Annotated in this window: 105 protein-coding genes and 2 pseudogenes (2 of these 107 only partly in view); 53 read left to right on the forward strand and 54 right to left on the reverse strand. The window is 64.8% G+C overall.

Translation table 11 applies throughout. The features are described 5' to 3' along the window. The 9 genes from DPM33_RS10705 to DPM33_RS10745 form a co-directional block, all read right to left on the reverse strand. Window positions 1-570, reverse strand: partial view of a fatty acid desaturase family protein gene (locus DPM33_RS10705; RefSeq protein WP_112097402.1) — the 5' portion only. It extends 516 nt beyond the left edge of the window; only the first 570 of its 1086 coding nucleotides appear in the window; the start codon lies at window positions 568-570; its stop codon lies off the left edge, out of view. 79 nt (window positions 571-649) lie between these two features. Then, window positions 650-1831, reverse strand: a complete 1182-nt coding sequence (locus DPM33_RS10710; protein WP_112097403.1) for an aldose 1-epimerase family protein — start codon at window positions 1829-1831, stop codon at window positions 650-652. A 47-nt stretch (window positions 1832-1878) separates the two neighbouring features. Continuing rightward, entirely contained in the window at window positions 1879-2793 is a 915-nt protein-coding gene (locus DPM33_RS10715; RefSeq protein WP_112097404.1) for a sugar phosphate isomerase/epimerase family protein, read from the reverse strand. A gap of 61 nt (window positions 2794-2854) precedes the next feature. Beyond that, window positions 2855-3943: a Gfo/Idh/MocA family protein gene (locus DPM33_RS10720; protein ID WP_112097405.1), complete on the reverse strand. Its 1089-nt coding sequence runs from the start codon at window positions 3941-3943 to the stop codon at window positions 2855-2857. 35 nt (window positions 3944-3978) lie between these two features. Next, window positions 3979-5049: an ABC transporter ATP-binding protein gene (locus tag DPM33_RS10725; RefSeq protein ID WP_112097406.1), complete on the reverse strand. Its 1071-nt coding sequence runs from the start codon at window positions 5047-5049 to the stop codon at window positions 3979-3981. A 3-nt stretch (window positions 5050-5052) separates the two neighbouring features. Continuing rightward, window positions 5053-6138, reverse strand: a complete 1086-nt coding sequence (locus DPM33_RS10730) for an ABC transporter ATP-binding protein (protein ID WP_112097407.1) — start codon at window positions 6136-6138, stop codon at window positions 5053-5055. Beyond that, window positions 6135-7094 (reverse strand): carbohydrate ABC transporter permease, encoded by a 960-nt coding sequence (locus tag DPM33_RS10735; RefSeq protein ID WP_112097408.1) that lies wholly within the window; start codon window positions 7092-7094, stop codon window positions 6135-6137. The genes DPM33_RS10730 and DPM33_RS10735 overlap by 4 nt, the downstream gene beginning before the upstream one ends. Further along, window positions 7091-7951, reverse strand: coding sequence for a carbohydrate ABC transporter permease (locus tag DPM33_RS10740; RefSeq protein ID WP_112097409.1), 861 nt, complete (start codon window positions 7949-7951; stop codon window positions 7091-7093). Before DPM33_RS10740 ends, DPM33_RS10735 begins: the two co-directional genes overlap by 4 nt. 80 nt (window positions 7952-8031) lie before the next feature. Beyond that, a complete protein-coding gene (locus tag DPM33_RS10745) occupies window positions 8032-9645 on the reverse strand; it encodes an extracellular solute-binding protein (RefSeq protein ID WP_112097410.1) in 1614 nt (537 codons plus the stop codon). A 352-nt stretch (window positions 9646-9997) separates the two neighbouring features. Between DPM33_RS10745 and DPM33_RS10750 the strand changes: the two genes are divergently transcribed. After that, complete coding sequence (locus DPM33_RS10750; protein ID WP_112097700.1) at window positions 9998-11026, forward strand: LacI family DNA-binding transcriptional regulator; 1029 nt, start codon at window positions 9998-10000, stop codon at window positions 11024-11026. Window positions 11027-11048: 22 nt separating this feature from the next. Here the strand turns inward: DPM33_RS10750 and DPM33_RS10755 are convergent, their stop codons facing one another. The 8 genes from DPM33_RS10755 to DPM33_RS10795 form a co-directional block, all read right to left on the reverse strand. Then, window positions 11049-12113, reverse strand: coding sequence for an ABC transporter ATP-binding protein (locus tag DPM33_RS10755; RefSeq protein ID WP_112097411.1), 1065 nt, complete (start codon window positions 12111-12113; stop codon window positions 11049-11051). After that, window positions 12113-12901: an ABC transporter permease gene (locus tag DPM33_RS10760; RefSeq protein ID WP_112097412.1), complete on the reverse strand. Its 789-nt coding sequence runs from the start codon at window positions 12899-12901 to the stop codon at window positions 12113-12115. Before DPM33_RS10760 ends, DPM33_RS10755 begins: the two co-directional genes overlap by 1 nt. Beyond that, complete coding sequence (locus tag DPM33_RS10765) at window positions 12901-13770, reverse strand: ABC transporter permease (RefSeq protein WP_112097413.1); 870 nt, start codon at window positions 13768-13770, stop codon at window positions 12901-12903. Before DPM33_RS10765 ends, DPM33_RS10760 begins: the two co-directional genes overlap by 1 nt. Before the next feature lie 28 nt (window positions 13771-13798). Continuing rightward, a complete protein-coding gene (locus DPM33_RS10770; RefSeq protein WP_112097414.1) occupies window positions 13799-14863 on the reverse strand; it encodes an ABC transporter substrate-binding protein in 1065 nt (354 codons plus the stop codon). 39 nt (window positions 14864-14902) lie between these two features. Continuing rightward, the gene (locus DPM33_RS10775; protein ID WP_112097415.1) at window positions 14903-15877 is read right to left on the reverse strand and encodes a PfkB family carbohydrate kinase; all 975 of its coding nucleotides are present in this window, start codon (window positions 15875-15877) and stop codon (window positions 14903-14905) included. Beyond that, the gene (locus tag DPM33_RS10780; protein WP_112097416.1) at window positions 15874-16908 is read right to left on the reverse strand and encodes an ADP-ribosylglycohydrolase family protein; all 1035 of its coding nucleotides are present in this window, start codon (window positions 16906-16908) and stop codon (window positions 15874-15876) included. The genes DPM33_RS10775 and DPM33_RS10780 overlap by 4 nt, the downstream gene beginning before the upstream one ends. Before the next feature lie 2 nt (window positions 16909-16910). Next, a complete protein-coding gene (locus DPM33_RS10785; protein WP_112097417.1) occupies window positions 16911-17636 on the reverse strand; it encodes a GntR family transcriptional regulator in 726 nt (241 codons plus the stop codon). A 376-nt stretch (window positions 17637-18012) separates the two neighbouring features. After that, window positions 18013-18783: an IclR family transcriptional regulator domain-containing protein gene (locus DPM33_RS10795; protein ID WP_112097418.1), complete on the reverse strand. Its 771-nt coding sequence runs from the start codon at window positions 18781-18783 to the stop codon at window positions 18013-18015. Window positions 18784-18891: 108 nt separating this feature from the next. On the opposite strand from DPM33_RS10795, the gene DPM33_RS10800 reads away from it, so the two are divergent. The 3 genes from DPM33_RS10800 to pcaF are packed head-to-tail and all read left to right on the forward strand — an operon-like array spanning window position 18892 to window position 21755. Further along, on the forward strand, window positions 18892-19749 hold the full coding sequence (locus DPM33_RS10800; protein WP_112097419.1) for a CoA transferase subunit A: 858 nt from the start codon (window positions 18892-18894) through the stop codon (window positions 19747-19749). After that, window positions 19746-20549 carry a CoA-transferase subunit beta gene (locus DPM33_RS10805; RefSeq protein ID WP_112097420.1) on the forward strand — a complete coding sequence of 268 codons (804 nt, stop codon included), beginning with the start codon at window positions 19746-19748 and terminating at the stop codon, window positions 20547-20549. Before DPM33_RS10800 ends, DPM33_RS10805 begins: the two co-directional genes overlap by 4 nt. After that, a complete protein-coding gene (pcaF, locus tag DPM33_RS10810; protein ID WP_112097421.1) occupies window positions 20550-21755 on the forward strand; it encodes a 3-oxoadipyl-CoA thiolase in 1206 nt (401 codons plus the stop codon). Between the two features lie 10 nt (window positions 21756-21765). Here the strand turns inward: pcaF and pobA are convergent, their stop codons facing one another. Genes pobA through pcaD form a run of 6 tightly spaced genes read right to left on the reverse strand, consistent with a single transcriptional unit; the run spans window position 21766 to window position 26570 of the window. Next, a complete protein-coding gene (gene pobA, locus DPM33_RS10815; protein WP_112097422.1) occupies window positions 21766-22938 on the reverse strand; it encodes a 4-hydroxybenzoate 3-monooxygenase in 1173 nt (390 codons plus the stop codon). After that, complete coding sequence (locus DPM33_RS10820) at window positions 22938-23990, reverse strand: 3-carboxy-cis,cis-muconate cycloisomerase (RefSeq protein WP_112097423.1); 1053 nt, start codon at window positions 23988-23990, stop codon at window positions 22938-22940. Before DPM33_RS10820 ends, pobA begins: the two co-directional genes overlap by 1 nt. A gap of 11 nt (window positions 23991-24001) precedes the next feature. Further along, on the reverse strand, window positions 24002-24616 hold the full coding sequence (gene pcaG, locus DPM33_RS10825; protein WP_112097424.1) for a protocatechuate 3,4-dioxygenase subunit alpha: 615 nt from the start codon (window positions 24614-24616) through the stop codon (window positions 24002-24004). Then, complete coding sequence (gene pcaH / locus DPM33_RS10830; protein WP_112097425.1) at window positions 24616-25368, reverse strand: protocatechuate 3,4-dioxygenase subunit beta; 753 nt, start codon at window positions 25366-25368, stop codon at window positions 24616-24618. The genes pcaG and pcaH overlap by 1 nt, the downstream gene beginning before the upstream one ends. Then, complete coding sequence (gene pcaC, locus DPM33_RS10835; RefSeq protein WP_112097426.1) at window positions 25361-25765, reverse strand: 4-carboxymuconolactone decarboxylase; 405 nt, start codon at window positions 25763-25765, stop codon at window positions 25361-25363. The genes pcaH and pcaC overlap by 8 nt, the downstream gene beginning before the upstream one ends. Next, window positions 25758-26570, reverse strand: coding sequence for a 3-oxoadipate enol-lactonase (pcaD, locus tag DPM33_RS10840; protein ID WP_112097701.1), 813 nt, complete (start codon window positions 26568-26570; stop codon window positions 25758-25760). Before pcaD ends, pcaC begins: the two co-directional genes overlap by 8 nt. A gap of 92 nt (window positions 26571-26662) precedes the next feature. Between pcaD and pcaQ the strand changes: the two genes are divergently transcribed. From pcaQ to DPM33_RS10880, 8 genes are all read left to right on the forward strand, one after another. Beyond that, window positions 26663-27580: a pca operon transcription factor PcaQ gene (pcaQ, locus tag DPM33_RS10845; protein WP_112097427.1), complete on the forward strand. Its 918-nt coding sequence runs from the start codon at window positions 26663-26665 to the stop codon at window positions 27578-27580. Window positions 27581-27761: 181 nt separating this feature from the next. After that, complete coding sequence (locus DPM33_RS10850; RefSeq protein ID WP_112097428.1) at window positions 27762-29075, forward strand: ABC transporter substrate-binding protein; 1314 nt, start codon at window positions 27762-27764, stop codon at window positions 29073-29075. A 26-nt stretch (window positions 29076-29101) separates the two neighbouring features. After that, window positions 29102-29833, forward strand: coding sequence for an ABC transporter ATP-binding protein (locus DPM33_RS10855; protein ID WP_112097429.1), 732 nt, complete (start codon window positions 29102-29104; stop codon window positions 29831-29833). Then, window positions 29830-30555, forward strand: a complete 726-nt coding sequence (locus DPM33_RS10860) for an ABC transporter ATP-binding protein (RefSeq protein ID WP_112097430.1) — start codon at window positions 29830-29832, stop codon at window positions 30553-30555. The genes DPM33_RS10855 and DPM33_RS10860 overlap by 4 nt, the downstream gene beginning before the upstream one ends. Then, on the forward strand, window positions 30552-31448 hold the full coding sequence (locus DPM33_RS10865) for a branched-chain amino acid ABC transporter permease (RefSeq protein WP_112097431.1): 897 nt from the start codon (window positions 30552-30554) through the stop codon (window positions 31446-31448). The genes DPM33_RS10860 and DPM33_RS10865 overlap by 4 nt, the downstream gene beginning before the upstream one ends. Then, a complete protein-coding gene (locus DPM33_RS10870; protein ID WP_112097432.1) occupies window positions 31445-32494 on the forward strand; it encodes a branched-chain amino acid ABC transporter permease in 1050 nt (349 codons plus the stop codon). Before DPM33_RS10865 ends, DPM33_RS10870 begins: the two co-directional genes overlap by 4 nt. 2 nt (window positions 32495-32496) lie before the next feature. Further along, entirely contained in the window at window positions 32497-33282 is a 786-nt protein-coding gene (locus DPM33_RS10875; RefSeq protein ID WP_112097702.1) for a coniferyl-alcohol dehydrogenase, read from the forward strand. Window positions 33283-33322: 40 nt separating this feature from the next. Continuing rightward, a complete protein-coding gene (locus DPM33_RS10880) occupies window positions 33323-34768 on the forward strand; it encodes an aldehyde dehydrogenase (RefSeq protein ID WP_112097433.1) in 1446 nt (481 codons plus the stop codon). A gap of 9 nt (window positions 34769-34777) precedes the next feature. On the opposite strand, the gene DPM33_RS10885 is transcribed toward DPM33_RS10880, so the two are convergent. From DPM33_RS10885 to DPM33_RS10905, 5 genes are all read right to left on the reverse strand, one after another. Beyond that, window positions 34778-35632: a sugar phosphate isomerase/epimerase family protein gene (locus tag DPM33_RS10885; RefSeq protein ID WP_112097434.1), complete on the reverse strand. Its 855-nt coding sequence runs from the start codon at window positions 35630-35632 to the stop codon at window positions 34778-34780. A 1-nt stretch (window position 35633) separates the two neighbouring features. Beyond that, entirely contained in the window at window positions 35634-36410 is a 777-nt protein-coding gene (locus DPM33_RS10890; RefSeq protein ID WP_112097435.1) for an ATP-binding cassette domain-containing protein, read from the reverse strand. Continuing rightward, complete coding sequence (locus tag DPM33_RS10895) at window positions 36407-37399, reverse strand: ABC transporter permease (protein WP_112097436.1); 993 nt, start codon at window positions 37397-37399, stop codon at window positions 36407-36409. Before DPM33_RS10895 ends, DPM33_RS10890 begins: the two co-directional genes overlap by 4 nt. Before the next feature lie 66 nt (window positions 37400-37465). After that, window positions 37466-38455: a sugar ABC transporter substrate-binding protein gene (locus DPM33_RS10900; protein ID WP_245442072.1), complete on the reverse strand. Its 990-nt coding sequence runs from the start codon at window positions 38453-38455 to the stop codon at window positions 37466-37468. A gap of 77 nt (window positions 38456-38532) precedes the next feature. After that, entirely contained in the window at window positions 38533-39594 is a 1062-nt protein-coding gene (locus DPM33_RS10905) for a LacI family DNA-binding transcriptional regulator (RefSeq protein WP_112097438.1), read from the reverse strand. Between the two features lie 144 nt (window positions 39595-39738). On the opposite strand from DPM33_RS10905, the gene DPM33_RS10910 reads away from it, so the two are divergent. Beyond that, window positions 39739-40770 (forward strand): hydroxyacid dehydrogenase, encoded by a 1032-nt coding sequence (locus tag DPM33_RS10910; protein ID WP_112097439.1) that lies wholly within the window; start codon window positions 39739-39741, stop codon window positions 40768-40770. 9 nt (window positions 40771-40779) lie between these two features. Here DPM33_RS10910 and DPM33_RS10915 read toward each other — a convergent pair whose 3' ends face one another. Beyond that, window positions 40780-41490 (reverse strand): hypothetical protein, encoded by a 711-nt coding sequence (locus DPM33_RS10915; protein ID WP_112097440.1) that lies wholly within the window; start codon window positions 41488-41490, stop codon window positions 40780-40782. Between the two features lie 54 nt (window positions 41491-41544). Beyond that, a complete protein-coding gene (locus tag DPM33_RS10920) occupies window positions 41545-42222 on the reverse strand; it encodes a GntR family transcriptional regulator (protein WP_112097441.1) in 678 nt (225 codons plus the stop codon). Window positions 42223-42363: 141 nt separating this feature from the next. Here DPM33_RS10920 and DPM33_RS10925 point away from each other — a divergent pair, with 141 nt between their 5' ends. From DPM33_RS10925 to DPM33_RS10960, 8 genes are all read left to right on the forward strand, one after another. Then, window positions 42364-42951: an amino acid synthesis family protein gene (locus DPM33_RS10925; RefSeq protein WP_112097442.1), complete on the forward strand. Its 588-nt coding sequence runs from the start codon at window positions 42364-42366 to the stop codon at window positions 42949-42951. Further along, a complete protein-coding gene (locus tag DPM33_RS37405) occupies window positions 42944-44767 on the forward strand; it encodes an alpha/beta fold hydrolase (protein ID WP_112097443.1) in 1824 nt (607 codons plus the stop codon). Before DPM33_RS10925 ends, DPM33_RS37405 begins: the two co-directional genes overlap by 8 nt. Before the next feature lie 5 nt (window positions 44768-44772). Then, window positions 44773-45825: an LLM class flavin-dependent oxidoreductase gene (locus DPM33_RS10935; RefSeq protein WP_112097444.1), complete on the forward strand. Its 1053-nt coding sequence runs from the start codon at window positions 44773-44775 to the stop codon at window positions 45823-45825. Beyond that, window positions 45822-47297, forward strand: coding sequence for an aldehyde dehydrogenase (locus DPM33_RS10940; RefSeq protein ID WP_112097445.1), 1476 nt, complete (start codon window positions 45822-45824; stop codon window positions 47295-47297). The genes DPM33_RS10935 and DPM33_RS10940 overlap by 4 nt, the downstream gene beginning before the upstream one ends. A gap of 65 nt (window positions 47298-47362) precedes the next feature. Further along, window positions 47363-48367, forward strand: a complete 1005-nt coding sequence (locus DPM33_RS10945; RefSeq protein ID WP_112097446.1) for an ABC transporter substrate-binding protein — start codon at window positions 47363-47365, stop codon at window positions 48365-48367. Between the two features lie 69 nt (window positions 48368-48436). Continuing rightward, a complete protein-coding gene (locus DPM33_RS10950) occupies window positions 48437-49297 on the forward strand; it encodes an ABC transporter permease (RefSeq protein WP_112097447.1) in 861 nt (286 codons plus the stop codon). A 1-nt stretch (window position 49298) separates the two neighbouring features. Further along, window positions 49299-50099, forward strand: coding sequence for an ABC transporter permease (locus tag DPM33_RS10955; protein ID WP_112097448.1), 801 nt, complete (start codon window positions 49299-49301; stop codon window positions 50097-50099). Continuing rightward, window positions 50096-51172: an ABC transporter ATP-binding protein gene (locus DPM33_RS10960; RefSeq protein ID WP_112097449.1), complete on the forward strand. Its 1077-nt coding sequence runs from the start codon at window positions 50096-50098 to the stop codon at window positions 51170-51172. The genes DPM33_RS10955 and DPM33_RS10960 overlap by 4 nt, the downstream gene beginning before the upstream one ends. Window positions 51173-51178: 6 nt before the next feature. Here the strand turns inward: DPM33_RS10960 and otsB are convergent, their stop codons facing one another. From otsB to DPM33_RS10980, 4 genes are all read right to left on the reverse strand, one after another. After that, the gene (gene otsB / locus DPM33_RS10965) at window positions 51179-51961 is read right to left on the reverse strand and encodes a trehalose-phosphatase (protein WP_112097450.1); all 783 of its coding nucleotides are present in this window, start codon (window positions 51959-51961) and stop codon (window positions 51179-51181) included. Continuing rightward, window positions 51958-53751, reverse strand: a complete 1794-nt coding sequence (locus DPM33_RS10970) for an alpha,alpha-trehalose-phosphate synthase (UDP-forming) (protein ID WP_112097451.1) — start codon at window positions 53749-53751, stop codon at window positions 51958-51960. The genes otsB and DPM33_RS10970 overlap by 4 nt, the downstream gene beginning before the upstream one ends. Window positions 53752-53902: 151 nt before the next feature. After that, window positions 53903-56065, reverse strand: coding sequence for an amylo-alpha-1,6-glucosidase (locus tag DPM33_RS10975; RefSeq protein WP_112097452.1), 2163 nt, complete (start codon window positions 56063-56065; stop codon window positions 53903-53905). 37 nt (window positions 56066-56102) lie between these two features. Continuing rightward, window positions 56103-57161, reverse strand: a complete 1059-nt coding sequence (locus DPM33_RS10980) for a glycosyltransferase family 4 protein (RefSeq protein ID WP_112097453.1) — start codon at window positions 57159-57161, stop codon at window positions 56103-56105. A 524-nt stretch (window positions 57162-57685) separates the two neighbouring features. Between DPM33_RS10980 and DPM33_RS10985 the strand changes: the two genes are divergently transcribed. Together DPM33_RS10985 and DPM33_RS10990 are read left to right on the forward strand one after the other, a co-directional pair. Beyond that, window positions 57686-58528 (forward strand): hypothetical protein, encoded by an 843-nt coding sequence (locus DPM33_RS10985; RefSeq protein WP_112097454.1) that lies wholly within the window; start codon window positions 57686-57688, stop codon window positions 58526-58528. Between the two features lie 5 nt (window positions 58529-58533). Continuing rightward, window positions 58534-58878, forward strand: a complete 345-nt coding sequence (locus DPM33_RS10990) for a hypothetical protein (RefSeq protein WP_112097455.1) — start codon at window positions 58534-58536, stop codon at window positions 58876-58878. Window positions 58879-58940: 62 nt separating this feature from the next. Here DPM33_RS10990 and DPM33_RS10995 read toward each other — a convergent pair whose 3' ends face one another. Further along, complete coding sequence (locus DPM33_RS10995) at window positions 58941-59204, reverse strand: ABC transporter permease (RefSeq protein ID WP_425373482.1); 264 nt, start codon at window positions 59202-59204, stop codon at window positions 58941-58943. On the opposite strand from DPM33_RS10995, the gene DPM33_RS11000 reads away from it, so the two are divergent. From DPM33_RS11000 to DPM33_RS11010, 3 genes are all read left to right on the forward strand, one after another. Next, window positions 59203-60084, forward strand: a complete 882-nt coding sequence (locus DPM33_RS11000) for an NAD(P)/FAD-dependent oxidoreductase (protein ID WP_112097456.1) — start codon at window positions 59203-59205, stop codon at window positions 60082-60084. The genes DPM33_RS10995 and DPM33_RS11000 overlap by 2 nt on opposite strands. A 157-nt stretch (window positions 60085-60241) precedes the next feature. Further along, the gene (locus DPM33_RS11005; RefSeq protein ID WP_112097457.1) at window positions 60242-61447 is read left to right on the forward strand and encodes an ROK family transcriptional regulator; all 1206 of its coding nucleotides are present in this window, start codon (window positions 60242-60244) and stop codon (window positions 61445-61447) included. Between the two features lie 84 nt (window positions 61448-61531). Further along, window positions 61532-62020: a peptide deformylase gene (locus tag DPM33_RS11010; RefSeq protein ID WP_112097458.1), complete on the forward strand. Its 489-nt coding sequence runs from the start codon at window positions 61532-61534 to the stop codon at window positions 62018-62020. Window positions 62021-62030: 10 nt separating this feature from the next. On the opposite strand, the gene DPM33_RS11015 is transcribed toward DPM33_RS11010, so the two are convergent. The 7 genes from DPM33_RS11015 to DPM33_RS11045 all read right to left on the reverse strand — a co-directional run bounded on the left by DPM33_RS11015 (window position 62031) and on the right by DPM33_RS11045 (window position 69970). Then, entirely contained in the window at window positions 62031-64034 is a 2004-nt protein-coding gene (locus DPM33_RS11015) for a beta-N-acetylhexosaminidase (protein WP_112097459.1), read from the reverse strand. 30 nt (window positions 64035-64064) lie between these two features. Next, window positions 64065-64541: a GNAT family N-acetyltransferase gene (locus DPM33_RS11020; RefSeq protein ID WP_112097460.1), complete on the reverse strand. Its 477-nt coding sequence runs from the start codon at window positions 64539-64541 to the stop codon at window positions 64065-64067. Between the two features lie 74 nt (window positions 64542-64615). Next, entirely contained in the window at window positions 64616-65554 is a 939-nt protein-coding gene (locus DPM33_RS11025; RefSeq protein WP_112097461.1) for an ABC transporter ATP-binding protein, read from the reverse strand. After that, a complete protein-coding gene (locus DPM33_RS11030) occupies window positions 65551-66357 on the reverse strand; it encodes an ABC transporter ATP-binding protein (RefSeq protein WP_112097462.1) in 807 nt (268 codons plus the stop codon). Before DPM33_RS11030 ends, DPM33_RS11025 begins: the two co-directional genes overlap by 4 nt. Next, on the reverse strand, window positions 66354-67256 hold the full coding sequence (locus DPM33_RS11035) for an ABC transporter permease (RefSeq protein ID WP_112097463.1): 903 nt from the start codon (window positions 67254-67256) through the stop codon (window positions 66354-66356). The genes DPM33_RS11030 and DPM33_RS11035 overlap by 4 nt, the downstream gene beginning before the upstream one ends. Then, window positions 67253-68236 carry an ABC transporter permease gene (locus DPM33_RS11040; protein ID WP_112097464.1) on the reverse strand — a complete coding sequence of 328 codons (984 nt, stop codon included), beginning with the start codon at window positions 68234-68236 and terminating at the stop codon, window positions 67253-67255. The genes DPM33_RS11035 and DPM33_RS11040 overlap by 4 nt, the downstream gene beginning before the upstream one ends. Before the next feature lie 15 nt (window positions 68237-68251). Beyond that, the gene (locus tag DPM33_RS11045) at window positions 68252-69970 is read right to left on the reverse strand and encodes an ABC transporter substrate-binding protein (protein WP_112097465.1); all 1719 of its coding nucleotides are present in this window, start codon (window positions 69968-69970) and stop codon (window positions 68252-68254) included. A 354-nt stretch (window positions 69971-70324) separates the two neighbouring features. On the opposite strand from DPM33_RS11045, the gene DPM33_RS11050 reads away from it, so the two are divergent. From DPM33_RS11050 to DPM33_RS36155, 3 genes are all read left to right on the forward strand, one after another. Beyond that, window positions 70325-72034 carry a thiamine pyrophosphate-binding protein gene (locus tag DPM33_RS11050; protein ID WP_112097466.1) on the forward strand — a complete coding sequence of 570 codons (1710 nt, stop codon included), beginning with the start codon at window positions 70325-70327 and terminating at the stop codon, window positions 72032-72034. A gap of 71 nt (window positions 72035-72105) precedes the next feature. Beyond that, complete coding sequence (locus DPM33_RS11055; RefSeq protein ID WP_245442073.1) at window positions 72106-74982, forward strand: peroxidase family protein; 2877 nt, start codon at window positions 72106-72108, stop codon at window positions 74980-74982. Continuing rightward, on the forward strand, window positions 74979-76376 hold the full coding sequence (locus DPM33_RS36155; protein ID WP_167449020.1) for a hypothetical protein: 1398 nt from the start codon (window positions 74979-74981) through the stop codon (window positions 76374-76376). Before DPM33_RS11055 ends, DPM33_RS36155 begins: the two co-directional genes overlap by 4 nt. A 46-nt stretch (window positions 76377-76422) precedes the next feature. On the opposite strand, the gene DPM33_RS11065 is transcribed toward DPM33_RS36155, so the two are convergent. Further along, the gene (locus DPM33_RS11065) at window positions 76423-77799 is read right to left on the reverse strand and encodes an aspartate aminotransferase family protein (protein WP_112097467.1); all 1377 of its coding nucleotides are present in this window, start codon (window positions 77797-77799) and stop codon (window positions 76423-76425) included. 200 nt (window positions 77800-77999) lie between these two features. On the opposite strand from DPM33_RS11065, the gene DPM33_RS11070 reads away from it, so the two are divergent. Next, window positions 78000-79112, forward strand: coding sequence for an NAD(P)/FAD-dependent oxidoreductase (locus tag DPM33_RS11070; RefSeq protein WP_112097468.1), 1113 nt, complete (start codon window positions 78000-78002; stop codon window positions 79110-79112). A 1-nt stretch (window position 79113) separates the two neighbouring features. Here DPM33_RS11070 and fghA read toward each other — a convergent pair whose 3' ends face one another. The 3 genes and pseudogenes from fghA to DPM33_RS36915 form a co-directional block, all read right to left on the reverse strand. After that, window positions 79114-79947, reverse strand: coding sequence for an S-formylglutathione hydrolase (gene fghA, locus DPM33_RS11075; protein WP_112097469.1), 834 nt, complete (start codon window positions 79945-79947; stop codon window positions 79114-79116). Window positions 79948-80058: 111 nt separating this feature from the next. Beyond that, window positions 80059-80259 carry an alpha-hydroxy-acid oxidizing protein gene (locus DPM33_RS36910; RefSeq protein ID WP_167449021.1) on the reverse strand — a complete coding sequence of 67 codons (201 nt, stop codon included), beginning with the start codon at window positions 80257-80259 and terminating at the stop codon, window positions 80059-80061. 55 nt (window positions 80260-80314) lie between these two features. Further along, window positions 80315-80665, reverse strand: a pseudogene (locus DPM33_RS36915) (SDR family NAD(P)-dependent oxidoreductase); the annotation flags it as partial. Between the two features lie 142 nt (window positions 80666-80807). Between DPM33_RS36915 and DPM33_RS11085 the strand changes: the two are divergent. Next, the gene (locus tag DPM33_RS11085; RefSeq protein WP_112097470.1) at window positions 80808-82304 is read left to right on the forward strand and encodes an aldehyde dehydrogenase family protein; all 1497 of its coding nucleotides are present in this window, start codon (window positions 80808-80810) and stop codon (window positions 82302-82304) included. 85 nt (window positions 82305-82389) lie between these two features. On the opposite strand, the gene DPM33_RS11090 is transcribed toward DPM33_RS11085, so the two are convergent. The 4 genes from DPM33_RS11090 to DPM33_RS11105 all read right to left on the reverse strand — a co-directional run bounded on the left by DPM33_RS11090 (window position 82390) and on the right by DPM33_RS11105 (window position 86814). Next, window positions 82390-83298: an intradiol ring-cleavage dioxygenase gene (locus DPM33_RS11090; protein ID WP_112097471.1), complete on the reverse strand. Its 909-nt coding sequence runs from the start codon at window positions 83296-83298 to the stop codon at window positions 82390-82392. Window positions 83299-83329: 31 nt separating this feature from the next. Further along, window positions 83330-84391, reverse strand: a complete 1062-nt coding sequence (locus DPM33_RS11095) for a maleylacetate reductase (RefSeq protein ID WP_112097472.1) — start codon at window positions 84389-84391, stop codon at window positions 83330-83332. 178 nt (window positions 84392-84569) lie between these two features. Continuing rightward, window positions 84570-85562: a cell division protein FtsZ gene (ftsZ, locus tag DPM33_RS11100; RefSeq protein WP_112097473.1), complete on the reverse strand. Its 993-nt coding sequence runs from the start codon at window positions 85560-85562 to the stop codon at window positions 84570-84572. A gap of 211 nt (window positions 85563-85773) precedes the next feature. Beyond that, complete coding sequence (locus tag DPM33_RS11105; RefSeq protein WP_112097474.1) at window positions 85774-86814, reverse strand: proline racemase family protein; 1041 nt, start codon at window positions 86812-86814, stop codon at window positions 85774-85776. A gap of 94 nt (window positions 86815-86908) precedes the next feature. Between DPM33_RS11105 and DPM33_RS11110 the strand changes: the two genes are divergently transcribed. Beyond that, the gene (locus DPM33_RS11110; RefSeq protein WP_112097475.1) at window positions 86909-87868 is read left to right on the forward strand and encodes a dihydrodipicolinate synthase family protein; all 960 of its coding nucleotides are present in this window, start codon (window positions 86909-86911) and stop codon (window positions 87866-87868) included. A gap of 49 nt (window positions 87869-87917) precedes the next feature. On the opposite strand, the gene DPM33_RS11115 is transcribed toward DPM33_RS11110, so the two are convergent. Both DPM33_RS11115 and DPM33_RS11120 read right to left on the reverse strand, forming a co-directional pair. Beyond that, complete coding sequence (locus DPM33_RS11115; protein ID WP_112097476.1) at window positions 87918-89135, reverse strand: NAD(P)/FAD-dependent oxidoreductase; 1218 nt, start codon at window positions 89133-89135, stop codon at window positions 87918-87920. A 14-nt stretch (window positions 89136-89149) separates the two neighbouring features. Next, window positions 89150-89914, reverse strand: a complete 765-nt coding sequence (locus tag DPM33_RS11120) for an HpcH/HpaI aldolase family protein (RefSeq protein WP_112097477.1) — start codon at window positions 89912-89914, stop codon at window positions 89150-89152. A gap of 106 nt (window positions 89915-90020) precedes the next feature. Here DPM33_RS11120 and DPM33_RS11125 point away from each other — a divergent pair, with 106 nt between their 5' ends. The 19 genes and pseudogenes from DPM33_RS11125 (at window position 90021) to DPM33_RS11210 (ending at window position 109863) form a co-directional block, all read left to right on the forward strand. Continuing rightward, complete coding sequence (locus DPM33_RS11125) at window positions 90021-90911, forward strand: 2-hydroxy-3-oxopropionate reductase (RefSeq protein WP_112097478.1); 891 nt, start codon at window positions 90021-90023, stop codon at window positions 90909-90911. Between the two features lie 3 nt (window positions 90912-90914). Then, complete coding sequence (locus tag DPM33_RS11130; RefSeq protein ID WP_112097479.1) at window positions 90915-91727, forward strand: shikimate dehydrogenase family protein; 813 nt, start codon at window positions 90915-90917, stop codon at window positions 91725-91727. Continuing rightward, entirely contained in the window at window positions 91720-92526 is an 807-nt protein-coding gene (locus DPM33_RS11135) for an SDR family NAD(P)-dependent oxidoreductase (RefSeq protein ID WP_112097480.1), read from the forward strand. Before DPM33_RS11130 ends, DPM33_RS11135 begins: the two co-directional genes overlap by 8 nt. 10 nt (window positions 92527-92536) lie before the next feature. Beyond that, the gene (locus DPM33_RS11140; protein ID WP_112097481.1) at window positions 92537-92884 is read left to right on the forward strand and encodes a RidA family protein; all 348 of its coding nucleotides are present in this window, start codon (window positions 92537-92539) and stop codon (window positions 92882-92884) included. Between the two features lie 77 nt (window positions 92885-92961). Continuing rightward, complete coding sequence (locus tag DPM33_RS11145) at window positions 92962-93750, forward strand: FadR/GntR family transcriptional regulator (protein WP_167449022.1); 789 nt, start codon at window positions 92962-92964, stop codon at window positions 93748-93750. Between the two features lie 272 nt (window positions 93751-94022). Beyond that, window positions 94023-94733, forward strand: a complete 711-nt coding sequence (locus DPM33_RS11150; protein WP_112097705.1) for an SDR family oxidoreductase — start codon at window positions 94023-94025, stop codon at window positions 94731-94733. A 10-nt stretch (window positions 94734-94743) separates the two neighbouring features. Then, window positions 94744-95493: an SDR family NAD(P)-dependent oxidoreductase gene (locus DPM33_RS11155; RefSeq protein ID WP_112097482.1), complete on the forward strand. Its 750-nt coding sequence runs from the start codon at window positions 94744-94746 to the stop codon at window positions 95491-95493. A gap of 82 nt (window positions 95494-95575) precedes the next feature. Further along, window positions 95576-96523, forward strand: a complete 948-nt coding sequence (locus DPM33_RS11160) for a LysR substrate-binding domain-containing protein (RefSeq protein WP_112097483.1) — start codon at window positions 95576-95578, stop codon at window positions 96521-96523. A 91-nt stretch (window positions 96524-96614) separates the two neighbouring features. Continuing rightward, the gene (locus DPM33_RS11165) at window positions 96615-97649 is read left to right on the forward strand and encodes an amino acid ABC transporter substrate-binding protein (protein WP_112097484.1); all 1035 of its coding nucleotides are present in this window, start codon (window positions 96615-96617) and stop codon (window positions 97647-97649) included. Between the two features lie 77 nt (window positions 97650-97726). Continuing rightward, complete coding sequence (locus DPM33_RS11170; RefSeq protein WP_112097485.1) at window positions 97727-98890, forward strand: ABC transporter permease subunit; 1164 nt, start codon at window positions 97727-97729, stop codon at window positions 98888-98890. A gap of 3 nt (window positions 98891-98893) precedes the next feature. Beyond that, window positions 98894-99973 (forward strand): amino acid ABC transporter permease, encoded by a 1080-nt coding sequence (locus DPM33_RS11175; protein ID WP_112097486.1) that lies wholly within the window; start codon window positions 98894-98896, stop codon window positions 99971-99973. Window positions 99974-99984: 11 nt separating this feature from the next. Beyond that, the gene (locus DPM33_RS11180) at window positions 99985-100740 is read left to right on the forward strand and encodes an amino acid ABC transporter ATP-binding protein (protein WP_112097487.1); all 756 of its coding nucleotides are present in this window, start codon (window positions 99985-99987) and stop codon (window positions 100738-100740) included. A gap of 55 nt (window positions 100741-100795) precedes the next feature. Next, window positions 100796-101890 (forward strand): annotated as a pseudogene (locus tag DPM33_RS11185) (FAD-binding oxidoreductase); the annotation flags it as partial. A 127-nt stretch (window positions 101891-102017) separates the two neighbouring features. Then, entirely contained in the window at window positions 102018-102206 is a 189-nt protein-coding gene (locus DPM33_RS37410; RefSeq protein WP_342634335.1) for an FAD-linked oxidase C-terminal domain-containing protein, read from the forward strand. 259 nt (window positions 102207-102465) lie between these two features. After that, window positions 102466-104136 (forward strand): thiamine pyrophosphate-binding protein, encoded by a 1671-nt coding sequence (locus tag DPM33_RS11190; protein ID WP_112097488.1) that lies wholly within the window; start codon window positions 102466-102468, stop codon window positions 104134-104136. Then, the gene (locus tag DPM33_RS11195; protein WP_112097489.1) at window positions 104133-106229 is read left to right on the forward strand and encodes a hydantoinase/oxoprolinase family protein; all 2097 of its coding nucleotides are present in this window, start codon (window positions 104133-104135) and stop codon (window positions 106227-106229) included. Before DPM33_RS11190 ends, DPM33_RS11195 begins: the two co-directional genes overlap by 4 nt. Then, window positions 106226-107842 (forward strand): hydantoinase B/oxoprolinase family protein, encoded by a 1617-nt coding sequence (locus DPM33_RS11200; RefSeq protein ID WP_112097490.1) that lies wholly within the window; start codon window positions 106226-106228, stop codon window positions 107840-107842. The genes DPM33_RS11195 and DPM33_RS11200 overlap by 4 nt, the downstream gene beginning before the upstream one ends. Next, the gene (locus tag DPM33_RS11205) at window positions 107842-109044 is read left to right on the forward strand and encodes a pyridoxal phosphate-dependent aminotransferase (RefSeq protein ID WP_112097491.1); all 1203 of its coding nucleotides are present in this window, start codon (window positions 107842-107844) and stop codon (window positions 109042-109044) included. Before DPM33_RS11200 ends, DPM33_RS11205 begins: the two co-directional genes overlap by 1 nt. A 3-nt stretch (window positions 109045-109047) precedes the next feature. Next, entirely contained in the window at window positions 109048-109863 is an 816-nt protein-coding gene (locus DPM33_RS11210; protein WP_112097492.1) for an NAD-dependent epimerase/dehydratase family protein, read from the forward strand. A gap of 8 nt (window positions 109864-109871) precedes the next feature. On the opposite strand, the gene DPM33_RS11215 is transcribed toward DPM33_RS11210, so the two are convergent. Continuing rightward, on the reverse strand, window positions 109872-110849 hold the full coding sequence (locus DPM33_RS11215) for a membrane dipeptidase (RefSeq protein ID WP_112097493.1): 978 nt from the start codon (window positions 110847-110849) through the stop codon (window positions 109872-109874). After that, on the reverse strand, window positions 110846-112294 hold the full coding sequence (locus DPM33_RS11220) for an aldehyde dehydrogenase family protein (RefSeq protein WP_112097494.1): 1449 nt from the start codon (window positions 112292-112294) through the stop codon (window positions 110846-110848). The genes DPM33_RS11215 and DPM33_RS11220 overlap by 4 nt, the downstream gene beginning before the upstream one ends. Before the next feature lie 99 nt (window positions 112295-112393). Here DPM33_RS11220 and DPM33_RS11225 point away from each other — a divergent pair, with 99 nt between their 5' ends. Together DPM33_RS11225 and DPM33_RS11230 are read left to right on the forward strand one after the other, a co-directional pair. Further along, the gene (locus DPM33_RS11225; RefSeq protein WP_112097495.1) at window positions 112394-113302 is read left to right on the forward strand and encodes a LysR family transcriptional regulator; all 909 of its coding nucleotides are present in this window, start codon (window positions 112394-112396) and stop codon (window positions 113300-113302) included. A 3-nt stretch (window positions 113303-113305) separates the two neighbouring features. Beyond that, window positions 113306-114181, forward strand: the 5' portion of a protein-coding gene (locus DPM33_RS11230) for an Ldh family oxidoreductase (protein ID WP_245442075.1). 141 nt of this gene lie beyond the right edge of the window; the window shows 876 of its 1017 coding nt (coding positions 1-876); it begins with the start codon at window positions 113306-113308; its stop codon lies beyond the right edge, outside the window.

Raw genomic sequence — 114181 nt, forward strand, 5'->3', positions numbered from 1 at the left:
GTAGCTCATCTCGTCGTCCGATAGTTTGCCGAACGCCTGGCGCACCAGCGTCGGCAGCGAATAGCGGAAATCGAGGATCCCAGTGAAGGCCAAAGCCGCTTTGATGAGATCCGGCGGCCGCATCACCGCGATCTCGGCGTCGCGGCCGACGATGATGGTGTCGGTGTGGTGGCGCGCATGGCTCCAGCGCCATTGCACCGGATTGCGCATCAGCATGAAGGAGGCGATGTGGTAGACGACATCGTTCATCCAGCGCGTGCGGAAAGCCGTGCCGTGGCCGCATTCGTGCCAGCGCGAGTCACTCGACGAGCCGTACAGCACGCCGTAGACGAACAGGAACGGCACCACCCACCACGTTCCCCAGAACCAGACGATGCCGGCGGCCGAGCCCAGGATCGCGGCGATCCAGATGATAGTGTCGCGGATCGCCGGCCCGTCGGAGCGCTGCATCAACTCCTTCATCCCCTTGCGCGCCACATCGGTGTGGTACCATTCGGCCGAGGCAAGCCCGGTCTCGATCGCCCGGCGCGTGCTTTCGCCGACCAGGCTGTAGTCGCGCTTGTTCGCCATCGTCACATTCTCCGATCTTCATGCAGCGCTGGCAATCCGGTCCGCCGGCCAGAGGGCTTGCTGTGGATGTCTGTCGCGCTCATGTCCTGTCTGCCAGTCTCGGAAAATTGCCGGAAGGCCGAGGATAATCCTGCTCGGGCTGCCGGGCGATGGCCGCGATCCTTCGTTCCGCATCGGCGATCGCATCCTTACCGTCCAGCACGCGGAACACCGCGTCATAGGCACAGGCTTCGTCATGCTCCAGCCAGATCATCTCGCCGCGCTCACGCGCGGCGAGATTGCCGAGCACATGATGCGTCGAGGGCTCGATGCCGAGCGCATACTGCCCGGCCTGGAAATTCTGCCATTCGTAACAGCAGGGCAACTGGTCCTTGCGGGTGACGACCTCGAAGCCGAGGCCAAGGCGGTCGTTGACGACCGCCACCGGCACCTCGCCTTTGGCGTCGGCGCCAAGCTCGTGCTGCCAGACCTGTTCGCTGAAGCCGAGTCGCGGCGCGGGCACGGTGCGGTAGCCGATTCTTTGCGCTTGGTAGCTCTCCCCGGCATGCGCGGCCCAGACCACGTCACGGATCGGAGCCAGATAGCGCGAGCCATCGTCGAGCAGCGGATGCCCGACATTGACGTGGTAGAAATACATATGCGGCGTGCGGTGGAAGCCGTGATTGACGACGCGGTCCGAGAGCCGTATCTCGCTGCCGCCGACATCGGCCTCGATACGGCGGATGAGATGCAGGTCCTCGCCGAACACGCTCGCCTGCTGGACGACGCCTTCGGCCCACAAGACGCAACGGTCGCCGTCCCAGTTTTCGCCATAGCCGGTGAGCCGCGCGGGGATGGTGCCGACGCGCCCATGCAGCGAATGCGTCACCGCCTTGCGTCCGGGATAGTTGTAGTTTTCGGCCGGAACCTCGTTGCGGCCGAGAATGTGGTCGAGGCCGCAGGTGACCAGCAGGCCGGAAAAGGACCGCCCCCAGGCAAACCCGTCCTCGCCTTCATAGTCATGCAGGCCCGGGTTACGGAACCCGCTCGGCGAATGCCAGCCGATCGCCTGGCCCTTGTACTCGCAATCGGCGATGTCGAGCGCCCGGTCGACCAGCGCGGTGAAGCGCAGGCCCGATCCGGTGCGGAATTCGAGCATGCGGATGCCGCGCTCGACGCCGTCGCCAAGCGTCATTAGCCGCACGCCGGCGAACTGCGACAGCATGCCCGAGCGTTCGGCAACTTGCCTTCGCGACAATGTCTTGCCGTAGAGATCTACCATGCCGCGCTCGGGTTCCTCACATTCAGCTTCGACGCCTCATGCCGATCTCAGAGGCCGTTCTCGCGGAACTTCCCGTCGAGGAACTTCTTGGCGCGCGGCACATCGTCTTCCGACAGATGCTCGATGATCACCGGGATGTTGGGATGCTTCTCGGCGAGGCGCTTGAGATAGAGATCGTAGTTCAGCGAACCGAGGCCCGGCGCCGGCAGCTCGATCTCGCCGACGCCGCGGAAGGTGTGGCTTTCCATCGCGTCGGAATCGCCGATATCGGCATGCTTTTCCGACTTGTCGTCGCCCGAGCGCTTCACGTCCTTGGCGTGGGCTATTTTGATGTTGTCGGTCAGCGTGTCGAAGACCTGATTGAGTATCTGGTCCATCCGGTCGATGTTGTGGGTCTCGAAATAGTTGGTCGGATCCATCAGCAGACCAAGGCCGGGATGATCGACCTGCGCGAACATCTTCACCGTCTCCTCGACCGAGCCGACGACGTTGTTGACATAGGTTTCGAGCAGGAAGACCGCCCCATGGTCGTAAGCCGTCTGGGCAAGGTCGGCGATCACCTTGCGGCATTCCTCGAAGCCTTCCTCGGTCTTGTTCTTCGGGTGATGCACCCAGTCGGATTCGGTGTTGTAGGTGCCGGTCTCCGAGATCACGTAGGGCGAGCCGAAATGACGGGCGTTGCGGATGATCTCCTTGAGATAGCCGACGCGCTTGTCGCGCTCTGCCTTGTCGGGATGTATGATGTTCGTATAGCCCGACACGCAGCAGACCGGCAGGTTGTGGTCGCGGAAGGTGTCGCGCACCTTCTTGGCCTTGTCCTTGGTGATCTGGCCGGCCGACAGGTCGACATCCTTGAAGTGCAGGTCGAGCTGCACCGTGTTGAAACCGAGGCCGCGGATCTTCTTCGCCGTCTCTTCGAGGCCGTACGGGAAATAGCCCGTGAAAATGCCTGCCTGCATCATGATCTTGAATTCCTCCCTGTAAGCGATTCAGTTGTCAGTGATTTCAGTTGATTGCGTGGGTTCAGTTGATCGGGATTTCGGAGAGCTTGACCGTGCGGCCCGCCGCCATCGAGCGATAGCCTGCCTCGACCAGCGCCATGGTCTTGACGTTGTCGGCGACGGAGAGCGCCGGCGGTGTGCCGGTCTTCACTGCGTGCTGCAGCTGCTCCATGACGCCGATGAAGGCATGCGGGAACCACATCGTTTCCCAGCTCGGGCTCACCCATTGGCCGCCGGTCGTCTCGGCTGAAGCATAAGTCAGCGTCGAGGCGGCACCCGTCGGCCAGCCGATGGTGCCCTTGGCGACACCCTTGGTGCCATCGACGCGCCAGTTGATGTGCTGGTCGTCCTTGTAGCCTTGCTGGCGCGGGCCAGACCACACGTCCTCCAGCGAGAGCGCAAGCACGCCTGATGGAAAACGCAGCGTCGAGACGGTGATGCCGTCGGAATGATCGAACTGGGTGCGCGGGTCCTTGCGCGTCAGCGTCGTGATCTCGTCCGGATCGCCGAACAGGAAGCGCAGCACGTCGAGGTGATGCACGCTCATATTGGCTAATGTCAGCCGGTCGTAGCCCTGGAGGAAGGTCTGCCAATGCGGGATCGCATGCATGTCGATCTGCGCGAAGACGATGTCGCCGAGCGCGCCGCTGTCGATGATCTGCTTCAAGACGCGCATCGACTGGTCGTAGCGCATGTTCTGGTTGACCGAGAGGATCTTGCCGGACTTAGCCGCCTCGTCGCGCAGCTTGACGGCTTCCTCGACCGACAGCGCCAAAGGCTTCTGCGCCAGGATCGCCTTGATGTGCTTCTGCTTCAGCGCATGGCGGATCAGTGCCGGCTGCTGATCGGGCGGAAAGGCCAGGTCGATGATATCGACATTTTCGTCCTCGATCAGTTGTTCCGGCGTGTCGTGCACGGTCGCAATGCCCCAGCGGGTGGCGACCTTCCGAGCATTCGCCTTGGTGCGCGAGGCGATTGCCACCACCGGAAAGCCTGCTTCCTTGTAGGCGGCCAGATGGCACTCAGCCATGATCATGCCGGCGCCGACGCAGCCGATCCGGTATTCCCTGGTGCGAACCTTGACGTCCGGCTCGAAGCCTTTTTCTGCCATCTCTTCCTCCCGAAACTCTGTCCTCGCGGTGGCCGTCACAGCGCGCCTCCGTCCCGGCCGAAATAATGCACGCGACCCGGTTCGCAGGATATCGCCACCATCGCGTCCGGCCTGATGTCAGGCTGCCCGCGCAGCAAGGCCCTGAGCCGCGCCTGTCCGGCGGCCAAAGTCACCACGGTGTAGCCGCCGAGCGGCTCGACCTCGAACACTCGCGCCGGGCGGCCCGGGCCCCCCTCCGCCGTCTCGTTGTCGGTCCAGGGCCGGACCTTGATGTCTTCCGGCCTGAGCCCGATCTCGATCGCCTCGGCCGGCGCCTTGACATCGGCAATGCGGATCGTCCCTTCCGCCGCCTCGACCCCATCCGCGCCGCGCACCGACGGCAGGATGTTCATCATCGGCGATCCAAGCATGCGCGCCACATAGGCGCTTGCCGGGCGATCGTAGATCTCCGCCGGCGCGCCGATCTGTCTGATCCGGCCGTTCTCGAGGATCGCCATGCGGTCGGCGACCGACATCGCCTCCTCCTGGTCATGCGTGACATAGATCAGCGTCTTGCCGAGCTCGCGCTGGATGCGCTTCAGCTCGACACGCGTCTCCTCGCGCAGCCGCGCATCGAGCGCCGAGATCGGATCGTCCATCAGATAGGCGGCCGGGTCGCGCACCAGGGCGCGCGCGATCGCCACGCGCTGCCGCTCGCCGCCCGAAAGCTGTGCCGGCGGCTTGTGCAGGATGTGACCGATATGCAGCTTGGCCGCGACGTCGGCCAGCCGCCTCTCGATCTCGGCTTCGGCGACCTTCCGCTCGACCAGCGGGAAGCGGACATTGTCGCGCGCGCTCATGTGCGGGAACAGCGCCAGGTTCTGGAACACCATCGCGACGTTGCGCTCGGCCGGCGAGACGCTGTTGACCGGCTTGCCGCCGATCAGGATCTCGCCCTGATCCAGCACTTCCAGTCCCAGCACCAGGCGCAGGATCGTCGACTTGCCCGACAGCGGCGGCCCGAAGAAGCAGAAGAACTCGTTGTCGTTGACGGTGAAGGAGGCGTCGTCGACGGCAAGCGTGTTGCCGTAGCGCTTGGTGACATTGCGGAAAACGATATCGGCCATGTCTCAGCCCGCCTTAACTGCAAGGCCGGTGGCGGCGTCGAAGATGCGCACCGAGGAAGCCGGTGGCGCAACCACCGCCGTCTGCCCGACCGACAGGCCGACATCGTTCTCGAACACCGCCTTCACCGCGCTCTCGCCGTCACCGAGATGGACGATTGTGCGCGCGCCGATCCGCTCGACGAAGCTCACCGGCATGGAGAGCCCGCGCTCCGCAAGCGCCACCTGCTCGGGCCGAAAACCATAGAGCACGTCACCGCGCATCGCTCTCACTGCCGAAGCCAGTTCATCCGGCAAGGGCGGCGTGACGCCGAGCGGGCCGAGATCGACGACCAGCCCGCGGTCGCTTTCGGCCGGCCTGCCCTTGAGCAGGTTCATGCCTGGAGCGCCGATGAAGCGGGCGACGAAGACATTGGCCGGATTGTTGTAGACTTCGAGCGGCGTGCCGACCTGCTGCAGCACGCCATGGTCCATCACCGCGATGCGGTCGGCCATGGTCATGGCTTCGAGCTGGTCATGCGTGACATAGACCATGGTCTGCCTGAACTGGCGCTGCAGCTGCTTGAGCTCGGTGCGCATCACCGCGCGAAAGGCGGCGTCGACATTGGACAACGGCTCGTCGAGCAGGAAGATCGCCGGCTCCATGATCGCCGAGCGGCCGATCGCGACGCGCTGCAGGATGTTGACCGAGAGCCTGTCAGCCTTGCGGTCGAGCAGCGGCGAAAGCTGCAGCATCTCGGCGACGGCGCCGACGCGGCGGTCGATCTCGGCCTTGGCGGCGCCGCGCATCCTCGGCCCGTAAGCGAGATTCTGGCGCACGCTCATATGGGTGAAGATGGCGTAGTTCTGGAAGACGAAGCCGACGCCACGCCGGCCCATCGGGACGCCGGCCATATCGCGCTCGCCGAACAGGATCCTGCCGCTGGTCGGCTCTTCCATGCCAGCGATCATGTTCATCGTCGTCGACTTGCCGCAGCCCGACGGTCCGAGCAGCGCCATAAACTCGCCATCGGCGATTTCGAGGTCCATCGTCTTCAGCGCCGCGAAGTCGCCGAAGGACTTGGTAAGGTTTTTGAGATGGATGGCGCTCATGCCGGCACCTCCCGGGCCTTGGCCATGCGCTTCATGGCGTAGACCGCGACGATCGAAAGCACGATCAGGATGGCGAGGGCGATCGCCGCCACATAACCCCAGATCAGGTCCTGCGTGGTGACCTTGTAGATGTAGACGGAGATCGTCTCGGTGGCGACGCCCGGGCCGCCGCCGGTCATGATGTAAAGCGTGTCGAAGATCTTGAAGTTCTCGATCACCCTTATCGCCAGCGCGATGATGATGATCGTCTTCATCTTCGGCAGCACGATAGTGGTGAAGCGCTGCCACGCATTGGCGCCGAGCAGCGTCGCAGCCTTCATCTGGTCCTCCGGCACGCCGACCAGGCCGGCGAGCAGGATCAGGAACATCAGCGGCGTCCACTGCCAGATGTCGGCGATCATCACCGCAATCAGCGCCAGGGTCGGATCGGAGAGCCAGGCGATCGTCACCGGCGCGCCGACGATCCGCGCCAGGATGTCGTTCACCGGGCCGCCCGACTGGAACAGCATGAAGAACATGTAGCCGGCCACCGCCGGCACCACCATCATCGGCATCAAGAGGATCGAGTAGAAGACGCGCTTGCCGAGAAAGTCGTCGGCGAACAGCATCGCCAGCGCCAGGCCGAGCAGGAACTCCGCCGGCACGCAGACCAGCATGACGATCGCCGTGCGCTGCAGCGCGCTCCAGAACCGGGTGTCGGCCGCGAGGTCGGTGTAGTTGGCAAAGCTGTTCCACATCTCCCAGGCGTTCCACCAGCCGACGCCCGACAGCGGCGACCAGTCTGTGACGCTGATGTAGAGCTGCATCAAAAGCGGAAAGGCCGAGATGAACAGAACCAGGATCTGCGCCGGCAAGGTCAGGCGAAAGCCAAGCTTCGCCCCCTCGTCCCGGGGCGCCGGTGTAGCGCCTGCGGTGCTCATCTGATCCTCCGAAATCGTCGCCGTCGCTGCGCTCATTGCTTCAGCGCTCCGAAGGTCAGCCCGCGCACCAGGTGGCGCTGGATGGCGATGCCCATGATCACCGGCGGTACCGCCGCGATCAGGCCGAGCGCGGCCTTGGCGCCGTAGAGCTGCCCGGTCATCGAGGAGGAGAGCGATGCCATGTAGACGGGGATCGTCACCCATTCGCGCGTCGTGAGCAGCAGCGCGATGAGATAATCCGACCAGTTGAGGATGAACACGAAGAGCGCCGCGCTTGCCAGCGGCGCGCGCATCATCGGCAGCGTGATGCGGGTGAAGACGCGCAACCGCGAGCAGCCCTCGACGAGCGCCGCCTCCTCGATCTCGCGCGGCATGTCGTCGAAGAAGGTCTTCATCAGCCAGAAGGCGAAGGGCAGCGTGACGATGCCGTAGATCAGCGCCAGCCCCCACCACGTGTCGTTGAGGTTGAGGAACGCCCACATGATCATCACCGGGATCATGACGGCCATCGGCGGAAACAGCCTGAGCTGGATCAGCGCCAGCGGCAGGTTCTGGCCGGAGCCGAAGCGCGACAGGCCGTAGGCCGCGGCAGTGCCCGCCGACATGGCGATCGCGGTCCCGAACACCGCCGACAGCAGCGACGACAGGATCGGCTTCACCGCCGTGTGGTCGAGCGCCACGATCAGGTCGTTGGTGGAATGGCCGAAGACGAACTCGAAGTTGGCGAGCGTCGGCTGCTTCGGCCACCATGTCAGGTCGGCGCCCGTCGCCGACCATTCGCCGATCGGCTTGAAGGCCATCGACACCATCCACAGGATCGGCACCAGCGTCACCGCCATCGCTGCGAGGATCGCGGCGTAGCGGAATATCTCGAAGGGAACGGAACGCTTCATCTGGCTGCTTTGCTGGTGGCGTTGCTGGCGAAGGGGAGGAACGCTCGCCCTCCCCTCCCTTTCTGATCCAGGGAGACGGATCAGCTGATCGGATCGAGAACGGTCGGCCAAGCCTCCTTGTTGGTCTTGATGGCTTCGAGCAATTTCTCCTCGCCGGTCCGGCGCGCGATCTTCTTCCACTCGCGCTCGGTATCGGCCATCGCCTGCTCCGGCGTCTTGGCCTTGGTCAGCGATGCCATGAGGTTCTCGTCGAGCGCGTTGTGGAAGGCCGTGGCGCCGGGATAGTTGATGGTCGGCACCGTGCGCGCCACCGTCTCGCGCACCACATCCATGTGGTAGGCGTGATAGGTCTGGCGTACCAGCGGATCGGAGAAGTCCGAGAGCCGGAACGGATCGAGATAGCCGCCGGGATTGGCGCTCATCCAGGCATAGATGCGAGCCGAGCCGAGCCACTGCAGCAGAAGGTAGGCGGCCTCCGGATTCTTCGACTGCGACGAGACCATGCCGGTCAGCGAGAACCAGAGCACCGAGCGGCTGATCAGCTTGCCGTCGTTCTCGCGTCCCGGCGGCAGCATCGAGCCGATCTTGCCGGTGACGGCCGAATCCTTGTTGCCGGCATTGTCGAGGAATTTCGGCAGGTTGGAGAAGGCGCAGGTCATCGCCGCCCCACCCTTGGCGAAATTGCCGTACTGCTCCGGCCAGCCCCACGAGATCGCGTCGGGCGAGTGATGCGCCAGCGAGTCGACATATTCCTTCGTCGCGGCGACGCCCTGTTCGGAATTGATCAGCGGCTTGCCGTCGTCGCCGAACAGGAACTGGTTGGGCGAGGCCATCGAGACATAGCGCTGGTACCAGTTGGTATAGCCCCAGCCCTGGTTGCGCAGGTCGGTCGAGCCGAACAGGGCTTTGTCCGGCCGCTGGAAGAACGCCGCGACCTCGCTGTGCTGCTTCCAGGTCTTGGGCGGCGCCAGATCGTAGCCATATTTGTCCTTGAAGGCCTTCTGCTCGGCCGCATCGCCGAACAGGTCGGTGCGGTAGACCCAGGTCTGGAAATCGCCATCGAGCGACACGCCATAGCTCGAACCGCGATACTGATTGAGCAGCGACACGCCCTTGGCGCCGTTGACATAACCCTGCTTCGGGTCGTCCCATTCCGGCTTGTGCTTGGCGACGAAGTCGTCGAGCTTGGCGATGCCGCCGGTCTCGGCGAGATCGCCAAGCCGGTTCCATTCGGTCGAATAGATGTCGTAGGCCCCACCTTTGGTGGAGATGTCCTGCATCGTCTTGGTGAATTCCTGGCCGTTCGGCAGGCCGACGATCTCGATCGCGATGCCGGTTTCCTTTTCCCAGAGATCCTTGATCGACGGCGCGCCGGCCGGGAAAGGTTTCGTCAGCTGGCCGATCGAACCGTCGGACAGGCCGAGCACGATCTTTGCCGGCGCCTTGCCGGACGCCTTCAGCGCTTTGGCCGCCTCAACGGCGCGGCCTTCCGGCGTGTCGGGCCCGTACTGATAGCGCTCGGCGCCGTCGAAGCCGGTCGGCCCGCCGATCATGCCGGGCGCCAGCGCGTCCGCCGCGAAGGCGCGGCCGGGACGAATGAACTGCGGTGCAATACCAGTCGCGGCGACGAACACCGCCGCCTTTCCTCCAGACGCCAGCAGGCGGCGCCGCGACATGCGGATCAATTGAGACATCGAATTCCTCCCTCGGGGCCTGTTCCTCCATGGCCCGCGTGAGGGATATTGACGACAGTGCGTGAAGCCTGTCAACATCATAAATACTCAAAACACGTCATAAGATCGCAAATGAGGGAGAGCATGCAGTCCACAGAGCTTGTCACGTCGCACCCATTGCTTGGATTTGAGGGGCCTCTGCCTCGGCTCGGCCGACTTTTCCGGACCTTGGCTGCCTTGTGTAACGCGCCGGCTTGCGTCCAGGCCAAGGGCGGTTACATCATTTCACATCAGAATCGCTGCTGCGGCTGAGCGGTTTTCGGGAACGGATTGGCGGCTGCGTGATTTTGATGCTTGCGATGAGGTGCTCGACGTGCGGTCAACCCTGACAGACATAGCCCGCGAAGCCGGCGTTTCTCCGGCCACGGTCGACCGTGTGCTCAACAACCGGCCGGGCGTGCGAGCCCGGACGCGCGAGATCGTCATCGAGATGGCGCAGCGCCTTGGCTACATCGCCGAGAGCCCGAACGGCACGCCGCAACGCGCCGTGCCGGGACAGACGATCCGGCTCGACTTCGCGCTGCCGGCCGGCACCAACTCCTTCATCAAGCTCTTACACCGGCACATCGAGGCACAGGCGTTGATGCGGCCTGATCTCGACGTCCGCGTGACGACCATCGAAGGCTTCAACCCCGACCGGCTCGCCCGCTTGCTGCAGGATCTGCACGGCCAGACGCAGGGCGTCGGCGTCATCGCGCTCGACCATCCGACGGTGCGCGAGGCGATCCGCTCGCTCTCGGCGAGCGACATCAAGGTCGTCACCATCGCCTCCGACATCCTGCACGTGCCACGTGTCGCCTATATCGGCATCGACAATCGCGCCGCCGGCCGGCTGGCCGGCTATCTGCTCAACCGCTTCATGGGCGCCGGCCGTCCGGGCAAGGTCGCGCTGTTTGCCGGCTCGCTCGCCTATCGCGGCCATGAGGAGCGCGAGATGGGTTTCCGCCACATCCTCGCCGAGGAATCGCCCAACCTCGAAATCGTCGAGATGCGCGAAATGCTCGACGACCGCGAAAAGGCCTATTCGGAGGCCTCCGCTTTGCTCGAGCGCCACCCCGACCTCGCCGCCATCTACAATGTCGGCGCCGGCAACACCGGCATCGCGCGCGCGCTGAAGGAACGCGGACGCTCGAAAGATATCCTCTTCCTCGGCCATGAGGTGACGGACGGCACCAAGGAGCTGCTGCTCGACGGCACGCTCGACGCCGTGATCGACCAGAACCCGCGCGTCGAGGCCAGGGAGGCGCTCAACATCCTGTCCCATTCGGTCCGGGGACTGCCCTATGAGCTCCACCAGCCGCGGCTGCAGGTTATCTTCCGCGAGAGCATCCCGGAGATTTGAGCGCTACCTGATCTCGCAAATCTCAAGCCGCGATAAGCACTGTGCTGTCCGGCGACCAGCTGAGCACGACGGGCTGACCTTCGACCAGACGTTCGGCCCCGGTGTTCTGGACGATCACCTTCAGCGTCTGGCCATCACGGTCGACGAAGTAGGTGCTGTTGTTGCCGGCGAAGATGCGTTTCGAGACCTGCCCCTTGAGCGTGTTCGCATTGGCTGGATGGGGCTTTCCCGCACCGGTCGAAATCCGGATGCGCTCAGGCCGGACCGCGCAGCTCGCCTTGGCGCCGGCCGGCACCGATGCGCCCGTCGAAGCCGCGATCGTCGTGCCGTCCGGCAGCTTGATCCCGGTGCCGGTCGCATCGCCGCGAAAGATGTTGGCGTCGCCGAGGAAGGTGGCGGCGAACTCGCTTTGCGGCCGGTCGTAGATCTCCTCCGGCGGCCCTTCCTGCACCAGCCTGCCATCGCGCAATATGCCGATGCGGTCGCTCATCGTCAGCGCCTCCTCCTGGTCGTGCGTGACGAAAATGGTGGTGATGCCGATCTCGCGCTGGATGCGCTTCAGTTCGATCTGCATGTCGACGCGCAGCGCCTTGTCGAGCGCGCCGAGCGGCTCGTCGAGAAGCAGCACGCGCGGCTTGGTGACGATGGCGCGCGCCAGCGCGACACGCTGGCGCTGGCCACCGGAGAGCTGGTGCGGCTTTCGCCCGCCGAGTTTGCCGAGCTGCACTAGGTCGAGCGCGCGCTGCACTTCCGTTGCGATCGTCGCCTTCGCCTCGCCGCGCACCGACAGGCCGAAGGCGACATTGTCGGCGACGCTCATATTGGGGAACAGCGCATAGTTCTGGAAAACCATGCCGATGCGGCGCTTTTCGACCGGCACGCGCTCGACGCTTTCGCCGCCAATGGCGATGCGGCCGGAGTCCGGAAAATCGAAGCCGGCGATCTGACGCAACAGCGTCGTCTTGCCGCTACCCGAAGGTCCGAGCAGCGCGTAAAAGCCGCCATCGGCGAAATCGATCGAGACGTCGTCCAACGCCTTATGCGCGCCGAAACTGCGGGAGACGTTCGCTACCTGGACGCCGGCCATTATTTCTCTCCGCCGAATTTGAAGAAGCGCGCCGTGAGCAGCATCAGCGCCATCGACACCACGATGATGATCGTCGAGACCGCGTTGATCTCAGGCGTGAAGCCTTTGCGGATCGCGGCATAGATTTCGACCGGCAGCGTCGTCTGGCCGGGCGTCGACAGGAAATACGAGACCACGAACTGGTCGAACGAAACGGCGAAGGCGAACAGCCCGCCGGCGATCACGCCGGGCATGATCCAGGGCAGCGTCACACGCATGGTGACCTGCCACTGGTTGGCGCCGAGCGAACGCGCGGCCTCCTCCAGCTCCGGCGCAAAAGTCTGCAGCCGGGCGGAGACGACGACGATCACATAGGGCAGCGCCAGCGCGACATGGCCGAGCAGGATGGCGATAAGCCCACGGCCGATGCCGACGCCGAAGAAGAAGATCAGCATCGCCGTGCCAGTGATCAGCCACGGAATGGCGATCGGCGGGAAGAGCAGCGCCTGCAGGAATTTCTTGCCGCGGAACTCGTAGCGATAGAGCGCCAGCGAAGCCATCGAGCCAAGCACGGTCGAGATCAAAGTGGTGATGACGGCGATCTCGATGCTGTTCCAGGTCGCCGCGATCAGCTGATCGTTTTGCCACAGCGAGGCATACCAGTCCGTCGTCCATTCGAACGGCAATTGGTAGAAGGGCGAGGCATTGAACGACATCGCCGCCATGATGATGATCGGCAGATAGAGGAAGCCGAGCAAAAGCACGATGTAGAAGCGGCCGCACCATTCGAGGATGCGCGTCGTCGCCATCAGCCGGCCCTCCGCAGCACAGGCGCTGCCAGCGCCAGGATGATCAGCACCACGGCGAGCAGAATGAAGGAGAGCGCGGCGCCCAATGGCCAGTTGAAGACGGCGACCAACTGGTCCTCGATGACGGTGCCGTAGAAGGTGCCGGTGCGGCCGCCGAGGATGCGCGGCTCCATGAAGGAGCCGACGACCGGCACGAAGATCAGTGCTGCGCCCGCGATCAGCCCCGGCATCGACAGCGGGATGATCACCCGCCGCAGCACCTGCCGTCGCGAGGCGCCGAGCGAGCGGCCGGCCTCGATCAGCGAGTCGTCGATCGCCTGCAGCGTCAGATAGCAGGTCAGCACCATGTAGGGCACGTAGGAGTGCACCAGGCCGATGATGACGGCCGGGTAGGAGTACATCAGGTCGATGTTGATCTTGAACGGCAGCACCGCGTTGAGCGCCGTGTCGAGGATGCCGCCTTCGCGCAGCACCATCGCCCAGGAAAAGATGCGCACCAGCCCGTTCGACCAGAACGGCAGGATGACGAGCAGGAAGATTGCCTCGCGGCTGCGCCCCTTCAGCACCTTGGCCAGCACATAGGCCGCCGGATAGCCGATGACGACGCACCACAGCGTCACCTCGAGCCCGAGCCGCAGCGAGGCGAAAAGCAGCGTCGAATAGAGGCTTTGCGAAAAGAATGCCGCGTAATTGCCGAGCGTGAAGGCCCACTCTTTGCCTGCCAGCGGCAGGTCGGTCATGAAGGAGAAGAACACCATGGCCGACAGCGGCAGGAAGATCGCCACCGTCAGCCACAGATAGGCTGGAAGGAGGAGCGGCAGGGCAGGCTTCAGTCCGCTTCGCGAACCGATCGCAAGCTGGTCAGCCATTCTGCCTCTCCTCCCCGAAAGACATCGCTTACTTCACGTTGACCTTCAGCTCCTGCCACAGCGCCAGATATTTCTCACGCTGCTCGTCGGTGACCGGCGCCTGGAACTGGATGCGCTTGGCGACGTCGGGGCTGCCCATGACCTTGCGGTTGAAGGCATCCTCGGGCAGCGCGTCGACGGCCTTGGTGTTGGCCGAGACCGGCGCACCGACCTTGGTGACCCATTCGACATAGAATTTCGGATCGATCATGTAGTTGATGAAGGCTTCGGCGCCGGCGACGTTCTTGGAGCCGGCCGGGATCGAGAAAGCGTCGAGCCAGGCGACCGAACCCTCCTGCGGGATGACCAGCGAGACCGGCAGCTTGAAATGCGTCTTGGCGCGGTCGGCCGAGCCGCTCCAATAGGTGCCGATGTCGATCTGGTTGGAGGCGACCATCTGGTTCCAGTCGTTCTCCGAGCTCCAGAAGGTCTTGATCTGCGGCATCAGCGAGGTGAGCTTCGCCTTGACCGCTTCCATATCCTTGATGTCGTTGATGTTCTGCCCCGACGCCAGCGCGCCGAACTGCACCGCCTCGACGGCGTCGTCGCGGATGATGACGCGGCCCTTATGCGCCGGGTCCCACATCTCGGCGATGCTGGTCGGCGGCTTGTCGAAGGATTTCTCGTTGATGGCGAGAGCGGTCAGGCCCCACACCCACGGCACGCCATAGACCTTGCCTTCATGGTTCAGCATCGGCGAGCCGGCCTTGTCCTTGGCGATGTCGGCATAGTTGGAAAGCTTCGAGACGTCGATCGGCTGGATCAGCTTGCCGGCCATCGCCTGGTCGTTGAAGGCGGCGTTGATCATGACGACGTCGTAGAGGCCGGGATTGGTCCGGATCTTGGTCAGCATCTCCTGTTCGGAGTTGAAGAAGTCGTTGACCACCTTGAAGCCGGTCGCCTTCTCGAAATTGGCGACGGCCCACGGCTCATCGGCGCCGTAGCCCTTCCAGTTGAGCACATGCACTTCCTCGGCGGCTTGCGCTGCCAGCGTGAAGGCTGAGACGAAGACGGCGGTCGCCGTCAGAAAAGCGGTCAGTCTGGGCATGCGCATGTTCTTTTCCTCTCATTGTTTGCCCGGTTGACGGGCTTGTTAAGTTGCAGTCGCTTCCGCCCGGCCGAGCGCGGCCGTTGCTTCGCCGCGCTGGGCCAGGAATTGCTGGATCTCGACATCGGTCGGCGCTGACGACCCGCCATGCCGGGTGACGGAGAGGGCTGCCGCCGCATTGGCGTAGCGGGCTGCCTCGCAGGGCGACGTGCCTCGCGACAATGCGCTGACGAAGGCGCCGATATGTGTGTCGCCGGCGCCGTTCGTGTCGACGGCCTCCACCGCGAAGCCAGGCACCGTGCGGGTGCCGCCATCGGCCATGCGCACGAGGCAGCCAAGCGCACCGGCACGAATGACGACGCCTTCGGCGCTGGGGCAATGCTCGGTGAGCAACCGGATGGCGACGGTCTGGGCGTCGCCGGCGCCGGCAATCTCGGCTGCCTCGTCGGTGTTGCAGCTCAGCCATGTCGTGCGCGCGAGAACCCTGTCCAGGATGGGCCGCGGAATATCGGCGATCACCGGCGTCGGGTCGAAGACGAAAGGAATGCCGGCTGGCAGCGCCTCGATCCAGTCGGTGAGCACGTCGCGGCTGCCGGGATAGCTCAGCGTGTAGCCCGAGGTGAAAACCCAGTCGCCCGGAAGGACTTGGACCGGCTTCATCATGTCGAGCGTCAGACGGCTCTCGGCGCCCGGCCACGACACGAAGGTGCGCTCGGCGTCGCCGCTGATCATGGCGACGCAATTGCCGCTGTCCATCAGGGGCGACGGCGGCGTCAGCGTTTCGATGCCCTCGGCCGCGAAAGCGGCGCGCAGGAAGTCGCCGTCCGGCCCGGTGCCGAGCTGGCCGCCGAACACCACCTTCATGCCGGTGCGGCTTGCCGCGACCATCATGTTGAAGCCGCCGCCGGCGACGCGGGCGTAGCTCGTCGCGGTCTCTTCGGAGCCCGGCGCCGGTAAGGCATCGATGCGGTAGACATAGTCCACCACCGCGCTGCCGACATGGACGAGCCGCCCACTCATGCGGCGTCCTCCTTGCCTGGCCCGGATTTGGAGTCGCGTGCCGCGACCAGATCCGCAGCCAGCGCGCGGACCTCGACAATGTCGATGCCTTTCAGCTCGGCGATGCGGTGCTGCGGCAGCTTCGAAAGGCCAATGCAGGCACCGGCCATGCCGGCGGCAATCGCCCCGATGGTGTCGGTGTCGCCACCGAGATTGGCGGCAATGACGGCAGCCCGCCAGGCGTCGCCTTGCGCGACCTCCAGCACCGCGAAGGCTGCCGGCACCGATTCCTGGCTGGCGACGCCGGTACCGACGAGGTCGACGATAAGCTTGATGGCTTCCTTGTCCGCCTTGCCGCGAACGAGCTCCTGCGCCCAGAGGATGCGCGCGGCGATATCGCCGCCGGTGACCCAATGGCCGAGCGCGGCGCCCAGCCGTGCCGCCGCCACCGCGTGGCCGCAAGCGGCGCGCCAATCGCCGCCCGAGACGCCGAGACTGACGGCGGCTGCGACCGCGGCGGCCGATGCAATGGCGATCGAGGTGTTGTGCGTGGCCCGGCAGGTTTCCGCCACCTTGGCGACAAGTGCCGCGAGCGGCTCCGGCGGCATCATGATGCCGACCGGCGCGATGCGCATCGCCGCACCATTGGTGTCTCCGCCGCGCCCGGCCTCTTCGGCCGGCACACCGCTGTTGATGGCGTCGATCGCGCGCTTGGTCGACGGCCCGAGCAGGTCATAGCTGCCGCGCGCCTTGACGTCGCGTTCCCAGTCGAGCAGCGCGTTGACCCAGCGCGCATGGTCGAAACGCTCGCCGGACTGAACCAGGATGCGACCTAGCAACAGCGCCTGTTCCGTATCGTCGGTGATGGCTCCCGCTGGTAGCCCTTTCGAGACCGGGTGGTCTTCCGAAGGCGCAACGAACCCCTCGACATGGCCGTAGACCTCGGCGACGCGGGCCGGCGACAGAAGCTGCGTCGGCATGCCGAGCGCATCGCCCAGCGCGCCCCCGATCAGTGCCCCCATTGCCCGATCAATCGAGGCAGCGTCCGCCATGCTCAGAACTCCAGATGCAGCGCGAAATGCGCCGGGTTGAGCAGGCTGGTGACGAACTCGATGGCGCGTCCATCGGCGGCGCGCGTCAGGCGGCGCGTGCGCAGGAACGGCGTGCCCGGCGCGCAGTCGAGGATCGCCGCATCTGCCGCGCTCAGCATCTCGATGTCGGCCCATTCCTCGCCGTGGTCGGGCACCAGCCCTGCCCCGCGCAGCGTCTGGTGCAGCGAGCCTTCGCGCAATCCACGCAAGGGGACATCTTCCAATTCGGGCGACAGCGGCAGGCGGCTGCGCTCGATCGAGATGGCGTGGCCGTCGTCGGCATTGGTGCGGGCGCGATCGACGGCGATGAAGGACGGGCTCTCGACCCCGAGCCGTGCCGCCAGTTCCGCGTCCTCGATGATCTCGAGCCGCAAGGTGCGGGTCTCGGCATTGGCGCCGGCATTGGCCAGCGCGCGCGACCAGCCGATCGCGTCGTCGACCGGCATGCCGTCGAAGGTGACGAAGGAGCCGATGCCGACCTTGGTGGTGATCAGCCCGCGGCTGGAGAGTTCTTCCAGCCCTTTGCGCACCGTGTTGCGACTGACGGAGAAACGCTGGACGAGCTCGTTCTCGCTCTGCAGGCGGTCGCCAAAGCCAAGCACGCCCGAGCGTATCTCATGCTCCAGAACCGTCGCGATCTGCTCGGGCTTGCCCGTGCCGGGTGAGAGCTGCATCGCGCGACGGGCCATATCGATACCTGTTCAATGAACCTGTATAATCCTGTTCAATATTAGAAAGAAGAGATAGAGTCAACGGGTTCGTAGCGAGCGGCGCTAGTGGTCTCCTGACGCTAAATTTCAAGCGTTGGCGCCGCCCCTCACCTGCCTGCCGGCATCCTCTCCCCGTATAGTGACGGGGAGAGGGGCGCTCTCATCAGCGATTTCGCCAATCGCCAACGTTGCAGGAAAAGGTGCCGGCGTTGCGGCCAGCCCCCTTCTCCCCGTCACTATACGGGGAGAAGTGCCCGGCAGGGCGATGAGGGGCAGCGCCGACTTTAGCGATTGGCGGCAGATTGGACGCTGACATGGTCACCTGCGACACACGTGGGCGAGATGTTGCAGAGGATCAAACGAAGAAGAATTCTTCCACCCGCTGCTTGGCTATCCGCAGCACCGGCAGGATGTCGCGCTCCATCGCCCCGACCGAGAAACGCGCCGACTGCGTCGAGACGTTGATGGCCGCGACAGTGCGGCCGGCGCGATCGACGATCGGCACCGCGATCGAGCGCAGGCCGAGTTCCAGCTCCTCATCGACGATGGCGAAGCCATCCGTCCTTGCCTTGTCGATGGCCTTGCCGAGCGCGGCACGGCTAGTGATTGTCTTCGCCGTTCGCCGTTCGATGGTCGCCTGCGCCAGGAAGGTCTTCAACTCATCCGCCGAGAGGCCGGACAGCAGCACCCGCCCCATCGAGGTGCAGTAGGCCGGCAGCCTGGTTCCGACATCGAGCGCCACGCTCAGGATGCGCCGTCCGGGAATGCGCGCGACATAGACGACGTCCTCGCCCGACAGCACCGCCGCGTTGCAGGCTTCGTCGAATTTGCCGGCCACCTCGCGCATGATAGGCGCCGCGAAGGTCCAGAGCGATGCGCCGCCGAGCCAGGTCCGCGCGACCGTCAAAAGACGCGGCGACAGCGAAAACAGCCGGCCGGACTGCGTCGCGTAGCCCGTGGCAACCAAAGTCAGCAGAAAGCGGCGCGCGCCTGCGCGAGTGAAGCTCGCCTCCTCGGCCATCTCGGTCAGCGTCATGCCGGTTGGATGGCGCGCGAGGATTTCCATCACCGCCAGGCCGCGTTCCAGCGAGCCGACATGGTCGCGTGAAATTGCCTCCTCTTCCACGAATATCTCCAGGCCTGCGTTGACTCTGCGCAATGGTTGAAGCTAGAAAGTATCTCATAAGAAACATATGTTCGCAATACGAACTTTTGCAGTTCACGGAGCCTGGAGATGGTCGAGTTCCTGCCGCTGAAACAGGCGGTCGCCGAAAATCTGCACGACGGCGACGCGGTGGCTTTCGAAGGCTTCACCCATCTGATCCCGACCGCCGCCGCACACGAGGCGATCCGCCAGGGCTTTCGCGAGCTGACGCTGATCCGTATGACGCCCGATCTGATCTACGACCAGATGATCGGCATGGGCATGGCGAAGAAGGTCGTCTTCTCCTATGTCGGCAATCCCGGCGTCGGCCTGCTGAGACGCGCCCGCGATGCCATCGAGAACGGCTTCCCTCGTGCTATCGAAATCGAGGAGCACAGCCACGCCGGCATGGCCAATGCCTATGAGGCGGGCGCCGCCGGCCTGCCTTGCGCGGTGTTTCGTGGCTATCGCGGCGCCGGCCTGGCTTCGGTCAATCCCAACATCAAATCCGTCACTTGCCCCTTCACCGGCGAAGTGCTGGCTGCCGTTCCCGCGATAAGGCCCGACGTCACCTTCATCCATGCGCAAAAGGCCGACCGCAAAGGCAACGTGCTGGTCGAAGGCATCATCGGCATCCAGAAGGAGGCGGTGCTGGCGGCGAAGCGCGCCGTCGTGACGGTCGAGGAAGTGGTCGATAACTTCGACGACCTCCACCCCAATCTCACCGTGCTGCCGAGCTGGACGATCGCGGCGATTTCGGTCGCGCCTGGCGGCTCGCACCCCTCCTACACGCATGGCTACTACGAGCGCGACAACGCCGCCTATCTCGAATGGGACGAGATCGCCGCCGACCGCGACCGTTTTCAGACATGGATGCAAAAGAACGTCATCGAAAGCGCCGCGGATGACTTTGCCGCCCGCGTCGAGCATCTGAGGAAAGCCGCATGAGCGACACGATCGATCGGGGCTTCACCGCCAACGAAATGATGACGATCGCCGCCAGCCGCGCCTTGAAAAGCGACGATGTCTGCTTCGTCGGCATCGGCGCGCCATCGGCCGCCTGCAACGTCGCGCGGCTGACCCACGCGCCCGACATCACGCTGATCTATGAGAGCGGCACCATCGGCACCACGCCTGATGTTTTGCCACTCTCGATCGGCGACGGCGAATTGTGCGAGACGGCGGTCACCACCGTCGCGGTGCCGGAGATGTTCCGCTACTGGCTGCAGGGCGGCCGCATCTCGATCGGTTTCCTGGGTGCCGCCCAGCTCGACAAATTCGGCAACATCAACACCACCGTCATCGGCGACTATGCGCATCCCAAGACCCGGCTGCCCGGCGGCGGCGGCGCGCCGGAAATCGCCACCTCGTCGAGACAGGTCTACATCACCATGGCCCAGTCGAAGCGCGGTATGGTCGAGAAGATCGACTTCTTCACCTCCTTCGGCCATGGCGACGGCGGCGATCACCGCCAGCGCCTCGGCATCGACACCGCCGGGCCGACGCTTTTGATCACCGACCTCGCCATCTGGAAGCCGGACCCGGTGACCAAGGAATTCACTGTCGTCTCGCTGCATCCTGGCGTGGCACGCGAGCAGGTGCAGGACAGCTGTGGCTGGGTCGTAAAATTTGCCGAGGCTCTTGACGAGACGCCGGCGCCGACGGAACTCGAGCTGAAGACATTGCGCGACCTGCAGGCCCGCACCAAGGCGGCGCATCAAGGAACCGCCAAAGGGAAAGCTGCCTAGATGACCGAGGCCTATATCTGCGACTACATCCGCACGCCGATCGGCCGCTTCGGCGGTTCGCTGTCCTCCGTGCGCGCCGACGATCTCGCCGCCATCCCGCTGAAGGCGCTGGTCGAGCGCAACACAGGCGTTGATTGGGCGGCTGTCGATGACCTCGTCTATGGCTGTGCCAACCAGGCCGGCGAGGACAACCGCAACGTGGCGCGCATGGCGCTGCTGCTTGCCGGCCTGCCCCAGGACATCCCGGGCTCGACCGTCAATCGTCTGTGCGGCTCCGGCATGGACGCGGTCACCATAGTCGCCCGCGCCATCAGGGCCGGCGAGGCCGAGCTGATGATTGCCGGCGGCGTCGAATCGATGAGCCGCGCCCCCTTCGTCATGCCGAAGGCCGATACCGCTTTCTCGCGCAATGCCGAGATTTACGACACCACCATCGGCTGGCGCTTCATCAACCCGTTGATGAAGAAGCAGTATGGCGTCGATTCCATGCCGGAGACCGGAGAAAACGTCGCTGAGGATTTTTCCGTGAGCAGAGCCGACCAGGATGCCTTCGCCATGCGCAGCCAGCACAAGGCCGTCGCCGCGCAGGTCAACGGCAGGCTGACGAAGGAGATCACGCCGGTGACGATCCCGCAGAAGAAGGGCGATCCGATCGTCGTCACGAAGGACGAACATCCCCGCGCCGGCACGACCATCGAAGCGCTGGCCAAGCTGCCGACGCCGTTCCGCCAGGGCGGCACCGTGACCGCCGGTAATGCTTCCGGCGTCAATGACGGCGCCGCGGCCCTGATCATTGCTTCGGAAGCGGCGGCTAGGAAGCACGGCCTGACGCCGATCGCCCGCATCCTCGGCGGTGCAGTCGCTGGCGTTGCGCCGCCCATCATGGGCATCGGTCCGGCACCGGCAACTAAGAAGCTTTGCGCCCGTCTTGGCCTGACGCCGGACCAGTTCGACGTCGTCGAACTCAACGAAGCCTTCGCCTCGCAAGGCATCGCGGTTCTGCGCCAGCTCGGCATCGCCGAGGACGCCGCGCACGTCAATCCGAATGGCGGCGCGATCGCGCTCGGTCACCCGCTCGGCATGTCGGGCGCGCGGATCACCGGCACGGCGGCGCTCGAGCTGCGCGAACGCGGCGGCAGACTGGCTTTGGCCACTATGTGCATCGGCGTCGGCCAGGGCATCGCCATCGCGCTGGAGTGCGTTTGACGGCCTCCGATCAATAGGGAAGGCCGACGTAGTTTTCCGCCAGCGCCGTCGACGCCGCTTTCGAATGCACGAGATAATCGAGCTCGGCTTCCTGGATGCGCTGGCCGAACTCGCCCGTCTCGGGAAAGCGGTGCAGCATCGTCGTCATCCACCAGGAGAAGCGCACCGCTTTCCAGACACGCGCCAGCGCCTTGGCTGAGTAAGCGTCGAGCCCGGCCGCTGACTTCTCGTGATAGAATTCGCGAAGCCCGGCAAAGAGATAGCGCACGTCGCTGGCGGCGAGGTTGAGGCCCTTTGCGCCGGTGGGCGGCACGATATGGGCAGCGTCGCCGACCAGGAACAGCCGGCCGAAGCGCATCGGCTCGGCGACGAAGGAGCGCAGCGGCGCGATCGACTTCTCGAAGGATGGCCCGGTAGTGACGGCGGCGGCTATCCGCGGCGGCAACCGGCGGCGCAGCTCGTCCCAGAAGCGCTCATCCGACCATGCCTCGACGCGCTCGTCGGCGGGAACCTGCACATAGTAGCGGCTGCGCTGCGGCGAGCGCATCGAGCAGAGCGCAAAGCCGCGCTCGTGATTGGCATAGACCAGCTCATGGTCGGCCGGCGGCACCTCGGCCAATACGCCGAGCCAGCCGAACGGATATTGCCGTTCGAACGTCTTCAGCGCGCCTTGCGGCACCGATCGGCGGCTGACACCGTGATAGCCGTCGCAGCCGGCAATGAAGTCGCAGTCGATGCGGTGCGTCGCGCCGTCCTTGTCGTAGGTGACGGAGGGGGATGCGCCGTCGAAATCATGCAGCGCGACATTCGACGTTTCGAAGACAGTCAAGAGTCCCGCCGCCTCGCGCTTCTGCATCAGATCGAGCGTCACCTCGGTCTGACCATAGACAGTGACATGCTTGCCGCCGGTGAGTGCGATCATGTCGATGCGATGCGCCCGGCCGTCGAAGGCAAGCGAGATACCGGCATGCGGCAGGCCCTGGGCATGCAGCCTGTCCGCCGCGCCCGCTTCGCCGAGCAGGTCGACCGTGCCCTGTTCGAGCACGCCGGCGCGCACGCGCCCGAGCACATGCTCGCGGCTCGACCGTTCGAGAATGATTGTCTCGACACCTATGCCGGCGAGCAACTGCCCGAGCAGCAGGCCGGATGGTCCCGAGCCGATGATGACGACCTGCGTGCGCATCAGTGGCCAAGACTTTCGATCTGCGCGGCAAGCTCGGCCGCGAGCCTCAGCGCACCCGCCGTCGCCACCGCCATCTGCGGCAGGATGAGCCACTCCAGCGTCCAGGCCGCGCCCGAACGTTCCTGCTCATGCACCAGCGCCTGATGCATACCCGAGAGCTGAGCGGCATTGAAGCGCGCCAGCGCCACCAGCGCTTCACCCTTCACCGGATTCTGCTTGTGCGGCATCGCCGACGAGCCGCCGCCGCCGGACAATCTGATGTCGGAGCCCGTCTGCGCCATCAGCACGACGTCCTGCCCGAATTTTCCGAGGCTGCCGGTGACGAGCGACAGCCAGCCGGCGAACTCGGCGAGCGCGTCGCGCTGGCTATGCCATTGCGGCGCATCGCCGAGACCGAGCTTGGCGGCAACCGTCGCGCGCACGGCGGCGGCCTTGTCGCCGAGCTTTTCCAGCGTGCCGGCGGCGCCGCCGAACTGCGGCATCAGCAGCCGGCCGGAAAGCTCTTTCAGGCGTTCCTGGTGACGATCGAGCGGCGCCCGCCACGAAACGATCCGGTCCTGCACAGTTACCGGGATCGCCGGCTGCATGCGCGTCATCGCCATGAGCTGACGTTCTCCAAACTCCAACTCCAAGCCCGTGAGGCGCACGATGTTCTCGCCTAGCAGCAGGCCGATATGGTCGATGACCTGCCGCAGGCGCAGCACCAGGGAGGTGTCGATGACATCCTGGCTGGTGGCGCCGAAATGCACATATGTATCGTGCGGCGCGCCGACGGCGGCTCTGATCTGCCGAACCAGTTCCGGTGCCACGACGCCATCCTTGGTAACCTCTGCCCGCAGCTTCGCCGTGTCCGGCCGGAACGCGGCCAGCGCCGTGACGATCGCCGCCTCGGCATCACGCGGGATGACGCCGCACTCGGCTTCCGCCTCGGCCAGCGCCCGTTCGAAATCGAGCATCGCGGCGATATCGGCCTCGACGGAAAAATGCCTGGCCGCCTCCTCGTCGCCGAGCAGGCCGGAAAGCAACGGATGATCGAAGGGCGAAACGGTCATGGCGGTTACGGTCAGCTGTCGAAGAAGACCGTCTCCTTTTCGCCTTGCAGGTGGACATCGAAGACGTAAGTGTCGCCCTGGCGCTCGGCGATCAGCGTCGGCACGCGCAGGCGATGTTCGATGCGGGCAAGGATCGGATCCTCGTCATTGGCTTTTTCTTCATCCGAAAAATAAAGTCGCGTGTGCAGCCCGAGATTGATGCCACGCGCCACGATCCACAGCGTGATATGCGGCGCCATCAGCCGGCCGTCGCGGAATGGCACGCGGCCCGGCTTGATCGTCTGGAACAGGCAGACCCCGGTTTCCATGTCGGTCGGCTGCCGGCCCCAACCCAGGAAATTCGGGTCGGCCGCGCCGCGCAATTCCGCAGGTGAATTGTAGAGACCTTCGGCGTCAGCCTGCCAGATCTCGATCAGCGCATCCTTCAGCGGCGTGCCGGTGCCGTCGAGCACGCGGATGCGCAATTCGATGCGCTCGCCCCTGGTCTCGCCGTTGACCATGGCCGAGCCGAGGTCGCTCGCATAGACGCCGCCGATGCCGCAGAAATTCGGCGTCAGCCCGATATGCACATAGGGGCCGGCGGTCTGCGAAGGGCTCTCCTTCAGCCGGTCGAGCGACTGCGCCATCAATTGCCCTCCGGCCTGTTCTCGAACAGCGTCGAGCGCCGCCCGCGCAGCACGATGTCGAACTTGTAGGCGAGCGCGTCCATCGGGATCGTCGCGTGCATGTCGAGCGCGGCGATCAGCGCCTCGACCGCGGCCGTGTTGGAGATCCCGCCGACGATCGGACAGCGCCAGATCAGCGGATCGCCCTCGAAATACATCTGCGTGATCAGCCGCTGCGCGAAGCCTTGGCCGAATACCGAAAAATGGATATGCGCCGGGCGCCAGTCGTTCGGACCATTCGGCCACGGATAGGGACCGGGCCTCACCGTGCGAAACGCATAGAAGCCGTCCTCGCCGGCGATGGTGCGGCCGCAGCCGCCGAAATTCGCATCGAGCGGCGCCAGATAGCCGTCCTTCTTGTGACGGTAGCGGCCACCGGCATTGGCTTGCCAGAATTCGAGCAGCACGCCCGGCACGCCTTTGCCGCGCTCGTCGAGCACGCGTCCATGGACGATGATGCGCTCGCCGATGGCGCTCTCGCCGGCCTTGGCGAAATTGTGGATGAGGTCGTTGTCGAGCTCGCCGAGCATCGCATGCCCGAACACCGGGCCGGTCAACTCCGAGATCGTGTTGTCGAACGACAGCAATGCCTTCTGCGGTGAGCGCAGCACCGAGCTCTTGTAGCCCGGCGTGAACGCCGGCGGGTGCCATTGGCGGTCGCGCTGGAAGAACGCGCCGGTTTCCGGCGCCTGGTTGGAGCCTCGTTCAGCCATGGGCGGCCTTGGCTCCATCCATCTGTGCGAACACCTCCTTGGCGATCTTGAAGGCGCGGTTGGCGGCCGGCACGCCGGCATAGATCGCCACATGCAGGAAGGCTTCGCAGATGTCGTCGCGCGACGCGCCTGTATTGGCGGTGGCGCGCACATGCATGGCCACTTCCTCGTCATGGCCGAGCGCGGCAAGCAGCGCCAGCGTCACGATCGAGCGCTCGCGCTTCGACCAGCCGGGCCGAGCCCACACCGTTCCCCAGGCGGCTTCCGTGATCAGTTGCTGGAACGGCCTGTCGAAATCGGTCGCCGCGTCCTCGGCGCGGTCGACATGCGGGCTGCCAAGCACGGAGCGGCGGACCTCCAAACCGGTCCGGTAGCGGTTCTTCGTAACATCATCCATGAGCAGACTTTCCCTCAGGCAACGAGGCGACGAAATCGCAGATCAGAGTGACGATCGCTTCGGGCTGCTCGATGCAGGGTATGTGTCCGGCATTGCGGATCACTTCGAAGCGTGCGCCAGGAATCAGCCCGGCCAGCGCGCGAACGAGATCGGGCGGTGTCGAGCCGTCCAGATCGCCGACGATGCAGAGCGTCGGCACCGCGATGCGGCGTGCGCTGTCGGTGAAATCGGCATCGCGCACCGCCTTGCAGGTCCCGATGTAACCAGGCAGCGCCTGCCTGGTCAGCATGTTGCGGCAACCGGCAAGCTCGGCGCTGCGTCTCGCATGGAACTCTGGCGTGAACCACACCTTGAGCACGCCGTCGGCAATCGCCTCGATGCCGTCGCGTTCGATGGTTGCGATGCGCGTGTTCCAGCTATCGGCGGTGCCTATCTTATGGGCAGTGTCGCCGAGGATCAGCGCCTCGACACATTTGGGATGGCGGGTGTAGAGCCGCTGCGCGATCATGCCGCCGACGGACAGCCCGAAGAGCACGACCTTGTCGAAGCCGAGATGATCGATGAGGGCGACCAGATCATCGACATGGTCGTCTATCGAGCGCACGCCGCCGCCTATGTCCGACAGCCCATGGCCGCGCTTGTCGTAGACGAGCATCGGCATTTCACCGGCAAGCCGCGCGACGACGTCGTCCCATATCCGGAAATCGGTGCCCAGCGAATTTATGAAGATGATCGGTCGCGACGTGCCGGGCGCCTCGATGTGGCGGTGATGCAGCGTCACGCCGCCTATGCTGACGAATGGCACGATTTCGATCCTCCAAAGCCACATTGCACGAGCCGTTTGGTTCGGTAAAATGATATTTTGCGGCGTTTCATTAACTCTGAGGTTATCGAACCATGGCCGAAAGCCGGATCCGCTTCCGCCATCTGCAGGCGTTTCTCGAAGTCGCGCGGCAAGGCAGCGTCGCGCGCGCGGCCGACTTCCTGCATGTCAGCGCGCCCGCTGTGACCAAGACGTTGCGCGAGCTGGAAGAGGCGCTCGGCGTCGCGGTGGTAGAGCGCGACGGGCGCGGCATCCGTGTCACGCGTCTCGGCGAAATCTTCCTCGGCCATGCCGGCTCGGCGATTTCGGCGCTCAAGCGCGGCGTCGATTCCGTCCGCCAAGACGGCGCCCTCAATCGCGACCCGATCCGCATCGGCGCGCTGCCGACCGTTTCGGCGCGGGTGATGCCGCTCGCCATGAACCTCTTCCTCGAGGAAAACACCGGCGCCGCGCTCAAGATCGTCACCGGCGAGAATGCCGTGCTGCTCGAGCAGCTGCGCGTCGGCGCGCTCGACCTCGTCGTCGGCCGGCTCGCGGCGCCCGAGCACATGACCGGCTTCTTCTTCGAGCACCTCTATTCCGAGCAGGTGCTGTTCGTCGTACGCGCCGGGCATCCGTTGGCGGAGCCAGGGACAGACATTTTCGCCCGCCTCGACGAGTTTCCCGTCCTGATGCCGACGCGCGAATCCGTCATTCGTCCTTTCGTCGACCGGCTCTTCATCACCAACGGCATGACCGCGCCGGCGACGGAAATCGAAACGGTTTCCGATTCCTTCGGCCGGTCCTTCATGCGCCAGAGCAACGCGGTATGGATCATCTCGGCCGGCGTCGTCGCCAACGAGATCGCCAGCGGCGCCTTCGTCGCCTTGCCCGTGGACACGGAAGAAACCAAAGGGCCGGTGGGCTTGACCATGCGCACCGACACCGCGCCCTCGCCCGCCTTCACCATCCTGTTGCAGACGATCCGCGAGGCCGCGCGGCATCACGCTTGACCATTGGCTGATCGGTTCGAATTCCACTAACCTGGAGGTTAATAAAACACCGTAAAATATCATTTTACCGAACCAAACCGCTAGTGCAATGTGACTTCGGAGGATCGAAAGCCGTGTTCGTCCGACCGCAAACGGAAGACCTGTTTGCCGTCGTGTCGAACGGCCACTGAGGGAGGAGCAGATGTCTCGCATTATCGGCAGCAAGCCCGCCACTTCGGGCATTTCACGACGCCAGTTCATCGCCACTTCGGTGGCCGGCGGCGCAGCACTTGCATTCGGCGGCAAAGCATTCGCGCAAGCCGCCGACGCGCTCAAGGTCGGCTTCGTCAGCCCGCGCACCGGGCCGCTTGCCGGCTTCGGCGAGACCGACGGTTATGTGCTCGACCTTGCCCGCAAGGCTCTAGCCAACGGCATCGAGCTCGGCGGCAGGAAATACAGCGTCGAGATTATCGACCAGGACACCCAGTCCGATCCGTCCCGCGCCGGCCAGCTCGCCAAGGACCTGATCAACAACCAGGCCATCGACCTGATGCTCGCGGTCTCCACGCCGGAGGTCATCAATCCGGTCGCCGACGCCTGCGAGGCGGCCGGTGTGCCGTGCCTCTCCACCGTCATGCCCTGGGAGGCCTGGTATTTCGGCCGCGGCGCCAAGCCCGGCGCGCCCTCGCCCTTCAAATGGACCTATCATTTCGGCTTCGGCGTCGAGGAGTTCTTCAAGGCCTATATCTCGCAGTGGAACCTGATCGAGACCAACAAGAAGGTCGGCGTCATGTATCCCAACGACGCCGACGGCAACGCCATCCGCGCCCATCTCGCGCCGCTGCTCGCCAAGCAAGGCTTCACCATCGTCGATCCGGGCGCCTACGAGACCGGCACCACCGACTATTCCTCGCAGATCGCGCTGTTCAAGCAGGAAGGCGTCGAGATCTTCAACTCCTTCCCGATCCCGCCGGATTTCGCCGCCTTCTGGCGCCAGGCCGCGCAGCAGGGCCTGACCAAGCAGATCAAGATCGCCCAGGTGGCCAAGACCGGCCTGTTCCCGTCCGACATCGAGGCGCTCGGCGATCTCGGCATGAAGATTTCCAGCGCCGCCTATTGGCACAAGGCTTTTCCGTACAAGTCGCCGCTGACCGGCGTCTCGGGAACTGAGCTTGCCGATGGCTACGAAGCGACAAGCGGCAAGCAGTGGACGCAGCAGCTCGGCGCCTCGATGTCGCTGCTCGACGCCGGCTTCGAAGCCTTGAAGGCAAGTTCCAATGCCAAGGACAAGGCGGCGGTGGCCAAGGCGCTGAGCACGCTGAAGACCGAGACCATGATCGGCAAGGTCGACTTCACCAGCGGCCCGGTCCCCAATGTCTCGCCCGGCCCGATCATCGGCACGCAATGGGTCGCCGCCAAGGATGGTTCGAAATTCCCGCTCGACTATGTCGTGACCGAAAACGCCACCGACCCGAAAGTGCCGGTCGAGGCCAAGCTCCAGCCGTATAACGGCTGATCGACTGAGGACGCATCGTGAACGCCATGCCCAACGGTGCGATCCTCAATGCCGCCGGCATTCACAAGCGCTTCGGCGCGCTTGTGGTGCTGGACGACATCGACTTCGCCATGGCCGCCGACGAGGCGGTCGGCATTGTCGGCCCCAACGGCGCCGGCAAGACGACGCTGCTCAGCGTGCTCTCCGGCGCTTATCCGCCGAGCGCCGGAACGATTGCCTTCAAGGGCGGCGACGTGACGGCGCTGCCGGCCACGCAGCGCTGCCGGCTGGGGCTGGTGCGCACCCATCAGGTGCCGAAACCCTTCGGCGGCATGACCGCTTTTGAGAATGTCTTCGTCGCCGCCTCGCATGGCGCCGGGCTGAGCCGCGACGAAGCCTATGAGGAAGCACTCGGCTCGCTGAAGCTCTGCGGCATGCTGGGCGTCGCCAACCGCCGCGCCGAGACGCTCGGCCTGCTCGATCGCAAGCGGCTGGAACTGGCGCGCGCGCTCGCCGCAAAGCCGACGCTGCTTCTGCTCGACGAGATCGGCGGCGGCCTGACCGACGGCGAGGCCGGCGAACTCGTCGACACCATCCGCGAATTGCGCCGCCGCGGAATAGGCATCGTCTGGATCGAGCACATCGTCCACATCCTGCTGCAAGTGGCCGAGCGGCTAATCTGCATGGACGCCGGTAAGATCATCGCCGACGGCGAACCGCAAGCGGTGATGGCCGACCCGCAGGTGATCAGCGCCTATCTCGGCGGAGGCCCGAAATGAGCCTGTCGGTCGAGGATCTCGTTGTCCGCCACGGCCTGCTGCAGGCGGTGCGCGGCGTCAGCTTCAGCGTCGAGCGCGGCGAGACGCTGGCGCTGGTCGGCGCCAACGGCGCCGGCAAGACGACCCTGCTGAGGGCAATCGCCGGCGCGCACCAGGCCGCTTCCGGCCGCGTCGTCTTCGACGGCGCCGACCTTTCCGGCGTGCCTTCGCATGAACGCGTCCGCAAGGGCGTGGCGCTGGTGCCTGAAGGCCGACGGCTCTTTGTGCAGATGACGGTCGAGGAAAATCTCCTGCTCGGCCGCACCGCCGGCCGTTCCGGCGACTGGAGCGTCGAGCGCGTGCTCGAAACCTTCCCCAACCTCAAGCCGCGCCGCCATGCCAAGGCCGGGCATCTCTCGGGCGGCGAGCAGCAGGCGACGGCAATCGGCCGCGCGCTGATGAGCAATCCCGAGCTGCTCCTGCTCGACGAGGTCTCGCTCGGCCTGTCGCCGCTGGTCGTCGACCGCGTCTATGCCTCGCTGCACGGGCTGATCAGCTCTGGCACGACGATCATCCTCGTCGAACAGGATCTCAACCGCGCCCTCTCCGTATCCAACAAGGTCATCTGCATGCTGGAGGGCCGGGTCGCGCTTGCCGGTGACAGCAGGAACGTCTCGCGCGACGAGGTGACCAAAGCCTATTTCGGCCTGCACCGGAAAGGCGCCGGAGGCGTGCCGGCATGATGAACCAGATCGTCCAGGGCATCCTGCTCGGCGGCTACTATGCGCTGATTGCCTGCGGCCTCTCCTTCATGTTTTCGGTGATGCGTATCATCAACCTCGCGCATGGCAGCCTCGCCATACTGTCGGCCTTCGCGCTGTGGCTGCTCGCCTCGCGCTTCCACATTTCGCCTTTCCTCGGCCTCGTCATCGTGCTGCCGCTGATGGCGGTGATCGGCTGGGCCTTGCAGCGCTTCCTGCTCGAGCGCAGCGCGCGTGGCGGCGCGCTGTTGCCAATCCTCACCACCTTCGGTCTTGCCATCGTCATCGACAATGTGCTGTTCGAACAGTTCGGCGCCGATACGCGCTCGCTGGCGCCGTTCATCGGCAGCCTGTCCTACGATTCCTGGGAGTGGCCGGGCAGCATCTATGTCGGCAAGCTGGCGGTGATCATCTTCGTCGCCGCCGTCGTCCTGCTCGGCGGGTTGCAGCTGTTCCTCACCCACACCGGGCTCGGCCGTTCGATCCGCGCGACGTCGGAAGACCCCGATACCGCAGGCCTCGTCGGTGTCGATGCGCGCCGCGCCAATACTATCGCCGCGGCCATCGCCATGGTCACGGTCGGTCTCGCCGGAGCCTTCCTCGGCATGCGCGCCACCTTCGATCCCTATGCCGGCGCGACGCAACTTCTGTTCGCCTTCGAGGCCGCCGTCATCGGCGGCGCCGGCTCGCTCTGGGGCACACTGATCGGCGGCATCGTGCTGGCGCTCGCGCAGACGCTCGGCGCGACAGTGCATCCGCAAGGCTTCCTCATCGGCGGCCATGTCGCGTTCCTGATCGTTTTGTTCATCCGGCTCTACACCTCCGGCCTCGGCCTGCGCGGCTTGCTCGGTCTCGCCGCGGGAAAGGCATCATGAGCGCCACGGTCATCGAACGCGGCACGGCCGCCTCGCGCATCGCCGGAATTGGCGTCGCCGCCATCATCCTTTTGCTCGCCATCGCGCCGCAGTTCCTCTCGGCCGGTGCCGTCGACCGCGTGACGGCGCTGTTCATCTATGTGATCCTCGCCGCGATGTGGAACGCGCTCGCCGGTTTCGGCGGCCTGGTCTCGGTCGGCCAGCAGGTGTTCTTCGGCCTCGGCGCCTATTTCGCCATCCGGCTCGCCAATGCCGGGCTCAATCCGTTCGTCTCGCTGTTCGTCTCGGCGATCATCGTCGGCGCCATCTCCTGGCCGATCTCGCTGTTCATGCTTCGCTTGAAGAATGGCGAGTTCGCCATCGGCATGTGGGTGATCGCCGCGCTGACTCACCTTCTCGTCAATCTCGACCGGCTGATCCAGGGCGAGACCGGCACGTCGCTGATCTCCCTCAATGTCTATGACGCATCGACAAGACGAATGACCATCTACTGGCTGGCGCTGGCCTCAATGACTGCGCTGCTGGCGATCCTGTTCGGCCTGCTGCGCGGCAGCACCGGCGCCGCCATCCGCGCCATCCGTGACAATGAGGATGCGGCTGCCTCCGTCGGCGTGCGCGTCACCGGCACCAAGCGCCTGCTCTTCGTGCTCGCCGCCTTCGGCATCGGCGTCGCCGGCGCTCTGTGGCTGGCGACCTCGATCACCTTCCAGCCAAAGACGTACTTCAACGTGCAGTGGACCGCCTACATGATCTTCATGGTGCTGGTCGGCGGCATCGGCACCTTCGAGGGCGCCATCCTCGGCGCGCTGCTCTTTTTCCTCATCGAGACCTGGTTCGGCGGCACCGGCGTCTGGTACCTGATCGGGCTCGGCGCCACGGCGCTTGCCTTCTCGCTGCTTTTGCCACGCGGCCTGTGGGGCACGCTGGAAGAGCGCTTCGGCTGGCGGCTGCTCCCGGTCGGCTACCGTGTCAGGCTTCCCATCAACGCAAGCGACACGACCGGTGCTTCGCCGGCACAGGCAACGACATCTCGGGAGAAGGCATGAGCATCCTGTTCGGCAAGACGATCCTCATCACCGGCGTTGCCTCGGGCATCGGCGCCCGCACGGCCGAACTGGCCGGCCAGCTCGGCGCCGACGTGATCGGCGTCGACCTGCGCGAGCCGGCCGGCCATCAGGGCGCCTTCGTTCAGGCCGACATCTCGTCCAAGGCCGGCGTCGACGATCTCGTCGCGAGGCTGCCGCGGCGTCTGGATGCGCTCTGCAACGTCGCCGGCATCTCCGGCAATACGGGCGCCGCGCCGACGCTCGCCGTGAATTTCTACTGCCTGCGCGCACTCTCGGAAGCGCTGGCGCCAAAACTTCGCGAGGGCGGCGCCATCGTCAACGTCGCCTCGATCGCCGGCTTCGGCTGGCGCGCCAATCTCAACCGCGCTGCCTCGATGGTCAGCGTCGAGGGCTTTCCCGATATCGCCAAGGTGATCGCCGACCACGCGGTGAAGAACGACGAAGGCTATCCGGTCTCGAAGGAGCTCTTGCTCTTGTGGACGTTTCGCGCGGCGCATCAGGAGCTGTTCAAAAGTCGCGGCATCCGCGTCAATGCGGTGAGCCCCGGCCCGGTGGAGACGCCGATCCTCAAACAGTTCCGCGCGGTCCTCGGCGATTCCAAGGTCGATAGCGATATCGCCCGCGTCGGGCGCGCCGGAACGTCGGGCGACATCGCGCCGGTCGTGCTGTTCCTATGCTCCGACGCGGCGCGCTGGATCAACGGCGCCAACGTGCCCGTCGACGGTGGCCTCGAAGCATCGATAAACGCCGAAGTGCTCGGCTTCTGAACTCAACTGCGGCGCTCCATCGGGAGCGAGGGAGAGACCAATGGACATCGGACTTCTGATCGACGGCGACGAGCGGGCGGCGACCGGCAAGGCGTCTTACGAACGCCTGGACCCATTCACCGGCAAGCTGGCGACGCGCGCCGCCGCCGCGAGCATCACCGACGCCAACGCGGCCGCCGACGCGGCAGCCGCTGCTTTCGACGCCTGGTCGAAGACCGGACCCGGCGAACGTCGTACCCTGCTTTCCAAGGCAGCCGATGTCATGACTTCCAAGGTCGGCGAGTTCACCAGGCTGATGATGGAAGAGACCGGCGCCACCGGCCCCTGGGCCGGCTTCAACGTCATGCTCGCTTCCAACATGCTGCGCGAAGCGGCCGCCATGACGACCCAGATCTCCGGCGAGGTCATTCCTTCCGACAAGCCCGGCACGCTCGCCATGGCGATCCGCCAGCCGGCCGGCGTCTGCCTCGGCATCGCGCCATGGAACGCGCCCGTGATCCTCGGCACCCGCGCGCTTGCCATGCCGCTCGCCTGCGGCAACACCGTCGTGCTGAAGGCTTCCGAAATGTGCCCCGGCACGCATCGCCTGATCGGCCAGGTGCTGGTCGAGGCCGGCCTCCCCAAGGGCGTCGTCAACGTCGTCACCAACGATCCGAAGGACGCGGCGGCAATCGTCGAGACGCTGATCGCGCATCCGGCGGTGAAGCGCGTCAACTTCACCGGATCGACCAAGGTCGGGCGCATCATCGCCGAGCTCTCCGGTCGCCACCTCAAGCCCGCTTTGCTCGAGCTTGGCGGCAAGGCGCCGCTTGTCGTGCTGGACGACGCCGACATCGACGCCGCGGTGAACGCTGCGACCTTCGGCGCCTTCATGCATCAGGGCCAGATCTGCATGTCGACCGAACGCCTGATCGTCGATGAAAAGATCGCCGACGAATTCGTCGCCAAGCTCGCCGCGCGTGCCTCAAAACTTCCGGCGGGCGACCCACGCGGGCATGTCGTGCTCGGCTCGCTGATCAGCAGCCAGGCCGCCGACAAGATGGAGGAGCTGATCGCCGACGCAGCCGCGAAGGGCGCCAAGCTTGCAGCCGGCGGCAAGCGGTCAGGAACTGTCGTGGAAGCGACGCTGCTCGACCACGTGACACCCGCCATGCGCGTCTATTCGGAAGAGTCCTTCGGCCCGGTGAAGCCAGTCATTCGCGTGAAGGGCGAAGAGGAGGCCGTGCGCGTCGCCAACGACACCGAATACGGCCTGTCGTCGGCCGTCTTCAGCCGCGACATCCGCCGCGCGCTTGCCCTCGCCGCGCGCATCCAGGCCGGCATCTGCCACATCAACGGCCCGACCGTCGGCGACGAGGCGCAGATGCCGTTCGGCGGCGTCAAGGGCTCGGGCTATGGCCGTTTCGGCGGCAAGGCCTCGATCGCCGAATTCACCGACCTGCGCTGGGTGACGATCGAGGATCCGGGCCAGCACTATCCGTTCTGATCGTGCGGCCTATCCGAGCGTCAGCCCGGCCTTCCTCGCTTCCTCGCGCAGGAACGGCAGGCCGACCTCGATGACGTCGCGCGGATCTTCCGCCACTGGGCGCCAGACGGCGAGCCCGCTGGCAATGTCGACATCGACATGGTTCATACTTTCGAGCGTGATCGCGCCCTGATAGCCGATGTCGGCGATCGCCTTCATGCAGGCCGCCCAGTTGAGCATGCCGCGCCCCGGCACGCCGCGATTGGCTTCCGAGACATGCACATAGCCAAGGTAGGGCGCGGCCGCCTCGAAGCCTGAGGCAAAGCTCTCTTCCTCGATATGCATGTGATAGGTGTCGAGATGGATGAAGATGTTGTCAGCGCCGACGCGCTCGATGATACGGGTCGCGTCGATGCCGCGGTTGATCAGATGCGTCTCGTAGCGGTTGCAGGGCTCGATGCCGAGCTTGAGGCTGCGCGACTTCGCCGACTTCGCTGCACGCTCGAGGAAGCGGCACATGCCGTCGATCTCCCTTTGCGTCGGCGCCCGGCCGGTGGTCTTGCCGATCGTGCCATAGGTGACGCCGCCAAGCGCCTCGGCGCCCACTTCGTTGCAGACCTTGAAGGCCGGCTGCAGGAAGTCGAGCGCTTCATCGGGCCGCTCGACCACATCGAGCGCTCGGGGCAGGCCGAGCGACGGGATGAGCTGGACGCCATAGTGGTTGGCGAAGCCGCGCGTGCGCTTGGTGTCGATCTCCTCGGGGCGCAGCAGCGGGATTTCCATCAGGCCGATGCCAAGCTCTTTCAGCCGATCCATCTGCGGCTCGATGCGCGAGACGTCCCAGACCGGGGCGATGGCGAAAGTGTGCAGTCCAAAAGTATTCATATCAGCCTCGTTGTTCATGCGCCGCCGCGGCGGCAATGTCGCCGCCGCCGACGATGCGGCTGACGACTTCGTTCATGTTGGTTTTGGCGGTGACGAGATCGGCATCCGCCCTGCCGTGGCGCAGCACCACGATGCGATCAGTGACCGACAGCACGTCGTTCAGCCGGTGCGAGATCAGGATGACGGCGATGCCTTCGGACCTCAGCCGCCTGATCAGGTCGAGCACGCTCTGCACCTCGCGCACGGCAAGAGCCGCCGTCGGCTCGTCCATGATGACGAGCTTCGGGTTGAAGGTAAGCGCCCGCGCGATCGCCACCGTCTGCTGCTGGCCGCCGGAGAAGGAGCCGACGGACCGGTTGATCGACGGCAGATGCGCGCCCAGCCGCTCGATCATCCTGGCCGCCTGACGGTCCATCTCGCTTTTGTCGACGAAGCCGGGAAACAGACCGAACAAGCGCTTTGTCGGCTCGCGTCCGAGGAAGATGTTGGAGGCCACGTCCTGCTGCTTGGCCAAAGAAAGATCTTGGTAGATCATCTCGATGCCGAGCTGGCGGCGCTGGCCGGGGTCGAGGGCAAGGATGTCCTTGCCGTCGAACTCGATCGAGCCCGTGTCGGCGCGGTAGATACCGGTGATGGTCTTCATCAGCGTCGACTTGCCGGCGCCGTTGTCGCCGACCAGCCCGACCACCTCGCCGGCCGCGACCGAAAGGTCGACGCCATGCAGCACATCGACCGCGCCGAAACTCTTGCGGATGCCGCGAAGCGAAAGCAGGGTCATACCCGTGACTCCTTCCGCACCTGGTACTGGTCGATGAAGACCGCGAGGATCAGCACCGCGCCGATCGCCATCTGCTGGTAGTAGGACTGAACCGCCAGCAGCGTCAGCCCGTTTTGCAGGACACCCATGATCAGCGCGCCGATCATCGTGCCGAGGATCGAGGCGCGGCCGCCGAACAGATTGGTGCCGCCGATGATCGCCGCCGTGATCGCGGTCAGCTCGTAGTTGATGCCCGCGGTCGGGTCGCCGGCGTTGACGCGGGCGGTGAAGAGCAGGCCAGCGAGCCCGGCCAGCGCGCCGGACAGCGTGTAGATGATGCGGCGGTGATGCTCGACGCGGATGCCGGCCGCGCGCGCCGCCCCTTCGCTGTCGCCCAGCGCCAGCGTGTGGCGGCCGAAGCGCGTATAGGCAAGCACCGCATGCGCGACGATCGCCGTCAGCACCAGGATGATGACCGGCATCGGAATGCCGAAGGGCCTGCCTTGCCCGATATAGACGATCTCGGGCGGCAAGCCGTAGATCGCCCTGCCCTGCGAGATGACGAGCGCAAGGCCGCGCGCGAGACCGAGCATGCCGAGCGTGACGATGAAGGCCGGCACGAAGGCGCGGGTGACGAGCTGCCCGTTGATGTGGCCGGCAATCCCGCCGGCGAGGATGCAGGCGACCACCGCGAAGACCGACGGCCAGCCGAGATTGACCGCGACGAAAGCGCCGGCAACACCAGCCAGCCCCATCACCGATCCAAGCGACAGATCGAGCCCGCCGGAGCCGATGACGAAGGTGGCTGCGATCGCCAGCACGCCGATCGTCGAGGTCGCGAGAAGGATGTTGAGGAAATTGCTGAGCGACAGGAAATAGGGCGACAACAGCGCCATCGCCGTGCTCAGCGCGAGAAGCACCACCAGCGACTCCAGCCTGATGTGGAGCCTTTCGACAGATGCGCGCTGCACCCGAGCCCAGAAGCCGGGCTGCGTCGTTTCGGAAGCCATATTGCCTCGCTGTTGCAAGAAAGTCGGCTGGCGCAGGGTAGACCCGCGCCAGCCCGTCCGGGAGGACTATTTCACATATTGCAGCATCGGCTCCTTGCCGGCGTCGATCACTTCCTTGGTCAGCACCAGCGTCGGCACGGCGATGCTGTCCTGGACCTTCTCGCCGGCCAAAGCCTTCTTGACGTTCTCGACCGCCTGCTTGCCGACCAGATAGGGAAGCTGCGCGACGGAAGCGTTGAGACGGCCTTCCTTGATCGACTTCACCGCATCGACATTGCCGTCGACGCCGATGATCGTCACCTGCGGGCCTTTGCCGGCGGCGTAGACCGACTCCACCGCGCCCAGCGCCATGCCGTCATTGGCGCAGAAGATGGCGACCAGGTCGGGATGCGCGGTCAGCGTGTCGGTGGCGATCGAGGCGGCCTTGCCGCGGTCCCAGTCGCCCGGCAGCGAGGCGACGATTTCGAGCCCCGGCGCCAGTTCCTTCAGCTTGTCGGCAAAGCCCTTGGCGCGCTTCTCGCCGGTGATGTTGCCGGAGAGGCCTTCGATCACCAGCACCGGACCCTTGGCGTCCTTGCCCAGCTTGTTGGCGAGGTATTCGGCGCCCTGCGCGCCGGCGGCGACGTTGTCGGAGCCGATGTGGAAGGTCACCTTGACGCCTTCCTTGTCGAGCACCGCCTGGTCGAGATTGTTGTCGAGGTCGACGATCTTGACGCCGGCGTCCTGCGCCGACTTCAGGCAAGGCAGAAGATTGGTCGAGTTGATGGCGGCGGTGATCATCGCCACCGGCTTGCGCTCCAGCATCGTGTTGCAGAGGTTGAGCTGCGGCTCGGCCGCCTGGTCGCTCTCGGCCGCCTGCTGGAAATATTTCACGCCGGCTTCCTTGGCGCCGTCCTCGACACCCTGCGCCATCGCGCCCCAGAACGGATTGGCCAGCGTCTTCATCAGCACGCCGTATTCGCCGTCCTCGGCCTTGGCGGCGCCGATGGCCGAAAACGCCAAGGCTACGCCCAATGCAAGGGTAAATCGATTTATCTTCAGGGTAAGCGATGTCATTCCAGTCCTCCTTCTGATCTGGCGTGCCGGATGCCTTGGCCAGGCCGGCACCGTCCTTCCGTTGTCGACAATGGGGGCTATTGTCGGTCTCCTCCCCCGGAATGCGGGCCGCTGCCTGGCGAGCCAACGGATTCCCGCTCCAAAACCTGGCAGGGCTCGAGCCGCGCCGTGGGCGGTCCCACGGCGCCCTCGACCCTGCGAAACAAAAGGTTCATCGCCTCGCTGGCGATCCGGCGCACCGGCTGCACTACGGCGGCGATCGCCGGCCATGTAACCTGCATCCATTCGGCGTCGTCGAAGCCGACCAGCGAGATGTCGTCCGGGCAGTGCCAGCCGCGCCGGCGGAACTCCGACAGCGCGACGAGCGTGCCTTTCAAGAGCAGCGAGTAAACGGCGGTCGGCCGTTCGCCTTGCCCAAAATAGTCGCGCAGCGAGGACCTGAGCGGCTCGACGCTGACTTCCGACGTGATGACGTCGATGCGCACCGACGGGTTGAGCGCCAGCGCCTGGGAGCGAAAGCCCTCCAGGCGCGCGCGCACCGTCGCCGCTTGCTCGGCAAGGCCGATGACCAGGATATGGCTGTGGCCCTTGCCGACCAGCATCCGCGCCACCTCGGCGCTGGCGGCCGCGCTGTCGGCCGAGACCGTGTCGAAGGCGTCGTCGGACAGGACGCGGTCGATCAGCACGCCGGTCATGCCGTTGGCTTTCATGAAGTCGGCCGCCGGGCCATGCTCGTTGCGCACCGGCGCCAGCACCACGCCGGCGACCCGCCAGTCATGCATGCGGGCAAGGATCTCTTTCTCGCGCGCTTCCGATTCACGGCTCGATGCTGCGACCAGCGTATAGCCACGCTGCTCGGCGAGGCCTTCCAGCTCGGTGACCATCTGGCCGAAGAACTCGCTTTCGAATTCCGGCATGATGGCGCCGATGATGCGGCGCTTGGCCCTGCGCATGTCGGAGGCCAATGGGTCGACTCGATAGCCCAGACGCTCGACGGCATCGAGGACGCGCTGCGCATTTTCGGGCTTCACCGTGGTGACGCCGGCCAGCACCTTGGAGACGGTAGCCGCAGACACGCCGGCATGGCTTGCCACGTCGTGGATCGACGAACGCCGCTGCTGGCCTTTATGCTGCGCCATTAATATCCTCCCGGAAGCAGGTGGCTGCCCGCCTTTTCGTCATTGTAACCGATAAATCGATTTTTCACTGTTGTAAATCGTTTCATCGGGAGTAAAACTCAAAGAAGTGATTGACGCGATCCAATCGCGCCGGGAGGAACCGCCATGTCCGACAAAGCCTTGCCGCTGGTCATCAGCGCGCCCGAACCGCGCACGCTCGATCTGATCTTCACGCCGCCGCAGCTGGCGCTGTTTCGCAAAAAATATTGTATCGTCGAGACAACGCCTGAGGGCGTGGCGGAGTTGCCGCCGAATGTGCTGGCTGAAGCGCGCTACATCGTCGGCCAGCCGCCGATAGCACCGGAAACGCTGGAGAAGCTGCAGGCGCTGCGCTGCGTCTTCAATGTCGAGACCAACCTCCTCAACAACATGCCTTATGAGACGCTGTTCGCGCGCGGCATCCATGTCGTCACCACTGGCTTGGTCTTTGCCGAACCGGTGGCCGAGCTCGGCCTCGCCATGGCGCTCAACCTAGCCAGAAACATCGTCGACGCCGACCTCGCCTTCCGCCAGGGCAAGGAATTGTGGGGCGGCGACGGCAACCAGACGGCGCGGCTGCTCTCCGGCGCCGATGTCGGCATCGTCGGCTTCGGCGATCTCGGCCGCGCGCTCAACCGCCTGCTGACGGGCTTCCGCACCCGCACCAAGGTCTACGACCCGTGGCTGCCGCCGTCGATCCTGATCGACAACGGCGTCGAGCCGGCCTCGCTGGACGTGGTGCTGTCGCAAAGCGATTTCGTCTTCGTCGTCGCCTCCGTCACCAGCGAGAACCAGGGTTTTCTTGGCGCAGACTCTTTTGCCAAAATGCGCAAGGGCTCGGCCTTCATCCTGCTCAGCCGCGCCGGCGTCGTCGATTTCGCGGCACTGATGGCGGCCGTGAAGAGTGGCCACATCGTCGCCGCCAGCGACGTCTTCCCCGAAGAGCCGCTGGCGCGGGACCATCCCGTCCGCGCCCTCCCCGGCTTCCTGCGTTCCGCGCACCGCGCCGGCGCGCTCGACATCGCCTTCAAGCGCATGGGCGACATGGTGCTGGAGGACATGGATCTCGTCGACCGCGGCCTGCCGCCGCTGCGCTCCAAGCGCGCCGAACGCGAGACGGTATCGCGCATGCGCTCGAAGCCGGTCGACCGGAACTGAAGGTGCTCGCTACTCGTCGTAAGGGTCGACAAGCTTGCCCGTGGCGACGTCGCGGCGTTCGCGGCGGATGATGGTCGCCCGCAACTCCCAGTCCGGCATGTGGCGGTCGAAATCCAGCGAGTCGGCAAGTGACATCTTATCGGCAAGCGCAACGTGGCCGAAGCGATCGTCGCGGACGATCTTGCCCTTGGCCGCTTCTGACAGGTCGAACACCTGGACCTTCCAGGTGTAGTCATCGCCCCAGATGCAGCCGGCAACGAAGCCTGTGGTCAGCGATAACCAAGGGCCGATCGCCCAGCCATAACTGTGATCGTCGTCTTCGGGGACCGTGAACTTGTCGGCCCGGGCCTCAAACGACCATTGTTCTTTCTGTTCTCCGGTTGCTCGCAGCCTGTACCTGATCTTCCTGTAGCGCGGCACATAGAGTTCGACCGGGCAGAAGCCGCCGGGAGCCGGCTCTTCACCGCCCAAATCCTTGCAGTCGGGCAGACTCATGACGCGGGTCGCGGTGTAGTCGCTGGAATAGAGCGCATACCACGCGCCATCGAGCTCGAACGGCTCAAAAGTTTCTATGCCGAAAGACGGGTAGTTGCGCGTATAAGCGCCGATCCAAATGTCACCGTCGAAGATGTTGACTGTCTTCGCTTTCCAAGCGCCCGCCCGAGGCGGCCCGTCAACCACCTCCGCCCGAAACCGCCGCGCATTCAGACCCGCTTTCATGTCGCGCTCTATACAGGCAAAAATGGCTCGTCTTCCAGAGCCTGCCGGTTAGGACTACAGCGAACCCAACCGCAGTGCATCACGCGCAATTTTCCAAGCCGTCTCGACATGCCGCCTCGCCGCCGCCTCGGCCGCTTCGGGCTTGCGCGAGCGGATGGCGTCCATGATCGCGTGCATCTCCGCGATCGCCGCGTCGCGGCGGTTCGGCGAGAGGATCGTCATTGAACGCAGCTGGTTGATACGGACGTTGAGGCCGGTGACGATCTCCCAGGCGATGCGCTTGTCGGCTGCCTCGAACAGCACCTCGTAGAACCTCGCCGTCGCCCGCATCACCTCGGCCGGCACGCCCGACGCCCACGCTTCGAGCAACTTTGCCAGCGCCCCATCGAGCAGGCCGATCTGATTGTCGGTGGCCGAGGTCGCGCAGGCCTTCGCCGCGATACCTTCCAGCAGCGCGCGCAACTCGTAGATCTCGTCGGTCCGGCCGAGATCGGGCTTGGCCACTGCCGGTCCGTGCCCGGGTATCATCTGCACCAGGCCTTCGGCCTCGAGCTGCCGCAGCACCTCCCGCACCACCGAACGACTGACCCCGAGCTGGTCGCAGAGCGGCCGCTCGACCAGCCGCTCGCCGGGCTGGAAATGGAAATCCATGATCGCCTCGCGCATGCGCTCCAGCGCCAGCGTCCTCAACGTCTTGGCGGAGCGGTCGATGCGAAGCGTGTCGTCAGTCATTTTTCCTGAATCCCCAGCCTCGTCACAAAAACAGATTCCATGACCGGTTGACAAGGCACGCGGCCCTCCATAGCATGGTATACCATAAGACGATACAGAAATGACGCAGCCGCTAGGGCGGCTCCTTTGCCGAGGAATTCCATGCAGCCGGCTATTCGCAAGATCGTGACCTATACCGAGAAGACGCTGATCGAAGGCGGCAAGGCGGCCCCGCGGCCATTGCGCCTGATCGGCGTCGCCGCGGTGCTCACCAACCCGTGGGCCGGCCGCGGTTTCACCGAGGACCTCTCTCCCGAGATCCGCGCCATCGCACCGGTGCTCGGCGAGACGCTGACCAACGAGATCATCGGCATAGCAGGCTCGGGCGAAGCGATCGAAGGCTACGGCAAAGCCGCCATCTGCGGCACGTCGGGCGAGGTCGAGCATGCCTCGGCGCTGATCCACACGCTGCATTTCGGCAACCACTATCGCCGCGCCGTCGGCGCCAAGACCTATCTTGCTTTCACCAATCTGCGCGGCGGTCCCAATACGCCGATCATGATCCCGCTGATGGACAAGAACGACGAAGGCCGCCGCTCGCATTATCTGACCGTGCATTTCCAGATCGGCGACGCGCCCGCCCCCGACGAGCTGGTGGTGGCGCTCGGCGCGTCCATCGGCGGCCGCCCGCATCACCGCATCGGCGACCGCTATCAGGACCTGAAGGAGCTCGGAGATCTGCATGGCTGACGCCGCGACGATCCGCAGCGAAGCTCCCGACGGCACCGGCTTCATCCGCGCCGGTTCGGGCGCACCGGTCCTGTTCATCCACGGCGTCGGCATGGATGCCGCGATCTGGCAGCCGCAGATCGACTTGATGCGGGATCGCTTCGACGTGATCGCCATCGACATGCTCGGCCATGGCGCCTCACAGCTGCCGCCGCAGAATGCCGGCCTCTCCGACTACGCCGATCAGGCGATCCGCCTGCTCGATCACCTCGGCCTCGACCGCGTCGCCGTCGTCGGCCACTCGATGGGCGCGCTGGTCGCGCAGGAGCTCGCGCTCCGGGCCCCGTCGCGTATCGGCTCGCTGGTATGCCTTAACGCCGTCTTCCGTCGCCCGCCCGAACTCGCGCAAGCGGTGCGCGAACGGGCGGCGGCGCTCGACGGCCCTGGCGATCCGTCGGCGATCGCCGCCACGATCGCCCGCTGGTTCGGCAATCCGATCCCGCCTGCGTTGACCGATGCAGCGGCAAAGGCCCTCGCGGCGCTCGAAAGTGTCGACGCCGAGGGCTATGCCCGCACCTACCGCCTGTTTGCCAGCGCCGATACCGCGCACGCCGATCGCCTGGCCGATCTCGCGGTGCCGGCGCTGTTCATGACCGGGTCGGAAGATCGCAACTCCACGCCCGCCATGTCGGCCGCGATGGCGCGGCTCGCACCGGTCGGACAATGCCTGGTGCTGAGCGGCGAAAAGCACATGATGCCAATCGCTTCGCCGCAAAAAGTGACTCAGCGCATCACGGGTTTTCTCGACGAGGTTGCAGATGTTCCCGCAAGCGCCGAGGCGGGTCCGGCGTTCGACGCCCCCGCATTCGACGCCATGGAGTTCCGCCGCGCGCTCGGTTCCTTCCTGACCGGCGTCACCATCGTCACCACGATCGACGAAGCCGGCGATGCGCGCGGCTTCACCGCCAACTCCTTCACCTCGGTCTCGCTCGATCCGCCGCTGGTGCTGGTCTGCATCGCCAAGAAGGCGCTCGGGCATCAGGCCTTCTCGACCTCTCGGGGCTTTGCCATCAACATCCTGGCGGAAGCCCAGAAGGCCGCATCCGGCATCTTCGCCTCGAAGGCCTCTGACAAGTTCGCCTCGGTGGCCTGGCAGCCGGGACAGACCGGCAATCCGCTGATCGAAGGATCGGTCGCGGTGTTCGATTGCGGCATGGAGCAGCTGGTCGATGCCGGCGATCATTCGATCCTCATCGGCCGCGTCCATGATTTCACCCACAATGGCGCGCAGCCGCTCGGCTACTGCCGGGGCGCCTATGTCACGCCGGGTCTCAGCCAGGAAGCGCTTGCGGCGGCCGCTCCGTCCGGAACCCAGGTCGGCGCCATCCTGGAGAACGACGGCCGCGTGCTCTTCTTCGAAACCGCCGAGGGAGCCCACCAATTGCCCGCCGGTCGCGGCCTCGGCGCCGCGAACGATGCTCGCAGCCTCAGGGGGAAACTCGCCGCCAAGGCGATCGATGCCGAGCTCGGCTTCCTCTACGCCGTTTGGGACGACGCGACGGACGCCTCGCGCACCCATCTCTACTATCGTGGAACGGTGGACTCTCCCGTTTCCGGTGACGGCCAGGTCCGCTTTGTCGAGATCGAACGGATCGCCGAATTGACGATCGCCGACCCGGCTGTCCGCTCGATGCTTGCGCGTTATGCGCGCGAGCGCGCCGAGGACACGTTCGGCGTCTATGTCGGCAACGAGGTCGAAGGCGAGGTCCGGCCGCTCGCCAAGCCCGCGTCGTCGGCGCCAATCCATACCGGCCCAATCCATTCCGGCCAGCGGTGAGACCGATGAAATTTTCCCTTTTCGTCCATATGGAGCGCACGGACCTCGCCAAGCCGCATTCCGAATTGCTGGCGGAACTGGAAGAGCTTGTCCTGCTGGCGGAAGCAGCGGGTTTCGAGACGGCCTGGATCGGCGAGCATCACGGGATGGAGTTCACCATCTCGCCGAACCCGTTCATCAACATCGCCTATCTCGCCGCGAAGACGAAAACCATCCGTCTCGGCACCGGCACCATCATCGCGCCGTTCTGGCACCCGATCAAACTCGCCGGCGAAGCGGCGATGACCGATGTCATCACCGGCGGCAGGCTGGATCTGGGCATCGCGCGCGGCGCTTACAGCTACGAGTATCAGCGCGTCTTCCCGGGGCTCGATGCCTGGGGCGCCGGCCAGCGCATGCGCGAGATCATCCCGGCGATCCGTGGCCTCTGGGACGGCGACTACGAGCACTCCGGAGAATTCTGGCAATTCCCGCCGACCACCTCCTCCCCCAAGCCATTGCAAAAGCCCAACGTGCCGATCTGGGTGGCAGCCCGCGATCCGAACTCGCACGACTTCGCCGTCGCCAACAAATGCCAGGTCCAGGTGACGCCGCTTGCCTCTGGCGATGGCGAGGTGGCGAGCCTGATGGAGCGCTTCAACGCGGCCTGCCAGGCCCATCCGGACATAGCGCGGCCGGAAATCATGCTGTTGATGCACACTTTCGTCGCCGAGGACGCCGCCGACGCTGACCGCCTGACCAAGGACCTGTCGCAGTTCTACTGCCAGTTCGGCGCCTGGTTCCAGAACAAGAAACCCGTTCATCAGGGCGTCCTGGAGCCGCTGACCGAGGAAGAGATCGCGGCCATGCCGCAATACGCGCCCGACAGGATTCGGCAGAACCTCGTCATCGGCGAGGCCGACGAAGTGATCGGAAGGCTGAAGACCTACGAGGCGCAGGGCTACGACCAGTACTCGATCTGGATCGACAGCGGCCTCTCGCACGAGCGCAAGAAGAAGTCGCTGCAGCTGTTCATCGACAAGGTGATGCCGGCCTTCCAGGAGGCGGGGTCGCGATGAGCAGCACCGCCTTCAGGAACTACATAGACGGCCAGTTCTCTGAGCCCGCCTCCACCTTCGACAGCATCGACCCGTCGACGGGCTTGCCCTGGGCGACAATGCCGGCCGCGTCCATTGCCGATGTCGACCGCGCCGTGGAAGCCGCGCACCGGGCGCTGCGCTCCGGCCCCTGGGCGGCGATGACCGCGACCGCGCGTGGAAAACTGCTGGTCAAGCTTGGCGATCTCGTCGCCGCCAATGCCGGCCGGCTGGCCGAGCTGGAGATGCGCGACACCGGCAAGATCATCCGCGAGACGCGCGCCCAGATCGCCTATGTCGGAGACTACTACCGCTACTACGGCGGTCTCGCCGACAAGCACGAAGGCGCCTTCATCCCAATCGACAAACCCGACATGGAAGTGACGGTGCGGCCCGAGCCGATCGGCGTCGTCGCGGCCGTCGTGCCGTGGAACTCGCAGCTCTTCCTGTCGGCGGTGAAGCTCGGTCCGGCGCTGGCCGCCGGCTGCACCGTCGTGCTCAAGGCCTCCGAGGACGGACCGGCGCCGCTGCTCGCTTTCGCCGAGTTGGTTAGCGAAGCCGGCTTTCCAGCCGGCGCTGTCAACATCATCACCGGCTTCGGTCATGATTGCGGGCATCGCCTGACCAGCCATCCGCTGGTCGCCCGCGTCGCTTTCACCGGCGGTCCCTCGACCGCCCGGCGGATCGTCGCCAACACGGCCGAGAACCTCGCCTACACGACGCTGGAACTCGGCGGCAAAAGCCCGGTCGTCGTCTTCGCCGACGCCGATCTCGACAGCGCCGCCAATGCCGTCGTCGCCGGCATCTTCGCTGCCACAGGCCAGAGCTGCGTCGCCGGCTCGCGGCTTTTGGTCGAGCGTTCGATCAAGGACGATTTCCTGGCCCGGCTGAAACGCAAGGCTGAAGCCATCGTCATCGGCGACCCGCAGGATCCCGCAACCGAGATGGGTCCGTTGGCGACCTCGCGCCAGCGCGAAAGAATCGAGGCGATCGTCGCCGAAAGCGTGGCGGCAGGCGGCCGACTGGTCACCGGCGGCGCGCGACCGGTGGGCAAAGCTGACGGCTACTACTACGCGCCGACGATCATCGAGGCGCAGGACCAGGCTCTTGCCTGCGTGCGCGAGGAACTGTTCGGACCGGTGCTCAGCGCTATCGCCTTCGACAGCGAGGCTGAAGCGCTGGCTTTAGCCAACGACACGCCGTTCGGCCTCGCTTCCGGTGTCTTCACCTCAAATCTCGCCAAGGCGCATCGCATGGCGCGCGGCGTCCATGCCGGTGTCGTCTGGGTCAACACCTATCGCGCCGTCTCGCCACTGGTTCCCTTCGGCGGCTACGGCCTTTCCGGCCTCGGCCGCGAAGGCGGCCTCGATGCCATCCGCGACTACACGCGCTCGAAATCGGTGTGGATCCGCACCTCGGACGACCCGATCCCCGATCCCTTCGTCATGCGCTGAAACGGCGTGGCGAAGGTTGGACTGACAAGAACAAGAAACGGAACAACCAATCAGAGGAGAATGACATGAAACTGATTTTCGCCGGCATCCTTGCCGGGTTGATGGCGACCACCGCCGCCAAGGCCGACGAGATGGTGTTCACCAGCTGGGGCGGTACGACGCAGGAAGCCCAGACCAAATCCTGGGCCGAGCCTTTCTCCGCTTCGTCGGGCATCAAGGTGCTGCAGGACGGTCCGACCGATTACGGCAAGCTGAAGGCCATGGTCGACGCCAAGAACGTCACCTGGGACGTCGTCGACGTCGAGATGGATTTCGCCATCAAGGCGGCAAAGGACGGCCTGCTCGAGCCGATCGACTTCGCCGCCGTGCCGAAGGCCGATCTCGACCCGCGCTTCTCGAACGAGAATGCCGTCGGCAGCTTCTACTATTCCTTCGCGCTCGCCTGGAACAAGGGCGCCGTTTCCGGCGAGCCGGCCGGCTGGGCCGACATGTTCGACACCAAGAAATTCCCTGGCAAGCGTACCTTCTACAAATGGTCGGCGCCGGGCGTGATCGAGATCGCTCTGCTCGCCGATGGCGTGCCGGCCGACAAGCTCTATCCGCTCGACCTCGACCGCGCCTTCAAGAAGCTCGATACCATCAAGTCCGACATCGTCTGGTGGGGCGGCGGCGCGGAGTCGCAGCAGCTGATCGCTTCGGGTGAAGCTGCCTTCGGCCAGCTCTGGAACGGCCGTGTCTTCGCGCTGGAGAAGGACGGCGCCGATGTCGGCGTCTCCTGGAACCAGAACTTGACCGCAGCCGACGTCCTCGTCGTGCCGAAGGGCGCCAAGAACAGGGACGCCGCCATGAAGTTCCTCGCCGCCGCGACCAGCCCGACCGGCCAGGCGAAATTCGCCGAGGCGAGCGGCTACGCGCCGATCAACACCAAGGCCAAGGCAGAGATGCCCGCCGACGTGGTCAAGGGCCTGCCCGACGCCCATGTCGACGGCCAGATCAACCTCGACATGAACTACTGGGCCGAGCATCGCGACGAAATCGCCAAGCGCTGGTACGCCTGGCAGGCGAAGTAGACGCCGTCCCTTTCGTGACAAGGATCGGGACGGCGCTGGCCGTCCCGATCCGCAATCCGGGATACCGAGATGTCGGTGGAAGCACAGCAAGGAATCGCAACCCCGCGCATACCGGCAGGCCTTGGCGGCCTGCTTCCGGCGTTGATCCTGATCGGACTTTTCTTCGTCGTACCGGTGCTGGCGCTGTTGCTGCGCAGCGTCACCGATCCTGCCCCCGGGTTGCAGAATTATGCGGCACTTCTGGGCGACGGCACTTACGCGCGGGTGTTCTTCAACACTTTCCTCGTCGCCGCCGTCGTCACCATCGTCACCGTGCTCGTCGCCTTTCCGGTCGCCTGGATGCTGGCGATCATGCCGGCCGCACTCGCCTCCATCCTGTTCGGCATCATCATCCTGTCGATGTGGACGAACCTGTTGACCCGCACCTATGCCTGGATGGTGCTTTTGCAGCGCACCGGCGTCATCAACCGGGCGCTGATGGGTGCCGGCATCATCGACCAGCCGCTGCCGCTCATCAACAATCTCACCGGTGTCACCATCGGCATGGTCTACATCATGCTGCCTTTCATGATCTTGCCACTGGTCGGCACCCTGCGGGCGATCGACCCGATGACGCTGCGCGCCGCCGCCCTTTGCGGCGCGAGCCCGCTCGCCGCCTTCCGCCGCATCCTGTTGCCGCTCTCGCTACCCGGCATCGCCGCCGGTGGCCTGATGGTCTTCGTCATGTCGCTCGGCTATTTCGTTACGCCGGCTTTGCTCGGCGGCACCTCGAACATGATGCTCGCCGAAATGATCGCGCAGATGATCCAGTCGCTGCTCAACTGGGGACTGGGCAGTGCCGCCGCCTTCATCCTGCTCGTCGTCACCATGGCGCTCTATGCGCTGCAGCTGCGCTTGGTCGGCTCAAAGCGCGCGGTGGGAGGCGCCTGAGATGCTGCTCGACTATGACCGCCTCGGCTGGCTGAAGGTAGCGCTGCTTGGCTTCACCGCCTTGGTCGCCGCCTTCCTGCTGCTGCCCGTCGTTTTCATCGTGCTGCTCTCTTTCGGCTCGTCGCGCTGGCTGGCCTTTCCGCCGCCCGGCTGGACGCTGAAATGGTACCAGGAGCTGTTTGCCGATCCCTCCTGGGTCGAAGCGGCGCTGACCAGCACCCGCATCGCCACGATGACCGCCATCCTCGCCGTCGCCATCGGCCTGCTCGCCTCCTTCGCGCTGGTTCGCGGCCAGTTCCGCGGCCGCGAGATTTTGCGCGGTCTGCTGCTCACGCCGATGGTGCTGCCCGTCGTCGTCTTTGCCATCGCCATCTACGCCTTCTTCCTGCGGCTTGGCCTCGGCGGCACCACGATCGGCTTCGTCGTCGCTCACACCGTGCTGGCGCTGCCCTTTGCCATCATCCCGATCGCCACCGCGCTCGAAGGTTTCGACAAGTCGATCGAGGACGCGGCCATCGTTTGCGGCGCCAGCCCGCTGCAGGCCAAGCTTCGCATCACTCTGCCCTCAATCCGCATCGGCGTCTTCTCCGCCGCGATCTTTTCCTTCCTCGCCTCCTGGGACGAGGTGGTGGTGGCGATCTTCATGGCCAGCCCCACCTTGCAGACCTTGCCGGTCAAGATCTGGGGCAGCCTCCGCTCCGACCTCACCCCCGTTATCGCCGCCGCCTCCAGCCTGCTGGTCGCGCTCACGCTGGCCCTGATGATCGTCACGGCCCTCTTGCGCCGAAAGCTGCAAACATGACCCAAGCCTTTCTGTCGATTCGCAAATTACGCAAGGCATTCGGTGCCTTCACCGCCGTTCATGATGTGACGCTGGACATTCCGAAGGGCGAGTTCCTGACCTTTCTCGGGCCGTCCGGCTCGGGCAAATCGACCACGCTCTACGCCATCGCCGGTTTCCAGGATCCGACGTCGGGCGATGTCTTGCTGCAGGACAAATCGCTGCTGTCGGTGCCGTCGCACAAGCGCAACATCGGCATGGTCTTCCAGCGCTACACATTGTTCCCGCATCTGAGCGTCGCCGAAAACGTCGCCTTCCCGCTCCGCGTCCGCCGCCGGCCCGAGGCCGAGGTCAAGCGCAAGGTCGCCGACATGCTCTCCCTGGTGCGGCTGGAAAACTTCGCCGAGCGTTTGCCCGCGGCCCTCTCAGGCGGCCAGCAGCAGCGCGTCGCGCTCGCCCGCGCGCTGGCCTATGACCCGCCGATCCTTTTGATGGACGAGCCGCTCTCGGCGCTCGACAAGAAGCTGCGCGAGGAGATCCAGGCCGAAATCCGCCGCATCCACCGCGAGACCGGCGTCACCATCCTCTATGTCACGCACGACCAGGAAGAGGCGCTGCATCTGTCGGACCGGATCGCGCTCTTCCGCGACGGCCGCATCGAGCAGATCGGCACCGGCGAGGACCTTTACCTCCGACCGGCCACCGATTTCGTCGCCGGCTTCATCGGCAACTCGAATTTCCTCGCCACCGAGCACCTGGAGACGATCGATGGCGCGGCCACGGTCCGCCTCGCCGACGGCTCGCTCGTTTCCGGCATCAACGCGAACGGCAGCTTCCAGCGAGGACAGAAGACCAGGCTGATGATCCGGCCCGAGGCTTTTCGGCTTGACCAGAGCCCGAACGGCGCCGAGCTTGCCGTCGAGATCGTCGATGTCGCCTTCTACGGCGAACGCCGGCGCATCGTCGCGCGCACCAGCGCCGGGCAGGAAATCGACATCAGGCCGACGTCTTCAGCGGCGGCGACGCACGAGGCGTCGCCGGGCCGGCGGCAAGTGTTCTTCGATCCGGGTGGCGCCTTCCTGTTTCCCGCTTAGTGGCTGCTACGCGACAAGATCGCTGCGGCTTGTCTGTTTGGCAGGGCCGCCGAAATTGGTTTCGAGCCAGGCGACCGCGCTGGCGACATCTTCGATGGCGAAGCGCGCCGCTGTTTCGCCCTGCGGCTTCACGCGGATCGAAATTCCTCCGGCGGCATTGACCGTGTCGAAGCCGTTCTCGTCGGACGTGTCGTCGCCGAGAAACACGGGGCGCCTGCCGGTGAACGGATCGAGCTGCATGAAGCGCCGGATCGCGGCCCCCTTGGCGGCTTCGAGCGGCATCAGTTCGACGCCGGCATTGCCGGCGATCACGCGGTAGCCTTTCGGCAAGCGAGCGAGGGCCGCCTCGACCAACTCTGTCGCCCGCGCCAGAAGCTGCGGCGCGGCTCTCGTGTGGATTGCCAGCACCGGCCCCTTGCGCTCGACATAGACGGCCTTGCTTGCCAGCTCCAATTCGATCTCGTCGGCGAGCGCCGCCATATCCGCCGGCGCGTCGGCGGCTTCGATCGCACCAGCCGGCGCCAGCCTGTGCTCCAGTCCGTAGAGACCGGCGATTCGCAGCTTCAGCGGATCGAACAGATGGTCGACGGCCGCGATCGAGCGCCCGGTGATGAAGGCGAGCGCACCGTCGAGACGCTGCTCAATCCTCTCCAGGAGAACGCGCAACTCCTCGCTGACCGATACCGCATCGGGATGCGGCGCGTGCTCCAGCAGGGTGCCGTCGATGTCGAGAAAAAGCGCCCAGCGGCCTTCGGGAAGCGGCGGGGTGAGGTCTGCCTGAATGTTCATCTGAATCCAACTGCCTGTTTGCGTTCGAACATGGAAACGACATTGTCGCCGGCGGGACCGGTCGGCCGTTCGTATGAAGCGGTGACCCGGTCGAGGTCGCCGCGCTTCCTCAGCCGTGCCGCGTCGAGCAGCATGCTGCCGGCCCAGCGATAGACATTGTTGTCGCGCACGATCTCGCGCATGCGCCGCATGCGCTCATGCTGCTCGTCCGGCCCCATGGTCAGCGCCTGCAGCATCGCTTCGCTCATCATCGCCGCATCGTAAGGATTGACGATCAGCGCCTCCAGGAGCTCGCGCGAGGCGCCGGCGAAGGTGCTGAGCAGCAGCACGCCCTGCTCGTCTTCACGCGATGCGACGAATTCCTTGGCGACGAGGTTCATGCCGTCATGCAGGCTGGTGACCATGCAGATGTCGGCCGCGCGATAGAGCTCGTAGACGGCGGCCTGCGAATGATGCTCGGCCACCATGACGACCGGCCGGTAGGATTTGCTGCCGTAGCGCTGGTTGAGCTCGTCGGCGTAGCGCAGGCATTCCTCATGCAGATGCCTGTAAGCCGGCAGCGTGCCCCGGCTCGGCGCCGCGATCTGCAGGAAGACGACGTTGCCGACTGTTTCGGGATGACGGATGAACAGCTCCTCCAGCGCATGGAAGCGATCGAGGATGCCCTTGGTGTAGTCGAGACGCTCGACGCCGACGCAGAGCTTGGCGTCGGCTGGAATCCTGAACCGTTTGCGAACGCGCCCACGGCACTCCTCGACGCTGGGCAGCGCTTTCAAAAGCTCGATCGGCCACTCGATCGAGATCGGATACGAATGCACCAGCGTCACCTGGCCGCCATAGGAAATGGCTGCGTCGGCGCGCTCGATGCGGCTCTCCATGAAGCGATCGACACTCTCGGTGAAGTTGTTGGCATGGAACTGCGTGTGGAAACCCACGATCGAGCTGCCGAGCAAGCCATCGAGGATGCGCTCGCGCCACGGGCAGATGCTGAACACCTCCGAGTTGGGCCACGGAATGTGCCAGAAGGTGATGACGATCGCCTCCGGCAGTCGCTCGCGGATCATGCGAGGCAGAAGCGCGAAGTGATAGTCCTGGACAAGCACGATCGGCCGCTCGTTGCGCGCTTCGGCAACCACCGTCTCGGCGAATTTGCGGTTGACCTGCTCATAGGCTTCCCAATCCGACTCGCGAAAGATCGGCCGCGTGAACGCGATATGGCAGAGCGGCCACAGGCCCTCATTGGCGAAGCCGAGATAGTAGCCCTGATATTCGTCATCGCTCAGCCAGACGCGGCGCAACGTGTAGGACGGATTGCCGGGCGGCACTTGCACACGGTCGTTCCTGTCGACCACCGTCCGGTCGGCGGTGCCGCCGCCATAGGCGATCCAGGTGCCGGCGCAGGCTCGCGTGATCGGCTCCAGCGCCGACACCAGTCCGCTCGCAGGAACGACGAGTTCGACGTCGCCGTCCTCGGTCTCGTTATGGATGTAAGGTTCGCGGTTGGAGACGACGATGACCTGCGCATCCGGCAATTCGTCGGCGAGGATCTTGCGCAACGTATCCGGCGACCAGGTAACCAGGGCCGCGTCGACCGACTGCCCGTTCTTCTCGAATTCGCGCAGCACCTTGCGTGCTGTCTCGGTGGCAAAATCGTCGCTTGAAGTTGGCGAAACGGCAGCCCTCGAATGGTGACGACGATGCCGGGATATCGAAATGAAGATCGCGAGAGCGGAAAGTCCGAGGCTTGCGAGAATAAGGACCAAAAACAGGTCGACGCCATATTGTGTCATTGAAAAGCCAGGTTGCCTCCGGCTGTCCGCGTTTTTTGTTTTCGTTGTGGCCGGCTGCGGACCGGGAGACCGGTTCAACTTTGCAAACGCGCAAAGCGGATATCGGTTCCGACATTTTTCGATTGTTGAACGCCGAGTTGCATCGTTTTGTTTATGTTCGAACAATCAGCGGCACCTGGCCCTCATGGCGGTCGGAGAGGAACGCGACGACGCGGTCGCCGACCCGCTGGAAGGTGAGATCGACCGCCTTGTCGCCGACGCTGAGATGCCGCAGTGTCAGCGTGTCGATACCGATCGGCAGCCTTGGCCGCGTGACGTGCAATTCACCCTCCCAGCCATCGATTTCCAGGCCGAGGCACGCCTGCATCAGCATGAAGGTCGAGCCTGCCGACCACGCCTGCGGCAGGCAGGCGACCGGATAGGCGATCGGCGCCTCGCCGGGCGCTCTGGTGAAGCCGCAGAAAAGTTCCGGCAGCCGCATGTTGAAATGCACGGCCGATTCGAAAGTGCCGCTCATCAGCCGCACCACGCTGTCGCGTTCGCCGTAACGCGCCAGGCCAACGCCGCAAAGTGCCGTGTCATGCGGCCAGATCGAGCCGTTGTGGTAGGACATCGGGTTGAAGAACACCGCATCGTCGGCCAGCGTCCGCAGCCCCCAGCCGGAATGGAATGCGGCGGAAAGCAGTTGGTCGGCGACGAGCTTCGCCCGCTCGGGTTGCGGCAGCCCGACGAAAAGCAGGTGCCCGGCATTTGTTGTTCGCACCTTGCAGGCCTGGCCCTCGCCATCGATGGCCAAAGCGTAGAAATTCAAATCGTCCAGCCAGAAATCGCGCTCGACGGCGACGCGCATTTCCTCGGCGCGGTTTTCCCAATGCTCGGCGTCCGCATATTCGCCGCGCCGACGCGCGAGCGCCGCCAGACCACGGAAGGCGGCGAAGACATAGCCCTGCACCTCGACCAGCGCGATCGGCCCCTTGGGGATGCGGCCGTCGGCATGGAAGACGGAGTCGAAACTGTCCTTCCAGCCCTGGTTGGCGAGGCCGGATTCAGCGGCGCGCTGGTAGGTGACGAAGCCGGTGGCGCGGCTCGCCTCCTCAGTCCATTCCGCGGCGGCCTTCAGCGAAGGCCACAATTTGTCGATGAAGGCCATGTCGCCGGTGCGTTCGGCATAGGCGGACGCGAGATGGATGTAGAGCGGCGTGGTGTCGACACCACCATAATAGCGGCCGAAGGGAAGCTCGCGCAGCGCCGCCATCTCGCCCTTGCGCGTCTCGTGCATGATCTTGCCGGGTTGGGAATCCGAAAAGGGCGAGGTCTCCGTCGCCTGGTGCTCGGCGAGAAAAGCCAGCACGCCGCGCGCCAGCCCAGGATTGAGCCAGAGCATCTGCAGGCTCGATATCACGCCGTCGCGGCCGAACGCCGTCGAGAACCATGGGATGCCGGCATAGGGGTAAGGCCCGGTGGAAAGCTCGGTGGTGAGCAGCGCCACGTCGGCGCGGGCGCGCTCGACCCAATCGTTGAAGACACGGCCCGAGCTGTGCACCGTCGCGCCATGCCGGCGCTTGGCGCGCATGCCGAAGCGCGCGCGTGCCGCCGCGGCGCGGAAGCGGTCGCGATCGGGCGTATCGGCGACCTCGGGACCGACTTCGACATAGAGCACCTTTTGACTGCGCTTGGTCACCGCGACGAGGAAATCGGCGCGATTGTCACTCAACTGGTCGGGCGCCTGCGAAAAGGAGATTGCCGAACGCCGCGGCAGACCGTCGAGACCATCATAGCCGAGCAGCACCGAGGTCTTGTCGGTCTTGGCGACATGCGTCGTGCCGCGCTTCACCCGTGTCGAGCCGCGCACCTCGAACATGTCGCGAAAGTCGGCGGAAAAATGCAGCGAAGCGGTGACGGTGGAATGCTCGCGGCTGTAGTTGGAAAGCGTAATGCGCTCGAACAGCCTGTCCTGCCAGATGAGCCTGACCCGTTCGATGTGGATAGCGCCCTGCGGGATATCGCGGCCGCCGGCACTCTGGATCGGCAGGTTGGTCAGGTTGGACGTGAACAGCACATTGTCCTGGCTGAGCGAGGCGCCGAGCAGCGACATCTGCCTGCCGCCGATCGTCAGCCGGAATTCGGACAGCACGCGCGTGTCGTCGCGAAAGAACCCGTCGCCCGAACCTCTGATGTCGCCATAGGCGTCGGCGACGGCGAAGCAGTCACCCTGCTTGAGGGCGAACAGCCGATGCGGTTCCCTTGGCGCGGTTGCGTCGAGTGAGGATAGGGCCACGGCGGGATCGAGCTTGCGCTCGTCGAGCTCCGTCATTCGTCACCTCTTCGTTTGCCCCGCCCAAAACAGAAGGTCAGGAGACTTTTGCCTCCGGGATGCCGGTCAGGCGCATATAGGCAGCAAGGTAGTCGCGCGCCATTCTTGTCGCCGAGAACCTTGTCTCGAAAACCGCCCTCACCTGCCGCCGGTCCAAAGCGAGAAGCGCCGGCATCGACGCGACCGCATCATCCACACTGTCCACGACGAAGCCGGTGACGCCATTGTCGACGATCTCCGGCAAGGCGCCACTGTTCCAGGCAATCACAGGCGTGCCACAGGCCATCGCCTCGATCGCCACGAGGCCGAACGGCTCGGGCCAGTCGATGGGGAAAAGCATGCCTGCCGCATTGCCGAGGAAAGCAGCCTTCTCGTCCTCGGTGATCTCGCCGACATAGTCGATGCGGTCGCCATCGATGAGCGCCTCGATGTTGTCGCGGAAATAGGCGCGGTCGTCGTCGCCGATCTTGGCCGCCAGCTTCAGCTTCAGCCCGGTCCGGCGAGCGATCTCGATGGCGCGGTCCGGCCGCTTGTCGCGCGACAGGCGTCCGAGGAAGGCGAGATACGGCTCCTCCGCCCGTGGTTCGTAGGTCGGAAGATAGGCGTCGAGCGGCAGCCCGTGGTGGATTGTGGCAAGCCAGTTCGCGTCCGGCAGACCGCGCTTCTGGCTGTGCGAAATCGAAATCATCGGAAAGCGCGGAAAACGTTTATAGGCCGGCGCCAGGTCGACATAGTCGAGCCGGCCATGCGGCGTCGTCACCGTCCTTCCCACGATCTCTTCGAAGAACGGAAAATGCAGGAAGTGGCTGAGATGGAAATGGATGACGTCGAACTGTTGGGCGCGCTCGCGCACATCGGCGAGCATGGCGAGATGCGCTGCGATCTCCGATTTCTTCGGCCGCGGGTCGAGACGTATCGCCTGGTCGCGCCCGGGCATCAGCCGCGCCGACGTCTCGCTGTCGCCGCTCGCGAACAGCGTTACATCGTGGCCGAGCTCGACCAGCGCTTCGGTGATGTAGAAGACGATCCGCTCCGTACCGCCGTAGAGTTTTGGCGGCACGGATTCGTAGAGCGGCGCGACATGGGCGATGCGCATTAAGTCCCTCAGCGGTTGACGCGAAGCAAAATGCATCAGCCGCGAGATCGTTCCTGCCCAATTGGTTCGCTCGGTGCGCGGACCACTCGTTTACGCGGAATCCTTTCGGCCTCGCCGCGCCATAAGATTTGCAACCAGCAGCAACACGATCGACAGCCCCATCAGGGTTGCCACCCCAATGATTGCACTGCTGAGCTTTCGCGCAGGCTGATGAACATTTCGAGCAGGATGGCGCGCCGGCTGATGTGCTAGTCAGTTGCACATTCGGCGGCTTGATTTGCTCGTCATTTCTGAAAAGGCCCGTATGAGATTACACCGTATTTTTATGACAGATGTCGAAAATATTGCGCCGACCACGCGTATTTGGAAAAAATGAGCCAAATAAATCGTTGATATACATCATTGCCTCAGTATAATTCATTCCGTATAGAACGTTACAATGTGCCGTTTAGCAATAAGATTTATTATTTCACTTGACTTAAGGAAAATATAGATGTCCGATAGGGAAGATGGAGGAGTAGAAAATGTCACCTACGGCGCCTGCTGACGGCACTGAAGCCATATCGGGTATTGGCGACAACGATAAAGCAGGCAGCACTGGCGCCAACGGGACACCAGACAGCGCTATCGAAAATGATGCGCCGGGGCGCGCGTGCGTTAACAACCCGCTGGGCAACGCGGGTGACGGCAACTTGAGTGCCAATGCTGCTCAAATCGAACCGAAGCCGACTGCAGAGAGTGCAACTCTACAAGCGCTAAAGGCAAGGGAGGACTTCCGCTTCAAGGTCGGTACCGTCAAATGGTTCGGAATTCTTTGCGCTGTTGTCATCGTTGCGATGATCGGATTGGGCTTTTGGTATCTGGATAAGATTGTCGATGTTTCACAGGCACTTCAGTCAGACATGAACTTCAGCAAGGTCCTGGATCCTCCTAAATCCGATACGCAGATCGTTTTGCTTGGTCTTGAGCACGATGGTCTCGGTATGCGCAACAAGCGATCGGTATCGGCTCTATACATGCGAGCGTACACACAGTTTCTTGCAATTATTTCGGGCACTGTCCTAGCACTTCTTGGCGCTGTCTTTGTGCTCGCGCGCGTGGATAGTGTGGAGACACGCGGCAACGGCACATGGGGCGGGATAACGATGGCGCTGTCTTCCAGTTCCCCCGGTGTCGTCGTTGCTATCGTCGGGGCACTATTGGTGGGCAGTGTAGTCTATCTTGCCAGTGATCCCATTCAGGTCACGGATGCACCAGTATTTCTTGGGCGTGGAACATTGGGAGATGTGCTGGCAGGTAGCTCTGCCATCATCGATACCGCAAACTTCGACACAAAAATGAAGAAACGTCTAGAAGACCTTCGTTGAGGACCATGGCTATGATCAAGATTTTTTTGGTAGCATTTACTGTCATTGTGACGAACATCATTCAGGTTCACGCCGACTCCTTAGAGGAAGCCTACAAGCGCGGCTACGAGGATGGTTACAAAGCCGCGGGGACAACGTTCTTGCCGGGTAGCAGCACTGTTCTAGGGGGGAGTGGCCCTAGTTTCAAAGCCGTGATCGCACCTGCACCCGGAACAAATTTCCAGATCGGCCAGGACAGCACTGTTGCCATCATCCCCAAAGACGCACTTTCGCAATTCAAAGACAAGTTGGGCAAAGACTTCATCTACGACAATAAAATACTGATGAATGACAGTGCTGCAGCAAAATAACTGCTTCGCCCCAGGCGGTAACTGGCATGCCTCTACTGCGTTGGCCTTCGGCATTGAAGTAACTAGGCGCCTACTGTCCGACGCCCCTGTCCGCGCTGCGCCAGCAGGTTGGCCACCACCAACAGCAAAATCGAAAGCCCCATCATCATGGTTGCGGCCGCAGTGATTGCCGGGCTGAGTTTTTCCCGCAGGCCGACGAACATTTCGAGCGGCATGGTGCGCTGGCCGGCGCTGGCCAGGAACTGCACGACCACCACTTCGTCGAAGGAAGTGACGAAGGCAAAGGCCGCCCCCGAGAGCACGCCTGGCAGGATCAAAGGCAGCATGACCCGGGAGAACGACGTGCAGGAGGCGGGACTTCAGGATCTGATGCGCCGCAACGGCTGCCTCTATGTCTATCGCCGCGACAGCGATTTCGCCGCCTCCGCCGGCGGGCGTGCCTTGCGGGCCGAACTCGGCGTCCATCAGCGGATTCTGAGCGCCGATCAGGTGGCCGCGCTGGAGCCGCGCCTTGCGGCGTTCGAGTCCAAGGGCCTCTATTTCCCGGATTCGATCAATGTCAGCGATCCCAAGGCGGTGATGGCGCGGCTGGCGGCAGCCGCTGCCGCCAGGGGCGCTCAATTCATGCGCGCGAGCGTCACCGGCCTCGCAACAAGTGCCGGCGGCGTGCGGCTGAACGGCCCCGGCCTCGCCGTCACGGCGAAAAAAGTGGTGATTGCGGCGGGCGCGCGCTCCCGGCCGCTCGCTGTTCAGGCCGGCGACCGGATCCCGCTGGAAACCGAGCGCGGCTATCATCTGGAGTTTCAGACCGCCGCACCTTTGCTCAACCGCCCGGACTGCCCCGTCGATCTCGGTTTCTACATGACGCCGATGGACGGCAGGCTGCGGATTGCCGGCACCGTTGAACTGGGCGGCCTTAAGGCGCCGCCCAACCCGCGCCGGCTGGCACTGCTCGATCGCGGCGTGCGGCAGTTCTTCCCCGACCTCGGCCAGCCCTCCTCGCAATGGCTGGGCTTCCGGCCGTCACTGCCGGACTCGCGCCCGGTGATCGGCCCCTCGACGAAATCGCCTGATGAGATCTACGCCTTCGGCCACGGCCATCTGGGGCTGACCTTGGGCCCTATAACAGCCCGCTTGGTCGCCGGCTTCATTGGCGGCCGCGCCATGTCGTCGGCAACAGATTTCGCCGCCACGCGTTTCCACTGAGCAGCGACGCCGTCACCCGACTTTCCGAAATATCCCGAATGCAGCCCTTGGCGCCGGCTGGCCCAAGCCTTCGGCTGGCTGGTCGGCATCACTATAATTAAATCAACTTGATTTTCTAAAGTGGTATTATACACTTGCCTCGACTGGTAAGTACCTCATGATCCTCAAGAAAGCCATCTCCGGCACAAATCTCGAGCAGGCGAAATCGCACAACCGGCGTGTGGTGATCGAAACGATCCGCACCAACGGTGCGCTGTCGCGTGCTTCGATCGCCAGGCTGACGGCGCTGTCGTCGCAGACCATCTCCAACATCGTCGAGGAATTGGAAGAGGCAGGGTTGCTGCGCCCGGAAGCGACGCTGAAGGGCGCGCGCGGCCAACCGGCCGTCCCCTACTCCATCAACCCCGATGGCGGCTACTCGATCGGCCTGCAGCTCGACCATCAACTTGCCGTCGGCGTCGTCACCGATCTCTCCGGCACCATGCGCGCCCGCGTCGAGCGGAATGTCGACCGGCCGACGCCCGCCGAAGCGATGCCGCTGCTTGCCGCGATCTCGAGCGACCTGATCGCCACCTCCCGCCTCGACCGGACAAAGCTGCTCGGCATCGGCATGGCGATGCCCGGGCCTTTCGGCGTCGAAGGCATGACATCGGTCGGCCCCACCGCCCTGCCCGGCTGGCATGACTTTCCCGTGGCCGAAGAGCTGGAACGGCTGACCGGCATCGCCGTGATCGTCGAGAACGACGCCACCGCAGCGGCGATAGGCGAGCGGCTTTATGGCGTCGCCCGCAAGCTCGACAGCTTCGTCTATCTGTTCATCGGAACGGGCCTGGGCGCCGGCCTCTTCCTCGACGGCCATCTCTACAAGGGCAGCCGGCACAATGCCGGCGAGATCGGCCACATCATCGTCAAGCCGGGCGGCCTGCCCTGCGACTGCGGCAAGCGCGGCTGCCTGGAGCGTTATGTCTCACTGCGCGCGGCCTATGACAGGCTCCATCTGCCGGATCCCGACCACGCCTCGCCCGACCTGCTGGAGGAGCTGTTGGCCAAGGGCGACAGTCGTTTCGAGGCATGGCTCGACGAGGCGGTCGAACCGCTGCGCCAAGCGATCGACGTCGTGGAAATGGCGCTCGATCCCGAGACTGTCGTGCTCGGCGGCTTCATGCCGCTGCCGGTGATCGAGGCCCTGGCCGGGCGGCTCGAGCCGCTGCATCTTTCGGTCAGTTCGGCCACTGCCCGGGCCACGCCGCGCGTCGTGGTCGGCGCCGCCGGTAAGGACACCTCCGTGCTCGGCGCGGCGGCGCTGCCGATCTTTTCGGAGACCAACCCGCAATTCGACGTGCTGCAGAAGCCTGTGGGCTAAAGCAATTTCAGGAAAAGTGTGTAACGGTTAGGCTCGGCGACTTCGCCGTAGCCTTCCGTCCGGAATTGCATAGAACAGAGGCATATGGCGGTACTGCCGATCATAAGGTTCCCCGACCCGCTGCTAAGGGCTGTCGCGGACCCCGTCGAACGATTCGACGTCGCATTATTCCGTTTCGCCGCCGACCTTCTCGATACCATGTACGCAGCGCCCGGGATCGGCATCACCGCCCCGCATGTCGGCGTTTTGAAACGTGTGGTGGCGATTGATCGGTCCGCCAAATCCGGGATCTATGTAAATCCCTCGATTGTCGAGGCCTCGTCCGAAATGATCCGGCATACGGAAGGCAGTGTTTCGATGCCTGGCGTCACGGAAGAGATCGAACGGCACGCCCATGTTCGGGTTCGCTTTCAGGATCTGGAAGGCAAAGAGCAATTCGAGGATGCCGAGGGACTGCTGGCAGTCTGCCACCAGCATGAGATCGATCAGCTCGACGGGCTGTTCTGGATGAACAGGCTGTCGCGCCTGAAGCGCGAGCGCCTGATCAAACGCTACAATAAATCGCAACGGTAGATTGGCGAGGCTACGCCAACCCGTAGAGCACCGGCATCAGCCCGGCGAGCGCGCTGAACCGCGGCCATGACTTGCGCTCGGGCGCGGTCCAGCCGGTTTCAGCGAGCGCCGAAAGCCGCGGGAAGATCAGCCGGTCGAACACGGCGCGGTCGGTCATCGGCTCCGACCAGATGCAGCATTGCACGCCGAGGAAATGCTTCTTCTGCGCATCACTCCACCCTTCCACCGGATCGAAGCCGTAGAGTTTTTCCGGCGACGACCAGCCGGCCCAGGCAGCACCGGGCTCGGACCATTCGGGGCTGTTCGCCATGTCGAGATAATAGACCTGCCCCGGATTGACGACCATGTCGTAGCCTTCGCCGGCGAGTGCCGCCGAGACTTCCACACTGCGCCAGCCATTGAGGTAGCACTTCGACTTGTCGATGACATTGCCATGCGCGGCTTCCTGCCAGCCGCCGGTGATGCACGCGCGGGAGGCCAGGAACGATTGTATTCTTTTCAGGAACTCGGCCTGCAGCACGGCCGCGCCCGAGCCTTCGATCTCGTCGGCGCCATGCGTGTTGGTGACCACGTCGAGCCGCTTGGCATGCGACTGCGCGGCGGCCTCGCCGGCAATCTCGCCGAGCCGTTTCAAAGCTTGCGGCGAACCCGACCATGCACCGAGCGGCACCTCGTCGGCGCCGACATGGATGGTCTTGAACGGGAACAGCTCGATCAGCTCGTCGAAGATCGTTTCGAGCACGCGGTAGGTTTCCTCGCGCGCCGGGTTGAGGCAGTTGTTGGGAAAGCCCTGCACCGAAAAATACTCGCCATGCTCGCCGGGGTCGCGCAACTCCGGCAGTGCTTGCAGCATGGCGTAGCAATGGCCCGGCACGTCGATCTCCGGCACGACCTCGATGCCGAGCCGGCCGGCCAGCGCGACGATGTGGCGAACCGCCGCCTTGGTGTAGTAGCCGCCGGTCTTTTGCGCGCCCGACCCAAGCAGCGACGGGACGGCCAGGCCGTAGCCACGCCATGCACCGATGCGGGTCAGTTGCGGATAGGCCGATATCTCGATCCGCCAAGCCTCGTCGTCCGACAGGTGCCAGTGGAAGCGATTGAGCTTGCTCCAGGCCAGTATCCTGAGGAATTTCTCGATCTCGGCCGACGCATAGAACTGGCGCGCCACGTCGAGATGGCAGCCGCGCCAGTTGAGCGACGGCTCGTCGCGGATTTCGCCGCTCGCCGGGAACGTGAAGGTCGCGGGATGTTGCTTCGCGCCGCGCAGGATCTGGCCGAGCGTGATCAGCCCGTAGAGGAAACCGGCACGCGTCGTCGCCGCCACGCTTGCCGAGTCCGGGGCGAACGCGATCGCGTAGGCTTCCGACCCAAGCCCGTCCTGCAGCGCCAGCCTGACCGGAAACCCGCCTTCGGCCGCGGGGCGCACGATGCCTTCGACCGCAAAGAGGCTCGCGGTCAGTTCGGCAAAGGCCGAGGCGGCGGCGCTGGCCGCCTCGCCTTCCGGCTGTGGGTCGAGCCCCGCCGGCGCGGATGCAGCACCGGAGATTTCGACATGGCGCGGCCAGGGAATGACCGAGACGGCAACCGACGCCGCGGCCGGCACCGGATAGGGTTCCGCGCCACGCTTCAGCGGCGCGTTGTCGCCGACCGCTCGCGTCGGCTCCACCACGATGCGGCGCGTGCTGCCGTCGGCGAAAGCGAGATAGGCGCCGGTGGCGCCATCGGTCCAATGCCGCAGCGGGTAGCTCAGGCCGCGCGCCGTCAGCGTCCATGTGGCGCCTGGCTCCAGCGCGAAGCCGTCCGGCGGCAAAAACTCGGCATGATTGGAGAGCCGCACGGCAAGCGTGCCGCCTTCGATGGTGGCCGCCGGGTCGATCCGGTCCGGTCCGCTGATGCAGAGCCGGAAATCGCGCAACGGCTGGCGGGAGCCATTGGTGAGCCGCAGCTCATAGGCCAGCGGTTGACCCTCTTTGGCCGGCGTCCAGAAGCTCTCAAGCCGCAATGTCTCGGTCATTTCAGTCTCTTCGAAAAATAAGTGTGAAAATCAGTCGGCGGATTTCAGCAGCCCGGCATAAATGCCGGGCTCCGAATTGGGGATCTGCGTCGCGCCGACGGTGCGTTCGTAGAATTCGGACGGCCCGACATCGCCGATGACGGCGTAGGCGTAGCCCATGACCTTGAGGTCGAGCAGCGAGGCCAGCAGCAGCGCATGACCGACGCCCTGCCCGCGCACCGCCTCGTCGACGCCGGTGGGCCCGAAGAAGCCGCGCGCAATCGATTCATGGCAGGCAAAGCCGATCAGCCTTTTGTCCTTCGTGGCGAGAAAGCAGGTCGGCGGCTGGCGCATCATCGAAACAGCGGTCTCGCCCGCCCAGCCGGCGGAAAACTTGCGCCGCACCCAGCCGGTGACGAGCTCATATTCCGGCGCCAGCACGCGGCGGATGGCGACGCCGGCCTTCACCATGCGCTGATCAAGCGCCGCGTCGGGTCCGAGCAGGGAAAGATTGACCAGATAATCCATTCAACAATCCATTCAGAGCAATTCCAGAAAAAGTGTGACGCGGTTTTCCGTCCGGAATTGCGATGCAAAAAACTCTACGAAGGCGTGCCGAGCGCGCGAACGAAGTGATCCGGCCCGACCTGCTCGACCACCGACGACGCCGGACGCGACAGCCGCCTCACCTCCTCGGCATGGCCGAGGAAGCGCGCACTGTCGCCCGGCACGAAGGGCCGGTCGGGATCGGGTACCGCCGAGAGCAGGAGCTGCGTGTAGAGATGGCGTGGGTCGCCGATCACCGCATTGGTCGAACCCCACTCGACCATCTGTCCTGCGAACATGACGATGATCTCCTCGGCGACGTGGGCGGCGGTGGCGATGTCATGCGTGATGTAGAGCAGCGCCAGGTTCTTCTCCCGCTTGATGCGGGCAAGCAGGTCCAGGATGCCGAGCCGGATCGAGACGTCGAGCATCGAGGTCGGCTCGTCGGCGACCAGGACTTCCGGCTGCACCGCGAGCGCCCTTGCGATGTTGACGCGCTGGCGCTGTCCGCCGGAAAGCTCATGCGGAAATTTCTGCGCCGTCATCTCAGGGTCGAGCCCGACGCCGGCAAGCAGCTCGGCTACGCCTTTCGCCAGTGCAGCCTTGCCCTTGGCATGGCCGTGCAGCGAAAGCGGCCGCGCCAGATGGTGCTGGACGGTGAACACCGGATTGAGCGAGGCGAACGGATCCTGGAACACCATCTGCACCGCGCGGCGGTAGGTCCGCTCGTCCTCGCGAGTGCCGGCATGGGTCGCATCGCGGCCGCGAAACAGAAGCTTGCCGGCCGTCGGATAGTCCATGCGCGCGATGATGCGTGCGCATGTGGTCTTGCCGCAGCCGGATTCGCCGACCAGCGCCAGTGCCCTGCCCGGCCGCAGCGACAGCGAAATGCCGCGCAGCGCCTGCACCAAGGCGAAGCTGCGTTCGATCGCTTCGAGCCTGATCAGCGGCTCGGCCAGCGCCGTGGTGGAGAGTGGGGACGGCAGCGCGTTCATACGGCCTCGCGTGCCCGCGCCGGCAGTTGCGGGATCGAGGCCCACAGCTTGCGCGTATAATCATGTTTCGGCGCCTGGCTGACCTCTCTGACGTCGCCCACCTCCACCAGTTCTCCCTTCAGCATCACGCCGATGCGGTTGCAGAGTTGCGACATCAGATGAAGGTCGTGGGTGATGAACAGCACCGAGAAGCCGATGCTGCGCTGCAGGTCGATCACCTGCTCCAGGATTTCACGCTGCACCACCACATCGAGCGCCGTCGTCGGCTCGTCCATGATGATCAGCTCGGGCTCCAACGCCAGGCAGATGGCGATGACGATGCGCTGGCGCATGCCGCCGCTGAACTGGTGCGGATAGTCGCGCAGACGGTTGGACGCGATGCCGACCAGCTTGAACATCGCCTCGGCGCGCTCCCGCGACTGCTCGCGGCCAAAACCGTTGTGCCGGCGCAGCACGTCATGGAACTGGTCCTCGACCCGCATCAGCGGATTGAGCGAGTTCATCGCGCTCTGGAACACCATGCCGATGCGGCGCCAGCGCACCTTCTGCAGCGAGGCCTCCGTGAGCTTCAGGAGGTTCTGGCCGTCGAGCAGGATCTCGCCGCCCCTCACCCAGGCCGGCGCCTTGGCGAGCCGGGTGATGGCAAAAGCGATCGTGCTCTTGCCGCAACCGGATTCGCCGGCGAGCCCAAACAGCTCGCCGCGCCCGATGTCGAACGACACGTTCTTCACGGCGCGAAAGGCGCCCTTCTCGGTGAGATAGTCGACGCTGAGGTCGCGGACTTGCAGCAAGGGTCCGCTCACGCCGCCGCCTCCAACTCGCGCCGGCGCAGCCGCGTCAGCCTCAGCCAGCGCGACAGCGCCGGGCCGGACCGCAGTTGCGGATTGGCGATCTCATCGAAGGTGAAGTTGAGCAGCGCCAGCCCAAGGCCGACAAGCGCGATCCCCATCGCCGGCGCGCCGATGTCCCACCAGGCGCCGACGATGATCGCCGACGAGTTCTGCGCGTTGTAGAGCATGGTGCCCCAGGTGACGTTGAGCGGATCGCCAAAGCCGAGATATTCGAGCGTGGTCTGCGCCACGATCGCGTAGATGATCGAGCCGACGATGTTGATGCCGATCAGCGGCACCAGGTTGGGCAGGATCTCGACGAAGATGATGCGCCACGAAGGCTCGCCGACCATGCGCGCGGCGGTGATGAATTCGCGGTTGCGCAGCGCCATAGTCTGAGCCCGCGTCATGCGCGCGCCCCATGGCCAGGAGGTCAGCGCAATGATCGTCATGATCGCCAATGGCCCGACCGTGCCGGCGAAGGACGCCAGCAATATCAGCAGCGGGATGTTGGGAATGACCAGCACCGCGTTGGTGGCGAGGTCGAGCGTGGCGTCGATGCGGCCGCCGAAATAGCCGGCGATGAGGCCGATCACCGTGCCGAGCGCGGTAATCGCCAGCCCCGTGGCGAAGCCGACGGCAAGCGACGGCCGCGCGCCCCAGACGAACTGGCTGTAGACGTCACGCCCCATCTTGGTGGTGCCGAAATAATGCGACACCGTCGGCGGCTGGTGCGAGCGGCCGACGCGCGCCGCCGGATCGTTCGGCGCCAGGATCGGCGCGAAAATCGCCATCAGCACCAGCGCCGCGATGATGATCAAGCCGGCCACCGCCTTTTTCTGGCGGAACAGGAGCTGCAGCCCGAACCTCATGCGCGCTCCTCCCTGATGCGCGGGTCGACGACGCCATAGATGATGTCGACCAGCAGATTGGCCCCAAGCGTCGCCAATGTCATCAGCAGAAGCTGGCCCTGGATGACGGGATAGTCGCGCGCCACGCTTGCCGTGAACAAGGTCAGCCCGAGGCCCGGATAGTTGAAGACGATCTCGGTGACGATCGAACCGCCGAAGACCGCGCCCAGCATCAGCGCCAGGTTGGTCAGGACAGGCAGCATCGCATTGCGCGCCGCGTAGGAGAACATCACCGCCGTTTCCGACAGGCCCTTGGCGCGGCCCATGGTGACGTAGTCCTCGCCGAGCACCGCGATCATCGAGGAGCGCATCGTGGTCTGGAACTCCCCGATCATGTACGGCGACAGCCTCAGCACCGGCATGATCGCATGCCAGAAGACGCTGCCGAGGAAAGTGAAATTGAACCCGGGATCGAGGTCCGGATTATAGGCATAGCCGACCGGGAACCAGCGCAGCGTCACGCCGAAGGTGAACAGCGTGGCCAAGGCGATGATCACCGGCGGGATCGCGATCAGCACGACAGAGAACGGCGAGACGAACGCATCGAAGCGTCCGCCCCGCCGCCAGGCAGCCACTGCGCCAAGGGAGACTCCAACGCAGAGGGAAAAGACGATGGCGCAGGTGACCAGCAGCGCCGTCCAGCCGGCGGAGCGGGCGAGCACCTGCGTGACGGTCTGCGGATAGTATTTGACCGACACGCCGAGATCGAAGGTCGCGAGCCCTTTGAGGTAGTCTACGAACTGCAGCCACATCGGCTGCTCGACGGCGCCGAAGCGAGCCTTGATCGCTTCGATCGCCGCCGGCGTGGCGCGCGGGCCGAGTTGCGCGATCATCGAGTCCACCGGGCTCCCGGGCATCAGTCTGGGAAGGGTGAAGTTGACGACGATCGCAAACAGGAAGGCGACGAAATAGACGCCCAACCGCCGAAGTGGAATCCGCATCCTGAACACCGCCCGTTACTGGACGGGCTTCAGGCGCAAGAGATGCATCAGCCGCATCCGGTTGTTGTCATGGTTCTCCGGGTTCATCACCGGCTCGTCCTTGGTCACCCAGCCGGTGAAGCGCTTGGTCGAATACTGGTACCAGGTCGGGCCGTTGAACACCGGCACGACGGGGAAGTTGTCGGCGATGATCACCTGCACCTGGTCGAACAGCTTCTTGCGCTCCTCGTCCGTCGTCGCCTTGCGATAGGCGTCGAAGACCTTGTCGAGCTCGGGATTGGAGTAGCGCGAGTCGGCGTGGACGATGCGCCCGGCGAACGCCGTCGACAGCGTCTGGTAATAGCCGCGGAACGGTGTCGGCCCGTCGGGGCGCGAGTTCATGACGGCGTCGAAAGATCCGTCCAGGAGTTGCTTTTGCCACTGCTCGTATTCCGGCGTGGCAACGGACGCGTTCACGCCGATCTTGCGCAAGCCCTCGGTCGCGATCTGCACCGCGTCGATCCAGTCGGTCCAGCCGTTCGGGACGATGATGACGAAGTTGATGGGTTGCCCTTTCGGCGTGGTGCGGAAGCCGTCGGCGCCCTTCTTGTAGCCGGCATCGTCCAGCACCTTGTTGGCCTTGTCGATGTCGTAGGCCATCCAGACGTCCTTGTCGCCTTCGGCCGCCTTGTTGCGCCAGCTATCGAAGCGTGGCGGCAGGCCGCTGGCGTGAAGGTTGACGACCGGATAGCCGAAGCCGGCGATGTCGACCATGGAGGTCCGATCCATGGCCAGGCTGAAGGCATGCCGGAAAGCGATGTCGTTGAAGGCTTCGGAATTGCCGGGCTTGTCGGTCTTCAGGTTCATCTCGAAGGCAATGGTCTCGGCCGGCGGCTGCCAATAGCCGTTGTGGTCCTTGTCGAGCCCGACATAGGTCTTGTCGATCTCGGGCAGGAACGAACCGATCCAGTCCATTTCGCCTTGGGGTAGTAGCGCGAGCATCTGGTCGTTGCCGGAGATCTGCGGCAGCTTCAGGCAGTCGATATGCAACTCCGCGGCATCCCAGTAATTCGGGTTGCGGCACTGCTCATAGACCTGCGGCGTGAAGCGGCGGATTTCGGTCATCGGGCCCGAGCCGACCGGCTTCTCGTTCTTGAAGGCGAGCGGATCCTTGATGTCCTTCCAGATATGCTCGGGGACGACCGGGAAATCGGCCAGCGATTCCGGGAAGTGGGTGTCGACGTCCTTGAGGTTGATCTTGATCTCGGTCGGCGACGGCGCCTCCACCGAGGCGACGCTTTCGCTGACGCCGACGATGTCGACGGCAGGGTTCTTGAGCATCAGCTCCAGCGTGTATTTCATGTCCGCCGAAGTCAGCGGCTGGCCGTCCGACCACTTCACGCCGTCGCGCAGTGTATAGGTGATCGATTTCAGGTCGTCGGAGAATTTGTAGGCGGTCGCCAGCCGGAAGATCGGCTTGCCGCTGTCATAGTCGTTGAAGATGACCAGCGGCTCATAGATGAAATCCATCGTGCTCTGGCGTCGCCCGCCGAGGTCGAACGGGTTGAAGTTCTGCACCCAGCTCGTCTGCTCCTCGATATGCATGGCCAAGACGGATTCGGCCGCGGCCGGCTTCACGCCCGAAGCGAAGGCGAGCGCGGCGACGGCCGCGCCTGCGAAGGCAAAAAAATGGCGCCGGCTGAGCAGCCCGCGCCCGGAATCCACGATTTTCGACGAGTGTAAGCGACCCAGCATCTTTCTCCTCCCTGAGCAGTCTGCCATGGTGTAAATCAAATTGATTTAATGCATGGCGCCGCGCGGTCGTCAACCCTGGCTGTGGAAAGTTGGAGCGCTGATCCCTCTCGCTTGAGGCGCGGTTCGGGGCGTGCCCGAGCTTACAATCTCCAGTAGAAGGATTACTTGACTCATCTCAGGAGAAATCGGCTTCAATCTGCTGCGAGTGTTAGCTGCTTCACAGTCAACCTCTGTCGGACAGCACAAATTCCCCCTCTGTATTGGGCTCATCTGCGAATACTTGTCGCCTTTGCCGCCGCATCGACATCGGAGCTATTTCCGTTGCCGGCCGCAAGGGCTCCGGGGGCATTTCCGATGCGGGTCTACGAGGCGATCGTGAAGGGCCTGGAAGGCATTGGCGTCGGCGCCGCATTTGGCGGCGCGGGCGAAAATGCGGCCGGGCTGATGCTGGCGTTGAAGCACTCCAAGTCGATCCGGCCGGTGATCACCCGGCATGAGCAGGCGGCATCCTTCATGGCTTGCGGATACGCCATGTTTTCAAGCCAACTCGGTGTCTGCTTCGCTACCGCCGGCCCCGGCGCCTTCAACCTGTTCTCCGGACTGGCGGTCGCCATGTCGGACTCCTACCCGGTGCTCGCGATCTCCGGCTTCGCCTCGCGCAAATGGACCGGTAAGGGCGCGCTGAACGAGACGTCAGGCGTCAGCCGCACGCCGGACTCGCAAAAGATGTTCGACGCGACGACGAAGAAATCCTTCCTGCTCACCGATGCGGCGAAGACCTGCGACGTGCTCGAAGAAGCCGTCAACATCGCCTTCGAAGGCAGGCCGGGCCCCGTCCATATCCATGTGCCGGAAGACCTCACCGAGCACGATGTCTCGGTCGACAATTTCCGCCCGATCGATCTCCAGGTGAAACCTGTCCTGCCGGATCCGGCACGGGTGCGGGATGTCGCCGAAATGCTGGTGGAGGCGCTGGAGAAGGGCAAGAAGGTCCTGGCCCTGATCGGCTTCGGCGCGGTCAAGAGCGGCGCTCATCACGAGCTGAAGCAACTCGTCGAGCGCTACCAGATTCCCTTCGCCACCACGCTCGACGGCAAGGGCATCATCGCCGAGCGCCATCCTTTGTGCGTCGGCGTGTTCTGCGACAGCGGCCACAGCGCCGCCTGGAAGGCTTTTCTCGATGCCGACCTGATCCTGGCCGTCGGCAATTCCTTCGCCCAGCACGCCACCTTCGGTTTTCGCGACGATCTGTTCGCGGAGCGCAAGCTCGTCCACATCAACATCGACATCAACGAGATCGACAAGGTCTACAAGGCCGACGGCGCCATCATCGGCGACGCCAGGCTCGCGGTCGGCGCGCTGCTTGCGAAGATGTCGGAGATGCTCGAGCCGAGCCTGCCGCCGGACCGCGAGGCAACCGACTACAGCGACGAGCACGTCCTTCATCTCACCGGCAAGATCCATCCCGGACAGATGGCGCAGGCGCTGTCGAAGCGCCTGCCGGACAACGCCATCGTGCTAGCCGATGCCGGCGCGCATCTCGCCTGGCTCGGCTATTACCTGCAGATCGCGCCCGGCCAGAATTTCCGCAAACCCGGCGGCTTCGGCCCGATGGCCGGCAGCGTCAACGGCGCGCTCGGCGTCAAGCTCGCCCACCCCGAGCGCCCGGTCATCGTCGGCTGCGGCGACGGCTGCTATCTGCTCTCCGGCTTCGAACTGCTCACCGCCGTCCAATACGACATCCCGGTGATCTGGATCGTCTTCAACAACAACGAGTTCCAGCTGATCAAGCTCTACCAGCTGCAGTCCTACCAAGAATACGGCCTGGTCGATTTCGACAACCCCGACTATGTCGGCTTCGCCCAGGCCTGTGGCGCCAGAGGCTACCGCGTCGAGACGCTGGAAGAATTCGAAGCCGCGCTCGACGAAGCGCTGGCGCTTGGCAAACCGGCCGTCATCGACGCCCACATCACACGGCTGGCGCTGCCGCATTACAGCCCCTCGCCAGAGGGCCTCGTCGCGGGCCTTGGCGAGATGATCGAAAAGCGAATTCGCGGGGACTGAAGCAATTCCAGGAACGTGCGTGGCGGTTTCGTCCGCAATTGCGTGAAACAAAAGAAACCAGGGAGGCAGCCTTGTTGACGCAACCAGAGAGGCAAGCCACGACGAATTGGCGCGAGATACCGCAAGGCTCGGGCGAGCAGGAACGGCTGCTGTTCGAGAAGCTGGCGCAGGACATGATGCATGTCCAGCTGAAGACGAAGCAGCGCGCCAAGGTGGCCGGCATCCAGCGCGCCTTCCACGCCAAGCCGATCTTCGCCTCGATCGACGCGACGCTGCGCTTCAACGACGATCTTCCCGCCGAGCTTTGCGCCGGCTTCGCCCAGCCGGGAAAATCCTATCCGGCGATCGTGCGCTTCTCCAACGCGAACGGTTCGGGCCAGGCAGACTACAAGCCCGACCTGCGCGGCGTCGCCCTGCGCGTAAAAGTTTCGGACAAGGAGCAGCACGACCTCTTGGCCACCAACTTTCCGGTCTCGCACGCCCGCGACGCAAGGCAGTTCGTCGCCTTCGCCAAGGCCACCGCCGGCGGCACGATCGGCAAGATCGTCGGCCTCGTCGGCCTCGCCTTCCGCTTCGGTCCGGCGGAAGTCGTCCGCATGCTGAAAAACGTCTCGGCCGGCCGCAGCCACAAGGTGCGCAGTGTCGCTCTGGAGACTTTCTGGAGCCGTGGCGCCATCCGCTGGGGCGAAACAAAAGCGGTGCGCTACCTGGTGCGGCCCGTGCCGAGCGCGGCGCCCGCGCCCGACCCGGCAACGACGGATGCAAGCTATCTGGCGAACGAGTTCGCCGCCCGGCTGGCTGCCGGCGATGTCCGCTTCGAGCTGTGCGTCCAGCCTTTCATCGACGAGCGCTCGACGCCGATCGAGGATACGGCGGTCGAATGGACGGAAACCGTCTCGCCGCCGATCAGGGTGGCGGAACTCACCATCACCCAGCCGTCGGCCGGCACCTCCGAAGCCTTCACCAACACGCGGGTGATCGACGAGCTCGCTTTCAATCCCTGGAACACGACGGATGAATTCAGGCCGCTGGGCAATCTCAACCGGGCGCGCAAGGTCGTCTACGACGCAAGCGCCGCGCACCGCCTCGCCTATCGCTGGCGCACCGAGGCCCCACTGCGCAATCGCCTGCTGAGCGGCATCGCGCGCCAGGCTTTCATGGTGATCAACCGCCGCATCGAATGGCACAAGCTGCCGCTGCGCCTCAGCCTGCTCAATCTCGACGCCTTTCGCTACGTGCTGCGGCAGCAGAACCTGATCGGCACCGAAGTCGTCGAGGAGCCGCCGCGGGCGCGGCCGGAACCGCAGGCGCCGATCGCGGAAGAAGTGCGCCAGACGCGCACCTATGACGGCAGCTACAATGACCTGTCGATGCCCAAGATGGGCGCCGTCGGCGCCACCTTCGGCCGCAACCTGACGCCGTCTTACAAGCCCGATCTGTTCGACACGCCGAACGCCGTCGAGGTGGCGCGGAAGGTTTTGCATCGCGAGACCTTCATCCCAGCGCGCTCGCTCAACATCCTCGCCGCCGCCTGGATCCAGTTCCAGGTGCATGACTGGGTGAACCACGCGCGCAATCCGCTCGGCAAGGACGACGTCGTCGTGCCGCTGCCGCCCGGCATGAAGTGGACCAACGCCGTCGGCGGCAAGCCTGAAGACGTGATGCGCATTGCCGGCAACCAGGCGCTCGATCGTGGCCCCGGCCAGCCGCCGATCTATTTCGGCAATGCCGCCTCGCATTGGTGGGACGGCTCGGAGGTCTACGGCCCGACCAGCGCCAAGGCCAACATGCTGCGCGAGGGCGCCAAGATCAGGCTGGTCGACAACCATCTGCCGGTCGACATCCACGGCTTCGAGGTTACCGGCTTCAATGAGAGCTGGTGGCTGGGCCTGAGCGCCATGCATACGCTGTTCGCGCGCGAGCACAATCTGCTCTGCGACGAGTTGCGGCTGCGCTACCGCAACTGGGACGACGAGCGCATCTACCAGACGGCGCGGCTTATCGTGTCGGCGCTCATCGCCAAGATCCACACGGTCGAATGGACGCCGGCGATCCTCGCCACGCGCGCGATCGAGGTCGGCTTGTCGAGCAACTGGAACGGCCCGCCCGCCAATGACTGGGTGACCAAATTCGGCCTGTGGCTGCTCGACGAGCACGCTTCCGTCGGCATCCCGAAGACGATGCCGGACCATCATGCCGCGCCCTATTCGCTGACCGAGGATTTCACCACCGTCTATCGCATGCACCCGCTGCTGCCGGACGACTATTGTTTCTATCACCACAGGTCGGGCGAGAAGATCGCGGAAAAAGGTTTCCTCGACATCCAGGGCGCTGGCGCCGACGACATCATGCGCAACTTTGGCCTGCGCAACACGCTCTATTCCTTCGGCATCGCGCATCCCGGCGCGATCGCGCTGCACAACTTCCCGAAATCGCTGCTCAAGCTGCAGCGCGACAATGAGATCATCGACCTCTCGGTCGTCGATATCGTGCGCACCAGGCGGCGTGGCGTGCCGCGCTACAATGATTTTAGCGCCGGCCTGCATCGCCCGCGTATCCGGAGTTTCGAGGAGGTTACGACCAGCCCCGAGGATGCGCGGCTGCTCAAGGAACTCTATGGCGACGTCGACAGAATAGACACCGTCGTCGGCCTGCTCTCCGAGCCGGCGCCGGCGGGCTTCGGCTTCAGCGACACCGCCTTCCGCATCTTCATCCTGATGGCGTCGCGGCGCCTGCAGAGCGACCGCTTCCTCACCGTCGACTATCGGCCCGAAATCTATTCGCCCTTCGGCATCGACTGGATCGCCAGCAACGGCATGACCAGTCTGATCCTGCGCCATTGCCCGGACCTCGCTTCGGTGCTGCCGAGGACGCAGAGCGCATTCGCGCCCTGGCGGCCGATCGTGCCGGCATCGACCAACCCGGCGACGGCGGGAGCAAAGCCATGACCGCGCCGCTCAAGCCGGCACGGGCCGCAAACGGCAGCATCGCGTCGGGGCTCGATCAACTTCTGAAGCGGCCGCTGGTCGAGACGATCTTCCGCCGCCGCACACATCGCGTCAGCCAAGGCAGTTCGGTGCTGGCCGGCAGCATGAGCTACGTGTCGGAAGAGCCGCGCGAGCCGCTTTCGGAACTCGAGGAAGCCGTGCTGATCGCCATGACCGGCTGCACCGGGCTGACCATGCCCGACCGGCCCTTCGAGGACCCGGCGACAAAAAAGCCGATCATGGCCAAGCCCAACCTGACCATGGCCGGCCGCACCGCAGGCAGTCCCGACAATGCGCAAGGCACGCATTTCTTCCTGATCAACGACTCAGGCACCTATTTCCTGCGCAAGCTGCCGCCGCCCGCTGACGGCAACACCGCCTTCACACCCGAGCGGCTGATCGAGCGCGCGCGGGAGGCCAAGGTGAAGATTCTGGACCGGCGACTCGACGTCGCCGAAGGCAAGCGCGACTTTCCCGCCTATCTCGATTCCAACCGCTTCCTGTCGAACCTGCCGGGCACGACCATCCTGCTGCCCGTCGTCGACCTCTCGCGCCAGTACATCAACGGCATGATGTATCTGCTCACCCAGCCGGACGGCGCGCGGCCCAACATCGTCGACGACCGCAACTTCTATCGTTCGGCCGGTGTCAAGCGCTGGGTGAAGAAGGGCTTTCTCAACAAGGACTTGAAGATCCCGCTCGGCGCTATCGGCTCGCTGCGCACGCAGATCGAGGCGGACCTTCTGGTGCAGAACCTTTTCCTCGTCGCCGACGCCATGGGCCTAGGCGCCTGGATTCACGGCTCGATCAGCCCGCCGGTCCTCGTCGGCGACCCGAAATTTTCGAAGACCTATGGTCCCATGCTCGGCTTCGATGTCGAGGTGCCGCGCTGGCGGTTGATGGATATTCTGCGCTGGCAGGTTCCGCTGCCGAAATACTCCAACCTGCGCAGCAATCCGATCGGCCTGCGCTTCAAGGGCGAGCACCTGATCAAGGGCATGTCGCCGCCTTACTACGACAGTATGGCCGATGCCGTCGCCGAAGTGGTCGAGGAAAAATTCGGCAAGAACGGCCTGTTCTCGGACGAAAAACTGTTCGCCGAAATCTACAAGAGCGACTACGGCCATCGCTACCTCAGCGAGGCGGCGGTCTACACACAGGACGTCATCGACTGCGTGCGCGACATCTGCACCTACATCTACCAGACGCACGGCCGCTTCCCGGCGCATTGCGACGCAATCCACGTGCCGGGCATCTGGCTGCAGGTGCACCATGTCGATGTCGGCTACTATCAGCGCTTCTTCCGCAACGGCCTGACCGACGCGCATCTCAGCCATGCGCGCGATTGGCACTGAGCTAAGTCGTTTCAGCGGCGATGGAAGCCCGGTCTGCCCGGGCCGATCAGCCCTGCGGATGGACCTGCGGCAGCGCCGCGTCGAGCGAGCGCTCGAACGCATCGACCAGCGTATCGATCTGCGCCTCGGTGATGATCAGCGGCGGGCAGAAGGCGATGGCGTCGCCCATGTTGCGCGAGATGACGCCGTTCTGCTGCAGGAAACCATTGACCAGCGCCCCGAGCGCAGCCGGCTTGCCCCAGGGCGCCTTGCTTGCCTTGTCGGCGACAAGCTCGACCGCCGCGATGAGACCGACGCCGCGCACCTCGCCCACCAGCGGGTGCGAGGCGAGCTTGCGGAGCCTTGCCTGCAGGTGCGCGCCGACCGTGCGCGCATTGCCGACGAGATCGCGCTCCTCGATCAGCTTGATGTTCTCCAGCGCGACGGCCGCGGCGACCGGATGGCCGCCGCCGGTGAAGCCATGGCCGAAGGTACCGATACGATCGCTCTCGTCGGCGATCGGCTCGAACACGCGATCGTTGATCAGCAGCGCCGAAATCGGCAGGTAGGAGGAGGAGATTTGCTTCGACAGCACCATGATGTCGGGCTTCATGCCAAAGGTCTGCGAGCCGAACATCTCGCCGGTCCTGCCAAAACCGCAAATCACCTCGTCGGCCACCAGCAGGATGCCGTATTTCGACAGCACCGCCTGGATCTTTTCCCAATAGCCGGCCGGCGGAACGACGACGCCGCCGGCGCCCATGATCGGCTCGCCGATAAAGGCCGCGATCGTTTCAGGTCCCTCGGCAAGGATGAGCTTTTCCAGATCGTCGGCCAGCCGCGCCGAGAACTGCTCCTCGCTCTCGCCGGGCTGGGCCTCGCGCCAGTGATGCGGCGTCGAGGTGTGCAGGATGTTGGCGATCGGCAAATCGAAGGAGAGATGATTGTTGGGCAGGCCGGTCAGGCTGGCCGAGGCGATGGTGACGCCGTGATAGCCGCGCTTGCGGCTGATGATCTTCTTGCGCGCCGGCCGTCCGAGCGCATTCGAACGGTACCAGATCATCTTGATCGCGGTATCGTTGGCCTCGGAGCCGGAATTGGTGAAATAGGCCTTGCTCATCGGCACCGGCGCCATCTGCACCAGTTTCTCGGCCAGGTCGATCAGCGGCGCATGCGCCTTGGAGCCGAAGTCGTGATAGAAGGGCAACTTCGACATCTGTCTTGTCGCCGCCTCCACCAGCCGCTTTTCCGAGAAGCCGACGGCAACGCTCCACAGGCCCGCCATCGCCTCGATGTAGCGGTTGCCGGCGATGTCCTCGACATAGACGCCATCGCCCTTTTCGATCACCAGCGGGCCCGTTTCCTGATGCTTGCGGGCGTTGGTGTAGGCATGCATGTGATAGCGGATGTCGCGGGCTTCGGGGGAATTCGGTCTGGCGTCCATCGTGGTGGCTCCTGTCTGCAGGCGTCCAAGGCGGAAACAGGACTGCCTCCTCATTGAGAAGTCCTCAAAATTCCGCCTTGCATTGTGGCGCGCTTGATGCCTCATCGCGCAGGCTGACCGCAAGGGCCGCAAAGCCGGGATCGATAGCGCCAACAGCGCGGCGCGGCAGCGATGTGCAAGACGGGTAGCAGGACGAGCACATGGAACAGGTCGATTGCATCATCGCGGGCGCCGGCGTGGTCGGTCTGGCGATCGCGCGGGCATTGTCCGCGCGGGGTCTCGAAACGCTGATCCTCGAAGCGGCGGACGCCATCGGCACCGAAACCAGTTCGCGCAATTCCGAGGTCATCCATGCCGGCCTCTATTACCCGCGGGGCTCGCTCAAGTCGCGGCTGTGCGTAACGGGACGCGACATGCTCTACCGCTACTGCGCCGAGCATTCGATACCGCACCGCCGCTCAGGCAAGCTGATCGTCGCGACCGATGCGACGCAGGAGTCGGTGCTCGCCACCATTCGCGCCAACGCCGCAGCATGCGGCGTCGAGGATCTGCGCTTCCTCTCCGCTGTGGAAGCGAAATCGTTGGAGCCAGCGCTGCATTGCACGGCGGCGCTGCTCTCGCCCTCGACCGGCATCATCGACAGCCATGCACTGATGCTTGCCCTTCTCGGCGATGCCGAGGAAAACGGCGCAATGCTCTCGCTCAACACCCGCATCGTCTCGGGCCGCATCGAGGCGGGCCGGATCGTGCTGCGGACGATGGACATCGCGAGCGGCGAAGACTTCGAGATCGCCGCATCGCGCCTCGTCAACGCGGCAGGCCTGGGCGCTGTCGCCTTGGCAGGCTCGCTCGAAGGGTTCGGCCGGCAATTCCTGCCGACGCTCCGCTACGCCAAGGGCAATTACTTCTCGGTAGCCGGCCGCGCGCCCTTTTCACATCTCGTCTATCCCGTGCCCGAGCCTGGCGGGCTCGGCGTCCATCTGACCCTCGACCTTGCCGGCACCGCCCGTTTCGGACCGGATGTCGAATGGACCGAGACGCTGGACTATCGCGTCGATCCGGCGCGCGGCGCGCGCTTCTATACTGAAATCCGCAAATACTGGCCCGATCTGGCCGATGGCAGCCTGCAAGCGGCCTATAGCGGCATCCGGCCGAAGCTGTCAGGTCCGGGCGAGGTCAACAGCGATTTCGTGATCCAGGATGCAGAGACGCACGGCATCGGCGGGCTGATCAATCTGTTCGGCATCGAAAGCCCCGGCCTGACCTCAAGCCAGGCGATCGCCGATCACGTGGCCCGTATCCTCGCGCCTTAAATCACCCAAGGCGCGCGGCGTGCCACTTCAGATGGTCGTCCATGAAGGTCGAGATGAAATTGTAGGAATGGTCGTAGCCGTCCTGCATGCGCAGCGTCAGCGCGATGCCCGCCTTCTTGCAGGCCTCTTCGAGCAACCACGGGCGAAGGCCATCCTGCAGGAAGCCGTCCGCGGTGCCCTGGTCGACGAGCAATTCCGGGAAGCGCTTGCCGTCCTCGACCAGCAGCGTCGTGTCATAGGCGCGCCAGCCCTTTTCGTCCGCTCCGAGATACTTCTCGAAAGCCGGACGCGACCAGCCGGCCGTCGACGGCTGCACGATCGGCGCGAAAGCCGAGCAACTCTTGAACCGCTCTGGGTCCTTCAGCGCGATCGTCAGCGCGCCGTGCCCGCCCATCGAATGCCCGAAGATGGCCTGGCGTGACATGTCGACCGGGAAGTTCGCGGCAACCAGCGCCGGCAATTCCTCGGTGATGTAGGAGTACATGCGATAGTTCTGCGCATAGGGCTGCTCGGTCGCATCGAGATAGAAACCGGCGCCGCAGCCGAACTGCCAATTGTCCTTTTCATCGGGAACGTCAGGTCCACGCGGGCTGGTGTCGGGACATACGATCACGAGCCCGAGCTCGGACGCCAGGCGCCGGTACTCGCCCTTGTCCATGACGTTCGCATGCGTGCAGGTGAGACCGGACAGATACCACAGGACCGGCGGCGGCCCGTCCTTGGCCTGCGGCGGCACGAAGACGGCAAAGGTCATGTCGCAGGCGCAAGCCTCGGAAGCGTGCGAATAGACGCCCTGGATGCCGCCATGCGATTTGGAGGTGGAAACGACCTTCATCGGTTGCCTTTCATTGGGAAAATCTCGATCCGGCATAGCCGCCGGCCAGCGCCCGCGCAACCTCGCGGCTTGCAAAACGGTACCGGCACGATGGACTTGCGCCGGCGTCCGCTAGCCCGGCGGAGCGACCAGATCCGGACCGACCTGCTGAAAACCCGGCATCCCGGAAAGCTTGAGGCCGGTCGCGATCTCGTCGAGCAGAATATCCAGCATCCGCTCGACACCGCCCTGTCCCGCCACCGCGCCGAACAGGGCGGCGCGGCCGTTGTACCAGGTCAGGTTCGGACGCGGCGAGACGCCGCCGGTCGACATTCAGGATGGCGCCCGCTTTGATGGATTTGAAATGCGACACCACGGCGAGGGCGCCGTTGTAGATCGAGCGCATGTTGACGTTGGCGATGCGGTCGAACAGGCCTTCGTCCATCGTCTCCAGCGGCAACGGCGGCTGCGCGACGCCGGCATTGTTGACCAGGATGTCGAGCCCGCCGAAGGCCGAGCGCGCAAGGTCGGCCGCCGCGACAAAGCCCTCCAGTGTCGAGACATCGCCGGTGGTCGGCCGCACCTTATAGCCGGCTTCACCAGCGACGCGGGCGGCAGCGGCTTCGTCACGGTCCATCAGCACGACCGACGCGCCTTCCTCGACGATTTTCTTGACGATGCCTTCGCCAAACCCCGACCCGCCACCGGTGATGATGGCGACCTTGCCAGCCAGTCTCATATCTCTTCCTCCGTTGCCGGAACCATCGGGGAAGACGCGCGCGTTGCACAGTCCGATTATCTGAACGCCCTTTTAGCTTTCCTTGTTTGAGGTCGCCCGCACCGGGAGTAATAGTCGCGTCGGAATTCGTGAGGAGGAGACGATGACGCTGAACTTCGACCCGAGGGCGAAGGCCACGACGCTCTACCATGGCGAATTCCGGCCGATGTTCATCGGCGGCAAGTGGGTTGCCGCGCAATCTGGCCACGAGATGCAGGCGCTGAACCCGGCGACCGGCGAAGTGCTGGCGACCGTGCCGCGCGGTTCGGCCGCCGATGTCGACATGGCAGTGGCCGCGGCGCGAGCAGCCTTCGAAGGCCCCTGGTCGAAATTCTCGCCCTACGAGCGGCAGTGCCTGCTGCTGAGGATCGCCGATCTGTTCGAGCAGCATTGGGAAGAGCTCTGCGTCTCCGATACGCTCGACATGGGGCTGCCGATCACGCGCACGCTGGCCAACCGGCGCCGGGTCATCGGCATGCTGCGCTTCTATGGCGGCATGGCGACCGCGCTGCATGGCGAGGCGATCGACAATTCGATCCCCGGCGAGATCGTCACCTTCACCCGGCGCGAACCGGTCGGTATCGTCGGCGCGATCATCCCTTGGAATGCGCCCACCGCCGCCTCGATCTGGAAGATCGCGCCGGCTCTCGCAACCGGCTGCACCATCGTGCTGAAGCCGTCGGAGGATGCATCGCTGACGCCGCTCCTGATCGCGAAGCTGATGCAGGAGGCGGGCGTGCCCGACGGCGTCGCCAACATCGTCACCGGAACCGGCGCCGAGGCGGGCGCGCGGCTGGCCGAGCACCCGGACGTCAACAAGATCGTCTTCACCGGCTCGACGCTGACCGGCCAGGCGATCGCGCGGGCCGGCGTCACCAATCTCAAGCGCGTTTCGCTGGAGCTCGGCGGCAAGTCGCCGATCATCGTCTGCCGCGACGCCGACATCGACAAGGCGGTTCCGGTCGCGGCGATGGCGGTGTTCGTGCATTCGGGCCAGATCTGCATCGCCGGCTCGCGCCTGTTCGTGGCGCGCGAAATCCATGACGAGTTCGTGCGCCGGGTCGCCGATTTCGCCGGCAAGCTGCGCATCGGCCACGGCATCGAGGCGGACACGGAAATCGGGCCGTTGATCAACGCGAGGCAGGCCGGCAAGGTGGAAGGCTACATCAAGGCCGGCAGCGAGGAAGGCGCCAAGCTGGTCGCCGGCGGCTCGAGGCTGACGGGCGAGCTCTATGACGGCGGCAACTTCATCGCGCCGACCGTCTTCGGCGCGGTGTCGGACAAGATGACGATCGCGCGGGAAGAAATCTTCGGCCCGGTCATTTCGGCCATGCCCTTCGACACGCTGGACGAGGCCGTTACGCGCGCCAACGCCACGCCCTACGGTCTGGCGGCGGGTATCTTCACCACCAATCTCGGCACCGCGCACAAGCTGGCGCGACGCGTCAAGGCCGGCTCGGTCTGGGTCAACATGTACCACGCCATCGACCCGGCCGTGCCCTTCGGCGGCATGAAGATGTCGGGCTACGGTCGCGAAGGCGGCGTCGAGCATCTTCACGAGTATCTCGAAACCAAATCGGTCTGGATCCAGACCGACTGATGTTCAGGCGAGCTCCGCCTTTGAATCGCGACGTTCTGCGCTTGCGGCGTTCACGCTTGTCCATTTTGGACAAAACTGCGCCGCCTCAAGTTCCAGCGGTCTTGGGAGCCAGGACGAAATCCCACTCGACGGACCAGAACGGAGCTTCGAAGCCGAGCTCGGTCGCCTTTTCCCGATCGGTGACTTTCGTGAAATCGGCGATCAGCGAATCCTTCACGCCGAACACGGCGTCCTCGGCAAGGTAGCGGCAATCGGGCGCGAAGATGTGGGTGATCACGGTATCGTAGCCCGGCGCACTGACGATGTAATGCACATGCGCCGCGCGGTTCGGATGACGCCCCAGCGCGGCGAGCATCCTTCCGACCGGGCCATCATCGGGGATCGGATAGTAGCGCGGCTTGACCGAACGGTACCAATATTCGCCCTTGCCGTCCGTGGTGAAGACCCCGCGCAGATTCCAGTCGGGTTGCAAGTCCTTCTGCTGGACGTCGTAGAAGCCGTCGTCATTGGTCTGCCAGACGTCGATCAGCGCGCCGGCGATCGGCTTGCCTTGCGTGTCGAGCACACGCCCGCGCACCACCATCGGCTCGCCCTTGCCGTCGAGGCAGATGTTCGCGCCATGCGCGTAGCGCGGCGCCTCGGGCACATAGAACGGGCCGAGGATGGTATTTTCCGTGGCGCCGTTCGGACGCCGGTGATTGATCGCGTCGACCAGCATCGAAACACCGAGCGTATCGGAAAGCAGGATGAATTCCTGCCGCCAGTCGGAGCACATCTTGCCGATCTCGGTGAGAAACGCGATGCCTTGCAGCCACTCCTCATGCGTCGGCTCGATCTCCTTGATGGCGGCATGCAGATGTTTCACCAGCACGCTCATCACCTCGCGCAGCCGCGGCTCGACATCCGGTCCCATGCGCGCGTTGACCGCGTCGACCGACGTCTCTTCCTCGAAATAGGGATATTTCGGTCGGGCGGCGTCCGCGGTGCCTGTCATGGCGATAACTCCTCCAGCGACGTTCGGGTTCTCAAGTGCGCGGCGGTTCGCCAGCATAGGCGCGGGCGATAAGGGCCCGGATCGGTTCCCGCTCCAGCGCCCGCGGGTTCCAATAGGGATTGGCCAGGGCGCGATCCGTCGCGATGTCGATCCCGTCTGGCGGCATGCCTATCTCGGACAGGGCGCGCCTGGCACCTATCCGGCCGGCGAGATCGTAGAGAGCCTGCGCCGGATCGTTCGTCTTCAGCACGGCCCGCAAGGTTTCCATGGCGGTCGGAACGGCGCGCGCGTTATAGGCCAGCGCATGCGGCAGCACGACCGTATGGGTCTCGGCATGCGGCAGATCGAAACTGCCGCCGAGCGTGTGGCAAAGCTTGTGGTGCAGCGCCATGCCGACCGAGCCGAGGCAGATGCCGCAGAGCCAGGCGCCGTAGAGAGCCTTGGAGCGCGCATCGCGATCATGCGGCGCCTCGGTGATGACCGGCAACGCCTCCACCAGCGCGCCGATGGCCTCGGCCGCCATCAAGTTTATCACGGGGTTGCTCTCCCTCGCGTAGAGCGCCTCGACCGCATGGGCGATGGCGTTCATGCCGCTTGTTCCGGACAGGGAAGCTGGAAGCGTCATCGTCAGATCGACGTCGTAGATGACCACTTCCGGCAGCACCCTCGGGCTCGATTGGGTGACCTTGACGCCATCCTTCGTCTCGCCGAGGATCGGCGTCATTTCCGAGCCGGCATAGGTCGTCGGCATGACGATCTGGGGCAGGTCGGTGCGCAAGGCAATCGCCTTGGCGAGCCCCGTCGTGGAGCCGCCACCGACCGCAACCAGCCCGTCGGCCTTGAGCTCCGCCACGACCTGCAGCGCATCCTCGGTGACGGACACCGGGGTATGCATCACCGCCCTGGCATAGACGCCGGCCGCCATGCCACCGAGCGATCCGGCAAGACGCCGGGCCTTGGCCTCCTGCGGCGGCGTTGCAAGCACGAGCACGCGCTTCAGCCCCAGCCGCTCGATCTCTTCCGGCAGCCTCGCAATCGTGCCCGATCCGAAGACGACGCGCGCCGGCTGGCCGTTATAGACGAAGCTTTTCATGTGAGCCTCTCCCCGTCAGCCGCGTTTGCATGCCCTGAGCATCAAAGTTAGCGACGAAGAGGCGCGCGCGTAAGTGCGCTGGCCGACGATATGTTGGCAGCCTTGGACCTATCGGCCATCGGAAGCATTTATCGGCCGATTGCGCGGCGCCGTTGGCGCGGGACGGATCGCGGCCGCGTTAGGCGATCCTCTGCTCGAACTGCATCACGCTCGCGCTCTTGCGCAATCCCGTCGCGACGACCGACACACGGAACTTGCCTGCCAATGTCTGGTCGAAGATGGCGCCGACGATGATGTCGGCATCGGCGTCGACCTCTTCGCGTATCCGCGTCGCGGCTTCATCGACCTCGAACAGCGTCATGTCTAGGCCGCCGCTGATCGACACCAGCAGCCCCCTTGCGCCGGTCATGGAGGCCTCGTCGAGGAGCGGGTTGGCGATTGCCGCCTCCGCCGCCAGCCTTGCACGTCCCTCTCCGGAAGCCTCGCCGGTACCCATCATCGCCGGGCCCATGTCACGCATCACCGACTTCACGTCGGCGAAATCGAGATTGATCAGCCCTTCCTTGACGATCAGATCCGTGATGCAGCCGACACCGGCGTAGAGCACACGGTCCGCCATGGCGAAGGCGTCGGCGAACGTGGTCCTGGCGTCGGCGACCCTGAACAGGTTCTGGTTCGGGATGACGATCACGGTGTCGGCGCTCTCGCGAAGGCGCTCGATGCCTTCCTCGGCCGCCTGGGTCCTGCGCTTGCCTTCGAACACGAAAGGCTTGGTGACGACGGCCACCGTCAAAATGCCAGCATCGCGCGCGGCGCGCGCGATCACCGGCGCGGCGCCCGTCCCCGTGCCGCCGCCCATACCGGCGGTGATGAAGCACATATGGGTCCCCGCCAGATGATCCATGATCTCGTCGAGGGACTCCTCGGCAGCGGCACTTCCGACCTGGGGCAAGGATCCCGCGCCCAGGCCCTCGGTGACATGCGCGCCCAGCTGGATCAGCCGCGACGACTTCGACATGGTGAGCGCCTGCGCGTCGGTGTTGGCGACGACGAACTCGACGCCCTGCAAGCCTTCGGCGATCATGTTGTTGACGGCGTTTCCGCCGGCGCCGCCGACCCCGACGACGGTGATCTTGGGTCTCATCTCCAGGATTTCCGGCTTGGCGGTCATTTTTTCATCTTTCTACGAAAGCACCTGCTGCTCCGCCGCACGACCATGCGAAACCGGAGCAACGAGCACACGAATCAGGTGATCCCCACCAAGCGTAGGGAATCAGAGCAGGCGCCTCCCTGCAAGGTCCGCCGAGCATATGCAAGCGCGATGGCCTGCGTTTGAACTGAAAGCGCCTGAGTGGTCGGAGGCGACCGCCTTGCAAGGAGCGCTATTGCGTCACCGAGGTCGAGGTGCCCCAGGTGTCCGACAGCACGTAGCCTTGCGGATAAGGATCCGTCGGATCGAGATAGTAGTTGTGCTCGCCCGTTATCCAGGCCCGGCCGGTGATCTGCGGCACGATCCCCTTGCGCCCGGCGACTTCGGTGAGTTCGAGTATCTTGCCGGTGAAGCGCGAGCCGATGATCGATTCATGGATCAACACCTCGCCGGCCTTCATCAAGCCGCGCGCCTGCAGCACCGCCATGCGAGCCGAGGTGCCGGTTCCCGTCGGGCTGCGGTCCGAGCGCCCGGGCGAGACGATGCAGGTGTTGCGCGTGACGTTGCCCGGCCCCTGGAACGGCATGGCGAACTGCACGATCGACACGCCGCGCACATTGTCGAACTCAGGGTGGACGACATCGAGCTGCTCGCGCGCGGCGCGGCGGACCTTCTCGCCGGCCACAGCAATCTCCCGGGCCTCGTCGGGCATGACAGAGAAGCCGAGCGCGGCCGCGTCGACAATTGCGTAGAACATCCCGCCATAGGCGATGTCGACTTTCAGACTTCCCAGCCCCTCCACCTCGATATTGGCGTCGAGGCGTTCGGCGAAGGCGGGGGCGTTGCGGAAGGTGATCGACAGGCATTTGCCGTCGCGACATTCGGCGCGCACCTCGATGACGCCACCCGGCATGTCCAGCTTGAAGCGTGTCTCCGGCTCCTGCATCGGCACCATCCCGGTCTCGAGCAGCACGGTGGCGACGCAGATCGTGTTGGAGCCGGACATCGGCGGGTACTCCGTCGGTTCCATGATGATGGCCCCCGCGGCGCAATCCTCGCGCGTCGACGGCACCAGCAGATTGACATGCCGGGCAACGCTGCCGCGCGGCTCGCAGATCAGCATGCGCCTGATATGGTCGTGGTCACGTTCCATCGTGATCATCTTTTCCATCATCGTGCGGCCCGCCGGCGGCAGCACGCCGCCGACGATGACGTCGCCGACCTCGCCCTCGGCATGACAGCCGACGACGCGAATGCTGGACTTAGTACGCATGGTTACTCCCTGTGGCCGCGACTATCCGCTTGGCAAGCGGCTCTGTGCGGGACAAACTGGCCAATCCGCGTGCCAGCCTCAAGGAGAATCCGAAATGACCGCCAATGTTTTTTCCGGCTGCATGCCGGCGCTGATGACGCCCTGCACCAATGACCGCCTTCCCGACCTCGACGCGCTGGTACGCAAGGGCAAGGAACTGATCGCCGCCGGCATGTCGGCCGTGGTCTATTGCGGCTCGATGGGCGACTGGCCGCTGCTGTCCGACCAGCAGCGCATGGAAGGCGTCGAGCGCCTGGTGAAGGCCGGCGTTCCGGTGATCGTCGGCACCGGCGCCGTCAACACCGCCAGCGCCGTGGCCCATGCCGCGCATGCCCAGAAGGTCGGCGCACGCGGCCTGATGGTGATCCCGCGTGTGCTGTCGCGCGGGCCCTCGGTCACGGCGCAGCGCCACCATTTCAAGGCAATTCTCGCCGCCGCTCCCGACCTGCCGGCGGTCATTTACAACAGCCCCTATTACGGCTTCGCCACGCGCGCCGACCTCTTCTTCGCGCTGCGCGCCGAACATCCGAACCTGGTCGGCTTCAAGGAGTTCGGCGGCCCGTCGGATCTGCGCTACGCGGCCGAAAACATCACCAGCCGCGACGATGAGGTCGCGCTGATGATCGGCGTCGACACCGCCGTCTTCCACGGTTTCGTCAATTGCGGCGCGTCGGGCGCCATCACCGGCATCGGCAACGTGCTGCCGAAGGAAGTGTTGCATCTGGTCGGCCTCAGCCAAGCGGCGGCGAAAGGCGACGCCGAAGCGCGCCGGCTGGCGCAGGAGCTGGATGCCGCGCTCGCCGTACTGTCCTCCTTCGACGAGGGTCCGGACCTCGTGCTCTATTTCAAGCACATGATGGTGCTCAAGGGCGGCCCGGAATACCGGCTGCACTTCAACGAGACGGATGCGCTAAGCGACAGCCAGCGCGGCTATGCCGAGCAGCAGCTCAAACTGTTCGACACCTGGTACGCACAGTGGTCAAGGCAGCCCGTGATGGCACGGTACGCGGCCTGATCTCACAGGCCGAGGCCGCCAGCTAGGTCGAGACTTGGCGGCCTCTGATCTAGATCACCGCTTCTTCGACGAACGGCTCGTTGCGCGGCACACGCTCGTAGCGGAAGGGCGACAGGTCGAGCGTCTGGAAGGCGCCGTGCACGATCAGCTCCGACACCGCACGGCCGACAGCCGGCGACTGCTGCAGGCCGTGGCCCGAGAAGCCGTTGGCGAACATGAAGTTCCTCACCTCGGGATGGAAGCCGACGATGCCGTTGTGGTCGAGCATGTTGTATTCGTAATGGCCGGTCCAGCTGCTCTGGACCTTGAGCGCGTCGAAGGCCGGAATACGATGCCAGAGCGCCGGCCAGATGTAATCGTCGAACTCCTCGAAATGCATCTCGAAATCGTCATAGTCGGCGGGTCCGTCGCCCTGCGGCGTGTTGCCGGTGAGGAAAAGCTCGCCTTCCGGACGCACGAATGTGCCGGAAAGATCGATGACATTGGGCATCCGTCCGGGGATCGGATTGGCGCTGGCGAAGACGAAGCTGTAGCGCTTGTAGGGCGCGACCGGGATCGACAGCCCGGCCATCGCGGCGACCTGCTGCGCCCGCGGACCCGCCGCGTTGACAAGTGTTCCGCAAGCGACCGTCTCGCCTGTCGCGAGCCGCACCGAGACGACCCGACGGTCGACGACGTCCAGCGCCGTCACGGCATTGTCGATATATTCGACCCCGCTGCCGCGCGCGGCCTGGCGGAAGCCGTTCAGCATGCCCATGGAATCGAACCAGCCCTCTTCGCGGGAACCCCACGAGCCGCCGCCGAGATCGTCGACATTCAGCCACGGAAAACGTTCCTTCAGGGCGCCCGGTTCGAGAAAGACGGTGTGGGCGCCGAGGCTGCGCTGCAGCTCGACCCTTTCGCGCGCCGCCTCCACGCCCTCGGGCGAGCAGCAATAGAGATATCCGTGTTCCTTGAAGCCTAGGTCGGGGGCCGTCTCATTCGGGTAGAACGGCGCCATCCGCTCCTGGAAGCCGCGGATGATCTCGATGCCGAACTGGCTGATCTTCACATTGATCGGGTTGGAATATTGCTGGCGGATGGCGCTGGTGGACAGCGCCGTCGAGGAGAACTCGTAGCTCGAGTCGCGCTCGACCACGAGGATCGAGGCGCCATTGCCCAGCGCCTGGCTCAGCCAGTAGGCCGTCGACGAACCGACGACGGCGCCGCCCACGATGACGATGTCATAGGCGTTGCGCGAGGGAGCTTTGTAAGCAGGGATCGCCACTTCTGTTCTCCGCTCTACCGGTTGAACGAGGCGACCAAGGCGTCCGAGCCCCGCGCCAGCAGGCCGAGATCCGAACCGACCGCCACCATGGTGAAGCCGTCTGCGAGATAGCGGTCCGCGTCGGCCTTGACGGGCGCGAGGATGCCGCTCGCCTTGCCCGCCGAAGCCGCGGCATTGCGCACGGACGATATCGCGTCCTGCACGTGCTTGGCGCCGGGATTGCCCATCGCGCCCATATTCGTGGACAGGTCGCCCGGCCCGACAAACAGGACATCGACGCCGTCGACCGCCGCGATCTCGGCGGCATTGGCGACGCCTGCCTCGTCCTCGATCTGCACGGCGAGAAGCTGCTGCTCACGTGCTTTGGCGTGATAGCCGGCGATGCGGCCGAAGGCGTTGGCGCGGTGGCCGACCGAGAAGCCGCGAAACCCGCCCGGAGCATAGGTCATCGCGGCGACGATCGCGCGGGCCTGCTCCGCCGTCCGCACATTGGGGATCATCAGGCTGCGGGCGCCGACATCCAGCGCCTGCTTCATCGAATTGGGATCGTCCGAAGGCAGCCGCACGACCGCTTCGCAGGGAAAAGCCGCCGCGACCTGGAGCTGCGCCATGATGCTGCGCAGATCGTTCGGGCTGTGCTCGCTATCGATCAGCAGCCAGCCCGCGCCGGAGCCAGCGACGACCTCGGTGGTGAGCGCCGAGGCCAGCGAACACCAGATGCCGATATGAGCCTGGCCGGCCTTTACGGCTGCCTTCAGCGAATTGACGCGCTCCTGCATTGCGATCGATCTCCGTGTAAAAGGCGGATTGAAATTTGTATGATGTCCTATATCATATGGCTTACTTCAGCTGCAAGACGCCTTGGACCCAAATGGGAGTTGCACAATGAAAATCGGTTTCATCGGGCTTGGAGTCATGGGTTCGCCGATGGCGCGGCATCTCGCCGATGCCGGATATGAGATCGTCACGGTCCTGAACCGCTCGCCTCTTCCGAAAGATCTGGAAGCATCGGTCGTCGCCTACCCGGCAGAGGTGGCGCGGCTTTCCGACATCGTCGTCACCATGCTGCCCGATACACCTGACGTCGAGCGCGTCCTGCTCGGACAAAACGGCGTGCTCGAAGGAATTTCGGCCGGCAAGCTGGTCATCGACATGAGCTCGATCAGCCCGATCGCCACCGCTGAATTCGCGGCGAAGATCCGGGCGGCCGGAGCCGGCTATCTCGACGCGCCGGTTTCCGGCGGCGAGGTCGGCGCCAGGGCAGCCACCCTCACCATCATGGTTGGTGGGCCGGCTTCCGAGTTCGAGCGCGCGCTGCCGATCTTCGAAAAGCTCGGCAAGAACATCACGCTAATCGGCGAAAAGAACGGCGCCGGCCAGACCTGCAAGATCGCCAACCAGATCATCGTCGCGCTCAACATCGAGGCCGTCGCCGAAGCGCTGGTCTTTGCCAGCAAGGCCGGCTGCGATCCGGCAAAAGTGCGCGGCGCGCTGATGGGCGGCTTTGCCGCGTCCCGCGTGCTCGACGTGCATGGCGAGCGCATGATCGCCCGCACCTTCGCGCCGGGTTTTCGCATCCGGCTGCACCAGAAGGACCTCAATCTTGCGCTCGAGAGCGCCCGCTCGCTCGGCGTTGCCTTGCCGGGCACCGCAACGGCGCAGCAGCTGATGAATGCCTGTTCGGCCCAGGCGGGCGGCGCGGAGGCGGACCATTCGTCGCTCGTGCGGGCCCTCGAAATTCTGAGCGATCACGAACTGTCAAACGGAAAGGAATAACCGATGCGCGGAACCGGCAAGGCTGACATCTTCGTCATGCTGGCCCATCCCGTGGGTCATGCAAAGAGCCCCGGAATCTTCAACGAGATCTTCGAGCAGAAGGGGCTCGACAGCCTTATGGTGCCGCTGAGCTGCCGCCCGGAGGATTTCGACACGTTCTGGGCCGGCATCACGGCGGCGGAGAACATCCGTGGCGTGATCATCTCGGTGCCCTACAAGGTCCCGGTCTATCACAAATGCGCGGCGGCCCATGATCGCGCGTCGCGCGTGCAGAGCGCCAACTCGGTGCGCCGACAGGCGGACGGCAGCTGGTATGCCGACAATTTCGACGGCGTCGGCTTCATCGATGGCCTGAAGGCTGGCGGCCATCAGATTGCCGGCAGGCGTATCCTGCAGGTTGGCGCCGGCGGCGCGGGCTCCTCGCTGACCTATTGCCTGGCCGAGGAAGGCGCGGCCGAAATCCGTCTCACCGATGTCGACAAGGACCGCGCGCAAAAGCTCGCTGTGCTGGTCAACAAGTCGTTCCCCAATTGCCGCATCGAGGTTGGCGAGCCCGATCCGTCCGGCATGGATATGGCGATCAACGCGACGCCGTCCGGCCTCAAAGCCAGCGACCCGCTGCCGATGGATGTAAGCAAGCTGACTCCGAACATGACCGTGGTCGACATCATCATGGAGCCGGCCGAGACGCCATTGCTGAAGGCGGCGAAGGCGATCGGCTGCCGCATCCAGCCCGGGCGCCCGATGATGGATTTCCAGGTCGAGGCCATGGCCGCCTTCTTCGACATCGACCGGAAGGACCGCCGCAATGGCTGACGCAAAGACCGCCGTCGTCATCGGCGGCACGTCCGGCATCGGCCGCGCGATGGCCGAACGCTTCGCCGAGGATAGCTATCAGGTGGTGGTCGCCGGCCGCGATGCCGTCAGAGGCAAGGAAGCTGCCGCCGCCTGCGAGAAAGCGGGCGCGCCGCGCGCGTTGTTTGTCCAGACCGATGTCGGCGATCCCGCCTCGGTCGAGGCGCTGGCGCGGGCCGTCGGCGATGCCTTCGGCGCGCCGCATGTCGTGGTCAACTGCGCCGGCATCCTGCAGAGCGGCAAGCACGTGCTCGATCAGGATCTTAGCGAAGACGAGCGGATGTGGCGCATCAACTATCGCGGCACGCTTCTCGGGTGCCAGGTGTTCGGCCGGCTGATGTCGGCCGCCGGGCGCGGCGCGATCCTCAATGTCGGCTCGCTCGCCTCATTCGCGCCGCTGTCGCCGCCGGCCTACACGCCTGGAAAACATGCGGTTCTGGCGCTCACGCAAATGCTGGCCGCCGAGCTCGGCCCGCATGGGGTTCGCGTCAACGCCGTGGCGCCCGGCTACACGCTGTCGGACGGACTGAAGGCAAAGATCGCAAAGGGCGAGCGCAACCCGGAAGCGATCCAGGCCACCACGGCTCTGCGCCGCTTCGTCGAGCCGCGCGACGTCGCCGAGGCGGCGCTGTTCCTCTGCTCCGACCGCGCCGCCTCGATCACCGGCGTCACGCTTCCGGTCGATGCCGGCTGGCTCGTCCAGGCGCCCTACGCGCAGTATCTGCAAGGCAATCCCATCCGGCAAACGCCGGCAATCTGAGAGGCATTCCGTGAGCGATATCCAGCGCTTCGACTTCGACACCCGCATCCATCACGGCGTCATCCACGACGCCACGCTCTACCTCACCGGCCAGGTGGCGAGACCTGGCCAGTCCGCGGCCGACCAGATGCGCGAGGTGCTTGGAAAGATCGACGTCCTGCTCGCCAAGGCCGGCACTGACAAGACGCGCATCCTTCACGTCCAGATGTGGCTGGACGACGTGCGCGATTTCGACGAGGTCAACACGGTCTGGGACGCCTGGATGCCGAAGGAGCACGCACCGGCGCGCTCCTCCGGCGAAGGCCGGATGGCCAAGCCCGGCATGCTGGTCGAGTTAATCGTCACCGCGGCGGTTTGAATGGTCTTGCCGGTTCGGGCATCATCGCGAATCTGAACTTGAATGGCCCGAATCTAAACTTGAATGGAAAGCCGTAAATGACGAAGCGCAAGCCGCTTTCCACCGTCGTGGCGGAGAGCCTGGCCGAAAAGATCCGCTCCGGACGGTTGCAGCCTGGCGCGCAACTGCCGACCGAGGCGGAGCTTTGCGCCGAATACGACGTCAGCCGCACCGTCGTGCGCGAAGCGGTGGCGCGGTTGCGCTCGGAGGGCATGGTGGTGCCGCAGCAGGGACGCGGCATGTTCGTCAGCGAAACGCCTGCGCCTCGCAATTTCTCGATTCCCGACGAGGCGCTGCGCACCCTGCCCGAAACCATCGCCCTGCTCGAACTGAGGTTGAGCGTCGAAGTGGAATCCGCCGGCCTCTGCGCGGAACGCCGCACCGATGACGATGCAAGCAACATCCGGGCGATGATGGATGACATCGACGCCCAGCAGGCCGATCCTTCTGCGGTCCAGATCCACTACGACTACGACTTTCACCTTGCGATCGCCAAAGCCGCGCGCAACGAATTCATCCACGGCTTCCTTGCCTATCTGGGGCCGATGATCGTGCCGCGTTTCCAGCTTGGCTATGTCGTCGAGCCGGCGCTGAAGGACAGCTATTACGCGCGCATCCACAGCGAGCACAAAGCCATCGTCGACGCCATCGAAAGGCAGGACGGCGGCAAGGCCCGCCAGGCCATGCGCAAGCATCTGCACAACAGCCTGGGACGCGTCCGCGCCCTGGCCAGAGCTTCCGGCGTCGAGGCGACGGATGCCGAGCAAAAGGCCGCCGCAGCCTCGCTCTTCACCAGGATGAAAAGGCCGCTGGCGACAGGCGGATAGACCTCGTTCCCGAGCGCCCGGACCGACGACCACCGATCTCGCGATTGCGAAAGCCATGTTTTTGCTCCGCCGGTCGGCCAAACCCCTCCTCTGCCCGCTGAAATCAGCGTTTTTCTTTGATTTTAGGCATTTGAGATCGCTCAGGCAGCACGGAACGTTTCAAGTGTCGAAAACGCGCTTCGAAAGTTTATCTTTCCTTTTTGCTGCTTTTCTTGGTTTCGCGCCATCGGCCCAGGCCGCAAACTGAGCATCAAGCAATCGGGGAAGCCCAGGTGACGACAGCCTTCATCACAGGTGCGACGAGCGGCATAGGGCGCGCGATCGCGATCGCCTTGAGCGACGCCGGCTATCAGGTCTATGCGGTCGGCCGCAGCAAGGCGGCACTGAAAGAACTGCAGGCCGAGCGTCCGGGCATCGTGCCGATCGCCGTCGACGTCACCGACCGCGAGGCGCTGGAATCGGTGCTGGCCGATCTCACCATCGACGTGCTGATCAACAATGCCGGCATGATGCCGCCGCTCGGCAATTTCGCCGACATGAAGATCGCCGACATCGACACCACGCTGGAGGTGAATCTCAGCGCCGCGATCCTGCTCACCCGGCTCGTCGTGCCGCAGATGCGCGAGCGCCAGTCCGGCCACATTATGTTCACCGGTTCGGTCGCCGGCCACGCGGCCTTCTCCAACATTGCCGTCTATGCGGCCACCAAAGCTGCGATCTCCGGCTTTGCCGGCGCGCTGCGCGCCGACCTCTCGCCGTCCGGCATACGCGTCACCGAGATCGTCGCCGGCCGCGTCGAGACGCATCTCTACAAGGACATTCTCGACACCAAGGCGCGCGAAGCCATGTACGCCAGCAAAGTGGTGCAGCCGGACGACATCGCCCAGATGGTCGTCGGTGTGCTCGCGCTTCCGGCATGGGCCGACGTTACCCGTTTCGACATCATGCCGACCTGGCCGACCTCGCCGAGCGGCACCAAGTAAGGAAAACAGGATGAAAGACCTTTCCGTTCTGATCGTTGGCGGCGGCGCCGGCCTTGGCGCCCTTCTGGCCAAAATGGCTGTCGATGCCGGTGCGGCCAAGATCGGCATCATCGACATCAACCAGGAGGCCGCCGAGGCTGCGCTCGGTCCGGCGAAGGCCAAGGGCCTGCCGACCGCGGCAGCAACCGGCGACATCCAGGTCGGCCCGCAGTGCCATGCCGCCTTCGACGCTATCGCCGCCAGGCTCGGGCGCGTCGACACGCTGGTCAATTGCGCGGCGATCTATCCACGCCGTCCGCTGCTCGAAATCACCGACGCCGATTGGGACGCCTCCAACGGCATCAACATCAAGGGCACCTACCACATGATGGTGGCCGCGGTTCGCCACATGCAGGCGCAGGAGCCGAAAGCCCAGGTGCGTGGCCGCATCGTCAACCTGACTTCCGTCGACGCCTTCAAGGCGCATCCGCAGAACGCGCATTACGCGGCGACCAAGGCTGCCGTGGTCAGCCTGACGCGCTCCTTTGCCCATTACGTCGCCAAGGACGGCATCCTGGTGAACTCGGTGGCGCCGGCCGGCATGGCCACCGAGAAGGCCAAGGCGCTCGGCTTCCTTGAGGAACTGGCCAAGGCAAGCCCGCTCGGCCGCGGCGCCGAGCCGACGGAAATCGCCGAATGGGTGCTGATGACCGGCGGGCCGAAGAACACCTACATGACCGGCGAAAACGTCATCGTTTCAGGCGGTTACATTTACGCCTGAACCAACTTCGTCAGCCGGGCGCGGCTGACATCCAGCAGTGCATGATCGACGGAGTCTCGAACGAAAGGAGGCGCAATTCACCATGACCGGCAAGCTTCGCCTCCCTTCGCTCAATGCGCTGCGCGTCTTCCACGCCGTCGTGCAGCATAAAAGTTTCCGGCAGGCCGCGGACGAGCTGCTGGTCACCCCGCAAGCGGTCGGACAGCAGATCAAGCTCCTGGAGGACACGCTCCAGGTCACGCTGTTCGAGCGCAAGGGCCGTTCGATCGAGCTGACTGAATCCGCCATCCTGCTCTCGCACTACGTCAAGGCAGGCTTCGACGAATTCTCCGAGGGCGTCCGCCGCGTCACCAAGTCGAACTACCGCGACCGCATCAACCTCAACGCCAGTCCCTACTTCGCCACGCATTATCTGCTGCCCCGGCTTTCGCTCTTCCGCGAGATGCTGCCGGGCGCCGATCTGCGCCTGACCACGATGGTCGACTTGCCCGACTTCGGGCGCGACGACATCGATATGACCGTGCAGTGGGGCTACGGCAACTGGCCCGACTATGAGACCACCCTCCTGGTGCCGGACCCGAAGATCATCTGCTGCACGCCGGCGATCGGCGAAAAGATCAAGTCGGCGCATGACCTCAAGAAGTTCACGCTGCTCGACACCGTCAAGTCGAAGCGCCTGTGGCCGGACATATTGCGCCATCTTGGCGTCGAGCTGACGGATGGCGACCGCAGCATCAGCTTCGACGACGCGGCGACCATGCGTCGGGCGACGCTGCAAGGCATCGGCATCGGCCTGGTTTCCGTCATCGACGCCGAGGAAGACTTCCGCTCCGGCGCGCTGGTCGCGCCGATCGGCCGCGACGCCATTGCCGATATGAAGCCGGAGGAAGTCCCCGGTTTCTATCTCGTCGTCCCGCGCGGGCATCTGCGCGTGAAGGCGGTGGCCGCGCTGCATCGCTGGCTGGCGCAAGAGGACTGGCGCAGCGAGCTCAAGCTCTCCTTGCCGAAACCGACCCCGCTTTCCGACTGAGAAAGCGGCTTCGAGACCGGGTCCCCGAGAGGCATCTTGCGGGGCTCCAACAACAAGAAACGGAACAACCTCAACAGTGGAGACAACCAACATGAAAATGATCAAATGGGGGGCCGCTGCCATGGCCCTGGGCCTCGTTCATCTGGCAGCACCCGCGGAAGCCGCCGGCGGCAAGACGCTGGAGACCGTGAAGGCGCGCGGCGTGCTCAACTGCACCGGCCATGACGGCTCCTATCTCGGCTTCGCCGAGGTGGACGACAAGGGCAACTGGAAGGGCATGGACATCGATCTCTGCAAGGCGGTGGCGACCGCCGTGTTCGGCGATCCGGCGAAGCTCAAGATCGTGCCGATCAGCTGGGCGCAGCGCTGGCCCTCGCTGCAGTCGGGCGACGTCGACATCATCATCAAGGCGTCCGGCGGCACGCTCAGCCGCGACACCGAGCTCGGCCTGCAATTCTCCATGTCCTATTACCTCGGCACGACCAAGGTGATGGCGCATAAGGAGCTCAACCTGAAGTCGCTCAAGGATGCCAATGGCGGCACGATCTGCATTCCGGCTGGGACGACCATCGAACAGCAGGTTGCGGCCTATGCGCAGAAGGTCGGGATCAAGCTGGAACCGGTCGTCATCGAAAAGACGGAAGAGCTTGAGCAAGCATACTTCTCGGGCCGCTGCGACATGTATGCCCAGTGGGGGCCGGTTCTCGCAATCGCACGTGTCGCCAAGGGCAAGGTCGACGACCACGTGATCCTGCCCGATGTGCTCGCCGTCGAGCCCGAGGTCATGATCGTACGGCAAGGCGACGACAATTGGGTCGACGTCGCCAACTGGACACTCACTGCCCTGACCTTCGCCGAGCAGGAAGGCATCACCTCCAAGAATGTCGACGAGATCAAGGCCAAGCCGACGTCGCCGGCGGTCGCCAAGTTCCTCGGTGTGTCGCCAGGCATGGGCAAGGGTCTCGGACTTCCCGACGACTGGGCCTACAACGTGATCAAGAAGGTCGGCAACTACGGCGAGATCTTCGATCGCGACCTTGGCAAGGACTCGCCCTACAAGATGGATCGCGAGCTGACCAACCTCTGGAACAACGGCGGCGTCCTGTTCCCGCTTGTGATCGACTGATCCACTTCTAAGGCGTCCTCTGTAAGTTCCGCCTGGCTCTCGCCAGGCGGAACCAGCGGCAATTGGGAGATTGGCATATGGTCAGCCTGCTGAGAAATCAGAAAGTCCGCAACGCGCTGTTGCAGGTTCTCTATGTCGGCTCGCTTGCGGGGATGGTCCTTGCCTGCGTGATGATCGCCAGGCGCAACCTCGCTGAGCAAGGCATCACCTCCGGGTTCGACTTCCTCTTCAAGTCGACGGGATGGGATGTGAACTTCTCGCTCCTGCCCGCCACGGCCAATGATCCCTATTGGTGGTACTTCCTCATCGGCATCGTCAACACGCTCTTCCTGGGAAGCACCGGACTGATCCTGGCGACGATTGTCGGCACGATTGTCGGACTGGCGCGCACCTCCTCGAACGAACTGGCGCGACTGCTCGGCCGCACCTACGTGGATATCTTCCGCAACATCCCGCTGATCCTCCAGGTCTTCTTCTGGTACGCGGTCATCACGCACCTTCCAACGCCGCGCGCCGCGCATGAGGCCTTTGGCATCTTGCTGAGCAGTCGCGGCCTCTACGTACCAATCCCAAATGTCGGCGGCGTTGCGTTTGCGGCGGCGGCAATCGCGTTGATCGCGGCAATCGCGCTTCCGGTCTGGCTTGGACGGACATCGCGCCTCAATCAGCCTGTCGGCGAGCGCCTCGGCATCCAGCTGACCGGCGCGGCGGCAGCACTGGCTTGCGCCGTCGTCATCCTTGCGGTCGGCCGCCTGCCCGACCTGGCGTTGCTCGACTTCCCCGCCTTGCAGGGGCTCAACATCAAGGGGGGCTTGCGCATTCCGCCGGAGTTTTCCGCGCTGGCTGTGGCCATCGCCATCTATGGCGGCTCCTACATCGCCGAGATCGTGCGCGGCGGCTTCAAGGCTGTCGGTAAGGGCCAGATGGAAGCGGCCCAGTCGCTGGGGCTGAGCCCCTGGCGCGTCTTCACGCTGGTCAGGCTGCCGCTGGCACTTCGCGCCATGCTGCCGATCCTCGCCAACCAATATGTCTGGTTGATGAAGGCAACGACCATGGGCATTGCGGTCGGCTTCACCGACTTCTTCATGATCGTGGCTCTGACGATCAATCATTCCGGCCAGACCCTCGAAGCGATCGGCATCCTGATGGCGGGTTTCCTCGCCATCAATCTCAGCCTAGCCGCCGTGTTCAACCGCATCAACAAAGCCATTGCCCTCAAGGGCAATCAACTGAGGGGATGAGAGATGGAGATGGTCGTTGTTGCTCCCCCTGCTCCGGGAAGGCTCGAAGACCTGAGACGGCGCTTCCTTGCGACGCCGCTTCAAGCTCTGCTGTCGCTGGTCTCCCTTGCCGTCATGGTCTTCCTGGCCTGGAAGCTGCTCAACTGGGCTGTCTTCGCGGCCGTGTTCACGACCAGCGGCGGGCCGGTGGCCTGCCAGGCAGCGGCGGGAGCCTGCTGGTCGGTGATCGCTGCCAGGTGGCGGATCATCCTCTTCGGCCTCTATCCCTTCGAGGAGCAGTGGCGCTCGGCGCTGGCCTGCGTCAGCGTGGTGGTGATGACGGTGCTGAGCTGCATCCCGGCCTTCTGGACGGGCCGCCGCATCGCGCTCGTCTGGGGAGCCGGGGCGAGCCTCTATTATGTGCTGATGAAAGGCGGCGTGCTTGGCCTTCCCTATGTCGGCGAGGAAGCCTGGGGCGGGCTGGCGCTCACCCTCTTCATCTTCGTCACCACCTGCCTGATCGGCTTCCCACTGGCGATCTGCCTGGCGCTGCTGCGCCGATCGGACCTGCCCTGGATATCCAGGACCACCGGTCTCATCATCGATGGGGTTCGCTCACTACCGCTGATCTCGATCCTCTTCACCTTCGCCATCGTCCTGCCTTTCGCACTGCCGCAATGGCTGCAGGGTGACAAGCTCTACCGGGTCATCCTGGGCTCCGCCCTGTTCTTCTCGGCCTATCAGGCCGAGATCGTCCGGGGCGGCATGCAGGGTGTTCCCAGCGGGCAGGAAGAAGCCGCCATGGCCCTCGGCATGAGCTACTGGCAACGCATCAGCCGCATCGTGCTCCCGCAGGCCATGCGCAACGCGTTGCCAGCGACGATCAACCAGTTCGTGGTCGCGTTCAAGGAGACTTCACTGGTGGTCATCGTCGGCTTCTTCGAGATCCTCGCTTCCGGTAATGCGGCCTACGGAACCGGCGATTGGCGCTTTGCCTATGTCGAAGTCTACGCCTTCATCGCCCTCATCTATTTCGTCTTTGTCTTCAGCCTGTCCCGTTACGGCGCTTACCTCGAGCGGCGAATGGCGGTCGGCGAACGCTAAGGGAGGCATGCATGAATTCGACGCTCCCGTCCGGCCCGGCCGTCCGCATCGAAGGCCTCGACAAATACTACGGATCGTTCCACGCGCTGCGGAAGATAAACCTCTCCGTCGAGCGCGGCGAAAAAATCGTCATCTGCGGACCGTCCGGTTCGGGCAAATCCACCTTGATCCGCTGCGTCAACCGGCTCGAACAGCATAATGGCGGCCGCATTACGGTGCTGGGCACCGAGCTCAACGACGATGTCGGCAACATCGATGGGATCAGGCGCGAAGTCGGCATGGTGTTCCAGCACTTCAACCTGTTTCCACACATGACGGTGCTGGAGAACTGCATGATCGCGCCGATGATCGTGCGCAAGCGGCCGCGCGCCGAAGCCGAGACGACTGCCCGGCGTTTTCTGGAAAAGGTCCGCATTCCGGAGCAGGCGATGAAGTTTCCCGGGCAGTTGTCCGGCGGCCAGCAGCAGCGTGTCGCGATCGCACGCGCGCTCTGCATGCAGCCGCAGATCATGCTGTTCGACGAGCCGACCTCGGCGCTCGACCCCGAGATGATCGCTGAGGTGCTGGATGTCATGGTGACGCTTGCCTCCGAAGGCATGACGATGATTTGCGTCACCCACGAGATGGGCTTCGCGCGCCGCGCCGCCGACCGGGTCATCTTCATGGATGGCGGCGAGATCGTCGAGCAGGCGCCGCCGGAGGAGTTCTTCACGTCCTCCCGAAACGAGCGCACCCGTCAGTTTCTGTCGCAGGTGCTGGGTCATTGAACGGCATCCGGGGAGATGCAACGTTCGGCAGGCAACAACATCACCAGGTACTTCAATGACCGACCCCGCAGCCGCCTTGCGCGAGATACTCGGACCGAAAGGCTGGCTTTCGGGCGATGACGCTCAACCCTTCCAGCGCGATTGGCTCAACCGTTATGGCGTTCGGCCATTGGGCGTCGCCCGGCCGGCAAATACCGCGGAGGTGGCCGCGGTCGTCAAGGCTTGTCGGCAGGCCGGATTAGCCGTTGTGCCGCAAGGCGGCAACACCGGCCTGTGCGGCGGTGCTGTTGCCGATCAAACAAATGTGGTGATCGTCTCGCTGTCGCGCATGACGGCCATTGGCGAGCCCGATCCGGAGAGCGGCTCGATTGCGGTCGAGGCTGGCGTCGTGCTTGCCTCCCTGCACGAAGCGCTGGAGCCGCATGGGCTGATGTTCCCTATGCATCTGGGCGCCGAAGGCAGCGCCAGGATCGGCGGCCTGATCGGCACCAATGCCGGCGGCAGCCATGCATTCCGCTTCGGCATGATGCAGGACCTTGTGCTCGGCCTTGAGGTCGTGATGCCGGATGGCACGGTTTGGGACGGTCTTCGCGCGGTGCAGAAGGACAATGCCGGCTATCAGTTGCGCAAGCTGTTCTGCGGTTCGGAAGGCACGCTTGGAATTGTGACGCGAGCAGTGCTGCGCCTCTGTCCCATGCATCGGCAGCAGACGAGCGCGCTCCTGGTCATGTCCGATTTCGCGGCTGCCGTTTCCTTCGGCGCCTTCTTGCGCGGCGAGGCCGGAGAGTTCCTGACCGGCCTCGAATTCTTTTCCGATGTCGGCCTGACCCTGGCGCTCAAGCATCTGCCCGACCTCGCCTATCAGTTGGAGACGCGAGGCGACGTCTATCTGCTCGTCGAGATGGCGTCGGGCTCGACGCGCGTCCCCCTCGACGACATCCTGGCTTCGGCGCTGGAATGGGGCATGGAACAAGGCGTGGTCGTGGATGGCGCGCTGGCCAATTCGGGCGCGCAGCGCGCGCAGTTCTGGCGCCTGCGCGAGGAACAGCCCGAGGGACAGCGGCTGGAGGGCGAGCAGCTCAAGCACGACATCTCCGTGCCGCCAGGCGCGATCGCGCGCTTCATCGAAGCCGGCGCCAAGACCTGCCACGACATCCTTCCGGGCACTCGGAGCAACCCGTTCGGCCATCTCGGCGACGGCAACATCCCACTACAATCTGTCGCCGCCCGAAGGCCGCGCCGATTTCGACGGCAAGGCCGGAGCGTTCGCCGAGGCGCTGGCCGCTTTAGCCACCGGGATGGGCGGCAGCTTCGCGGCCGAGCATGGCCTGGGCCGCGCCAAGATCGCCATGGCCGACCGGAATCGCGGCACTGTCGAGCGCGAGCTCATGGCGCGGTTGAAGGACGCGTTCGATCCGCAGGGCACGATGAACCCCAGTGTTTTGGTGCGAACCAGGGCGCGTTGAGATTCAGGTCAGGCCGAGTCGAAAATGGCGGTTTCCGAGAACCGGAGCGGAGCGTACTTAAGGTACGTGAGCACTGGAAGCGCAGGAAGCCGGCATTTGCAGGCCGGCCTTGCCTGAATATCGACACGCCTTGCACGGTAAAGAAAAACTTTCGTATGCATCGCATTTCTTGATTTCGCGCCGGTCCGCCACAGTGCAGGTATAGTTCCGAAGGGCAGGCTCGGTCCGCTTGCCGCCAGCTTTAAGAGGATGTCGAGGCATGGTCCGCAATGGCGGTCACCTTCTTGTCGAGTGCCTGATCGCCTTGGGCGCGACCAAGAGCTTCGGCGTTCCCGGCGAAAGCTATCTCGCCGTGCTCGACGCCTTGCACGACACCCATGGCAAGCTCGACTATGTGCTTTGCCGCAACGAGGGCGGCGCGGCCTTCATGGCATCGGCCTATGGCAAGCTGACGGGATCGCCGGGCATCTGCTTCGTGACGCGCGGCCCGGGCGTGACCAATGCCAGCATCGGCGTGCATACCGCGATGCAGGACAGCTCGCCGATGATCCTGTTCGTCGGCCAGGTCGGCACCGACATGAAGGGCCGTGAAGCCTTCCAGGAAATCGACTACCGGGCGGTGTACGGAACGGTCGCCAAATGGGCTGTCGAGATCGACGACGTCGCGCGGCTGCCCGAAATCGTGGCGCGCGCCTGGACCACGGCCTTGACCGGACGGCCCGGCCCCGTCGTCGTCGCGCTGCCGGAAGATATGCTGACGACCCTGACCGAGGCCGCGCCGCTCAGCGGCCCCGCTTCGATTTTCGAAGCTGCTCCATCGCAGGACGCCATCGCGTCGGCGCTGGAAATGCTTGCCTCCGCCGAGAGGCCGGTGCTGCTCATGGGCGGCGCCAACTGGACGGCTGACGGGATTGCCGCGCTCCAGGCCTTCGCCGAGGCTTCCGACATCCCTGTCGTCGCCGCCTTCCGCTACCAGGACCAGTTCGACAACCATTCGCCCGTTTTCGTCGGCGAAGCCGGCGTCGGCATGGTGGCGCATGTCAAGAAGCTGGTCGGCGACGCCGACGTGATCCTGGCCGTCAATGTCCGCTTCGGCGAGATGACCACCGATGGCTACACGCTGCTTTCCGTACCGGTGCCGCGCCAGAAGCTGATTCATGTGCACGGCTCCGATCGCGAGATCGGCAAGATCTATGTGCCGACGATCGGCATCCATGCCGGCCCGAACGCCTTCGCCAAGGCACTTACCTCGGTCAAGGGTGGCTGGGCCGACTGGCGCGCGGAGGCGCGCAAGGCCTATGAAGGCACCTTCGCCGCGCCCGTCCAGCCCGGCCCCGTCGACATGGTCGCGGTCAGCGCCTGGCTGCGCGAGACCTTGCCGGCAGACGTCATCTTGACCAACGGCGCCGGCAATTTCACGGTATGGCCGAACAAGTTCTTCAAATTCGGGCCGCAGGCGCGGCTGCTTGCGCCGCAATCCGGCGCCATGGGCTACGGCCTGCCGGCGGCGGTCGCCGCCAAGGTCGCGTATCCTCAGCGCACAGTCGTCTGCTTTGCCGGCGACGGCGACTTCCAGATGAACTGCCAGGAACTCGGCACCGCGATGCAGGCGGGCGCGCAGCCGATCGTGCTGATCATCAACAACGGCATCTACGGCACCATCCGCGCGCATCAGGAGCGCAACTACCCGGCGCGCGTTTCCGGCACCTCGCTGGAAAACCCCGACTTCGTGACGCTGGCCAAGGCTTACGGCTTCCACGCCGAGCGTGTCGAAGCGACACAGGATTTCGCCGCGGCGTTCGAGCGGGCGCTGAAGTCCGCGACCGGCGCGGTCCTCGACATCGCCATCTCGCCCGAAGCGCTCACGCCCCGGCAGACCCTCTCCCAGATGCGCGACGCCGCGCTCGCTTCCCAGAAGGCCAAGGCATGACCTCCAGATCAGACGACATCCGCCTCGGCGCGGACATCGGCGGCACCTTCACCGACATCGCCCTCGATGTCAGGGGAACGATGTTCTCGACCAAGGTACTGACCAATTATGCCGCACCCGAGCAGGCGATCCTCGACGGCATCGACGTCGTCATCCGCGATGCCGGAATTTCAGCAGCCGAGATCGGCATCATCATCCACGGCACGACGCTCGCCACCAACGCGCTGATCGAGCGCCGTGGCGCCAGGACGGCGCTGATCACGACGGAAGGTTTCCGCGACGTGATCGAGATGCGGACGGAAAACCGCTTCGAGCAATACGATCTCAACCTGCAACTGCCGAAGCCGCTGATCCCGCGCGAGGACCGTTTCACGGTCAAGGGCCGCATCGGGGCCGAAGGGCAGGAATTGCAGCCCCTCGACGAAGCCGCCCTCGAAGAGATCGCCGATCGCATCGCGGCCGGCAATTTCGGCTCGGTCGCGATCGGCTTCATCCATGCCTACGCCAATCCGGACCACGAGCAGCGAGCTCGTAAGATCCTCGCCCGCAAACTCAGCATCCCTATTTCGATCAGCGCCGAGGTCTCGCCGCAGATGCGCGAGTTCGAGCGCTTCAACACGGTCTGCGCCAACGCCTATGTGCGGCCGCAGATGGCCGACTATCTCGCCCGCCTGCAGACGCGCCTGAAGGACATGGGCGCCGAATGCCCTGTCTTCATGATCCATTCCGGCGGCGGCCTGATCTCGGTGGAGACCGCTTCGGAATTCCCGGTGCGACTGGTCGAATCCGGCCCCGCCGGCGGCGCGATCTTTGCCGCCGACATCGCCCGTCGCTTCGGTCTGGAAAATGTCGTCTCCTATGACATGGGCGGCACCACCGCAAAGATCTGCCTGATCGAGGACTATGCGCCGCGCACCGCGCGGACCTTCGAAGTGGCCCGCACCTATCGCTTCTCGAAAGGCTCGGGCATGCCGATCTCCATTCCGGTGATCGAGATGATCGAGATCGGCGCCGGCGGCGGCTCCATCGCCTGGGTCGACGCCATGGGCCGCATTCAGACGGGGCCTGAAAGCGCCGGCTCGGAGCCGGGTCCGGCCTGTTACGGCCGCGGCGGCAAGCGCCCGGCGATCACCGATGCCGACCTGGTGCTCGGCAAGCTCGACCCCGACAATTTTGCCGGCGGCGCGATCAGGCTCGACACGGCCGCGTCGGAACAGGCGATCCTGCGCGATGTCGGCGAGCGCCTGTCGCTGAATGCCATGTCGACCGCCTTCGGTATCTGCGAGGTGGTGGACGAGAACATGGCCAATGCCGCCCGCGTCCATGCCGTCGAGAACGGCAAGAACATCTCCGACAATCTGATGATCGCCTTCGGCGGCGCCGCGCCCCTCCACGCCGCAAGGCTCTGTGAAAAGCTCGGCATCGACCAGTGCATCGTGCCGCGCGGCGCCGGCGTCGGGTCGGCGATCGGCTTCCTCAAGGCGCCGTTCGGCTATGAGGCGCTGGCCTCGAAGCTGACGCGCCTGTCGCGCTTCAAACCGCCGGAAGTGAATGCCCTGCTCGCCGACCTCAAGGCCTCCGCCGAGGGTTTCGTCCGTAGCGGCGCCAGCGGCAGGATCGTCTGCGAGATCACGGCTTTCATGCGCTATGCCGGCCAGGGCTGGGAAATCCCCGTGCCACTGGCGGACGAGCCGTTCGGCGACGATGCGGTGGCCAAGCTCAAGGACCTGTTCGAGAGCAGCTATCAGCGCTTCTTCGGCCGCGCCATCGAAGGCCTCGACGGGCTGGAGATCGAGATCGTCACCTGGTCGGTGAAGGCCACCGATGTTCGTCCTGCCGTTGCGAGGCACGAGCTGACCAAGGGCAAGAAGACGAACCAACCGGCGACGACCCGCGCGGTCTTCGATCCGGCGACCGGCGCGCCGCAGACCTATGGCATCGTCGAGCGCGATACGCTTTGCGCCGGCGACCGCGTCGCCGGCCCGGCCGTCATCGTCGAGCGCGAGACCTCCACCGTCGTCACCACCAGCTTCGACGCCGTCATCCAGAGCGACGGCGCAATCCTTCTGGTCCGCAAAGGCAGCCAGTCATGAGCGATATTGGCGAAATCCGCATGCAGGTCATGTGGAACCGGTTGATCTCGGTGGTCGAGGAGCAGGCGCTGACCTTGCTGCGCACCGCCTTCTCGACCTCGGTGCGCGAATCCGGCGACCTGTCGGCCGGCGTGTTCGACCCGCGCGGCCAGATGCTGGCGCAGGCGGTCACCGGCACGCCCGGCCACGTCAACACCATGGCGGAAGCCGTGCTGCATTTCATGAACGCAATCCCGCGCGAGGAGATGTTCGAAGGCGACACCTATGTCACCAACGACCCCTGGCTCGGCACCGGCCATCTGCACGACATCACCATGGTGTCGCCATCCTTCCTCAACGGCGAGCTCGTCGCCTTCTTCGCCTGCACGGCGCATGTCGTCGATGTCGGCGGCCGCGGCTTCGGCGCCGATGGCAAGTCGGTCTATGAGGAAGGCATCCAGATCCCGATCATGAAGTTCGCGGAAAAGGGCAAGGTCAATCTCGATCTCGTCCGCATCCTGCGCGCCAATGTCCGCGAACCGAACCAGGTCGTCGGCGATTTCTACTCTTTGGCCGCCTGCAACGAGGTCGGCCACCGCCGCCTCGTCGACATGATGAAGGAGATCGGCCTCACCTCGCTCGACGGCCTCGGCGACTTCATCTTCTCGCGCACCCGCGATGCCATGCTCGAACGCATCGCGGCGCTGCCGAAGGGAAGCTGGTCGAACGAGTTGGTGACCGACGGCTACGACGAGCCCGTGAAGCTGGCGGCGACGGTCTCGGTGCGCGACGATCATGTCGAGGTCGATTTCACCGGCACCGACCCGATGAGCCGCTGGGGCATCAACTGCCCGATCATCTACAGCAAGGCTTATGCCTGCTACGCGCTGAAATGCATGGTGGCGCCCGACATCCCCAACAATGCCGCCTCGCTCGCCTTCTTCACCGTCTCGTCGCCCATCAACATCCTGAACGCCGTGCGTCCTGCACCCGTCGCGCTGAGGCATATTTTCGGCCACATGGTTCCCGATCTGGTGCTGGGCGCGTTCTCCAAGGCGCTGCCCGGAAAGATCCTCGCCGAAGGTGCCGGCGCGCTCTGGAACATCCATATCTCGGCGCGCCCCGCCGTCGGCGCGTCCGGCCGCCGCGCCGAGGTGCTGATGTTCAACTCCGGCGGCATGGGCGCACGCCCCGAGCTCGACGGTCTGTCGGCGACCGCGTTCCCGTCCGGCGTGCACACGATGCCGATCGAAGCGACCGAGCATACCGGCCCGATCGTCATCTGGCGCAAGGAGTTGCGGCCCAACTCCGGCGGCGACGGCGAATTTCGAGGCGGCCTGGGACAGGTCATCGAGATCGCCGCGACCGACGGTCACGAGTTCGACTTCTCGGCCATGTTCGACCGCGTCAATCATCCCGCCCACGGCCGCAATGGCGGCAAGCCGGGCGTCGCCGGCGTCGTCAAGCTCGATGACGGCACCAAGATGCGCCCCAAGGGCTGGCAGCATGTGCCGGCCGGGCGCCGGCTGATCCTCGAGCTGCCGGGCGGCGGCGGCTATGGCGATCCGGCCAAGCGTAGCGCGGCCGCGCGGGCCAATGACCGATCCAAGGGTTACATCACGGAGAACGACTGATGAGCTATGTTGCCTCGCGCCTGTCGGTGGTGAAACCCTCCGCCTCAATGGCCGCTTCGCAGGCCGCCAAGGCGCTACGCGCCAAGGGCGTGGACGTGATCGATCTCGGCCTGGGCGAGCCCGATTTCCCGACGCCGCATCACATCATCGATGCCGCTCATTTCGCCGCCAAGGCCGGCCAGACGCTCTACACGGCGGCTGCCGGCACGCCTGAGGTGCGCGAAGCCATCGCGGGAAAATTCCGCCGCGAGAACGGGCTGGACTATACGGCCGACGACATCGTCATCGCCAATGGCGCCAAGCAGATCATCTTCAATGCGCTGATGGCGACGCTGGAGACGGGCGACGAGGCGATCCTGCCGGCGCCCTATTTCGTCTCCTATCCGGAGATGGTGAAGCTGCTCGGCGGCGCGCCGGTCGTCGTCGAATGCCCGGAGACCACCGGTTTCCGGCTGACGCCGGCGCTGCTGGAAAAGGCAATCACGCCAAGGACGAAGTGGCTCTTCCTCAACATGCCGGGCAACCCCTCCGGCGCGGTCTATTCTCAGTCCGATCTGAAGGCGCTGGGCGCGGTGCTGGCGAAGCATCCGCAGGTGCTCATCCTGTCCGACGAGATCTACGAGCACATCCTGTTCGACGGGCGCGAGTTCGTCTCGTTCGGCAAGGCCTGTCCCGAGCTCAAGGACCGCACGCTGATCGTCAACGGCGTCTCGAAATCCTATGCCATGACCGGCTGGCGCGTCGGCTATGCCGCCGGGCCGGCGCCGCTTCTGAAGGCAATGTCGACGATCCAGAGCCAGTCCTGCACCTCGGTGTGCTCGATCGCTCAGGCCGCGACCGTCGCAGCACTCAACGGCCCACAGGACGAGGTCGGGCGTTTTCGTCAGGCTTTCGAGAGGCGCCGCGACCTGGTCGTCGACGGCATCCGCAAGATCAACGGCCTGACGCTGTCGCCGCCGGATGGCGCCTTCTACGCCTATATCGGCTGCGCCAGCCTGATCGGCCGCAAGACGCCCAAGGGCGTCGTGCTCGACGACGACGCGGCCGTATCGAACTATCTTCTCAACGAAGGCCGGGTGGCGTCAGTGCCCGGCGTCGCCTATGGACTGTCACCCTATTTCCGCATCTCGACCGCGACCAGCGAAGAGGTGCTGACCGAGGCGATCTCGCGGATCAACGCCGCCGTCGCGCAAGTGGAGTAAAGCATGCCGCATTACGAACGTATCCTGATCACCGGCGCCGCCGGCCGGCTCGGCTCGGAGCTGCGCAAAGGGCTGGTGCCGCTAGCCAAAAAAATTCGTCTGGCGGGGCGCCAACCGTTTGGTGATCTTGCGCCGCACGAGGAGGAAGCGATCTTCGACCTCGCCGACATGGAAGCGACGATCGCAGCGACCAAGGATTGCGACGGGATCGTGCATTTCGGCGGCGCGCCGCTCGAATGCGAGTGGCAGACCATCCTCGATTCCAGCATCCGCGGCTCCTACCACATCTATGAAGGCGCCCGGAAACACGGCGTGAAGCGCGTCATCTACGCCTCGTCGGTGCATGCCATCGGCTATCACGAGATCGAGGCGCATATCGGTGTCGACGCACCGGTGCGTCCCGACAGCCTCTATGGCGTGTCGAAGAATTTCGTCGAGAGCCTCAGCCGGCTCTATTGGGACAAGTTCGGCATCGAGACGGTGTGCCTGCGCATCTTCTCGTCTTTCCCCGAACCGGCCGACCGCCGCATGCTGTGGTCGTACCTCTCCTTCGCCGACTGCGTGCGCCTGGTCGAGGCATCGCTGACCGCGCCGCGCGTCGGCCACACGATCTCCTTCGGCATCTCCGACAACAAGCTGAAGATGGTCGACAACAGTGGCGCCGACCACCTTGGATTCATCCCGCAGGACAGCGCCGAGCCGTTCCGCGCCGCCGTCGAGGCGAAGACCCCTGCTCCCGACCCGAAGAAGCCTTCGGTGAAATATCTCGGCGGCTGGTTCTGCGAACTCGGCCACCCGGACGACAAGCCGGCCGAATAGCGTGGCACTCAGCCAACGGGAGGCAGGCTGTCCTCGAGGAAACGATGCCAGGCGCCGCCGAGCACAAGCGCGGTTTCGCCCTTGCCGAAGCCAGCTGACAGAAGGCCCTCCGAAAGCCCGGGGAAATCGAGATTCGATCCGAACCAGGACGGCTGCGCCGGAAAGCTGGCGGCCGCCTGGATGTCCCGGGTCCAGCGGCCCTCGCGCATCCAGCGCACGACGCCGTCGGGCTGGTCCTGGCAGAGATCCGAGCCGATGCCGAGATGCCCCGCTCCCATGATTTCAGCCGCTTCCTTGGCCATGTTGCCAAATTGATTGAGCGTCGTGTCCGAACCGTTCGGAAGATGCAGCGGATAGAGCGAAAGGCCGAGCAGTCCCTCTTTCACGCTCAGCGCCTTCAGGACGGCCTTAGATACATTGCGGTTGCTGTCGCGCAGCCAGCGCGGGTTGGCGTGGCTGATGACCACGGGCCGCTGCGAGAGCGCGATCGTTTCCAGCGCGGTCCGCTCGCCGGCATGCGACAGATCAATGATCATGCCGAGACGGTTCATTTCGGCGATCGCCGCGCGCCCCATGCGCGTGACGCCGCTGTCCTCCTTCTCCATCCAGCCGCAGCCGAGCAGCGACTGGTTGTTGTAGGTGAGTTGCATGAAGCGGATGCCGAGATCGAAAAGCATCTCGATCAGGCCGATATCGTCTTCCATCGGCATCGGGTTCTGCAGCCCGAGGAAAATAGCCGTTCGGTTCGTGGCCCGCGCCCGCGCGATGTCGCCGCTGTCGCGCGCCAGAAGGATCAGGTCCTCATTGTCGCGGAAGCGTGTCCGCCAATCGACGAGATGGCGCACGGTCTCGCGAAAACCTTCGTGATAGCCGACGGTGGCGTGGACCGCGGTCAGCCCGCCCTGGCGCATCTCCTCGAAAATCGCGCGCGACCAGTTGCAGTATTGCAGCCCGTCGATCAGCACTCGAGGCGCGTCGCTGGTCATTCGGGCGCGCCCGCGTGGATGTAGGACGTCTTGACCTGGGTGTAGAACTCAGCCGCCGAGCGCCCCTGCTCGCGTGGACCGTAGCTGGAGCCGCGGACGCCGCCGAACGGCACGTGATAGTCTGTCCCGGCGGTGGCCAGGTTGACCATGACGCAGCCCGAGCGCGAGGCGTGGCGGAATTTCGTCGCGCGCGCCAACGAGCGCGTGGCGATCCCCGCCGTCAGCCCATAGGGCGTATCGTTGGCAAGCAGGATCGCCTCTTCGAGATCGTCGGCTTGAATGACGCAGGTGATCGGCGCGAACATCTCCTCCTGGTTGATGCGCATGCGCGAGCGCCCGTTGAGAAACACGGCGGGCGCCATGTAGTGCCCCTTGTGCGCAAGGTCGAGCGCCTCGCCGCCCGTCGCAAGCTCGGCGCGTTCGCTTTTGCCGAGCGCCACATAGTCGAGATTGGCGGCGAGCTGTTCGGCGCTGACGACCGGCCCCATCTGGACCCCGGCCTCCAGGGCATGGCCAACCTTCAGCGCCTTGGTCTTCGCCAAGAACTTCTCGACGAAGGCATCATGCACAGGCCGGTGCACGATCAGCCGGGACGACGCCGTGCATTTCTGTCCGGTGCCGCCAAAGGCGCCGTTCACGGCCAAATCGACCGCGCGATCGAGGTCGGAATCGTCCATGACCACGAACGGATTCTTCGACCCCATTTCGAGCTGCAGCTTCACGAAGCGTGCGGCGGCCAGCGCCGCGATCCCGGAGCCGACGGCGCCGGAGCCGGTGAAGCTCAGGCCCTGGATATCGGCATTGGCGGCGAGCTCGCGGCCGATCGTCGAGCCCGATCCCATCACCAGATTGAACAGGCCTTTCGGGATCGCCTGCCGGCTGATGATCTCGGCCAGCGCCCAGGCGCTGGCCGGCGTGACGCTGGCCGGCTTCCAGACCACCGCATTGCCGAAGGCCAGCGCCGGCGCGATCTTCCACGACGCGGTGGCGATGGGGAAATTCCAGGGCGAAATGATCGCCACGACGCCGAGCGGCTCGCGCTCGATCACCACATCCACGCCGGCCCTGACGGAGTCGGCCGAGCCGCCCAGATTACGCAGCGCCTCTGCGGCGAAATAGGTGAAGAACTGTCCGGCGCGATAAACCTCGCCGACGCCCTCCGGAAGGGTCTTGCCCTCCTCGCGCGACAAAAGTTCACCAAGTTCCTTCGAGCGCGCCATCAATTCGCGTCCGACGGCATCGAGGACGGCGGCCCGCGCTTCGAGGCCGGCCGCCGCCCATTCCCGCTGCGCGCTTTGCGCCGCCGCCACGGCGTCATGGATGTCGGATGGTCGCGCCTGGGCGAAGCGCCCGACAATGTCGGTGACGTCCGATGGGTTGACGTCCTCGACCCAGTCGGCGCCATCGCGCCACTCGCCCGCAATGAAGTTCTGACCGTTCAGCATCCTGTTCGACCTGCATCAATTCGGTTGACATGACCTAACCAATGCTGTGAATTTCAATCAAGCTAAATTTTTGGCACAAACGTTCAGGCAAGCTTAACAGTGACGAAAACCATCAGCCTGACCGGCATGCGCAGCTTCGTCGCCGTCTGCGAAACCGGCGGCGTGCGCGCCGCAGCGGATCAGATCGGCCGCACGCCGTCGGCCGTGTCGATGACCTTGAAGCAGCTCGAAGACGATATCGGCGCGCCGCTGTTCGAGAGCGAGCGCAAGGGCGCGCTTTCGCCGGTCGGCCGCATCGTGCTCGACGAGGCGCGCGCCATGATCGCGCATTATGATCGCGCCTGTCTGGCGATGACGAGCTATGCGGCGGACCTGCAGGGCCGCTGCGACGTGGCAAGCGTGCCTTCGGTCGCCGTGACCTTGCTGCCGCGCGCCATCGCCCAGCTTCGCGCCGAGGGCGGCAGGTTCGACATCCATGTTCGCGACAGCGATTCCAACGCCATCGTCGAGGCGGTCGAAAACGGCATGGTCGAGGTCGGTCTGTGCGTGCTCGCCAGCAAGCGGCCGCAGCTCAGTTTCGAGCCATTGTTCCACGAACCGCTGGATTTCGTCTGCCCGGTCGATCATCCTTTGGCGAAATCGAAGCGTCCGTTGAAATGGGCGCAGCTGGAAGGTGAGAGCTTCATCCGCAATGGCGCGGCAGCGGCGCTCGGGCTTGCCGAGATCGAGGCGCTTGCCGCCGGCTCGAAACTCACCGCGACCAATGTGAGCTCCAATCTGGCGATGGTCGAGGCCGGGCTCGGCGTCACCATCCTGCCCCGGCTCTGCCGCTGGAAATGCAGCCACGCCGTGCGCTTCGTTCCGCTTGCCGATCCGCGCTCGAGCCGCACGGTCGGCTGGATCGCCAAGGAGGGCCGGAACCTGCAGCCGGCATCGCTGCGATTCATCGAATGCATGCGCCTGCAGACGCGGGCCGGAGAAGGAGAGTTCGGCTATGCGACTGCCTGACGGGTGGATGACCAGATGCCGCGCCTGACGCAAGCCCGGATCGAGACACTCGCCCGCGCGGCCCTGATGCGCCACGGCGCCAGCGGGGCGCAGGCCGATGCCTTGGCAGCGGGCATCGCGGCGGCCGAACGCGACGGGCTGAAGTCGCACGGCCTGATGTATCTGCCGACCTATTGCGAGCATCTGACCTGCGGCAAGGTTCTGGGGTTGGCGGAGCCCAGCCTGACGCGGCCGGCGCCGGCGGTTCTCGCCGTCGATGCCGGCAACGGCTTTGCCCATGCGGCCATCGCCACCGGCCTGCCGCCGCTGATCGAGGCGGCCCGCTCGCAAGGCGTGGCGGCGCTCGCCATCCGCAACTCCTACAATTGCGGCGCGCTCGGCTATCACACCGAACGCATCGCTCAGGCTGGCCTGGTCGGGCTGGGGTTCACCAACGCGCCGGCGTCGATCGCGCCCTGGGGTGGCCGCAAGGCGGCCGTCGGCACCAATCCCTGGTCGCTGGCGGTTCCCGACGGACAAGGTGGCGCGAAGTTCGTCATAGACCAGAGCGCCAGCGTCGTCGCCAAGAGTGAAGTCATCAAGCGCGCCCGCGCCGGCGAGCCGATCCCCCCCGGCTGGGCCTTCGACGCGAGCGGCGAAACGACCACCGACGCGAGCGAAGCGCTGAAAGGCACGATGGCGCCGGCGGGCGGCTACAAGGGCGTCGGCTCCGCCCTTCTGGTGGAAATCTTCGCCGCGTGCTTGACGGGCGCCAATCCCGGGCTTGTCGCCAGCCCGTTCTCCGGCACGACCGGAGGGCCGCCTGGAACCGGCCAGTTCTTCCTGGCGGTCGCGCCGGACGCGACTTCGGCGGGCGCGTTCGCGGGCAATCTCGAAATC

Source organism: Mesorhizobium hawassense (genome assembly GCF_003289945.1).
In the GTDB taxonomy this organism is placed as follows: Bacteria; Pseudomonadota; Alphaproteobacteria; order Rhizobiales; family Rhizobiaceae; genus Mesorhizobium; species Mesorhizobium hawassense.

Coding starts and splice junctions, on each gene's coding strand:
- DPM33_RS11120 (WP_112097477.1), bottom strand. CDS start 89,914: ATGCAGGAGCGCGTCAATTCGCTGAAGGCAGCCGTAAAGGCCGGCCAG.
- DPM33_RS11090 (WP_112097471.1), bottom strand. CDS start 83,298: ATGACAGGCACCGCGGACGCCGCCCGACCGAAATATCCCTATTTCGAG.
- DPM33_RS11070 (WP_112097468.1), top strand. CDS start 78,000: ATGGAACAGGTCGATTGCATCATCGCGGGCGCCGGCGTGGTCGGTCTG.
- DPM33_RS10735 (WP_112097408.1), bottom strand. CDS start 7,094: ATGAGCGCAGCGACGGCGACGATTTCGGAGGATCAGATGAGCACCGCA.
- DPM33_RS10975 (WP_112097452.1), bottom strand. CDS start 56,065: ATGACGGAGCTCGACGAGCGCAAGCTCGATCCCGCCGTGGCCCTATCC.
- DPM33_RS10920 (WP_112097441.1), bottom strand. CDS start 42,222: ATGACTGACGACACGCTTCGCATCGACCGCTCCGCCAAGACGTTGAGG.
- DPM33_RS10745 (WP_112097410.1), bottom strand. CDS start 9,645: ATGTCTCAATTGATCCGCATGTCGCGGCGCCGCCTGCTGGCGTCTGGA.
- DPM33_RS11160 (WP_112097483.1), top strand. CDS start 95,576: ATGACCGGCAAGCTTCGCCTCCCTTCGCTCAATGCGCTGCGCGTCTTC.
- DPM33_RS11040 (WP_112097464.1), bottom strand. CDS start 68,236: ATGCGGATTCCACTTCGGCGGTTGGGCGTCTATTTCGTCGCCTTCCTG.
- DPM33_RS11145 (WP_167449022.1), top strand. CDS start 92,962: ATGACGAAGCGCAAGCCGCTTTCCACCGTCGTGGCGGAGAGCCTGGCC.
- DPM33_RS10970 (WP_112097451.1), bottom strand. CDS start 53,751: ATGACACAATATGGCGTCGACCTGTTTTTGGTCCTTATTCTCGCAAGC.
- DPM33_RS10730 (WP_112097407.1), bottom strand. CDS start 6,138: ATGAGCGCCATCCATCTCAAAAACCTTACCAAGTCCTTCGGCGACTTC.
- DPM33_RS10805 (WP_112097420.1), top strand. CDS start 19,746: ATGAGCGACACGATCGATCGGGGCTTCACCGCCAACGAAATGATGACG.
- DPM33_RS11210 (WP_112097492.1), top strand. CDS start 109,048: ATGCCGCATTACGAACGTATCCTGATCACCGGCGCCGCCGGCCGGCTC.
- DPM33_RS10925 (WP_112097442.1), top strand. CDS start 42,364: ATGCAGCCGGCTATTCGCAAGATCGTGACCTATACCGAGAAGACGCTG.
- DPM33_RS11025 (WP_112097461.1), bottom strand. CDS start 65,554: ATGAACGCGCTGCCGTCCCCACTCTCCACCACGGCGCTGGCCGAGCCG.
- DPM33_RS10950 (WP_112097447.1), top strand. CDS start 48,437: ATGTCGGTGGAAGCACAGCAAGGAATCGCAACCCCGCGCATACCGGCA.
- pcaQ (WP_112097427.1), top strand. CDS start 26,663: ATGGCCGAAAGCCGGATCCGCTTCCGCCATCTGCAGGCGTTTCTCGAA.
- DPM33_RS11205 (WP_112097491.1), top strand. CDS start 107,842: ATGAGCTATGTTGCCTCGCGCCTGTCGGTGGTGAAACCCTCCGCCTCA.
- DPM33_RS11035 (WP_112097463.1), bottom strand. CDS start 67,256: ATGAGGTTCGGGCTGCAGCTCCTGTTCCGCCAGAAAAAGGCGGTGGCC.
- otsB (WP_112097450.1), bottom strand. CDS start 51,961: ATGAACATTCAGGCAGACCTCACCCCGCCGCTTCCCGAAGGCCGCTGG.
- pcaF (WP_112097421.1), top strand. CDS start 20,550: ATGACCGAGGCCTATATCTGCGACTACATCCGCACGCCGATCGGCCGC.
- fghA (WP_112097469.1), bottom strand. CDS start 79,947: ATGAAGGTCGTTTCCACCTCCAAATCGCATGGCGGCATCCAGGGCGTC.
- DPM33_RS10715 (WP_112097404.1), bottom strand. CDS start 2,793: ATGATGCAGGCAGGCATTTTCACGGGCTATTTCCCGTACGGCCTCGAA.
- pobA (WP_112097422.1), bottom strand. CDS start 22,938: ATGCGCACGCAGGTCGTCATCATCGGCTCGGGACCATCCGGCCTGCTG.
- DPM33_RS10850 (WP_112097428.1), top strand. CDS start 27,762: ATGTCTCGCATTATCGGCAGCAAGCCCGCCACTTCGGGCATTTCACGA.
- DPM33_RS11165 (WP_112097484.1), top strand. CDS start 96,615: ATGAAAATGATCAAATGGGGGGCCGCTGCCATGGCCCTGGGCCTCGTT.
- DPM33_RS11005 (WP_112097457.1), top strand. CDS start 60,242: ATGATCCTCAAGAAAGCCATCTCCGGCACAAATCTCGAGCAGGCGAAA.
- DPM33_RS11095 (WP_112097472.1), bottom strand. CDS start 84,391: ATGAAAAGCTTCGTCTATAACGGCCAGCCGGCGCGCGTCGTCTTCGGA.
- DPM33_RS11020 (WP_112097460.1), bottom strand. CDS start 64,541: ATGGATTATCTGGTCAATCTTTCCCTGCTCGGACCCGACGCGGCGCTT.
- DPM33_RS11180 (WP_112097487.1), top strand. CDS start 99,985: ATGAATTCGACGCTCCCGTCCGGCCCGGCCGTCCGCATCGAAGGCCTC.
- DPM33_RS10890 (WP_112097435.1), bottom strand. CDS start 36,410: ATGACCCTGCTTTCGCTTCGCGGCATCCGCAAGAGTTTCGGCGCGGTC.
- DPM33_RS10955 (WP_112097448.1), top strand. CDS start 49,299: ATGCTGCTCGACTATGACCGCCTCGGCTGGCTGAAGGTAGCGCTGCTT.
- DPM33_RS11015 (WP_112097459.1), bottom strand. CDS start 64,034: ATGACCGAGACATTGCGGCTTGAGAGCTTCTGGACGCCGGCCAAAGAG.
- DPM33_RS36910 (WP_167449021.1), bottom strand. CDS start 80,259: ATGTCGACCGGCGGCGTCTCGCCGCGTCCGAACCTGACCTGGTACAAC.
- DPM33_RS10740 (WP_112097409.1), bottom strand. CDS start 7,951: ATGAAGCGTTCCGTTCCCTTCGAGATATTCCGCTACGCCGCGATCCTC.
- DPM33_RS11130 (WP_112097479.1), top strand. CDS start 90,915: ATGCGCGGAACCGGCAAGGCTGACATCTTCGTCATGCTGGCCCATCCC.
- DPM33_RS10800 (WP_112097419.1), top strand. CDS start 18,892: ATGGTCGAGTTCCTGCCGCTGAAACAGGCGGTCGCCGAAAATCTGCAC.
- DPM33_RS10910 (WP_112097439.1), top strand. CDS start 39,739: ATGTCCGACAAAGCCTTGCCGCTGGTCATCAGCGCGCCCGAACCGCGC.
- DPM33_RS10980 (WP_112097453.1), bottom strand. CDS start 57,161: ATGCGCATCGCCCATGTCGCGCCGCTCTACGAATCCGTGCCGCCAAAA.
- DPM33_RS10775 (WP_112097415.1), bottom strand. CDS start 15,877: ATGAGTGGGCGGCTCGTCCATGTCGGCAGCGCGGTGGTGGACTATGTC.
- DPM33_RS10755 (WP_112097411.1), bottom strand. CDS start 12,113: ATGGCCGGCGTCCAGGTAGCGAACGTCTCCCGCAGTTTCGGCGCGCAT.
- DPM33_RS11215 (WP_112097493.1), bottom strand. CDS start 110,849: ATGACCAGCGACGCGCCTCGAGTGCTGATCGACGGGCTGCAATACTGC.
- DPM33_RS11190 (WP_112097488.1), top strand. CDS start 102,466: ATGGTCCGCAATGGCGGTCACCTTCTTGTCGAGTGCCTGATCGCCTTG.
- ftsZ (WP_112097473.1), bottom strand. CDS start 85,562: ATGACCGCCAAGCCGGAAATCCTGGAGATGAGACCCAAGATCACCGTC.
- DPM33_RS37405 (WP_112097443.1), top strand. CDS start 42,944: ATGGCTGACGCCGCGACGATCCGCAGCGAAGCTCCCGACGGCACCGGC.
- pcaH (WP_112097425.1), bottom strand. CDS start 25,368: ATGGCTGAACGAGGCTCCAACCAGGCGCCGGAAACCGGCGCGTTCTTC.
- DPM33_RS10880 (WP_112097433.1), top strand. CDS start 33,323: ATGGACATCGGACTTCTGATCGACGGCGACGAGCGGGCGGCGACCGGC.
- DPM33_RS10780 (WP_112097416.1), bottom strand. CDS start 16,908: ATGGCGGACGCTGCCTCGATTGATCGGGCAATGGGGGCACTGATCGGG.
- DPM33_RS10785 (WP_112097417.1), bottom strand. CDS start 17,636: ATGGCCCGTCGCGCGATGCAGCTCTCACCCGGCACGGGCAAGCCCGAG.
- DPM33_RS10895 (WP_112097436.1), bottom strand. CDS start 37,399: ATGGCTTCCGAAACGACGCAGCCCGGCTTCTGGGCTCGGGTGCAGCGC.
- DPM33_RS10720 (WP_112097405.1), bottom strand. CDS start 3,943: ATGGCAGAAAAAGGCTTCGAGCCGGACGTCAAGGTTCGCACCAGGGAA.
- DPM33_RS11200 (WP_112097490.1), top strand. CDS start 106,226: ATGAGCGATATTGGCGAAATCCGCATGCAGGTCATGTGGAACCGGTTG.
- DPM33_RS10905 (WP_112097438.1), bottom strand. CDS start 39,594: ATGGCGCAGCATAAAGGCCAGCAGCGGCGTTCGTCGATCCACGACGTG.
- DPM33_RS10990 (WP_112097455.1), top strand. CDS start 58,534: ATGGCTATGATCAAGATTTTTTTGGTAGCATTTACTGTCATTGTGACG.
- DPM33_RS11105 (WP_112097474.1), bottom strand. CDS start 86,814: ATGCGTACTAAGTCCAGCATTCGCGTCGTCGGCTGTCATGCCGAGGGC.
- DPM33_RS10985 (WP_112097454.1), top strand. CDS start 57,686: ATGTCACCTACGGCGCCTGCTGACGGCACTGAAGCCATATCGGGTATT.
- DPM33_RS10710 (WP_112097403.1), bottom strand. CDS start 1,831: ATGGTAGATCTCTACGGCAAGACATTGTCGCGAAGGCAAGTTGCCGAA.
- DPM33_RS10935 (WP_112097444.1), top strand. CDS start 44,773: ATGAAATTTTCCCTTTTCGTCCATATGGAGCGCACGGACCTCGCCAAG.
- DPM33_RS11085 (WP_112097470.1), top strand. CDS start 80,808: ATGACGCTGAACTTCGACCCGAGGGCGAAGGCCACGACGCTCTACCAT.
- pcaC (WP_112097426.1), bottom strand. CDS start 25,765: ATGGATGATGTTACGAAGAACCGCTACCGGACCGGTTTGGAGGTCCGC.
- DPM33_RS10770 (WP_112097414.1), bottom strand. CDS start 14,863: ATGCGCATGCCCAGACTGACCGCTTTTCTGACGGCGACCGCCGTCTTC.
- DPM33_RS11000 (WP_112097456.1), top strand. CDS start 59,203: ATGACCCGGGAGAACGACGTGCAGGAGGCGGGACTTCAGGATCTGATG.
- DPM33_RS10855 (WP_112097429.1), top strand. CDS start 29,102: ATGCCCAACGGTGCGATCCTCAATGCCGCCGGCATTCACAAGCGCTTC.
- DPM33_RS11045 (WP_112097465.1), bottom strand. CDS start 69,970: ATGCTGGGTCGCTTACACTCGTCGAAAATCGTGGATTCCGGGCGCGGG.
- DPM33_RS36155 (WP_167449020.1), top strand. CDS start 74,979: ATGACCGCGCCGCTCAAGCCGGCACGGGCCGCAAACGGCAGCATCGCG.
- pcaG (WP_112097424.1), bottom strand. CDS start 24,616: ATGGCGCAGTCGCTCGACCGGCTGAAGGAGAGCCCTTCGCAGACCGCC.
- DPM33_RS10960 (WP_112097449.1), top strand. CDS start 50,096: ATGACCCAAGCCTTTCTGTCGATTCGCAAATTACGCAAGGCATTCGGT.
- DPM33_RS11170 (WP_112097485.1), top strand. CDS start 97,727: ATGGTCAGCCTGCTGAGAAATCAGAAAGTCCGCAACGCGCTGTTGCAG.
- DPM33_RS11220 (WP_112097494.1), bottom strand. CDS start 112,294: ATGCTGAACGGTCAGAACTTCATTGCGGGCGAGTGGCGCGATGGCGCC.
- DPM33_RS11125 (WP_112097478.1), top strand. CDS start 90,021: ATGAAAATCGGTTTCATCGGGCTTGGAGTCATGGGTTCGCCGATGGCG.
- DPM33_RS10865 (WP_112097431.1), top strand. CDS start 30,552: ATGATGAACCAGATCGTCCAGGGCATCCTGCTCGGCGGCTACTATGCG.
- DPM33_RS10870 (WP_112097432.1), top strand. CDS start 31,445: ATGAGCGCCACGGTCATCGAACGCGGCACGGCCGCCTCGCGCATCGCC.
- DPM33_RS11195 (WP_112097489.1), top strand. CDS start 104,133: ATGACCTCCAGATCAGACGACATCCGCCTCGGCGCGGACATCGGCGGC.
- DPM33_RS10725 (WP_112097406.1), bottom strand. CDS start 5,049: ATGGCCGATATCGTTTTCCGCAATGTCACCAAGCGCTACGGCAACACG.
- DPM33_RS10945 (WP_112097446.1), top strand. CDS start 47,363: ATGAAACTGATTTTCGCCGGCATCCTTGCCGGGTTGATGGCGACCACC.
- DPM33_RS10760 (WP_112097412.1), bottom strand. CDS start 12,901: ATGGCGACGACGCGCATCCTCGAATGGTGCGGCCGCTTCTACATCGTG.
- DPM33_RS10765 (WP_112097413.1), bottom strand. CDS start 13,770: ATGGCTGACCAGCTTGCGATCGGTTCGCGAAGCGGACTGAAGCCTGCC.
- DPM33_RS11135 (WP_112097480.1), top strand. CDS start 91,720: ATGGCTGACGCAAAGACCGCCGTCGTCATCGGCGGCACGTCCGGCATC.
- DPM33_RS10820 (WP_112097423.1), bottom strand. CDS start 23,990: ATGACCGTTTCGCCCTTCGATCATCCGTTGCTTTCCGGCCTGCTCGGC.
- DPM33_RS11010 (WP_112097458.1), top strand. CDS start 61,532: ATGGCGGTACTGCCGATCATAAGGTTCCCCGACCCGCTGCTAAGGGCT.
- DPM33_RS11155 (WP_112097482.1), top strand. CDS start 94,744: ATGAAAGACCTTTCCGTTCTGATCGTTGGCGGCGGCGCCGGCCTTGGC.
- DPM33_RS10860 (WP_112097430.1), top strand. CDS start 29,830: ATGAGCCTGTCGGTCGAGGATCTCGTTGTCCGCCACGGCCTGCTGCAG.
- DPM33_RS10885 (WP_112097434.1), bottom strand. CDS start 35,632: ATGAATACTTTTGGACTGCACACTTTCGCCATCGCCCCGGTCTGGGAC.
- DPM33_RS11110 (WP_112097475.1), top strand. CDS start 86,909: ATGACCGCCAATGTTTTTTCCGGCTGCATGCCGGCGCTGATGACGCCC.
- DPM33_RS10900 (WP_245442072.1), bottom strand. CDS start 38,455: ATGACATCGCTTACCCTGAAGATAAATCGATTTACCCTTGCATTGGGC.
- DPM33_RS10915 (WP_112097440.1), bottom strand. CDS start 41,490: ATGAAAGCGGGTCTGAATGCGCGGCGGTTTCGGGCGGAGGTGGTTGAC.
- DPM33_RS10940 (WP_112097445.1), top strand. CDS start 45,822: ATGAGCAGCACCGCCTTCAGGAACTACATAGACGGCCAGTTCTCTGAG.
- DPM33_RS11065 (WP_112097467.1), bottom strand. CDS start 77,799: ATGGACGCCAGACCGAATTCCCCCGAAGCCCGCGACATCCGCTATCAC.
- DPM33_RS11050 (WP_112097466.1), top strand. CDS start 70,325: ATGCGGGTCTACGAGGCGATCGTGAAGGGCCTGGAAGGCATTGGCGTC.
- DPM33_RS10995 (WP_425373482.1), bottom strand. CDS start 59,204: ATGCTGCCTTTGATCCTGCCAGGCGTGCTCTCGGGGGCGGCCTTTGCC.
- DPM33_RS11175 (WP_112097486.1), top strand. CDS start 98,894: ATGGAGATGGTCGTTGTTGCTCCCCCTGCTCCGGGAAGGCTCGAAGAC.